The sequence below is a fragment of the Amycolatopsis sp. NPDC049691 genome (genome assembly GCF_040675005.1).
In the GTDB taxonomy this organism is placed as follows: domain Bacteria; phylum Actinomycetota; class Actinomycetes; order Mycobacteriales; family Pseudonocardiaceae; genus Amycolatopsis.
Map to the genome: position 1 here is coordinate 299,779 of NZ_JBFANX010000005.1, position 110,957 is coordinate 410,735.

General features: G+C 71.3%; 114 protein-coding genes, 1 pseudogene and 2 riboswitches (1 of these 117 running past the window's edge). Of the genes and pseudogenes, 53 read left to right on the plus strand and 62 right to left on the minus strand.

The window, feature by feature from the left end; genetic code table 11:
* Positions 1-148 precede the first annotated feature (148 nt).
* Positions 149-1,801 (minus strand): AMP-binding protein, encoded by a 1,653-nt coding sequence (locus AB0J40_RS14045; protein WP_364452067.1) that lies wholly within the window; start codon positions 1,799-1,801, stop codon positions 149-151.
* A 103-nt stretch (positions 1,802-1,904) separates the two neighbouring features.
* Here AB0J40_RS14045 and AB0J40_RS14050 point away from each other — a divergent pair, with 103 nt between their 5' ends.
* The 12 genes from AB0J40_RS14050 to AB0J40_RS14105 all read left to right on the plus strand — a co-directional run bounded on the left by AB0J40_RS14050 (position 1,905) and on the right by AB0J40_RS14105 (position 11,317).
* Positions 1,905-2,804, plus strand: a complete 900-nt coding sequence (locus AB0J40_RS14050; protein WP_364452070.1) for a hypothetical protein — start codon at positions 1,905-1,907, stop codon at positions 2,802-2,804.
* A gap of 38 nt (positions 2,805-2,842) precedes the next feature.
* Positions 2,843-4,465: an AAA family ATPase gene (locus tag AB0J40_RS14055; RefSeq protein ID WP_364452073.1), complete on the plus strand. Its 1,623-nt coding sequence runs from the start codon at positions 2,843-2,845 to the stop codon at positions 4,463-4,465.
* Positions 4,462-4,677, plus strand: coding sequence for a DUF2997 domain-containing protein (locus AB0J40_RS14060; RefSeq protein WP_360468238.1), 216 nt, complete (start codon positions 4,462-4,464; stop codon positions 4,675-4,677). Before AB0J40_RS14055 ends, AB0J40_RS14060 begins: the two co-directional genes overlap by 4 nt.
* Positions 4,665-5,240: a 4Fe-4S single cluster domain-containing protein gene (locus AB0J40_RS14065; RefSeq protein WP_364452076.1), complete on the plus strand. Its 576-nt coding sequence runs from the start codon at positions 4,665-4,667 to the stop codon at positions 5,238-5,240. The genes AB0J40_RS14060 and AB0J40_RS14065 overlap by 13 nt, the downstream gene beginning before the upstream one ends.
* Positions 5,237-5,674, plus strand: a complete 438-nt coding sequence (locus tag AB0J40_RS14070; protein ID WP_364452078.1) for a hypothetical protein — start codon at positions 5,237-5,239, stop codon at positions 5,672-5,674. Before AB0J40_RS14065 ends, AB0J40_RS14070 begins: the two co-directional genes overlap by 4 nt.
* The gene (locus AB0J40_RS14075) at positions 5,671-6,864 is read left to right on the plus strand and encodes a hypothetical protein (protein ID WP_364452080.1); all 1,194 of its coding nucleotides are present in this window, start codon (positions 5,671-5,673) and stop codon (positions 6,862-6,864) included. Before AB0J40_RS14070 ends, AB0J40_RS14075 begins: the two co-directional genes overlap by 4 nt.
* Before the next feature lie 33 nt (positions 6,865-6,897).
* Positions 6,898-7,590 carry an ESX secretion-associated protein EspG gene (locus tag AB0J40_RS14080; protein WP_364452082.1) on the plus strand — a complete coding sequence of 231 codons (693 nt, stop codon included), beginning with the start codon at positions 6,898-6,900 and terminating at the stop codon, positions 7,588-7,590.
* Positions 7,591-7,634: 44 nt separating this feature from the next.
* Positions 7,635-8,159, plus strand: coding sequence for a hypothetical protein (locus AB0J40_RS14085; RefSeq protein ID WP_364452085.1), 525 nt, complete (start codon positions 7,635-7,637; stop codon positions 8,157-8,159).
* On the plus strand, positions 8,156-8,725 hold the full coding sequence (locus AB0J40_RS14090; RefSeq protein ID WP_364452088.1) for a DUF3558 family protein: 570 nt from the start codon (positions 8,156-8,158) through the stop codon (positions 8,723-8,725). The genes AB0J40_RS14085 and AB0J40_RS14090 overlap by 4 nt, the downstream gene beginning before the upstream one ends.
* Positions 8,726-8,739: 14 nt before the next feature.
* Positions 8,740-10,128 (plus strand): hypothetical protein, encoded by a 1,389-nt coding sequence (locus tag AB0J40_RS14095; RefSeq protein ID WP_364452091.1) that lies wholly within the window; start codon positions 8,740-8,742, stop codon positions 10,126-10,128.
* A gap of 65 nt (positions 10,129-10,193) precedes the next feature.
* Positions 10,194-10,943 carry a PhzF family phenazine biosynthesis protein gene (locus AB0J40_RS14100; RefSeq protein WP_364452093.1) on the plus strand — a complete coding sequence of 250 codons (750 nt, stop codon included), beginning with the start codon at positions 10,194-10,196 and terminating at the stop codon, positions 10,941-10,943.
* Positions 10,943-11,317 (plus strand): YccF domain-containing protein, encoded by a 375-nt coding sequence (locus AB0J40_RS14105; protein ID WP_364452096.1) that lies wholly within the window; start codon positions 10,943-10,945, stop codon positions 11,315-11,317. The genes AB0J40_RS14100 and AB0J40_RS14105 overlap by 1 nt, the downstream gene beginning before the upstream one ends.
* Here AB0J40_RS14105 and AB0J40_RS14110 read toward each other — a convergent pair whose 3' ends face one another.
* Both AB0J40_RS14110 and AB0J40_RS14115 read right to left on the minus strand, forming a co-directional pair.
* A complete protein-coding gene (locus AB0J40_RS14110) occupies positions 11,318-12,118 on the minus strand; it encodes a metallophosphoesterase (protein ID WP_364452098.1) in 801 nt (266 codons plus the stop codon).
* A 37-nt stretch (positions 12,119-12,155) separates the two neighbouring features.
* Positions 12,156-12,950, minus strand: a complete 795-nt coding sequence (locus tag AB0J40_RS14115; protein ID WP_364452101.1) for an HAD-IIA family hydrolase — start codon at positions 12,948-12,950, stop codon at positions 12,156-12,158.
* A 194-nt stretch (positions 12,951-13,144) separates the two neighbouring features.
* Between AB0J40_RS14115 and AB0J40_RS14120 the strand changes: the two genes are divergently transcribed.
* The gene (locus AB0J40_RS14120; protein ID WP_364452103.1) at positions 13,145-14,911 is read left to right on the plus strand and encodes a multicopper oxidase domain-containing protein; all 1,767 of its coding nucleotides are present in this window, start codon (positions 13,145-13,147) and stop codon (positions 14,909-14,911) included.
* Position 14,912: 1 nt separating this feature from the next.
* On the opposite strand, the gene AB0J40_RS14125 is transcribed toward AB0J40_RS14120, so the two are convergent.
* The 5 genes from AB0J40_RS14125 to AB0J40_RS14145 all read right to left on the minus strand — a co-directional run bounded on the left by AB0J40_RS14125 (position 14,913) and on the right by AB0J40_RS14145 (position 18,526).
* Positions 14,913-15,980 (minus strand): ATP-binding cassette domain-containing protein, encoded by a 1,068-nt coding sequence (locus AB0J40_RS14125; protein WP_364452105.1) that lies wholly within the window; start codon positions 15,978-15,980, stop codon positions 14,913-14,915.
* Positions 15,977-16,741 carry an ABC transporter permease gene (locus tag AB0J40_RS14130; RefSeq protein WP_364452582.1) on the minus strand — a complete coding sequence of 255 codons (765 nt, stop codon included), beginning with the start codon at positions 16,739-16,741 and terminating at the stop codon, positions 15,977-15,979. The genes AB0J40_RS14125 and AB0J40_RS14130 overlap by 4 nt, the downstream gene beginning before the upstream one ends.
* Before the next feature lie 61 nt (positions 16,742-16,802).
* Positions 16,803-17,612: a molybdate ABC transporter substrate-binding protein gene (gene modA, locus AB0J40_RS14135; RefSeq protein ID WP_364452107.1), complete on the minus strand. Its 810-nt coding sequence runs from the start codon at positions 17,610-17,612 to the stop codon at positions 16,803-16,805.
* A complete protein-coding gene (locus AB0J40_RS14140; RefSeq protein ID WP_364452110.1) occupies positions 17,609-18,013 on the minus strand; it encodes a helix-turn-helix transcriptional regulator in 405 nt (134 codons plus the stop codon). The genes modA and AB0J40_RS14140 overlap by 4 nt, the downstream gene beginning before the upstream one ends.
* 33 nt (positions 18,014-18,046) lie before the next feature.
* Positions 18,047-18,526 (minus strand): MarR family transcriptional regulator, encoded by a 480-nt coding sequence (locus tag AB0J40_RS14145; RefSeq protein WP_364452113.1) that lies wholly within the window; start codon positions 18,524-18,526, stop codon positions 18,047-18,049.
* 151 nt (positions 18,527-18,677) lie between these two features.
* Between AB0J40_RS14145 and moaA the strand changes: the two genes are divergently transcribed.
* The 3 genes from moaA (at position 18,678) to AB0J40_RS14160 (ending at position 21,386) form a co-directional block, all read left to right on the plus strand.
* A complete protein-coding gene (moaA, locus tag AB0J40_RS14150) occupies positions 18,678-19,685 on the plus strand; it encodes a GTP 3',8-cyclase MoaA (protein WP_364452115.1) in 1,008 nt (335 codons plus the stop codon).
* Position 19,686: 1 nt separating this feature from the next.
* Entirely contained in the window at positions 19,687-19,947 is a 261-nt protein-coding gene (locus AB0J40_RS14155) for a MoaD/ThiS family protein (RefSeq protein ID WP_364452118.1), read from the plus strand.
* An 809-nt stretch (positions 19,948-20,756) separates the two neighbouring features.
* Positions 20,757-21,386: a transglycosylase family protein gene (locus tag AB0J40_RS14160; RefSeq protein WP_364452121.1), complete on the plus strand. Its 630-nt coding sequence runs from the start codon at positions 20,757-20,759 to the stop codon at positions 21,384-21,386.
* Positions 21,387-21,839: 453 nt separating this feature from the next.
* On the opposite strand, the gene AB0J40_RS14165 is transcribed toward AB0J40_RS14160, so the two are convergent.
* The gene (locus tag AB0J40_RS14165; RefSeq protein ID WP_364452123.1) at positions 21,840-22,295 is read right to left on the minus strand and encodes a MarR family transcriptional regulator; all 456 of its coding nucleotides are present in this window, start codon (positions 22,293-22,295) and stop codon (positions 21,840-21,842) included.
* A 51-nt stretch (positions 22,296-22,346) separates the two neighbouring features.
* On the opposite strand from AB0J40_RS14165, the gene AB0J40_RS14170 reads away from it, so the two are divergent.
* Positions 22,347-22,790, plus strand: a complete 444-nt coding sequence (locus AB0J40_RS14170; protein WP_364452126.1) for a nitroreductase/quinone reductase family protein — start codon at positions 22,347-22,349, stop codon at positions 22,788-22,790.
* Here the strand turns inward: AB0J40_RS14170 and AB0J40_RS14175 are convergent.
* The 5 genes from AB0J40_RS14175 to AB0J40_RS14195 form a co-directional block, all read right to left on the minus strand.
* Entirely contained in the window at positions 22,777-23,697 is a 921-nt protein-coding gene (locus tag AB0J40_RS14175) for a molybdenum cofactor biosynthesis protein MoaE (protein WP_364452129.1), read from the minus strand. The two genes, AB0J40_RS14170 and AB0J40_RS14175, sit on opposite strands and share 14 nt — an antisense overlap.
* Positions 23,694-24,164, minus strand: a complete 471-nt coding sequence (gene moaC / locus AB0J40_RS14180; RefSeq protein WP_285476874.1) for a cyclic pyranopterin monophosphate synthase MoaC — start codon at positions 24,162-24,164, stop codon at positions 23,694-23,696. Before moaC ends, AB0J40_RS14175 begins: the two co-directional genes overlap by 4 nt.
* Positions 24,165-24,420: 256 nt before the next feature.
* Positions 24,421-25,920 carry an alpha/beta hydrolase gene (locus tag AB0J40_RS14185; RefSeq protein WP_364452131.1) on the minus strand — a complete coding sequence of 500 codons (1,500 nt, stop codon included), beginning with the start codon at positions 25,918-25,920 and terminating at the stop codon, positions 24,421-24,423.
* Positions 25,921-25,996: 76 nt separating this feature from the next.
* Complete coding sequence (locus tag AB0J40_RS14190) at positions 25,997-27,388, minus strand: NAD-dependent malic enzyme (RefSeq protein WP_364452133.1); 1,392 nt, start codon at positions 27,386-27,388, stop codon at positions 25,997-25,999.
* 206 nt (positions 27,389-27,594) lie between these two features.
* Complete coding sequence (locus AB0J40_RS14195; protein WP_033261580.1) at positions 27,595-27,774, minus strand: hypothetical protein; 180 nt, start codon at positions 27,772-27,774, stop codon at positions 27,595-27,597.
* Between the two features lie 89 nt (positions 27,775-27,863).
* Here AB0J40_RS14195 and AB0J40_RS14200 point away from each other — a divergent pair, with 89 nt between their 5' ends.
* Positions 27,864-30,101, plus strand: coding sequence for a helicase-associated domain-containing protein (locus AB0J40_RS14200; protein ID WP_364452135.1), 2,238 nt, complete (start codon positions 27,864-27,866; stop codon positions 30,099-30,101).
* On the opposite strand, the gene AB0J40_RS14205 is transcribed toward AB0J40_RS14200, so the two are convergent.
* The 6 genes from AB0J40_RS14205 to AB0J40_RS14230 all read right to left on the minus strand — a co-directional run bounded on the left by AB0J40_RS14205 (position 30,098) and on the right by AB0J40_RS14230 (position 36,795).
* Positions 30,098-30,988: a DUF742 domain-containing protein gene (locus tag AB0J40_RS14205; RefSeq protein ID WP_364452137.1), complete on the minus strand. Its 891-nt coding sequence runs from the start codon at positions 30,986-30,988 to the stop codon at positions 30,098-30,100. The genes AB0J40_RS14200 and AB0J40_RS14205 overlap by 4 nt on opposite strands.
* 6 nt (positions 30,989-30,994) lie before the next feature.
* Positions 30,995-31,411, minus strand: a complete 417-nt coding sequence (locus tag AB0J40_RS14210; protein WP_364452140.1) for a roadblock/LC7 domain-containing protein — start codon at positions 31,409-31,411, stop codon at positions 30,995-30,997.
* 367 nt (positions 31,412-31,778) lie between these two features.
* Positions 31,779-32,387 (minus strand): ATP/GTP-binding protein, encoded by a 609-nt coding sequence (locus AB0J40_RS14215; RefSeq protein WP_003085371.1) that lies wholly within the window; start codon positions 32,385-32,387, stop codon positions 31,779-31,781.
* Positions 32,368-33,147: a DUF742 domain-containing protein gene (locus AB0J40_RS14220; RefSeq protein WP_364452142.1), complete on the minus strand. Its 780-nt coding sequence runs from the start codon at positions 33,145-33,147 to the stop codon at positions 32,368-32,370. Before AB0J40_RS14220 ends, AB0J40_RS14215 begins: the two co-directional genes overlap by 20 nt.
* 25 nt (positions 33,148-33,172) lie before the next feature.
* Positions 33,173-33,634: a roadblock/LC7 domain-containing protein gene (locus AB0J40_RS14225; protein WP_086676266.1), complete on the minus strand. Its 462-nt coding sequence runs from the start codon at positions 33,632-33,634 to the stop codon at positions 33,173-33,175.
* 20 nt (positions 33,635-33,654) lie between these two features.
* Positions 33,655-36,795: a nitrate- and nitrite sensing domain-containing protein gene (locus tag AB0J40_RS14230; RefSeq protein ID WP_364452145.1), complete on the minus strand. Its 3,141-nt coding sequence runs from the start codon at positions 36,793-36,795 to the stop codon at positions 33,655-33,657.
* 730 nt (positions 36,796-37,525) lie between these two features.
* Here AB0J40_RS14230 and AB0J40_RS14235 point away from each other — a divergent pair.
* From AB0J40_RS14235 to AB0J40_RS14250, 4 genes are read left to right on the plus strand one after another with little or no spacing between them, the layout of a single operon-like run.
* On the plus strand, positions 37,526-38,533 hold the full coding sequence (locus AB0J40_RS14235; protein WP_364452148.1) for an ABC transporter substrate-binding protein: 1,008 nt from the start codon (positions 37,526-37,528) through the stop codon (positions 38,531-38,533).
* Between the two features lie 4 nt (positions 38,534-38,537).
* On the plus strand, positions 38,538-39,308 hold the full coding sequence (locus AB0J40_RS14240) for an ABC transporter permease (protein ID WP_364452151.1): 771 nt from the start codon (positions 38,538-38,540) through the stop codon (positions 39,306-39,308).
* The gene (locus AB0J40_RS14245) at positions 39,305-40,138 is read left to right on the plus strand and encodes an ABC transporter permease (protein WP_364452154.1); all 834 of its coding nucleotides are present in this window, start codon (positions 39,305-39,307) and stop codon (positions 40,136-40,138) included. The genes AB0J40_RS14240 and AB0J40_RS14245 overlap by 4 nt, the downstream gene beginning before the upstream one ends.
* A 20-nt stretch (positions 40,139-40,158) precedes the next feature.
* Entirely contained in the window at positions 40,159-41,022 is an 864-nt protein-coding gene (locus AB0J40_RS14250) for an ABC transporter ATP-binding protein (protein WP_364452157.1), read from the plus strand.
* 52 nt (positions 41,023-41,074) lie between these two features.
* On the opposite strand, the gene AB0J40_RS14255 is transcribed toward AB0J40_RS14250, so the two are convergent.
* The 10 genes from AB0J40_RS14255 to AB0J40_RS14300 all read right to left on the minus strand — a co-directional run bounded on the left by AB0J40_RS14255 (position 41,075) and on the right by AB0J40_RS14300 (position 51,005).
* Entirely contained in the window at positions 41,075-41,269 is a 195-nt protein-coding gene (locus AB0J40_RS14255) for a hypothetical protein (protein ID WP_364452160.1), read from the minus strand.
* 5 nt (positions 41,270-41,274) lie between these two features.
* Positions 41,275-41,439 (minus strand): hypothetical protein, encoded by a 165-nt coding sequence (locus AB0J40_RS14260; RefSeq protein ID WP_364452163.1) that lies wholly within the window; start codon positions 41,437-41,439, stop codon positions 41,275-41,277.
* 1 nt (position 41,440) lies between these two features.
* On the minus strand, positions 41,441-43,027 hold the full coding sequence (gene mdlC, locus AB0J40_RS14265; protein WP_364452165.1) for a benzoylformate decarboxylase: 1,587 nt from the start codon (positions 43,025-43,027) through the stop codon (positions 41,441-41,443).
* A 10-nt stretch (positions 43,028-43,037) separates the two neighbouring features.
* Positions 43,038-43,196, minus strand: a complete 159-nt coding sequence (locus AB0J40_RS14270) for a DUF397 domain-containing protein (protein ID WP_364452168.1) — start codon at positions 43,194-43,196, stop codon at positions 43,038-43,040.
* Positions 43,196-44,047 carry a helix-turn-helix transcriptional regulator gene (locus tag AB0J40_RS14275; RefSeq protein ID WP_364452171.1) on the minus strand — a complete coding sequence of 284 codons (852 nt, stop codon included), beginning with the start codon at positions 44,045-44,047 and terminating at the stop codon, positions 43,196-43,198. Before AB0J40_RS14275 ends, AB0J40_RS14270 begins: the two co-directional genes overlap by 1 nt.
* An 83-nt stretch (positions 44,048-44,130) precedes the next feature.
* Entirely contained in the window at positions 44,131-45,777 is a 1,647-nt protein-coding gene (locus AB0J40_RS14280; protein WP_364452174.1) for a S53 family serine peptidase, read from the minus strand.
* Between the two features lie 167 nt (positions 45,778-45,944).
* Positions 45,945-46,907, minus strand: coding sequence for a hypothetical protein (locus AB0J40_RS14285; protein WP_364452177.1), 963 nt, complete (start codon positions 46,905-46,907; stop codon positions 45,945-45,947).
* A gap of 47 nt (positions 46,908-46,954) precedes the next feature.
* On the minus strand, positions 46,955-47,167 hold the full coding sequence (locus AB0J40_RS14290; RefSeq protein ID WP_364452180.1) for a hypothetical protein: 213 nt from the start codon (positions 47,165-47,167) through the stop codon (positions 46,955-46,957).
* Positions 47,168-47,614: 447 nt separating this feature from the next.
* On the minus strand, positions 47,615-48,292 hold the full coding sequence (locus tag AB0J40_RS14295) for a copper homeostasis protein CutC (protein WP_364452183.1): 678 nt from the start codon (positions 48,290-48,292) through the stop codon (positions 47,615-47,617).
* Between the two features lie 13 nt (positions 48,293-48,305).
* Entirely contained in the window at positions 48,306-51,005 is a 2,700-nt protein-coding gene (locus tag AB0J40_RS14300; RefSeq protein ID WP_364452186.1) for a nitrate- and nitrite sensing domain-containing protein, read from the minus strand.
* A 187-nt stretch (positions 51,006-51,192) separates the two neighbouring features.
* Between AB0J40_RS14300 and AB0J40_RS14305 the strand changes: the two genes are divergently transcribed.
* Positions 51,193-52,158 carry an ABC transporter substrate-binding protein gene (locus AB0J40_RS14305; RefSeq protein ID WP_364452189.1) on the plus strand — a complete coding sequence of 322 codons (966 nt, stop codon included), beginning with the start codon at positions 51,193-51,195 and terminating at the stop codon, positions 52,156-52,158.
* Between the two features lie 136 nt (positions 52,159-52,294).
* Here AB0J40_RS14305 and AB0J40_RS14310 read toward each other — a convergent pair whose 3' ends face one another.
* Positions 52,295-52,903, minus strand: coding sequence for a hypothetical protein (locus AB0J40_RS14310; RefSeq protein ID WP_364452192.1), 609 nt, complete (start codon positions 52,901-52,903; stop codon positions 52,295-52,297).
* 74 nt (positions 52,904-52,977) lie between these two features.
* On the opposite strand from AB0J40_RS14310, the gene AB0J40_RS14315 reads away from it, so the two are divergent.
* A complete protein-coding gene (locus AB0J40_RS14315; protein ID WP_364452195.1) occupies positions 52,978-54,624 on the plus strand; it encodes a DNA repair helicase XPB in 1,647 nt (548 codons plus the stop codon).
* On the opposite strand, the gene AB0J40_RS14320 is transcribed toward AB0J40_RS14315, so the two are convergent.
* Positions 54,621-55,241 (minus strand): hypothetical protein, encoded by a 621-nt coding sequence (locus AB0J40_RS14320; protein ID WP_364452197.1) that lies wholly within the window; start codon positions 55,239-55,241, stop codon positions 54,621-54,623. The two genes, AB0J40_RS14315 and AB0J40_RS14320, sit on opposite strands and share 4 nt — an antisense overlap.
* 202 nt (positions 55,242-55,443) lie before the next feature.
* Between AB0J40_RS14320 and AB0J40_RS14325 the strand changes: the two genes are divergently transcribed.
* The gene (locus tag AB0J40_RS14325; protein ID WP_364452200.1) at positions 55,444-56,205 is read left to right on the plus strand and encodes a DUF4253 domain-containing protein; all 762 of its coding nucleotides are present in this window, start codon (positions 55,444-55,446) and stop codon (positions 56,203-56,205) included.
* A 593-nt stretch (positions 56,206-56,798) separates the two neighbouring features.
* Here the strand turns inward: AB0J40_RS14325 and AB0J40_RS14330 are convergent.
* Entirely contained in the window at positions 56,799-57,038 is a 240-nt protein-coding gene (locus tag AB0J40_RS14330) for a hypothetical protein (protein WP_364452203.1), read from the minus strand.
* 336 nt (positions 57,039-57,374) lie between these two features.
* On the opposite strand from AB0J40_RS14330, the gene AB0J40_RS14335 reads away from it, so the two are divergent.
* Positions 57,375-58,220 (plus strand): DUF72 domain-containing protein, encoded by an 846-nt coding sequence (locus AB0J40_RS14335; protein WP_364452206.1) that lies wholly within the window; start codon positions 57,375-57,377, stop codon positions 58,218-58,220.
* A 96-nt stretch (positions 58,221-58,316) separates the two neighbouring features.
* Here the strand turns inward: AB0J40_RS14335 and AB0J40_RS14340 are convergent, their stop codons facing one another.
* Positions 58,317-61,106, minus strand: coding sequence for a BTAD domain-containing putative transcriptional regulator (locus AB0J40_RS14340; protein ID WP_364452209.1), 2,790 nt, complete (start codon positions 61,104-61,106; stop codon positions 58,317-58,319).
* A gap of 72 nt (positions 61,107-61,178) precedes the next feature.
* Between AB0J40_RS14340 and AB0J40_RS14345 the strand changes: the two genes are divergently transcribed.
* Positions 61,179-62,108, plus strand: a complete 930-nt coding sequence (locus AB0J40_RS14345; protein WP_364452211.1) for an o-succinylbenzoate synthase — start codon at positions 61,179-61,181, stop codon at positions 62,106-62,108.
* A gap of 40 nt (positions 62,109-62,148) precedes the next feature.
* Here the strand turns inward: AB0J40_RS14345 and AB0J40_RS14350 are convergent, their stop codons facing one another.
* On the minus strand, positions 62,149-62,922 hold the full coding sequence (locus tag AB0J40_RS14350; protein ID WP_364452214.1) for a nucleotidyltransferase domain-containing protein: 774 nt from the start codon (positions 62,920-62,922) through the stop codon (positions 62,149-62,151).
* A gap of 123 nt (positions 62,923-63,045) precedes the next feature.
* Here AB0J40_RS14350 and AB0J40_RS14355 point away from each other — a divergent pair, with 123 nt between their 5' ends.
* Positions 63,046-63,264, plus strand: a complete 219-nt coding sequence (locus tag AB0J40_RS14355) for a PspC domain-containing protein (protein ID WP_364452217.1) — start codon at positions 63,046-63,048, stop codon at positions 63,262-63,264.
* Positions 63,265-63,445: 181 nt separating this feature from the next.
* On the plus strand, positions 63,446-63,769 hold the full coding sequence (locus tag AB0J40_RS14360; protein WP_364452220.1) for a hypothetical protein: 324 nt from the start codon (positions 63,446-63,448) through the stop codon (positions 63,767-63,769).
* Between the two features lie 52 nt (positions 63,770-63,821).
* On the opposite strand, the gene groL is transcribed toward AB0J40_RS14360, so the two are convergent.
* The 5 genes from groL to AB0J40_RS14385 all read right to left on the minus strand — a co-directional run bounded on the left by groL (position 63,822) and on the right by AB0J40_RS14385 (position 68,844).
* The gene (gene groL, locus AB0J40_RS14365; protein ID WP_361103164.1) at positions 63,822-65,450 is read right to left on the minus strand and encodes a chaperonin GroEL; all 1,629 of its coding nucleotides are present in this window, start codon (positions 65,448-65,450) and stop codon (positions 63,822-63,824) included.
* A gap of 229 nt (positions 65,451-65,679) precedes the next feature.
* The gene (locus AB0J40_RS14370; RefSeq protein ID WP_364452222.1) at positions 65,680-67,158 is read right to left on the minus strand and encodes a serine/threonine-protein kinase; all 1,479 of its coding nucleotides are present in this window, start codon (positions 67,156-67,158) and stop codon (positions 65,680-65,682) included.
* A gap of 66 nt (positions 67,159-67,224) precedes the next feature.
* Complete coding sequence (locus AB0J40_RS14375; protein WP_329054617.1) at positions 67,225-67,431, minus strand: cold-shock protein; 207 nt, start codon at positions 67,429-67,431, stop codon at positions 67,225-67,227.
* 112 nt (positions 67,432-67,543) lie between these two features.
* Positions 67,544-68,167, minus strand: coding sequence for an AIM24 family protein (locus AB0J40_RS14380; protein WP_364452225.1), 624 nt, complete (start codon positions 68,165-68,167; stop codon positions 67,544-67,546).
* On the minus strand, positions 68,167-68,844 hold the full coding sequence (locus tag AB0J40_RS14385) for a TIGR00266 family protein (protein WP_364452228.1): 678 nt from the start codon (positions 68,842-68,844) through the stop codon (positions 68,167-68,169). Before AB0J40_RS14385 ends, AB0J40_RS14380 begins: the two co-directional genes overlap by 1 nt.
* A 74-nt stretch (positions 68,845-68,918) precedes the next feature.
* Between AB0J40_RS14385 and glp the strand changes: the two genes are divergently transcribed.
* A complete protein-coding gene (glp, locus tag AB0J40_RS14390; protein ID WP_364452229.1) occupies positions 68,919-70,112 on the plus strand; it encodes a gephyrin-like molybdotransferase Glp in 1,194 nt (397 codons plus the stop codon).
* Here the strand turns inward: glp and AB0J40_RS14395 are convergent.
* A complete protein-coding gene (locus AB0J40_RS14395; RefSeq protein ID WP_364452232.1) occupies positions 70,066-71,319 on the minus strand; it encodes an MFS transporter in 1,254 nt (417 codons plus the stop codon). The two genes, glp and AB0J40_RS14395, sit on opposite strands and share 47 nt — an antisense overlap.
* Positions 71,316-71,882: a helix-turn-helix domain-containing protein gene (locus AB0J40_RS14400; protein WP_364452234.1), complete on the minus strand. Its 567-nt coding sequence runs from the start codon at positions 71,880-71,882 to the stop codon at positions 71,316-71,318. The genes AB0J40_RS14395 and AB0J40_RS14400 overlap by 4 nt, the downstream gene beginning before the upstream one ends.
* Before the next feature lie 72 nt (positions 71,883-71,954).
* Here AB0J40_RS14400 and AB0J40_RS14405 point away from each other — a divergent pair, with 72 nt between their 5' ends.
* On the plus strand, positions 71,955-72,239 hold the full coding sequence (locus AB0J40_RS14405) for a GlsB/YeaQ/YmgE family stress response membrane protein (protein WP_364452236.1): 285 nt from the start codon (positions 71,955-71,957) through the stop codon (positions 72,237-72,239).
* A 40-nt stretch (positions 72,240-72,279) separates the two neighbouring features.
* Here the strand turns inward: AB0J40_RS14405 and AB0J40_RS14410 are convergent, their stop codons facing one another.
* Entirely contained in the window at positions 72,280-72,498 is a 219-nt protein-coding gene (locus tag AB0J40_RS14410) for a hypothetical protein (RefSeq protein WP_364452239.1), read from the minus strand.
* 249 nt (positions 72,499-72,747) lie between these two features.
* Between AB0J40_RS14410 and AB0J40_RS14415 the strand changes: the two genes are divergently transcribed.
* Positions 72,748-73,473 (plus strand): phosphatidylserine decarboxylase, encoded by a 726-nt coding sequence (locus tag AB0J40_RS14415; protein WP_364452242.1) that lies wholly within the window; start codon positions 72,748-72,750, stop codon positions 73,471-73,473.
* A 3-nt stretch (positions 73,474-73,476) separates the two neighbouring features.
* Complete coding sequence (gene pssA, locus AB0J40_RS14420) at positions 73,477-74,427, plus strand: CDP-diacylglycerol--serine O-phosphatidyltransferase (protein WP_364452245.1); 951 nt, start codon at positions 73,477-73,479, stop codon at positions 74,425-74,427.
* On the opposite strand, the gene AB0J40_RS14425 is transcribed toward pssA, so the two are convergent.
* Positions 74,395-75,036, minus strand: coding sequence for a TetR/AcrR family transcriptional regulator C-terminal domain-containing protein (locus AB0J40_RS14425; RefSeq protein WP_364452248.1), 642 nt, complete (start codon positions 75,034-75,036; stop codon positions 74,395-74,397). The genes pssA and AB0J40_RS14425 overlap by 33 nt on opposite strands.
* A gap of 28 nt (positions 75,037-75,064) precedes the next feature.
* On the opposite strand from AB0J40_RS14425, the gene AB0J40_RS14430 reads away from it, so the two are divergent.
* Both AB0J40_RS14430 and AB0J40_RS14435 read left to right on the plus strand, forming a co-directional pair.
* Entirely contained in the window at positions 75,065-75,688 is a 624-nt protein-coding gene (locus AB0J40_RS14430; protein WP_364452251.1) for a nitroreductase family protein, read from the plus strand.
* 5 nt (positions 75,689-75,693) lie between these two features.
* Entirely contained in the window at positions 75,694-77,964 is a 2,271-nt protein-coding gene (locus AB0J40_RS14435; protein WP_364452254.1) for an AAA family ATPase, read from the plus strand.
* Positions 77,965-78,006: 42 nt separating this feature from the next.
* On the opposite strand, the gene AB0J40_RS14440 is transcribed toward AB0J40_RS14435, so the two are convergent.
* Both AB0J40_RS14440 and AB0J40_RS14445 read right to left on the minus strand, forming a co-directional pair.
* Positions 78,007-78,633: a LytR C-terminal domain-containing protein gene (locus tag AB0J40_RS14440; RefSeq protein WP_364452255.1), complete on the minus strand. Its 627-nt coding sequence runs from the start codon at positions 78,631-78,633 to the stop codon at positions 78,007-78,009.
* Entirely contained in the window at positions 78,630-78,938 is a 309-nt protein-coding gene (locus AB0J40_RS14445) for a DUF3263 domain-containing protein (protein WP_003101701.1), read from the minus strand. Before AB0J40_RS14445 ends, AB0J40_RS14440 begins: the two co-directional genes overlap by 4 nt.
* Positions 78,939-79,093: 155 nt before the next feature.
* Between AB0J40_RS14445 and AB0J40_RS14450 the strand changes: the two genes are divergently transcribed.
* Positions 79,094-79,672, plus strand: a complete 579-nt coding sequence (locus AB0J40_RS14450; protein ID WP_364452258.1) for a peptide deformylase — start codon at positions 79,094-79,096, stop codon at positions 79,670-79,672.
* 40 nt (positions 79,673-79,712) lie between these two features.
* Here AB0J40_RS14450 and AB0J40_RS14455 read toward each other — a convergent pair whose 3' ends face one another.
* Positions 79,713-81,878 (minus strand): glycoside hydrolase family 15 protein, encoded by a 2,166-nt coding sequence (locus AB0J40_RS14455; RefSeq protein WP_364452260.1) that lies wholly within the window; start codon positions 81,876-81,878, stop codon positions 79,713-79,715.
* A gap of 202 nt (positions 81,879-82,080) precedes the next feature.
* Between AB0J40_RS14455 and AB0J40_RS14460 the strand changes: the two genes are divergently transcribed.
* The 3 genes from AB0J40_RS14460 to thiD (AB0J40_RS14470) all read left to right on the plus strand — a co-directional run bounded on the left by AB0J40_RS14460 (position 82,081) and on the right by thiD (AB0J40_RS14470) (position 85,583).
* Positions 82,081-82,992 carry a trypsin-like peptidase domain-containing protein gene (locus tag AB0J40_RS14460; protein WP_364452262.1) on the plus strand — a complete coding sequence of 304 codons (912 nt, stop codon included), beginning with the start codon at positions 82,081-82,083 and terminating at the stop codon, positions 82,990-82,992.
* Between the two features lie 38 nt (positions 82,993-83,030).
* Positions 83,031-83,152: riboswitch (TPP riboswitch) on the plus strand.
* Positions 83,146-84,783 (plus strand): phosphomethylpyrimidine synthase ThiC, encoded by a 1,638-nt coding sequence (gene thiC, locus AB0J40_RS14465; RefSeq protein ID WP_364452265.1) that lies wholly within the window; start codon positions 83,146-83,148, stop codon positions 84,781-84,783. (Overlaps the previous riboswitch by 7 nt.)
* Entirely contained in the window at positions 84,780-85,583 is an 804-nt protein-coding gene (gene thiD / locus AB0J40_RS14470) for a bifunctional hydroxymethylpyrimidine kinase/phosphomethylpyrimidine kinase (RefSeq protein WP_364452267.1), read from the plus strand. Before thiC ends, thiD (AB0J40_RS14470) begins: the two co-directional genes overlap by 4 nt.
* Before the next feature lie 38 nt (positions 85,584-85,621).
* On the opposite strand, the gene AB0J40_RS14475 is transcribed toward thiD (AB0J40_RS14470), so the two are convergent.
* Positions 85,622-85,981 (minus strand): hypothetical protein, encoded by a 360-nt coding sequence (locus AB0J40_RS14475; RefSeq protein ID WP_364452270.1) that lies wholly within the window; start codon positions 85,979-85,981, stop codon positions 85,622-85,624.
* A gap of 151 nt (positions 85,982-86,132) precedes the next feature.
* Positions 86,133-86,492, minus strand: a complete 360-nt coding sequence (locus AB0J40_RS14480) for a helix-turn-helix domain-containing protein (protein WP_364452273.1) — start codon at positions 86,490-86,492, stop codon at positions 86,133-86,135.
* Positions 86,493-86,620: 128 nt separating this feature from the next.
* Between AB0J40_RS14480 and AB0J40_RS14485 the strand changes: the two genes are divergently transcribed.
* On the plus strand, positions 86,621-87,544 hold the full coding sequence (locus AB0J40_RS14485; RefSeq protein WP_364452276.1) for an NADP-dependent oxidoreductase: 924 nt from the start codon (positions 86,621-86,623) through the stop codon (positions 87,542-87,544).
* On the opposite strand, the gene AB0J40_RS14490 is transcribed toward AB0J40_RS14485, so the two are convergent.
* Entirely contained in the window at positions 87,541-88,551 is a 1,011-nt protein-coding gene (locus AB0J40_RS14490; protein ID WP_364452279.1) for a phosphatidylinositol-specific phospholipase C domain-containing protein, read from the minus strand. The genes AB0J40_RS14485 and AB0J40_RS14490 overlap by 4 nt on opposite strands.
* Before the next feature lie 103 nt (positions 88,552-88,654).
* Between AB0J40_RS14490 and thiD (AB0J40_RS14495) the strand changes: the two genes are divergently transcribed.
* Both thiD (AB0J40_RS14495) and AB0J40_RS14500 read left to right on the plus strand, forming a co-directional pair.
* On the plus strand, positions 88,655-89,473 hold the full coding sequence (gene thiD / locus AB0J40_RS14495; protein WP_364452282.1) for a bifunctional hydroxymethylpyrimidine kinase/phosphomethylpyrimidine kinase: 819 nt from the start codon (positions 88,655-88,657) through the stop codon (positions 89,471-89,473).
* A 59-nt stretch (positions 89,474-89,532) separates the two neighbouring features.
* The gene (locus tag AB0J40_RS14500; RefSeq protein WP_364452285.1) at positions 89,533-90,336 is read left to right on the plus strand and encodes an ion transporter; all 804 of its coding nucleotides are present in this window, start codon (positions 89,533-89,535) and stop codon (positions 90,334-90,336) included.
* Here AB0J40_RS14500 and AB0J40_RS14505 read toward each other — a convergent pair.
* From AB0J40_RS14505 to thiO, 4 genes are all read right to left on the minus strand, one after another.
* Positions 90,333-90,761 carry a MarR family transcriptional regulator gene (locus AB0J40_RS14505; protein WP_364452288.1) on the minus strand — a complete coding sequence of 143 codons (429 nt, stop codon included), beginning with the start codon at positions 90,759-90,761 and terminating at the stop codon, positions 90,333-90,335. The genes AB0J40_RS14500 and AB0J40_RS14505 overlap by 4 nt on opposite strands.
* 97 nt (positions 90,762-90,858) lie before the next feature.
* Positions 90,859-91,617, minus strand: a complete 759-nt coding sequence (locus tag AB0J40_RS14510) for a thiazole synthase (RefSeq protein WP_364452290.1) — start codon at positions 91,615-91,617, stop codon at positions 90,859-90,861.
* Position 91,618: 1 nt separating this feature from the next.
* A complete protein-coding gene (gene thiS / locus AB0J40_RS14515) occupies positions 91,619-91,819 on the minus strand; it encodes a sulfur carrier protein ThiS (protein WP_364452293.1) in 201 nt (66 codons plus the stop codon).
* Positions 91,819-92,892: a glycine oxidase ThiO gene (thiO, locus tag AB0J40_RS14520; protein ID WP_364452296.1), complete on the minus strand. Its 1,074-nt coding sequence runs from the start codon at positions 92,890-92,892 to the stop codon at positions 91,819-91,821. The genes thiS and thiO overlap by 1 nt, the downstream gene beginning before the upstream one ends.
* Positions 92,886-92,991: riboswitch (TPP riboswitch) on the minus strand. (Overlaps the previous gene by 7 nt.)
* A gap of 31 nt (positions 92,992-93,022) precedes the next feature.
* Here thiO and thiE point away from each other — a divergent pair.
* Both thiE and AB0J40_RS14530 read left to right on the plus strand, forming a co-directional pair.
* Positions 93,023-93,682 (plus strand): thiamine phosphate synthase, encoded by a 660-nt coding sequence (gene thiE / locus AB0J40_RS14525; RefSeq protein ID WP_364452298.1) that lies wholly within the window; start codon positions 93,023-93,025, stop codon positions 93,680-93,682.
* A gap of 64 nt (positions 93,683-93,746) precedes the next feature.
* Positions 93,747-93,934 (plus strand): annotated as a pseudogene (locus AB0J40_RS14530) (thiamine phosphate synthase); the annotation flags it as partial.
* A 162-nt stretch (positions 93,935-94,096) separates the two neighbouring features.
* Here AB0J40_RS14530 and AB0J40_RS14535 read toward each other — a convergent pair.
* Positions 94,097-94,846 carry a hypothetical protein gene (locus AB0J40_RS14535; protein ID WP_364452301.1) on the minus strand — a complete coding sequence of 250 codons (750 nt, stop codon included), beginning with the start codon at positions 94,844-94,846 and terminating at the stop codon, positions 94,097-94,099.
* Between the two features lie 147 nt (positions 94,847-94,993).
* Here AB0J40_RS14535 and AB0J40_RS14540 point away from each other — a divergent pair, with 147 nt between their 5' ends.
* Entirely contained in the window at positions 94,994-95,944 is a 951-nt protein-coding gene (locus AB0J40_RS14540) for a threonine/serine dehydratase (protein WP_364452304.1), read from the plus strand.
* Here AB0J40_RS14540 and AB0J40_RS14545 read toward each other — a convergent pair.
* Positions 95,941-97,470 (minus strand): MFS transporter, encoded by a 1,530-nt coding sequence (locus AB0J40_RS14545; protein ID WP_364452307.1) that lies wholly within the window; start codon positions 97,468-97,470, stop codon positions 95,941-95,943. The two genes, AB0J40_RS14540 and AB0J40_RS14545, sit on opposite strands and share 4 nt — an antisense overlap.
* The gene (locus AB0J40_RS14550; protein ID WP_364452310.1) at positions 97,467-98,222 is read right to left on the minus strand and encodes a GntR family transcriptional regulator; all 756 of its coding nucleotides are present in this window, start codon (positions 98,220-98,222) and stop codon (positions 97,467-97,469) included. The genes AB0J40_RS14545 and AB0J40_RS14550 overlap by 4 nt, the downstream gene beginning before the upstream one ends.
* A 148-nt stretch (positions 98,223-98,370) precedes the next feature.
* On the opposite strand from AB0J40_RS14550, the gene AB0J40_RS14555 reads away from it, so the two are divergent.
* Together AB0J40_RS14555 and AB0J40_RS14560 are read left to right on the plus strand one after the other, a co-directional pair.
* Entirely contained in the window at positions 98,371-99,417 is a 1,047-nt protein-coding gene (locus AB0J40_RS14555) for an SIS domain-containing protein (RefSeq protein WP_364452313.1), read from the plus strand.
* Positions 99,414-100,370 carry a BadF/BadG/BcrA/BcrD ATPase family protein gene (locus tag AB0J40_RS14560; RefSeq protein ID WP_364452316.1) on the plus strand — a complete coding sequence of 319 codons (957 nt, stop codon included), beginning with the start codon at positions 99,414-99,416 and terminating at the stop codon, positions 100,368-100,370. Before AB0J40_RS14555 ends, AB0J40_RS14560 begins: the two co-directional genes overlap by 4 nt.
* Positions 100,371-100,478: 108 nt before the next feature.
* On the opposite strand, the gene AB0J40_RS14565 is transcribed toward AB0J40_RS14560, so the two are convergent.
* On the minus strand, positions 100,479-101,141 hold the full coding sequence (locus AB0J40_RS14565) for a DUF3159 domain-containing protein (protein WP_364452319.1): 663 nt from the start codon (positions 101,139-101,141) through the stop codon (positions 100,479-100,481).
* Between the two features lie 255 nt (positions 101,142-101,396).
* Here AB0J40_RS14565 and AB0J40_RS14570 point away from each other — a divergent pair, with 255 nt between their 5' ends.
* From AB0J40_RS14570 to AB0J40_RS14595, 6 genes are all read left to right on the plus strand, one after another.
* Positions 101,397-102,215 carry an SGNH/GDSL hydrolase family protein gene (locus tag AB0J40_RS14570; RefSeq protein WP_364452322.1) on the plus strand — a complete coding sequence of 273 codons (819 nt, stop codon included), beginning with the start codon at positions 101,397-101,399 and terminating at the stop codon, positions 102,213-102,215.
* A gap of 190 nt (positions 102,216-102,405) precedes the next feature.
* Entirely contained in the window at positions 102,406-103,146 is a 741-nt protein-coding gene (locus tag AB0J40_RS14575) for an OmpA family protein (protein WP_364452325.1), read from the plus strand.
* 15 nt (positions 103,147-103,161) lie between these two features.
* Entirely contained in the window at positions 103,162-103,557 is a 396-nt protein-coding gene (locus tag AB0J40_RS14580; protein ID WP_364452326.1) for a hypothetical protein, read from the plus strand.
* Positions 103,558-103,614: 57 nt separating this feature from the next.
* Positions 103,615-104,091, plus strand: a complete 477-nt coding sequence (locus AB0J40_RS14585; protein ID WP_364452328.1) for a hypothetical protein — start codon at positions 103,615-103,617, stop codon at positions 104,089-104,091.
* Positions 104,088-104,972: a hypothetical protein gene (locus AB0J40_RS14590; RefSeq protein ID WP_364452330.1), complete on the plus strand. Its 885-nt coding sequence runs from the start codon at positions 104,088-104,090 to the stop codon at positions 104,970-104,972. Before AB0J40_RS14585 ends, AB0J40_RS14590 begins: the two co-directional genes overlap by 4 nt.
* A gap of 250 nt (positions 104,973-105,222) precedes the next feature.
* Positions 105,223-105,891, plus strand: a complete 669-nt coding sequence (locus tag AB0J40_RS14595) for a DUF4190 domain-containing protein (protein WP_364452333.1) — start codon at positions 105,223-105,225, stop codon at positions 105,889-105,891.
* Between the two features lie 287 nt (positions 105,892-106,178).
* Here the strand turns inward: AB0J40_RS14595 and AB0J40_RS14600 are convergent, their stop codons facing one another.
* The 4 genes from AB0J40_RS14600 to ectB all read right to left on the minus strand — a co-directional run.
* The gene (locus tag AB0J40_RS14600) at positions 106,179-108,923 is read right to left on the minus strand and encodes a BTAD domain-containing putative transcriptional regulator (protein WP_364452336.1); all 2,745 of its coding nucleotides are present in this window, start codon (positions 108,921-108,923) and stop codon (positions 106,179-106,181) included.
* A gap of 407 nt (positions 108,924-109,330) precedes the next feature.
* Positions 109,331-110,233, minus strand: coding sequence for an ectoine hydroxylase (gene thpD / locus AB0J40_RS14605; protein WP_364452339.1), 903 nt, complete (start codon positions 110,231-110,233; stop codon positions 109,331-109,333).
* Positions 110,234-110,264: 31 nt separating this feature from the next.
* On the minus strand, positions 110,265-110,657 hold the full coding sequence (locus AB0J40_RS14610; protein ID WP_364452341.1) for an ectoine synthase: 393 nt from the start codon (positions 110,655-110,657) through the stop codon (positions 110,265-110,267).
* A gap of 11 nt (positions 110,658-110,668) precedes the next feature.
* On the minus strand, positions 110,669-110,957 hold the final stretch of the coding sequence (gene ectB, locus AB0J40_RS14615; protein ID WP_364452343.1) for a diaminobutyrate--2-oxoglutarate transaminase. The gene runs 965 nt beyond the window's last position; the window shows 289 of its 1,254 coding nt (coding positions 966-1,254); the start codon falls outside the window, past its right edge — the gene reads right to left on this strand; the stop codon is at positions 110,669-110,671.

The window sequence follows — 110,957 nt, forward strand, 5'->3', positions numbered from 1 at the left end:
GCCGGGGGCGGGGGGGGTTTCGTGTCGGGGGGGGGCCCCCCTCCGGGAGGGGCCCCCACCACGTCTCACCAATCCCAGCCGAGGGTGATCATCACTCGCCTCCCTTCGCGAAGTCGCGAAGGGACAACGCGCGGACGTCCCGCGCGGTTTAGGCGTGCTTGGTCGCCGCCGCCTTTTCCAAGCCCAGCAGGCTGATCGACTTCTCGCGCATCTCCACCTTGCGGACCTTGCCCGTCACCGTCATCGGGAACTCCTCGACGACGTGCACGTACCGCGGGACCTTGTAGCGCGCCAGCTTGCCTTCGCAGAACTCGCGCACCTTCTCCGCGGTCAGCGGCTCCGCGCCTTCGCGCATCCGGATCCACGCCATCAGCTCTTCGCCGTACTTCTCGTCCGGGACGCCGATGACCTGCGCGTCGAGGATGTCCGGGTGCGTGTAGAGGAACTCCTCGATCTCGCGCGGGTACAGGTTTTCCCCGCCGCGGATGACCATGTCCTTGATGCGGCCGGTGATGTTGAGGTAGCCGTCGCCGTCCATGACCGCCAGGTCGCCCGTGTGCATCCAGCGCGCCTTGTCGATCGCTTCCGCCGTCTTGTCCGGCTGCTCCCAGTACCCGAGCATCACCGAGTACCCGCGGGTGCACAGCTCGCCCGGCTCGCCGCGCGGCACGGTCAGCCCGGTCTCCGGGTCGACGACCTTGACCTCCAGGTGCGGCCCGACCCGCCCGACCGTCGACACGCGACGCTCGATCGAGTCGTCCGCGCGGGTCTGCGTCGACACCGGCGACGTCTCGGTCATGCCGTAGCAGATGGACACCTCACCCATGCCCATCCGGTCGATGACCTGCTTCATCACCTCGACCGGGCACGGCGAGCCCGCCATGATCCCGGTGCGCAGCGAGGACAGGTCGAAGCTCGCGAAGTCCGGGTGGTTCAGCTCGGCGATGAACATCGTCGGCACGCCGTAGAGCGACGTGCACCGCTCGGCCGCCACCGCTTCGAGCGTCGCTTTCGGATCGAACGCCGGCGCCGGGATCACCATGCACGCACCGTGGCTGGTGCACGCGAGGTTGCCCATCACCATGCCGAAGCAGTGGTAGAAGGGCACCGGGATGCACACCCGGTCCGCCTCGGTGTAGTTGCACAGCTCCCCGACGAAGAACCCGTTGTTGAGGATGTTGTGGTGGGACAGGGTCGCGCCCTTCGGGAACCCGGTCGTGCCCGACGTGTACTGGATGTTGATCGGGTCGTCGGCCGACAACCCGGCCTGCAGGTGCTTCAGCTGCGCCGGGTCCCCGCCCGCCGCCATCAGGGCCTGCCAGTCCGGCCCGCCGAGGATCACCACGTGCTCCAGCGCCGCGCACTTTTCCCGGACTTCCTCGACCATGGCCGGGTAGTCGGAGGTCTTGAACGCGTCGGAAGCGACCAGCAGCCGGATCCCGGCCTGGTTGAGCACGTACTCCAGCTCGTGCGACCGGTAGGCGGGGTTGATGTTGACCAGGATCGCGCCGATCTTCGCCGTCGCGTACTGCAGGAACGTCCACTCCGCCCGGTTCGGCGACCAGATCCCCACCCGGTCGCCCTTGCCGATCCCCCGCGCCACCAGCCCCAGCGCCAGGGCGTCGACCTCGGCGGCCAGCTCCCGGTAGGTCCACCGGCGCCCGGCGGTGCGGTCGACGAGGGCGTCGCGGTCGCCGAACGCCGCGACCGTCCGGTCGAAGTTGTCGCCGATGGTGTCCCCGAGCAGCGGGACCTGCGACGTCCCCGAGGCGTAACTCGGCAGGGCGGGCGCGTCAGGCATGGTGCCTCCTGAAGTCGGCGGTGACTGCCGCCGAGTCTAGGAACCAGGTGCCTGATCAGCCAGCTCAATGGCAGGATCCTCCGGGGAAGAGGGAGGGAACCCGATGCGACGAATCCTGGCATTGACCGCGGCGATCCTGCTGCTCGCGCCGGCCGTACCGGCGTCGGCGGCGACGCGGGTGATCGTGCTGCCCGGCGCCAGGTCCGCCGAAGGCATCACCCCGGCCGGCGGCGGCACCTACTACACCGGCGACCTCGTCGCCGGCACGATCTTCCGCGAGGACGTCAAGCGCGGCACCGCCGAGCGCTTCATCGAGGCGCCGCCCGGGACGACGGCCGCCGGGGTGGACCTCGACCGGCGCCACGACCTGCTGTTCGTCGCCGGCGGGGCGGGCGGCAAGGCCTACGTCTACGACGTCCGCACCAAGGCGAAGGTCGCGGACTTCACCTTCGGCGACCCGCGGACGTCCTACGTCAACGACGTGGCCGTGACCCCGCAGGGCGCGTGGTTCACCGACTCCTACCACCCGCAGCTGTTCTTCGTGCCGGTCGTGGCCGGCCGGCTCGGGGTGCCGCGGACCCTGCCGGTGACCGGGCCGGGCGCGGGCGGCTCCCCGGACGACTTCTTCATGAACGACGTCATCGCCACGCCGTCCGGCGACACGCTGCTGGTGGCCGCCACGACGCCCGGCAAGGTCTACACGATCGACCCGCGCACCGGCGCCAGCACGGAGATCGCGGGCCTGACCGCGCCGAACGTGGTCAGCCTCGTGCTGGAGGGGCACCGGCTCTGGGCGGTCCAGCTCGACGACAAGATCACCCGGTGGTGCCTCGACGGCGCCTTGAGCCACGCCGTGCCCGCCGGCACGATCACCGACCCGCTCTTCGACCAGCCGGTTTCGGCGGCGAAGATCGGCGACCGGCTCGCCGTCGTCAACTCCCACATCTACAGCGGCTACCCGCCCACCAGCCCGACCTACGAGGTGCTCGTCGTCGGCGCGTGAGTTGGTAAGGTCCGAACGGACTTCGAGGGGGGCGATCGATGGCCGGCCAGGGGTTTCGCGACGAGCTGACCCAGCTGCTGCAGGCGCGCTACCCGCTGCTGGTCGTCGAGACGCACGAAGAGCAGCGGGTGCTGCGGGAGATCCGCGCGGTCGCGGAGGACCAGCAGCGCCTCCGCACGCCGCGGCGCGTGTACGTCTGGTCGTCGACCACCGGGCTGGCGCCCGCCGGCGGCCCGCCGATCAGTGAGACCCGCAGCGCGGCCGCGGCGCTCGAACGGATCTACGGCTGGGGCGAGCCCGCCGTCTTCGTCTTCGCCGACCTGCACCCGTCGCTGGTCTCCGAAGGCGGCCACCGGCCCGATCCCGACGTCGTCCGGCGGCTGCGGGAGCTCGCCGCCGCGTTCAAGACGCGGCCCGTGCCGCTCAGCCTCATCCTGGTGTCGCCGTCGCTGCCCGTGCCGCCGGAGCTGGAGCACGACGCCACCGTCGTCGACTTCCCGCTCCCCGACCAGCGCCAGATCGGCGAACTGCTGGACGGCATGGTCGCCGCGCACCGGCAGAACGTCCGGATCAGCATCGACCGCGACGACCGGGACATGATCGTCGCCGCCGCGCGCGGCCTCACGCTGCCCGAAGCCGAGAACGCGTTCGCCAGGGCGCTCGTCGAGGGCGGCGGCCTCGACCCGAGTGACCTCGAGCTGATCCTCGCCGAGAAGCGCCAGGCCGTCCGGCGGTCCGGGATGCTCGACATCGTGCCGGCGGAAACGAGCTTCGACGCCGTCGGCGGCCTCGACCGGCTCAAGCGGTGGCTCACCAAGCGCACCGGCACCTGGACGCCCGCCGCGTCGGCGTACAACCTCGCCGCGCCGAAGGGCCTGCTGCTCACCGGCGTGCCCGGCTGCGGCAAGAGCCTGTCCGCGGTGTGCGTCGCGAACATGTGGCGGCTGCCGCTGCTGCGGCTGGACCTCGGCCGCGTCTTCGCCGGGCTCGTGGGCTCGAGCGAGAAGAACATCCGCACGGTCATCCGCACCGCGGAGGGCATCGCGCCGTGCGTGCTGTGGGTCGACGAGATCGAGAAGGGCCTGGCCGGCTCGGGCGGCGGTGGCGACGGCGGCACCGCGCGGCGCGTGTTCGGCACGTTCCTGTCGTGGATGCAGGAGAAGTCGGCGCCGGTGTTCGTGATGGCCACCGCGAACCAGGTCGACTCGCTGCCGCCGGAGTTCCTCCGCAAGGGCCGCTTCGACGAGATCTTCTTCGTCGACCTGCCTTCCGGGCCCGAGCGCGCCGCGATCTGGCGGATCCACCTGCGCAAGCGCGTCACCGACGCGTTCGTGGCGAGCGAACTGCGCCTCGACGACGCGCTGTTCGCCGAGCTCGCCGACGTCAGCGCGGGCTACAGCGGCGCCGAGATCGAGCAGGCCGTGCTGGCCGGCCTGGTCGACGCGTTCGCCGAGAAACGCCCGCTGCGCCGCGACGATCTCGTGCGGGCGGTGAAGTCGACCGTGCCGCTGTCGGTCACCCAGGCCGACGAAATCCTGGCCATCCGGAACTGGGCGGAGACCCGGGCCGTCGCGGCGACGGACACTTCCGGCGACGTCGTCGAGGCTCCCGTCGCACCACCGCAGCCGGAGTCCCCGAGGGGAAGGACGATCGACGTATGACGCACCGCGTGACCGTCACCATCGGCAAGGACGGCTCGATCAGCGCCGAAACGCACGGCGTGACCGGGTCCAAGTGCCTCGACTACATCCCGCTGCTCGAAGACCTGCTCGGCGCGGAGACCGTGACGTCGGAGTTCACCGAGGACTACCGGCGCACGTCGGCTTCGGCGGAGAACACGGCTTCGCAGCAGCAGTCGCAATGGAACTCCTGAACCTCCACCGGATCGTCGACGTCACCGCGGCCGAAGGTCCCGGCCTGCGGTGCGCGGTGTGGACGCAGGGCTGCTCGGTGCGCTGCCCGGGCTGCTTCAACCCGCAGACGTGGACGACCCGCGGCGGCACTCTTCTGCACTGGCGGGACCTGGTGTCGCGCGTTCTGGACATCGACGGCGTCGAGGGCGTCACGCTGCTCGGCGGCGAGCCGTTCGACCAGGCAGAGCCGCTGGGCGAGTTCGCCGCCGCGGTGCGCTCGGCGGGTCTTTCGGTGATGACGTTCACCGGGCACGTCCTGGAGGACCTGCCGCCGTCTCGGCTGCTGGGCTCGACGGACCTGCTGGTGGACGGGCCGTTCCTGGCCGACCGGCCGGAGCCGTCGCGCCCGTGGGTCGGCTCGGCCAACCAGCGGTTCCACTTCCTGACCGACCGCTACGACGAGTCGATCTTCACCACCCCGAACCGGCTGGAACTGACGATCTCGCCCGAAGGCGCGATCGAGCTGAACGGCTTCGCCACCACCGAAGTACTCGAAGCGCTGCTCGAAAGGGATCCCCGATGAGTGTCACGCTCAAGCTGCGCAGCGAGGCGCTGGCCCAGCTCAACGCCGCCACGATCGCCGCGCACACGCAGGCCGGCGTGGTCACCGTGCGGACCCGGATGCGCCACCGCGACCTCCTTTCCCGTGCGCTCACCGGACTGCGGGCGCAGGTGACCGACGACGGCAACTCCGTCGTCGCCGCGTGGGAGGGCCGGCGGATCACGTTCGTCTACGGCCCGGACGGCGTCCAGCTGGCGCACGTCGACGGCCCCGGGCTGGCCGAAGCCGAGGCCCAGCGGCTGGTGCTGTCGGTCGACGAGGCGTACGCGGCGGAGGTGCAGCGCTCGGTGCTCGCGCGGCTCAAGGAGCGCGCGGCGCGGTCCGGCATGGTCGTCGAGTCCGAGCGCGTCAACGCCGACCAGTCGATCAGCGTCACGCTGGCCGCCACGTCGTGACCGAGGTCAGGGTCGGGCTGGTCGAGTTCGGCAAGGCGCTCCACGACTCGGTCACCGTTCCCGGCCTCGGGGAACTGCCCGGCGGGCAGGTCAGCGTGGGACGCGCGGTCCGCGGCGCCCGCGCGCGGCTGCTGCGGCGCGACCGCGTCCTGGCCGACAACCTGCGCCTCGGGATCATGGTGCGGAAGAAGTTCTTCTCCAGCGAGGTCGAACCGGTGACCGACGCCGGGTTCGTCAAGGACGTCTACGTCGCGGCCGGGTGGGCGGGCCTCGGCCGCGGCGACTCGCTGGAGCTGTACACCGACGACCAGGTCGGTCCCGACTTGAGCCGGCAGGACTCGGTTGCCCAGGTCGTCGCGCCGGGCTACGACCAGCTGACCGGGTTCCACGTCCAGGTGGTCGTCCGGGACGGGGTCCTGCGGTTCGGTTCCCTGGTCACGCTGTCGCGCGGCGGCCAGCCGATGCGGGTGCTCGGGCTGTTCGGCCCGGGGCCGGTTCCGGAGCTGCGGACCGGGCAGCAGGGCACGGTGCTGCTGGGCTTCCAGTGCGACGTGCCGCCCATGGCGGGCGACACGCTGACGGCGTTCCACGAGCCTGCGCACGACCACCTGGAACGACGCGAGGGCGTCGCCGTGGTGCACGGGGTGAGCGACCTGGCCGGCGGTTCGGTGGTGGCGGCGGTCGAGGTGCCGGAGGGGCGCGCATCGCTGTTCACCGTCGGCACGCGGGCGCGGGTGCTGCGGCCGGCCGGGACGACGTTCAACGAGCGGAGCACGGTCGTGGCGTCGGACCTGCGGATCCTGTCGCTGGCCAGCGGCGGGGTCGCGGCGCCGACGAACGGCGGGGCGCGGACGTTCACGGTCGGGTTGGCGTACCGCGATCTGCGGCAAAACGACACGATCGAGGCTTACGTTCCCGCGGACGCCGTCGCGCTGGCTCCGCCGCCTTCGCCTGCTCCGCCGCTTTTGGACGTCAACTCGGCTTCCGGGCCGGAGCTGGCGCGGGTGCTTTCGCCGGAGCAGGTGACGAAGGCGCTGGAGCTGCGTCGGCGGCAGGGCGGGTTCCCGGACGTGGAAGCGTTCGGCGTCGCGGTCGGGTTACAGCCGCACGAAATCGTCCGCTTGCGCAAACAGGCGACGGCCGGCCGGGTGACATTCCGCGAGACGGGCGTGCGGCAGCTCGACATCTGAGCGCGGGGTGGCCGTTCCGCTACGCTCGGGGACGTGCCGGAGGAATTCTCACTGGGCCTGGCTGAGGTCGACACGGCGGTCCGGCGTACCGGCCTTCCGGCGAACTGGCACCCGTTCGAGATCCGCAGCCCGGGCCGCACGCTGGCCGAGAACGAGCGCATCGCGGCGGCTTCGTGGGAGTCCATGCGGGCGCGCGGCCTGGCGGGTCCGGACAAGCTGGACATCGAGGTGGAGCAGACGCTGCGGGCGTGGACCCAGCCGGACGTGCTGGTCATCGTCCGCGCGGCGGAGGAGAGCCGCCAGGTGTTCTACCGCGCGGCGATCGGCCACGGGCTGGGGGTGTTCTCGGAGCTGGCGGGCGAGGAGATCCTGTTCGCCCAGACCCGCCCGGACCGGCTGGTCGACCTGGTGGTGGGCATGCTCCCGGCGTACCGCCCGGTCCCGCTGGCCGAGCTGACGTTCATCGAGCCGGGCACCCGCCGCGACACGGACGCGGCGACGGAGTTCTCGGCGTGGCCCCTGCACCGGTACGGGACGTTCGAGTTGTCCGTCCGCTCTTCGGGGTCGTTGAAGCCGGTGGGGACGGTGACGTTCGTGGACAACGAGGGCGGCCGGTTCCTGATGTTCAGCGAGTCCCTGCCGGGCGGCGAAACCCGGGTCCGGTTCATCCCATCGGATGGTTCTCACCTGCGCACGTGGCTGCTGGAGCGTGGCCGGAACCACTGACGCGGGCGGTTCGTCACTAGTACAGTGCGAGAGGGCCACGCAGGGTGGCGGAGGACGACTGGGAGGGCGTCATGGGTGGTTCACAGTTCGGCGCGCCGGGGTCGTTCACACCCCCACCTGCTGCCGGTGATGCCGGGTCGAACTTCATCTCCGGGCTGCTTACCGAACCGGTGAGTTCGGAGTCCGCACAGCAGGCCAGCGACGCCGGCAACCGACTCAAGACCCTCGCCGAAGGCGGCCAGTTCGCCGTCAACGAAGAAGGCTTTCAGGCGTACATGAAAGCCTGCGACTTCTTCCTGGACGGCTGCGACCGGATGATCGTCGATCTTCGGATCCTGGCGGAGAAAGCCCGGATGGGCGGCAGCGACTACGCCAAGGCTGTTGCTGTCTTCAACGTGAAGGTGGCCGACGGTGAAGGCGACTCGCTGCTTCCCAACCTCATGAAGATGCGTGACGGCGTCCGGCAAGCACGCGAAGCCATGGTGATCGCGCGCAAGAACTACCGTGAAACCGAGGACGCGCACACCATGACCTTCTCCCAGCTGAACAAGGGGCTGCAGGCGCAGTGACCGCACGACGCGTTTCGATCGCGGTGGCCATCCTGGCTTTCGCCTTCAGCCTCACCGCCTGTACCGACCAGGTCGGTGGTCAGGCGGCACCCAGCTCGTCTCAGACCGGAACGTCGGCGCCGACGACCGGCAGCGAGAGCATCGATCCCGACAATCCTTTCGCGGGCTTGAACCCGTGCACGATCCTCGATCAGGCGCTCGAAGGGTTGGATTTTCCCAAAGCTGTTCCCACGGTCGCAGACGCCAAAGAGAGCTGCCGCGCCTCCAAGCCTTCGACTGTGAGCAGCCAGGGCGCCGATGTCGCGGTTTCGCTTCAGCCCGGGCGGGGGTACCGCGACAACGTCGGCAACCCGAGTCAGGCGAGCGAGGGCAACGTGAACGGCCGGCCCGCGATCGAAGAACGTGACCCGTTGAACGTGGCGGGCCAGTGCGGGGTGTGGCTGGAGGTCAAACCGACCTCTCGCGCTCAGGTACTCGTTGCTTCCGGTGGGGACACCCAAGCCTCTTGCAAGCTCGTCGAAGAAGTCGCTCCGAAGGTCGAGACACAGCTGCCCAAGACCAACTGAGACGGAGTTCTGCCATGAGTCAGCCGCACCGGGCGCAGCACCGCCAGTCCGAGGGTGACTACTACGCGGCCACCGCACAGAAGCTCGACGGCAACAGCAACGCCCAGCAACTGAGCCAGAGGGCAGCGTCGGACTACTCGGTCGCCCAAGGGAAACTCCTGCAGGAGGGGCAAACCCTGCGCGGGGACTCGCCGACCCCCGGGGACAACTACGCGAACAGGCCGCACGAGGCGCTGTACGACATGGTCCACAAAGACCTCGACATCGAGGGGATCAACGAGCGCAGCCTGGTGACAAACGTCTACGGCAACTGGCTGGCCGATGCTTCGAACCAGTTCCGCGACGCCGCGACCGCTGCCGGAGGTTCTTGGCAGGGCCCCGCCGCCGAGCAGGCGAACGGCTTTTTCCAAACGACCGCTGGACACACTGAGCAGACTGGCAACGCCATGCAGCTCATGTCGAACCACTACTCCCAGCAGTCCGCCGCTGCCCATTACGCCAAGACCAACATGCCCGAGCCCACCGGCTTCGATCAGCAAGCCGAGCTCGACAAGGCCAAGCAGCAGTACAACTCCGGCAACCTCATCGGCATGAGCAGCACCATGGCCGGCATCCAAGCCAAACAACAACAAGCCGATGCCGCGCACCAGCAAGCCGTTCAGGTTCTGCAGAACCTCGACAGCACCTACCACGAAACCGCCAGCAGCCAGCCCACTTACGCGCCTCCCCCGCAACTCGGGAACGGCGACTCCACCTCCGTCTCCGGCTTCCACGGCACCAGCAGCACCAGCTTCACCGGCACCCCCACCATCGGAGGCGGCACCACAGGCATCGGCGGCAGCTACATCCCGGGCGGCACCACCCCACCCGGCGTGACACCGCCCGGCACCACCCCGCCGAACTTCGTGCAGCCGGGCGTCACCAGTGGCGCCGGCAACAACTTCGCCGGTGGCAACACGAACTTCCGCGCCACCCCCGCCCCCAGCGGCTTCCCGCGCATGACTCCCGACGGCCTCGCCATGCCCGGCACCACCGCCGGCAGCACTCCCGCAGGCGGGGACACCGTCCGCGGCAAATCCGGCGTCGGACGCGCCGGGAGTGGGTTCGCCGGCTCGCGAGTCTCCGGGGGCGGCCTCACCGGTGGCCCGAAAGAAACAGCCGAAGGCGGCAAGACCGGCGGAAAGGCGCCTGGGGAACGGCTCGAACGCGGAGCCACCGCTGCTGCGGCTGCCAAGGGCAAAGGCTCAAGCTCGGGTGCTGCCGGGGCCGGTGCCGGCAAGAAGAAGGAAGACGACAAGGAACACAAGAACAAGTACGCCGTCGACGAGGACGTCTTCGACCTCAAGCCCGAACGCGGCCCCGATGGCGAAAAGATCGTCAAGCCCACCATCGGGGAGACGTAAGGGACAACCCCGGAATCTCCCGGAGAAATGATCAACCCGCCGAGGTCGCGGGCTACATTGGGAGCATGCGCTTCTTCGTCGTCGACGCCTTCACCGACCGGGCCTTCGCCGGGAACCCCGCCGGGGTCGTCCTTCTCGACGAGCCTGCCGACCCCACCTGGATGCAGGCCGTCGCCACCGAAATGAAGCACGCCGAGACCGCCTTCGTCGTCACCACCGACGAAGGTCCCAAGTCGCTGCGGTGGTTCACCCCGGCCGTCGAGGTCGCGCTGTGCGGGCACGCCACCGTCGCCGCCACCCACGTTCTCGGCGGCGAACAGACCTACACCACCAAGAGCGGCGAACTGCGCGCCAAAGCGAACGACGGCTGGGTCGAGCTGGACTTCCCCTCCGACCCGCCGACCCCGACCGACGACGACCTCTCCGAGATCCTGCCCGGCGTCGAGATCGAGTACGTCGGACGTGGCGTCGAGAACCTCTTCGCCGTCCTCAAGGACGCCGAAACGGTCAAAAAACTCGAACCCGACCTCGCCAAGCTCAAAAACACCTGGACCGGACGGCTGCTGGTCACCGCGAAGGGTGACGACTACGTCAGCCGCTTCTTCGCGCCGGGTGTCGGCATCGACGAAGACCCCGTCACCGGCTCGGCCCACTGCATCCTGTCGCCGTACTGGTCCGAGAAGCTCCAGAAAACCGAGCTCACCGGCCACCAGGTCTCCCAGCGCGGCGGGGTGGTCCGGACCCGCCAGGACGGCGACCGCGTCCACCTCGCCGGCCAGGCCGTCACCGTCGTGAGTGGGGAGCTGCACGTCTGATGCGCACGCTGCTGAACATCATCTGGCTCGTCCTGTGCGGCTTCTGGATGGCCCTGGGCTACCTGGTCGCCGGCGTGATCTGCTGCGTCCTGATCGTCACCATCCCGTTCGGGCTGGCGTCGTTCCGGATCGCGCGCTACGCGCTCTGGCCGTTCGGCCGCACGGTCGTCGATCGTCGCGACGCCGGCGCCGCGTCCTTCGTCGGCAACGTCATCTGGTTCATCTTCGCCGGGCTCTGGCTGGCCATCGGCCACGTCTTCACCGGCATCGCCCTGTGCGTCACCATCATCGGCATCCCGCTGGGCGTGGCGAACTTCAAGATGATCCCGGTGTCCCTCATGCCGCTCGGCAAGGAGATCGTCGAGATCCCCTGATCACGACTCCGGCTCGTACGGCAGCCGCACCACCAGGCACGGCCCGCCGACGAACAACCCGCCGTCGACGCCCAGCGCCTTGCCGCCCGCGTACAGGAACGGCCCCTCGATCTGCGTCGGGTGGATGCCGAGCTGGTCGGCGATCACGCTGTGCCCGTGCACGATCCGGATCCCGCCGAGGGCGTCCATGAGCTTCTGCGCGTTCTCCTCGCCGTCCGGGCCGCGGAACGCGTACCGCGTGGTCATCCGGCGCCAGACGTCCCACCACGCCTCGATGTCCGAGCCGGCCAGGATGTCGGCTGCCGCCTCGTTGATCTCCGGGACCGTGGACCCCCAGTCCAGGTACTCCAGCGTGTCCGAGTGCAGGAGCAGGTGGTCGGCCGCCAGCGCCGCCAGCGGACGCTGCGAAAGCCACTCGATGTGCTCCGGGGTCAGCCGGTCCTGGTCCGACAGCAGACCGCCGTTGATCTCCCAGCTGCGGGCGAAGCTGCGCGGGCCGAAGTCGGACGGCACCGGCTCGTCGCCGAAGTGGTACATCCCCAGCGCCAGGATCTCGTGGTTGCCCAGCAGCGTCTGGACCTGGCCGCCGGCCTCGGCCGCCTGCGCCTCGAGCCGCATGACGAGGTCGATCGCGCCGACGCCGTCCGGGCCGCGGTCGACGAAGTCGCCGAGGAACCACAACTCGTCGTCTTCTCCCGACCAGTTGTCCTCGTCGTCGACCAGGCCCTCGGCTCTCAGCGCTTCGACCAGCTCGTCCCGGTGTCCGTGGACGTCGCCGACCACGTACGTCGACTTGCTCATCCGGTGACGATAAGCCCTTCGCCCACCCGGCCGGTGGTCAGCCTTCGCCGAACGGGTCCAGGGTCCGCCCGATCAGGTCAGCGACCGAGTCGATCACCAGTGTGGGCCGATACGGATAGCGTTCGGCCGACTCCCGGGTGGATATGCCGGTGAGCACCAGGATCGTCTGCAGGCCGGCCTCGATGCCGGAGTGCACGTCGGTGTCCATCCGGTCGCCGATCATCAGCGTCGACTCCGAATGCGCACCCAACCGGCGCAACGCCGAGCGCATCATCAGCGGGTTCGGCTTGCCGACGTAGTACGGCGAGCGGCCGGTGGCCTTCTCGATCAGGGCCGCGACGGACCCGGTGGCGGGCATCGAGCCCTCCAGGCTCGGGCCGGTCGCGTCGGGGTTGGTCGCGATGAACTTCGCCCCGCCCTCGATCAGCCGGATCGCCCGCGTGATCGCGCTGAAGCTGTACGTGCGGGTCTCGCCGAGCACGACGTAGTCCGGGTCGCGCTCGGTCAGGACGTAGCCGACCTCGTGCAGCGCCGTCGTGAGGCCCGCTTCGCCGATGACGTACGCCGAGCCGTTCGGCCGCTGCGACGAGAGGAACTTCGCGGTCGCCAGCGCCGAGGTCCAGATCGACTCCTCCGGGATGTCCAGCCCGGTGCGCTCCAGCCGGGCGCGCAGGTCGCGCGGGGTGTAGATCGAGTTGTTCGTCAGCACCAGGAAGTCGATGCCGTTCGCCTTCAGCTCGGCGAGGAACTCGTCGGCCCCGGGGACGAGGTGCTCCTCCTTGACCAGGACGCCGTCCATGTCGGAGAGATACGTCCACCGGCGTTCGTTCATGCGCGGAACCTATCACGCGCGCGAGACACCTGCGATCAACGACGAAAACGGCTACAGTGTGAATTGCCGGTACCGCGAGGGGAGTCGCGTTCCCGGTCACCGAGGGGGTTCGGGGGAATACTTTTCGACGTCGTCGGCGCGATGCGCCGGCGCGCAATTCTTCCTGCCCCCCGAACGCGAAGGGGGAGAATCACATGACCGAAATCATCGAGCGCCCGGCGGACACCGCGCCGATCGCCGGGCCGAACTGGGGACTCACCAAGTTCCTCGACGCACTGCCGATTCCGCCCGTGTTCCGGGCCCGCAGCCGGGAAATGATCACCATTCCGATGGTGACCAAGCGCCAGCGGCTGCACTCGCAATTGCCCGAAAGTACGTTGTGGACGTACGCGGGCCATTTCCCGGGTCCGACGATCGAAGTGCGCAGCGGCAAGCAGCTGCGGATTTCGTGGTCGAACGAAATCGAGGGCGAGTTCCCGCTCGTCGCCGTTCAGGGGCCGGTGGCGGACGGCCCGACGAGCCGCCCGGGCCGCGAGCTCGACCGGCCGGGCTACTCGATCGTCGACGGCGTCGCCGACCTGCCCGCGTGGACCGTCGTCCACCTGCACGGCGCGCGCACCAACGCGGGCAACGACGGCTGGGCGCACAACGCCGGGCTCAAGGGCACGTCGCAGCTGGCCGAGTACCAGAACCAGCAGCAGGCGATGCCGCTCTGGTACCACGACCACGCCATGGCGATCACGCGGTTCAACGTCCACACCGGCCTGGCCGGGATGTACCTGATCCGCGACGACGAAGAGGACGCGCTCGACCTGCCGCACGGCGACCGCGAGATCCCGCTGATCATCACCGACCGGAACCTCGACACCGACCCGGCGACCGGCGCGCTCACCGGGCAGCTGCTGTTCAAGTTCCCGTACGTCCCGAACGGCCCGATGATCCCGTTCTCCGGGCCGTTCAACCTGGTGAACGGCGTGATCTGGCCGCACCTGGACGTCGACGCGAAGTGGTACCGCTTCCGGCTGCTCAACGCGTCGAACTCGCGGTTCTACACGCTGAACCTGGTCGACGAGAACAACAACCCGGTCAACGACGCCGTCCGCCTGATCGGCACCGACGGCGGCCTGCTGCCGGTGCCCGCCGAGCTGCCGCGCGCCGGCCTGACCGTCGCCCCGGCGGAGCGCTTCGACGTGCTGATCGACTTCAGCCGCTTCAAGGGCCAGAAGCTCAAGCTGCGCAACACCGACCCGCGGCTCGGCACGATCGAGCCGGACCTCATGGAGTTCCGGGTGGACGGCCGCGCGAAGCACGACTCGTTCACGCTGCCGGAGAAGGTCTCATCGTCCTACGTCCGGCTGCAGCACGGCACGACGCTGCCGGAGGACCACGACCACGTCTGGATCGCGCTGCTGCTGAACAAGGACGGCCACCCGGAGATGTGGGACCTCGAGCAGGTCGACGCCGACCCGGGCGGCGAGGGCGTCATCCAGCTCCAGGACCCCGCCGGCGGGCTGAAGACGTTCCGGATGGTCGGGCGGCTCTTCGACGACACCACGGGCATCTTCATCGACCACGACCGGTGGGCGGTGTGGAACATCGTGCACGTCGCGAACGGCGGCCCCGCGCACCCGGTCCACATCCACCTGACGGAGTTCCAGGCGCTGTTCCGGCGGGCGTTCACGACGACGTTCGACCAGGCGGCGGAGCGGACGACGGCGCCGATCAGCGGGTTCGCCGACGTGCCGCTGGAGAAGTACGAGGAGGGCTGGAAGGACACGATCATCGTGAACCCCGGCCAGTGGGTGAGCGTCGCCGGCCGGTTCGGCGGGGGCACCGGCGAGTTCATGTTCCACTGCCACATCCTCGACCACGAGGACGAGGGCATGATGCGGCCGTTCGTCGTGCACCCGCCGGAGGTGGCGAAGTTCCACGTCCACCCGGGCGGCGGCCACCACCACTAGGTCAGGAGGCCGCGGCCGGGTGCACCGCCACGGTCGCGGCCTTGACCGACAGCGTCACCGCCGAGCCGGGCTCCAGGGCGAGCTCGGCCACGGCGGCCGGCGTCAGGTCGGCGGTCAGGCCGTGCGCCCAGCCGTCGCCCTCGGCGCGGAGCCGGATCACCGGCCCGTGCGGTTCCAGGGCGGCGACGACGGCGTCGGTCGTGTTGCGCGGGCTGCCGCGGTGCTCGCCGTCGTGCGGGTAGACGGCGACGGCGTTCGGCGGGAACACCGCCACCGCGGGCTCCCCCAGCACCACGTCCGCGGCGGGGATCCCGCTCACCACCTCGTCCGACGGCGTCCGCAGCCCGTCGGGAACCGCGGTGCCGGCGACGAGGTTGAGCCCCGCGATCCGGGCGGTGAACGCCGTTCGCGGCGCGGAAAGCACTTCTCGGGTCGGGCCGCGTTCGACGATCCGGCCGCCGTTCAGCACCGCGACGTGGTCGGCGAGCGCCAGCGCGTCCAGCGGGTCGTGCGTGACGAGCACGGTCGTCGGCCCCGTCTTGAGCACCCGCCGCAGCAGGCCGCGGATGGCCGGCGCGGCGTCGACGTCGAGCGCCGCGAACGGCTCGTCGAGCAGCAGCAGGTCCGGCTCGGCGGCCAGGGCCCTGGCGATCGCGACGCGCTGGGCCTGCCCGCCGGACAGCTGCCCGGGCCGCCGGTCCGCGAGCGCGACGGCGTCCACTTCGGCCAGCCAGTAGAAGGCCCGCTCGCGCGCGGCACGGCGGCCGGCGCCGGTCGAGCGCGGCGAGAACGCGACGTTGTCCGCCGCGGACAGGTGAGGGAAGAGCAAAGCGTCCTGGGACAGCAGGCCGATCCCCCGCCGGTGCGGTGCGACGCCGGCCAGCGCGCGCCCGGCCACGGTGATCTCCGCCGACGCCGGGGTGATCAGCCCGGCGAGGCACCCCAGGACCGTCGACTTGCCCGAGCCGTTCGGGCCGAGCAGCGCCAGCACGGTCCCGGTGGGCACGTCGAGGTCGACGTCGAGGGAGAACGAGCCGCGAACGGCGGAGATCCGGGCGGTCAGGCTCACCGCAGGCCGCCTTCCCACGAGCGCGGCCGCGCGACGGCGATGACCAGGATCGCCACGACGATGAGCAGCAGCGAGAGCGCGACGGCGCTGTCGATGTCCACTTCGGCCTGGGTGTAGACCTCGAGCGGCAGCGTGCGAGTGACGTCTTCGAGGCTGCCGGCGAAGGTGATCGTCGCGCCGAACTCGCCGAGCGCGCGGGCGAAGCTGAGGACGACGCCGGAGCCGAGCGCGGGCAGCAGCAGCGGGAGCGTGACGCGCCGGAAGACCGTCCACGGGCGCGCGCCGAGGGTCGCGGCGACCTGCTCGTAGCGGTCGCCCGCGCCGCGCAGCGCGCCTTCCAGGCTGACCACGAGGAACGGCATCGCGACGAACGTCTGCGCGATGACCACGGCGGTCGTGGTGAACGGGACCGGCTCCCCGGTCAGCGTGGTGATCAGCATGCCGAGGAAGCCCTTGCGGCCGAGCAGGTAGAGCAGCGCGAGGCCGCCGACGACCGGCGGCAGCACCAGCGGCAGGAGCACGATCGAGCGCAGCAGCCGGACCCCGCGGAAGCGGGCCCGCGCGAGGACGACGGCCAGCGGCACGCCGAGCAGCACACAGGCCAGAGTGGACAACGCGGCCGTGATGAGCGACAGCCGCAGCGCGTGCCACGACGACGGCGTCGCGATCAGCGACGGCAGCCGCGTCAGGTCCGAGCGCACGAGCAGCCCGACGACCGGCAGGACGACGAGGGCCAGCGCGAGCGTGGCCGGGATGCCCAGGACCCACGGGACGCGCGAACGGCCGGCCGGGACGGATCCCGGCCGGCCGTTCGCGGGCCGCTTACTGCGCAGGGCCGAACCCGGCCTTCGTCAGCTCGTTCTTGCCCTCGGTGCCGAGGACGAAGTCGTCGAACTGCTTGGCGAGGGCGCTCTGGCCGCCCTTGACCACGGCGATCGGGTAGCTGTTGATCGCGCCCGACGCCTCGGGGAAGTCCACCTTCTCGACCTTGCCCGCGGCGGAGGTGGCGTCGGTGACGTAGACCAGGCCCGCGTCGGCGTCACCGGAGGCGACCTTGTTCAGCACCTGCTTGACGTCCTGCTCTTCGCTCTTCGGCTTGAGCGTGACGCCGGTGGCGGTCTCGACCTTCTTGGTGGCCGAGCCGCACGGCACCTGCGGCGCGCAGGTGACGACGGTCAGGCCGGCCTTGTTCAGGTCCGCGAAGGACTTGATGCCCTTGGGGTTGCCCGGCGCGACCGCGATGGCGAGCTTGTTGGTCGCGAAGACCGTCGGCTGGCCGTCGATCACGCCGCCCTGGACCGCTTTGTCCATGTTGGCCTGGTCGGCCGAGGCGAAGACGTCGGCCTTGGCGCCGTTGGTGAGCTGCTGGACCAGGCCGGACGAGCCCGCGAAGCTGAACTTCACGGTGACGCCGGGGTGCTGGGCCTCGAACTCCTTGCCGAGCGCGGTGAACGACTCGGTGAGGGACGCGGCGGCGAACACGGTGAGCGTGCCGGTGCCGGCGTCGCCGCCGCCCTTCGGCGCGGGCGCGGTGACCGACGACCCGCCGGTCTGCGTGCTGGGCTCGTCCGAGCTGCTGCACGCGCCCGCGAACAGGGCGACGGCCGCGACGGCGAGAGCGAGCTTCTTCATCGACTTCCTTCCGGTGTCTCCACCACAACAGTGGTCGCTTTGACCACAGCGACCGCGAGCACTCCCGGGCGCAGGCCCAGCTCGCGGACGGCTTCCGTACTCATCAGGGACACCACGCGGTGTGCCCCGCACTGCAGTTCCACCTGGGCCATCACCTTGTCGGCGATGACCTCGGTGACCAGCCCGACGAACCGGTTGCGGGCCGAGCGGCCCACGGCGGAGGGGTCTTCGGGGCCGGAGGCCTGTGCCCGGGCGAAGCCCGCGAGCTGGGCGCCGTCGACGACCTTGCGGCCGGCGGCGTCGTCGGTCGCGGTCAGCTGCCCCGCGCGCACCCACCTCCGGACGGTGTCGTCACTGACGCCGAGCAGGCGCGCGGCCTCGGACAACCGAAATTGCGGCATGGCGCAGACATTATCTCCGCAGTTGAGGAAAAGCTACGCGGGGCGCGAATTGTGCATGACTTCGGCGCGCAGCTGTTCGAGGATGACATTCTGATAACGCTCGATCGCTTTTCGCTCGGCCGGGGAGAACTGCGCCAGCGTCTCGCGGAGGGCGTCGAAGGCCGGCTCGAAGAGCGGCGCGAACCGGTCGGCGGCCCCCGGCACGACCTCGACGAGGACCTTGCGCCGGTCCTCGGGATCGCGCACGCGGCGGACCAGACCCACCTTCTCCAGCCGGTCTATGACCCCGGTCACGGCGCCGGTGGACAGGCCCGTCAGCTCGGCGATCCGGCCCGCGGTCAACGGTCCGCCCGATTGGATGACCAGGTCGAACGTCTTGTGGTCGGTGCCGGACAGGCCCATCCGCTCGGCGATCCGCGCGTGGCGCAGGACGGTGAACGTGCTGCCCGCGCGGCCCAATTCCGCGAAGCGGAAGAGCTCCTCTTCGGTGACCGGGTAAGTCTTTTCCGTCACAGGGCCTCGTTAGTTCGGCAACTGAACCACTCACTCGACAAAGGATCCTACTTGGCACACCGGGATCGCGCGTTCCGGAGCTACGCTGTGCGTAATGACAGCAGTGGATCTCGGGTTTCCTCGCGTCCCCGGTACACGAGGGTCATCTCGCGTGCCCAGGCCCGAGAACCCGCACCTCATCGACACCTTCGGCCGGGTGGCCACCGATCTGCGGGTTTCCCTCACGGATCGGTGCAACCTGCGCTGCACCTACTGCATGCCCGCGGAGGGCCTCGACTGGATGCCGGGCGAGCAGGTGCTGACCGACGACGAGCTGGTCCGCCTGATGCGGATCGCCGTCGAGCAGCTCGGCGTCACCGACATTCGGCTCACCGGCGGCGAACCGCTCCTGCGGCCCGGTCTCGAGGACATCATCGGGCGCGTCACGGCGTTGTCGCCCCGGCCGCGGCTCTCCATGACCACCAACGGCATCGGCCTCGCCAAGCGTGCGGCCGGGCTCGCGGCGGCCGGGCTGAACCGGATCAACGTCTCGCTCGACACCGTCGACCCCGAGACGTTCAAGACGATCACGCGCCGCGACCGCCTCTCGCACGTCGTCGCGGGCCTCGCGGCCGCGCGGGACGCCGGGATGACGCCGGTGAAGGTCAACGCCGTGCTGATCCGCGGGGTCAACGAGACCGAAGCCGTGCCGCTGCTGAAGTTCTGCCTCGCCGAGGGCTACCACCTGCGGTTCATCGAGCAGATGCCGCTGGACGCCCAGCACGGCTGGAACCGCGGCGAGATGATCACCGCGGCGGAGATCCTGTCGATGCTGGAGGCCGAGTTCACGCTCACGCCGTTCCCGGTGGCGCGCGGCGGTGCGCCGGCCGAGCGCTGGCTGGTCGACGGCGGCCCCGGCGACGTCGGCGTGATCGCGTCGGTGACCCGGCCGTTCTGCGCGGCCTGCGAGCGGACGCGCCTGACGGCCGACGGCGCGGTGCGTTCGTGCCTGTTCAGCAACGACGAGACGGACCTGCGTGCCCTCGCGCGCGCGGGCGCGCGCGATGAAGAGATTGCGGACGCCTGGCGGGCGACCATGTGGGGCAAGCTCGCGGGACACGAGATCAACGACGCCGGGTTCGCGCAGCCGATCCGGCCGATGAGCGCGATCGGCGGCTGAGATGTCGACACTGACCATCGTGGTGCGGTACTTCGCGTCGGCGCGGGCCGCGGCGGGCGAAGAAGAGGAGAAGGTCCAGCTCCCGGCGGGCGCCTCGGTGGGCGACGCGGTGGCCGAGCTGCGGCGGCTGCACCCGGTGGGGCTGCCGCGGGTCCTCGACGCCGCCAGCTACCTGCTCGACGGGATCGCGGTGCGGGACCTGACCCGGCCGCTGCGGGACGGCGCCGAGCTGGACGTCCTGCCACCCTTCGCGGGCGGCTGAGCCCGGCTTCGACGGCCGCCGGCGTATCGCGCCCGGCGGCTTCGCTCTCCCTATAACCGGCCGACCGCTCACGCGGCGCCGCCGACCGCTCGGCGAACCCCCTTCGGGGCCCGGCGTGGCGCGTCACCAATTCCGGCTGTTCACGAGAAGCTGGCCCCGCTTCGCCACCACGCCTTCCGGTGACACGTTTCGCCTGGTCCGTCGCGGTGCGTGGCCTCCACGAGGTGTTCGCACGGAGGCGCACGGTTCCGGGAGTGGCGTCAAACCCCACGAACAGGTGGGACCACTGTGACTCAAGGGGCACCTGAGGCAGACTTGTCAAGTCTGGCGCACTCCGGTGCACAGTCATAAGATGCGCGCTTCAATCGGCGGCCGGGCGTCGCGAACGGTCCATTCGCCGCGGAAAACACGTGATCCAAGCCTCACGATCCGTGTTTTATCTCGGCAAGGAAACGGGCAGATAACGGCCCGCTGACCTGCACAAACACCCGTATCGACGGGGGTTGCGTGTCGTTACTGTGACGTAGGTCACGCCCCGAATAATTTCCGATCACGGCTCTCGTTACGTACCGTCGCTTTTCGGTTGGCCCCGACCAACCAGCACGACCGGGAATCCGTAGCGCCTAGCCCTGTCCGACGGATCCCCGGACCCATACCCCGAGCGAAAGCATTTCCGGACAGGGACGAGGGGACGACGAAGACGCGCCGTGCGTCGGACTCGCCCGCCGGTCTGAGACGGCCGGCGCCAGGACCCCGATCCTGACCCTCAGCACCAGCTCGTAGGCGCAGGAAAACCGAGAAGCATCCAAATGTCTTACCGAGGCAAGCACCGCAAGATGTCCGCTGCCACCCGCACCGTCGCTCGCGTCGCCATCGCGGGCATCGCGGTCGGCGCTCCCCTCGCGATCGCCGCGACCCCCGCGTCGGCGACCAACTGGGACGCCATCGCGCAGTGCGAGAGCGGCGGCAACTGGAGCACCAGCACCGGCAACGGCTACTACGGCGGCCTGCAGTTCACGCAGAGCACCTGGAAGGCCTACGGCGGCACCGGCAGCCCGCAGAGCGCGTCCCGCGAGCAGCAGATCGCCGTGGCCGAGCGCGTCCTGCAGGGCCAGGGCATCGGCGCGTGGCCGGTGTGTGGCAAGAAGGGCGGCGGCTCGTCGGCCCCCAAGGCCACCCACAAGTCGACCACCACCACCAAGAAGTCGACCGCCCCGAAGAAGAGCACCGCTCCGAAGGTGGCGGCGGCTCCGGCGGCGACCGGCGTGGCGTCCTCGAACCCGGCCGGTGACTACACCGTCGTGGCGGGCGACACCCTGTCCAAGATCGCCAAGCAGTTCAACGTCCAGGGCGGCTACCAGAAGCTGCAGGAGCTGAACGCGAAGTACATCCCGAACGCGGACCTGATCCTCGTCGGCCAGAAGATCGCCACCAAGTGACGATCTCGCGCAGCGATGCGTAAGTCCGGCCTCGAGCCGTGACTGCCAAGCCCTCCACCGCCAATCCCCCGGGCGGTGGAGGGCTTGCGCCGTTCTTGGCGGGTGGCTGAGGTCGCCGACCGTGCCTGAGCGGGCTGACCGGCAGCTCACCTCGCAGGCACCGAGCCACTGCGGGCCTCACTACGGCAGCTCGCCTCGCAGGCACCGAGATTGCGGCCTCACTCCGGCAGCTCGCCTCGCACCCGTCGAGCCATTGCGGGCCGCCCTCCGGCAGTAGCCGCCCGGGCCTGCCGCCTCGCAGCTCCGCGAACCAGCTCAGCCCGTCGTCGGGCCGACAGCTACGCTCGCCGGCACGGAGCCGCCGCGGGCCCATCCGAGCCGCCTCCGCCCGCCTTGAGGCCCCACGCCGCCTCCTCGGCCCAGCCGGCCGCCTCGAAGCCGCCTGAGCGGTCCTCAGAGCCCGCGGATCCGCTCCGCCTCCCTCAGCTGCATCTCCTCGCCCCGGCGCAACACCTCCACCACCAGCTCCAGCTGCTCGGCCGTGTAGTCCTCCAGGATCGCCCGGCCCGCGCGCTCGATCGGGGCGTAGATCTCCGCCAGCAGCCCGGCCGCCTCCGGGGTCAGCTCCACCACCGCCCGGCGGCGGTCGTCCGTGGCCGTGCGGCGGGTCAGGTGTCCCGCGTGCGTCAACCGCTGGATCGCCGTCGTCGTCGCCGCGGGGCTCAGCCTGGCCCGCGTCGCCAGCTCGCCCGCCGTCAGCGTCCCCGCCTCCGCGACCAGGCCGATGATGCGCAGGTCCGTCCGGTTCACCCCGAACGCCGCCGCCGCGGCTTCGTCGACCACGTCGCCCGCCGCGCCCGAGGCCGCGGCCGCCCGGGTCGCCTCCGTGACCAGAGATTGCTTCGACACTCGAAAGAGTCTACCGTGACCACAGATGCTTCGATAGTCGAAAGGATTGTGGTGACACCTCAAGCTCTGCCTCGCTGGCTGCGCCCCGCCAACCGGTTCGTCCGCCTGCTGACCCGCCTGGGCCTGCGGCTCGGCACGATCCACGTCCTGACCGTCCCCGGCCGGACGTCCGGCGCGCCGCGGCCCACTCCCGTCTCGCCGCTGACCGTCGACGGCCGGCGCTACGTCATCGCCGGCCTGCCCCAGGGCGATTGGGCGCGCAACGTCCGCGCCGCCGGTCGGGGCGAGCTCGCCCACGGGCGCCGGAAACAACTCGTGACGCTCGAAGAGGTCGGCGACCACGACGTCCGCGCGCGGGTCATGCGCGCCTTCCCGCGCGAAGTGCCGCACGGAGTGCCGATGTTCGTGAAGCTGGGCCTCGTCGCCAAGGCCGACCCCGACGAGTTCGCCGCGGCCGCCGACCGCGTCGCCGTCTTCCGGGTTACGGCGAGTTGACCCACTCGTCGGTGCCGTCGGTGAAGTGCTGGTGCTTCCAGACCGGCAGCCGCGCCTTCACCTCGTCCACCAGGTCCGAGCACGCCGAGAACGCCTGGCCGCGGTGCTCGGCCGCGACCGCGCACGCCAGCGCCACGTCGCCGATCGCCAGGTGACCGACGCGGTGGCTCACGGCCACCGCCCGGACGCCGGCCCAGCGGGTCGACAAATCGGCCACGACCTCGGCGATCACGTCGCCCGCGCTCGGGTGGCCCTCGTAGGTCAGGTCGCGGACGCCCTTGCCGCCGTCGTGGTCACGGACGACCCCGGCGAACGTCACCACCGCGCCGGCGGCGTCGTCCTCGACCAGCCGCGCGTGCTCCTCGACCGACAGCGTCTCCTCGGTCACGAGGGCCCGCACCACGCGCACGGGGACCGCTGTGGCGGCGGGACGCGGGTGGTCGCCCCCGGCGAGCTGGTCGACGGCGTGGTCGAGGATGCCGTCCAGCACGCCCAGGCCGTCCTTCACGCCGCCGCTGGAGCCCGGCAGGTTCACCACCAGGGTCCGGCCCGCGACGCCCGCGACCCCGCGCGAAAGCACCGCCGTCGGCACCTTGGGCAGCCCCGCCGCGCGGATCGCGTCCGCGACCCCCGGCAGCTCGTGGTCGAGGACGGCGCGCGTGACGTCCGGGGTGCGGTCGGTCGGCGAGATGCCGGTGCCGCCGGTGGTGAGCACGACGGCGACGTCGTCGGCCAGCGCGGCGCGCAGTGCGACGCCGACGGGGTCGCCGTCCTCGACGACGACCGGCGCGGGCACGTCGTAGCCGCGCCCGGCCAGCCAGGCGACGATCACCGGGCCGGTCTTGTCCTCGTAGACGCCCTTCGCGGCGCGGTTGGACGCCACGATCACGCGTGCGGTGCGCTTCACGGCCGCTCCCAGGTTCCGGTCTTGCCGCCGTCCTTGCGGAGCAGGCGGACGTCGTCCAGCGTCGCGGCCGGGTCGACGGCCTTGATCATGTCGTGCAGCGTCAGCCCGGCGACCGCGACGGCGGTCAGGGCCTCCATCTCGACGCCGGTGACGTCGGTGGTCTTCGCCGTCGCGCGGATGCCGACCTCGGCCTCGCCGAGGGTGAACTCGACCTTGACCCCGGAGAGCGCGATCTGGTGGCAGAGCGGGATCAGCTCGGGGACGCGCTTGGCGCCCATGATCCCGGCGATGCGCGCGGTGGCGAGGGCATCGCCCTTGGGCAGGCCGTCGGTGGCGAGCAGCCGGAGCACCTCGGCGGTGGTCCGCACGGTCCCGGCGGCGAGCGCGGTGCGCGCGGTGGCGGTCTTGCCGGAGACGTCGACCATCCGGGCGGCGCCGGTTTCGTCGACGTGGCTGAGTTCACTCACATGCCGAGGCTACTTCCGACTGCCCCCGCCGCGGTGACGGGCACCGGCGGGCGGGCTTCGCCGCAAGCCAAGTCGCGCGCGGGACGGGTACCGGGGCAGGGAAAGGCTCGCCCCGGTCTGGGACGGGAAGCATCCGAGCCGCACCGGCCGGCCCCCGCGCCGGGCGGGAGCGCCGGCCGGCCAGGCGGTGCGGTCCTGTCCGCTCGGCGAGGTGCAAGGCGCGCTTGCTCCGCGCAGGACAAGCCGGAGGTTCGGCTCAGAACAACCGGACCGGCAACACCCCCGCCGCCACCGCCGGCGCCTGCCGCGCAGGCTCCGCCGCGCACGCCAAGTCCCGTGCCGGGCGCACTCCCGACGTCAAGAACGCCGTCGCCGCGTTGTTCGCGCAACTGTTGGCACCGAACATGTACGTCCCATGACCACCCTGGTCGGCCGTTACCAGCCTCGCCCGGTCACCCAAGGCCTGACGCAGGCGCAACGCTCCCGTCAGCGGCGTCGCCGGGTCACGCAGGTTCTGGACCATCAACACATCCGACGGCCCCCGGTCACCGATCCGGACCGGCGGCTCCACCGGCTCCGCGGGCCAGTACGCGCACGCCCAGACGTTGGCCGCCGCCGCGCCGAACATCGGGTGGCGGAACCGGTCGATCGCCACGTTCCGCTGGTACGTCCGCACCGACTCCGGCCAGTCGGAGTCGCCGCACACCACGTACAGCTGGCTCGACAGCAGGTTCTCGACGTTCGGGATCGTGCCGCCCGGCGGGGGCGGGATCGGCTGCCCCGTGTCGAGCGCGTGCCACGCCGTGGCCAGGTACGGCAATGTCGCGTCGTAGTAGAGCATCCCGAACGTCACCTGGCGGAACAGCTTGCCGTCGATGCCCTGCGAGTTCGGCTGCGCGTCCAATCGCGCGGCGAGGTCGAAGTACTTCGCCTTCACCGCCGCCGGTGTCGTGCCGAGGCCGTACTCCGGGTGGGCTGCCGCGAACCCGGCGAAGTCCGGGAAGCGGTCATCGAAGCCCTGGGCGAACATCCGCGAGCCGGTGATGTCCAGGCCGCCCGGCCCGGTGTTGCTGTCGAGCACGATGCGATCACTGCGCTGCGGGAACAGCGTCGTGTACACCGCGCCGAGGTACGAACCGTACGAAACCCCGTAGTACGACAGCTTCCGCTCGCCCAGCGCCGCGCGGATCCGGTCCATGTCGCGGGCCGTGTTCGCCGTCGTGACGTACGGCAGCATCCACGCCGTTCGCGAAGCGCCGCACTGGTGCGCGACGCCCTTCACGTACTCGGCCCGCGCCGCGACGTCGGCCGGGTTCAGCGCGTACGGCGGCACGTTGCTCCGCTGCTGCGCCGGCGCCAGATCGCACGTCACCGGCGCGCTGTGGCCGACGCCGCGCGGGTCGAACCCGATGACGTCGTAGGTGTCCAGGACGCTCTGCGGCCACCCCAGCAGCTTCAGCTGCGCGGGCAGCTCCAGGCCCGGGCCGCCGGGACCGCCCGGGTTGGTCAGCAGGACCCCGCGCCGCGCGGCCGGGTTCGCGCTCTTCAGCCGCGAGATCGCGACTTCGATCCGCGTGCCGTCCGGTTTCCGGTAGTCCAGCGGGACGTCGAGCGCCGAGCACTCCAGGCCCGGCGCCGTGACGTCCGCCGGGCACGCGCCCCACACGAGCCCACCGGGCGCCGCCTCGGCCACACCCGGCACCACCACTGCCGCCACCACGACGGCCACCGCCGCGACGAGCGAAGTCCTCCGCATTTCGGCTTCCCCCCAACCGTGTCGGGATTCAGCCTAGGACGGCCGGGGACCCGCGGTCGTCCGCCAAAAGTACGACTCAGCCCTGTTCGGCGCGCACGGCCTTCCGCACGGCCTCGGCGACCGCCGGCGCCACGGCGTTGTCGAACACGCTCGGGACGATGAACGAGGCGTTGAGCTTGCCGTTGTCGACGACGTCGGCGATCGCGTCGGCCGCCGCGAGCAGCATCGAGTCGTCGATGTTGTGCGCGTGCGCGTCCAGCAGGCCGCGGAAGACGCCCGGGAAGGCCAGGACGTTGTTGATCTGGTTCGGGAAGTCGCTGCGGCCGGTCGCGACGACGGCGGCGTGCTTCTGCGCCTCCAGGGGGTCGATCTCCGGGTCCGGGTTGGCCAGCGCGAAGACGACGGCGTCCTTGTTCATCGTGGCGACCTGCTCGGCTCCGAACAGGTTGGGCGCCGAGACGCCGATGAAGACGTCGGCGCCGTTCAGCGCCTCGTGCAGGGTGCCGCTGACCTGCTGCTTGTTCGTGTGCGACGCGATCCAGGCCAGGTTGTCGTCGAGGTTGCCGCGCGCGGAGTGGACGATGCCGTCGATGTCCGCGGCCACGATGTCGGCCGGGTTCTTGTGCAGCAGCAGGCGGATGATCGCCGAGCCGGCCGCGCCGACGCCGCTGACCACGATCTTGCAGTCCTCGATGCTCTTCCCGACCACGCGCAGGGCGTTGCGCAGCGCGGCCACGACGACGATCGCGGTGCCGTGCTGGTCGTCGTGGAACACCGGGATGTCCAGCTGCTCGCGCAGGCGCTTCTCGATCTCGAAGCAGCGCGGCGCGGCGATGTCTTCGAGGTTGATGCCCGCGTACACCGGCGCGAGGGCCTTCGCGATGAGGATGATCTCTTCGGTGTCCTGGGTGTCCAGGCAGACCGGCCACGCGTCGACGTCGGCGAACTTCTTGAACAGCGCCGCCTTGCCCTCCATCACCGGCAGCGCGGCGGCCGGGCCGATGTTGCCGAGGCCGAGCACCGCGGAGCCGTCGGTGAGCACCGCGACGGTGTTGCGCTTGATGGTCAGCCGGCGCGCGTCCTCCGGGTTGTTCGCGATGGCCTGGCAGACGCGGGCGACACCGGGGGTGTAGGCGCGGGAGAGGTCGTCACGGTTGCGGAGCGCGACCTTGGGCGTGACCTCGATCTTGCCGCCGAGGTGGATCAGGAACGTCCGGTCGGAGACCTTGCGGACCTTGACGCCGGGCAGCGAGTCCAGCGTCTGCGTGATGTCGTTCGCGTGGTTCTCCGACAGCGCGTTGGCGCTGATGTCGACCACGATCGAGTCGGAGTGCGACTCGACGACGTCGAACGCGGTCAGCACGCCGCCGACCCGCCCGACGGCGGTGGTGAGGTCACCGGCCGCGGTGGACGAGGCCGGGGCCTCGACCCGGACGGTGATCGAATATCCGGGACCGGGAACCGGCATGGCACTTACCCCCGCATGGGAAAGGTCGGGCAGGACGGGAGCGAACCTACTCCCGTGACCGCCCTCACGAGGGCCCGATACCGGTACTGACCAGTAACTCTGCTGCTGGTTGCCACCCCGGCCACAGCCACGGCCGCATGGTTTCGCGGCCACGGTCACCGGCCGATCAGGGGCGGCCTACTTTTGGCCGCGGTGGCAACCTGGCGTCAGCGGTTGATCTCGGTCTCCGGGTGCACGTACGGCACCGTGTCGAGCGGGAAGGTGATGTCACCGAACGGCGACAGCGCGCCCTGGCGGTCGGACGCGAGCTCGGTCACGGGGTGCTCGCCGTCCTCGCCCGGCCAGGTCGGGTCGACACCCTTGTGCTTCTTCTCACCCTTGGCCACAACGTCCTCCACAGCCTTGCTCCGTCGTACGGGAACAGTCTGCCTGAGCCGGAGCGGGCCGGCGCAACCGCCCGGTATCCTGGCCTTCTATGCCCGCGACCTCCTTGGCGGACTGGCTGCGCGCGGAGTCCGACGCCGCACTCGAAGAGCTGCTCCGCACGCGGCGCGACCTGTCCACGCCGCCGCCCTCCGACAGCACCGTGCTGGCCACCCGCGCCGGCACGCCCGGCTCGGTCGCGCGCGCCTGCGAAGACCTCGACACGGTCACCATCGCCGTGCTCGAAGCGTGCCTGCTCGCCGGCGCGGACCGCGATCCGGTGCCGGTCGCCGAGGTCGCGGACCTCATCGGCACCGACATCGCCGCGCCGCTGGCCCGCCTGCGCGCCCGCGCACTGGCCTGGGGCCCGGACGACGCGCTGCGCGTGCCGCCCGCGGTCCGGGAGGCGCTCGGGCCCTTCCCGGCCGGGCTGGGCGCGTCGTCGCCGTCGCTGGCCGGCGAAGACCTCGCCGCGCGGCTCGCGGAGCTGTCCGACGACGAACGCGGCGTCCTGAACGCCCTCGCCGCCGGCCCGCCGATCGGCCGCACCCGCGACGCCGGGCTCGACCTGACGCTCGAGAAGGCCGAGACGCCGGTGCAGAAGCTGCTGGCCCGCGGGCTGCTGCTGCGGCGCGACGACCAGACCGTCGAGCTGCCGCGCGAGCTCGGCATCGCGGTGCGCGGCAGCGTTTTCCCGCCGGGTGCGCTCACCGAACCCGAGCTGCCGGTCCATCCGCATCAGACGTCCACTTTGGACAAAGCGGCGGCCGGCGAGGCCATGGAGTTCCTGCGCCACACCGAATCCCTGCTGCGCTCGTGGTCCGCGGCGCCGCCGCCCGTGCTCAAGTCGGGCGGGCTCGGCGTGCGCGAGCTGAAGAAGCTGGCCAAGGACCTCGAGATCGACGAGACGCAGGCGGTGCTGCTGGCCGAGCTGGCCGTCGGCGCCGGGCTCGTCGCCGACAGCGAGACGACCGCGCCCGAGTGGGTGCCGACGACGCTGACCGACTCGTGGCTCGCGTCGCCGACCGCCCAGCGCTGGATGACGCTCGCGCAGGCGTGGCTGGAGCTGCCGCGGCTGCCGGGGCTGGCGGGCGGGCGCGACGCCAAGGACAAGCCGATCGCGCCGCTGTCGGAGGACCTGCGCCGCCCGCTGGCCCCGGTCACGCGGCGGCGGGTGCTGAGTGCGCTGGCCGACCTGCCCGAGGGCGCCGGCGTGAAGAGCGTCGACGAGCTGGTCGCGGTGCTGGCCTGGCGGGCCCCGCGCCGCGGCGGGCGGCTGCGGGACGAGACGGTCCGGTGGACGATGGCCGAGGCGTCCGCGCTGGGGATCGTCGGCCTCGGCGGCCTCACGACGGCGACGCGCGCGCTGCTCGCCGACGACCGCCCGGGCGCCGTCGAAGCCATCCTGGACGCGCTGCCGGCACCGGTGGACCACGTGCTGCTGCAGGCCGACCTGACGGTCGTCGCGCCGGGGCCGCTGGAGCCCGAACTCGCGGCCGAGATGGCCGCGGTGGCGGACGTCGAATCGGCCGGGCACGCGACGGTTTACCGGATCACCGAGGCGTCCGTGCGGCGCGCGCTGGACACCGGGCGCACGGCCGACGAGCTGCACGCGCTGTTCAAGAAGAAGTCCGCGACGCCGGTCCCGCAGTCGCTGAGCTACCTGGTCGACGACGTCGCCCGGCGGCACGGCCGGTTGCGCGGCGGCGCCGCGGCGTCGTTCCTGCGGTGCGACGACGAGGCGCTGCTGGCGGAGGTGCTGGCCAACCCGGTCGCGGCGGAGCACGACCTGCGCCTGATCGCCCCGACGGTCGTGGTCAGCCCCGACCCGCTGCACGAGGTACTGGCCGGGCTGCGCGCGGCGGGGTTCGCCCCGGCGGCCGAGGGCCCGGACGGCCGGGTCGTCGACATCCGCCCGGGCGGCCGCCGGCTGCCGGCCAAGGCGCGCGGACCCAAGCGCAGCCCGGGTGAGCAGGCGGTGCTGACACCGGACCAGGCGGCCCGGATCGTCTCGAACCTGCGCGCGGGCGACGCGGCGTCCGCGCGACGCCGGGGCTCGGCGGTGCGGGCTCCGGTGGGCGGCGGCGCGGACACGTCCGCGACGCTGGAGCTGCTGTCGCGGGCGACGCTGGAGCGGCGAGAGGTCTGGATCGGCTTCGTCGACTCGAAGGGGACGGCCAGCCAGCGCGTGGTCCGCCCGATCCGCGTCGGCGGCGGGATCCTCGAAGGCGACAACAACGAGCGGTACTCCCTGCACCGCATCACGTCCGCGGCGCTGGTCGAAGACTAGAGCGCCCGCAGACCGGCCAGGACGCGCTCCATGAACTCGCGGGACGAGCGGTCCCCGAGGATCAGCTCCGTCTGGTGGATCAGCACCAGCCCGATGTCGGACATGTCGCCCACCAGCACCTTCACCACGCCCAACGGCAGCCGCAGGTGCGCCGCGATCTCGGCCACCGAGCGCGTGTCCAGGCACAGGTCGCAGATGCGGCGGTGCTCGACCGAACGCACACCGCGGTAGCGGCGGCCGTCGTCGGACGTCGAGACCAGGGCCTCCAGGGCCAGGTTGTGGTCGGACCTCGTGCGGCCGCCCGTCCGTGTGTACGGGCGAACTCGCGAACCCGACGGGGCGACGGGCGCCGCGACGCGGGCCGGTTCCTCCCACGGCTCGGGCTGCGGGATCCAGCGGGTTTCCGGGTCCGGCGGGGGCGTCCAGCCGGTGCGCGGGTCGATCGGCGGGGCCCACGACGGCGGGGGCGCCGCCTGCGTTCTGGACACTGGTGGTCTCGGTGCCGGCGGCCGGGGCGCGGGCGGGCCCGGCGGAGCGGGTGGCCGCGGCGGGGCCGGCGGGCGCGCGCCGCGCGGAGGCGTCCACGCCGGTTCGAGCGGCGGGGGCTCCGGCTCGTAGCGCTCCTCGTCCTGCCACTCCGGCTCGGCCGGGTCGTAACCGTCGTCGGCGTAGTCGTCGGACGACGACGAGGAACCCCACTCGCGGGTGTCCTCGTCGGTGTAGCCCTGCGGGTCCGGCTGCGGCCGCGCCGGCTTGCGCTTGGGCATGATCATCGACAGCGTCGACATGTCGAACTTGCTGGGCGAATCGAAACCCTCGCGCTCGGTGCCGCGGTGCAGCGCGTCCCAGCCGCTGGAGTCCGGATCGTCGAATCCCGAAATCCTCATCGTGTCCTACCCACGCACGCCGCCCTGCAGCTGCGCGCGCAGCTCGGGGGTGATCTGCTGGCCCACGCGCTCGACGAGCAGCGTCATCTCGTAGGCGACCGTGCCGATGTCGCACGTCGGCGCGGCCAGCACCGCCAGCGACGAACCGTCCGAAACCGACATCAGGAACAGGTAGCCGCGTTCCATCTCCACCACGGTCTGGTTGACGCCGCCCGCCTCGAAGCAGCGCGCGGCCCCCTGCGTCAGGCTGATCAGCCCGGACGCGACCGCCGACAGCTGCTCGGCGCGCTCCTGGGGCAGCCCTTCCGACGGCGCGAGGAGCAGCCCGTCCGCGGACACCAGAACGGCGTGCGCGGCGCCGGGTACCCGGCGCACGAAGTCCGTGATGAGCCAGCCGAACGAACCCTGGCCGGAAGCCGTCACTACTGCCCCTCCTTGCTCCTGCGGCGCCGCGCGCCGCACTCCGGAGTGGCCGGCACGGCCCACGCTCAAGCGTATTCGCCCCGCCGGAAGTGTCGAGTCGACCACCGGCCGGCCGCTGCGCACCCTACGTGTGCGCCCGGCCGCGCTCCGCGCCGGCCCGGTCCGGGCGGCGCGGGCGGAGCTCACCCCCCGGCCCACCACGGCGGGCTGTCCGCGCAGGTCAGACCGACGGAGGGCGGGCCGAGCCGTCACCGGCACCGGACAGCGGCGGTCGTTCCGTCCTCCGGACGGCGGCAACGCTCCCCGAAGTGGGTGAAGCGCGCGGAGTTCACTCCAACGGCCGCATCCGGTTCGAGGGGACATACCCTCAGCCCGCGCGCAGCGCCGTATCGTGCGCGATCGCGTGCTGGACGACGGAGATCAGCACCTGCTTGGCGGATTCGCGCTCACGCGCGTCACACGCCATGATCGGGACCGACGGCGCGATGGTGAGCGCGTGCCGGACGTCCTCGATCTGGTGGTGCAGGAGCCGGTCGAAGCAGTTGATCGCCACGACGTAGGGCAGCTTCCGGTTCTCGAAGAAGTCGATCGACGGGAACGCGTCGGCGAGCCGCCGCGTGTCCACCAGCACGACCGCCCCGATGGCGCCGACCGCGAGGTCGTCCCACATGAACCAGAACCGGTGCTGACCCGGCGTGCCGAAGACGTACAGCACCAGGTCCGAGTCCAGCGAGATGCGCCCGAAGTCCATCGCCACGGTGGTGGTGGTCTTGTTGGGCGTGGCCGAGGTGTCGTCGTGCCCGACGCTGGCCTCGGTCATCATGGCCTCGGTGGTCAGCGGGTCGATCTCGGAGATCGCCCCGACCAGCGTTGTCTTCCCCGAACCGAACCCGCCGGCGACCACGATCTTGGCCGACGAGGTCGGACCCGTCACCTGCGGCGCGTTCGCGTCGGAGTCAAATTCTCCGAAGCCCACTGAGCACCCTTTCCATGAACTCGATACTCGGGCGGTCGCCCACGGTCGGGCTGCTGGAGTGCACCAGCACCAGCCCGAGGCCCGCCACGTCACCAATCAACACCCGCACCACGCCGAGCGGCAGGCGCAGCAGCGCCGCCACTTCGGCCACCGACCGGGTGTCGAGGCACAGGTCGCAGATCGACCGGTGCTCGGGCACCCGGACCCGGTCGAGCATCCGGCCCTGTTCGCTGGTCGAGATCAGGGCCTCGATCGCCAGGTCGAGCGTCGCCTTCGTCCGGCCACGGGTCCGGAAGTACGGCCGGACCAGCCCGGACGTCTCCATCTCCGTCGGCGGCGGCGCGTCGACGTACTCCTGGTGGGCCTGCTGCGGCAGCGCCGCCGCGAGCTCACCGGAGTCCGGGCCCGACCCGAAGTCGCGCTCGGTGCTGTACGCGGCGAAGTCGCGCGCGTCGTACAGCGGCCCGCTCGACCCGCCGAACAGCTCCGCGCCCGGTCCGCCCAGCAACCGGTCGCGGTACTCGCCGGTCCCGGCGATCGGCCGGATCGGCTCCTGACCGGCGTTGCTGTCGGTCAGCCAGTTCGGCGGTTCCCGCACGGGGTCGCTGTCGGACGCCTGCACCCGGCGCGACCGCCACTCGCGGTCGACCCGGTCCCGGAACGACTGCCAGTCCTCCCGGCCGTCGTCCGCGTGCTCGGACCACCCACCGGAGAAGTCGTCACCGAGCCGGCCATCGCCCCTCAAGCGCCCGTCGTCCACGGCTCTCTCCTCGGTTCCCGGGTCCTCAGCGGCGGATCGCCGCACCCTGCAGTTGCGCCCGCATCTCCGGAGTCAGCTGCTGGCCGACCCGCTCCACCAGCAGGGTCATCTCGTAGACGACCAAGCCGATGTCACTCTCCGGCGAACCGAGGACCGCCAGGCACGAACCGTCGGAAACCGACATGAGGAAGAGGAAGCCGTTGGCCATCTCGACGACGGTCTGCGCGACCGTCCCGCCTTCGAACACCTTGGCCGCACCGCGCGCGAGGCTCGTGAGCCCCGACGCCACCGCCGCCAGCTGGTCCGCCCGGTCCTTCGGCAGGCCACGCGAAGCCGCCAGGAGCAGGCCGTCGGCCGACACCACGACCGCGTGGGCCGCGCCGGGCACCCGGTGCACGAAATCCGTGATCAGCCAAGCGAAGCTGCCGGCATTGTTCGCCTTGGCATGCGCCTGGCCGTTCGGCTGCGCGGAGCCACCCGGCTGCATTGCACCCGCCCGTGTCACTTTCACTCCTCACTGCTGTCTGTGGTGTTGCCACGCCCCGGCACCCTGCTGCTCTCCAGCTGGTCTTCGGCCGGGAGTTCCTTCAACGCATGCCGTCCCGAGGTGTAGCCCCGCTGGAAGCTTGCCATCCTGCTCCGCGCCGCGGACGCCGAGCGGGTGATCGCACCCGTTCCGGGCATGCCCGCGGTGTTGTCCGCGAAGCTGTTCTGCGCCGGCGCTTCGGCCGAGGGACTGCTGATCGAGCCCGGAACCAGGTAGGCGTTCGGGACGCGCTTGGGCAGCCCGGCCGGGGTGATCTCCTCGTTCTTGGACTCCAGCAGCGACTGCGCCGCCTGCCAGCCGTCGTCGGAGGCGCTGTGCCAGCCGTCGTCGGCGGGGAGGAGCGGGTGCCGGGTCGCGGCGGTCGGCTGCAGCTCGTCGACGTGCTCCTGGCGCCGGGCGGCCGGTTCGGCCGCCGGCTCGTCGGAGCCGGTGAGGGGCGGCAGGTTCGGGTCTTCACCCTCGCTCTGCGGCTGCACCGGATCGGCAGCCGAGTCGTCGCCCTCACTGAACCAGCGTGACAGCACCGACTGGTAGATGGGCAGCCGCCGGGTGGGTACATCGTCCTCGAGGGCCGACGACCCGACCTCCGCCGCGGGCGGCGGGGGCGGTGGCGGCTCCTCCGGCGGGACGTACTTCGGCTCGCGCTTCGGCAGGACCAGCGGCGCGAACTGCGTGTCACCGGCCCGCGAGCTGGCGCCGTCGCCGTTCGCCTGCGGGGCCAGCGGCGCGAGGTCCTCGGCGGTCGGCCAGGCCGGCGTCTCGGGCTTCGGCAGCTCGGGCGACAGGAACGGGCCCGCCGCGCGGCCGCCGCTGACCAGGTCGTCCAGGCTGATCGGCTGGTCGAGCGGGACCAGCCCGCCCTGGTTCGCCACCGGCTCAGGAGCCGGCGGGGGCGGTGGGGGCGGCGGCGGTGCCGAAGGCGGCACCGGCGTGTGCGTCTGGGTCTGGTCGAAGTCCGAGCGCGCGGCCGGGATCGGGATGCTCGGCAGCGACATCGACGTCTCGGACCGGTTCGCCGGCGGCGGGGTCTGCCGCGCCATGCCCGGGCGCAGCGGCGTCAGCAGCTCGGCCGGGACGACGACGCGGGCGATCACGCCACCCTCGATGTCCTCGTTCTCGCGCAGCCGGACCTCGATGCCGTGGCGCTTGGCCAGGCGCGAGACCACGTACAGACCCATCCGCCGGGTCACCGACACGTCCAGGTCCGGCGGCTCCGCCAGGCGCGCGTTGACCTCGGCCAGGCGCTCCTCGCTCATGCCGACACCGTGGTCGGTGACCTGGATGGCGAGCGCCTTCCGGCGGGTCACGACGGCCCGCACGATGACCTTCGTCTCCGGCTCGGAGAAGTAGGTCGCGTTGTCGAGCAGCTCGGCGAGGACGTGCACGAGGTCGTGGATCGCGAGACCCTGGACCGCGACGTCGGGCACGATGCCGACCTCGATCCGGGCGTACTGCTCGATCTCGGACACCGCGGCGCCGATGACGTCGGCGGCGGGCACCGGCTTGGGCACCGACTTGGCCAGGCCGGCGCCGGAGAGCACCAGCAGGGACTCACCGTTGCGCCGCAGCCGCGTAGCCAGGTGGTCGAGCTCGAACAGGCTGGCCAAGTGGTCCGGGTCCTGCTCGTCGGCCTCGAGGCGGTCGATGACACCGAGCTGGCGTTCCACCAGCCGCTGCGACCGCCGGGAGAGGTTCACGAAGATGCCGTTGACGTTCTCGCGCAGGAGGGCCTGCTCGGCGGCCATCTTGACGGCCTGTTCGTGGACGATGTCGAACGACCGCGCGACCTCGCCGATCTCGTCGCGGGAGGTGACGGGCACCGGCTGGACGGCCTTCTTCGAGGCGCCGACCGGGTCCGGGTCGTCCAGGATCGCCTGCACGGTCTCCGGCAGCCGGGTGTAGGCGACGTCCAGCGCGCTCTTCCGCAGCACCCGCAGCGGGCGCAGCATCAGGCGGGCGACGACGAGCATCAGCGCGATCGCGGCGGCCAGCGCGGCGAGCACGATGCCACCGCCGACCCAGGCGGAGTTGACGGCCGCGGTGGCCAGGTCGTCCGCGCGGGTCTTCAGCTGGGCCAGCAGGTTCGACTCGACCGCGTGCAGCTTGTCGGCCGACACCGTGCTGTCCTTGCCGAGCGCCGTGGTGTCGATGTTCGGGGCGTCGCCCTGCTGGGCGAACGCGAACGCCGCGGTCTGGATCCGGCGGCGGTCGTCGACCTCCGGGCCGGAGTAGGTGTCGTTGTAGAGCTGGCGCTGGTCGTCGTCGGCGTTGGCGAGGAAGGCCTGGACGGAGGCGTCGGCACTGGACGCCGACGCGCGCGTCTGGTCCAGCAGGTCGCCGGGGAAGTTGCCGCGGAACGCGGCGATCTGCAGCTCGGCGTCGGCGCGGGTGGTGAACTCCTTGGCCTCGCTGATCGCCTGCGTGCTCGTGCCCAGCCGCAGCACGTCCCGGTCGGTGACCGCGGTGGTGACCTCGCGGCCGAGCTCGATGAGCGAGTCGAGGATGCCCGAGTAGGCGGTCATCACCGTGATGTCGGGCAGGCCGCTCGAGGTGTTGAACGCCGCCCGCAGCGGGCGCAGGGCGTCGAGGCGCTGGAGACCGCGGGTGTAGCGGTCCTTGGTCGCCTGGTCGTCGTAGTTGAGGGTCGCCGCCGCCGAGCGCAGGTTGGTGACCTCGCGGTCGACCTTGGCGATCTGCGCGTCCAGCCCGGTCTGCAGCAGCTGGTTGTTGGAGGAGATCCGCGCGACGGCCAGCGAGCGTTCGTTCTGCAGCTCGTGGACCACGGTGGTGACCTTGACGGCGAAGGCGACCTGGTCGGCCGTCCGCTGGAACTCGGCCGCTTCCTGGGCGTCGTCGACCACGCGCAGCGTGCCCAGCACGAGCGCGGTCAGCGTCGGGATGAGGAGGATCGCGGCCAGCTTCGAGCGCAGCCGCCAATCGCGCATGCCGGAGAACAGCCCGGCCTTCCTGCCCGGAGCATCTCCGGGCGACTGCGCAGGGGTCCCTCCTACCCCCGCGGCGTCTTCGTTCGGCACCGCCGCACCACCATCATCGTTCGTGCTCGTGAAACCCTGCTCGGTCCAGCGCCCGCCAGGGCGCATCGCGTTCTCCTCAACCACTCGTCAGCACGCTCCCGGCGTTCCGGCTCGGCGGCCGATCGGCAGGAGCCAGCGCGAGACGCTACCCGTACGGGTGAAAAGATCGTCTTCGGTGTCGGCCCTGGGGGTCCCTGAACCCCGTCCGGCCGGACGGAATCGGTTCAGCTCGAGCATCACGGTCGGGTCCCTGCGCTGGTCTGCATCGGTCTGTTTGGTCGGTTCAGCCCACCGGCACGGCGGCTGAGCACGGCCAGGCAGTGGTCTCTGCGGGGGAGAATCTCTCAGGAAAAGCACAGTGAGCCCTGGTACACCGAAGTGGTCCTTCTTGATCGGCCATCCAGGCACTCTCTCTCACTACATCGGAGGTTGATACCTCCCCGCAGGTGCAGAGGGTAGCGAACGGCCGGGGAAGATGTAACCCTCCCGATGCTTCGTGCCCGATGTTGCACAGCGTTCGCTCAGTCGGCACACAGCTGGTCATCCGATATTCAGGATGTGGGCCCTACGCTGGGTGAACCGTTACGGCGAGTGGAGCAGTGGGTCTAGACCAGAGGCCGAATGAGTGACGTGCGCCACCCTCCAGGGTGTTGATTCCACCCGTTGTGAGCGAGCTGTCACCGCCTCTACAGTGGCCCGCGGGACTGTCCCGAGAATGACTCACGTACTTCCCCGGGATTCGGTCCGGCAACCGTCAATTTTTTCACCCAAGGAGCAGGCCTTGCTTGGAAACGCCATGAGCAGTGGCCGGGTTCGCACTCGCCGCGCCGCGCTCGGGCTCGCCCTCACCGTCGCAGCCGCCACGGCCCTCACCGGCTGCAGTGCGCTCGGCTCGGACGACTCGAACGCCTCGTCGAACGGGGGCGGCCTGGAGAAGTCGAAGATCAAGGTCTCGATCATGCCCACCACCGACCTGGCCCCGTTCTGGCTGGCCCAGGACGGCGGTTACTTCAAGGCCGAGGGCCTCGAGGTCGAGCAGATCATCGCCAACAGCGGCCAGGCGTCGATGACGAAGGCGATCTCCGGTGAAGCGGACATCGCGCTCTCGACCTACACGCCGTTCTTCGTCGCCAAGAGCACCGGCGCCGCGGACGTGCAGCTGGTCGCCGACGGCACGTCGGTCAACGCCAAGAGCAACGCGATCGTGACGGTGCCGAACTCGACGGTGAAGACGGTCAACGACCTCGCCGGCAAGCGCATCGCGATCACGGCGAAGAACACCGCGTCCGACATCCTCACGAAGTCCGTCATGAAGGACCACGGCGTCGACTTCACCAAGGTCAACTGGGTGACCATGCCGCTGCCGAACATGGCGGCGGCGCTGCAGCAGGGCCAGGTGGACGCGGCCTACATGCCGGAACCGCAGCTGTCCCAGGCGGCGAAGATCGCCGGCGCGACCCCGGTCATCGACATCAACACCGGCGCCAGCCAGGACTTCCCGCTGACCGGCTACGGCGCGGCGACGAAGTGGGTGCAGGCGAACCCGAAGACCCTCGCGGCCTTCCAGCGCGCGATGAAGAAGGCCACCCTCGACGCGATCAACGACCGCTCGAAGGTCGAGCCGCTGCTGGTCAAGTACGCGAAGATCGACGAAGACACGGCCAAGCTGCTCACCCTGCCCGGGTACGGCTCCACGCTGGACGCCCGGCGCCTCCAGCGCGTGCCCGACCTGCTGCTGCAGATGGGCGTCATCACCAGCAAGGTCGACGCCGCGGCGATGATCGCGCCGCAGGCGACCAGCTGACCCCGTGAAGAAACTGCTTCGTGGCCTGGCCGGCCTGATCGGCTTCCTCCTGCTCTGGGAGGTCGTCGTCCAGGTCGGCCTGGTCAGCAAGACGTTCACGCCGCCGCCGAGCGTCGTCCTGGTCACCGTCGGGGACCTGCTGGCCGACCCCGCCTTCCTCCGCGACATCGTCGCGACCATGCTGGCCTGGCTGATCGCCATCGCCATCGCGATCGCCATCGGGGTACCCGCCGGGCTGCTGCTGGGCAGCGTCCCGGCGGTGCGCACGGCCACCGCCGCGATCGTCGAGTTCCTCCGCCCGATCCCGGTCACCGCGCTCGTGCCGCTGGTGCTGCTGGTGATCGGCTCCGGCCCGGAAGCGAAGATCACCCTCGCGGTGTATGCCTCGCTGTGGCCGATCATGTTCAACACCATCTACGGCATGGGCGAGATCGACCCGGTGCTGATGGAGACCGCCCGCGCCTGCGGGACCAGCCGGTTCCGGATGCTCTCGTCGGTCGCGCTGCCGCAGACCGCGCCGTTCGTCTTCACCGGCGTCCGGCTCTCGGCGACGATCTCGCTGATCGCCGTCGTCAGCGTCGAGTTCCTCGCCGGTTCCGAAGTCGGCCTCGGCAGCTTCATCCTGGTCGCCGGTACCGGTTCGATCCGGTTCGACCTGGTGCTGGCCGGTACCGTGGTCGCGGGGGTGCTGGGCTACCTGATCAACGAAGGACTCGAGCAGCTGGGCAAGCGGCTGTTCCGGTGGAGCACCGTCGACCGGGAGGCGATCGCATGAGCACGGCGACCCTTTCCGGCCGGGTGGGCAGGCGCGCCGCCCGCGGCGCCGCGACCGTCGTCCGCAACTGGCTGCTGTTCGCGATCCTCGTGGTCGTCTGGGAATTCGCCGCCCGGGCCGGCGGCAGCAAGTTCTTCCCGCCGCCGACCGAGATCGCGACCGCCGCCGCGAAGCTGTGGTTCACCGGGCCCGCGTCGCACCTGTTCCTCACCGACGCGGTGTTCGACAACGTGTTCCCCAGCCTCGGCCGGACCCTCGGCGGCTGGGCGCTGGCCGCGGTCGTCGGCGTCGTCCTCGGCGTGCTGCTCGGCCGGTCCAAAACGGCGATGGACTACGTCGGCCCGCTGTTCGCCTTCTTCCGCTCGATCCCGCCGCCCACACTGATCCCGGTGTTCGCGGTGCTGTTCGGGCTGAGCTCGGGCATGCAGATCGGGTCGATCATCTTCGGCGCGGTGTGGCCGGTGCTGCTCAACGCGGTCGACGGCGTCCGGTCGGTCGACCAGGTGAAGGTGGAGACGGCGCGGTCGTTCCGGACCCCCAAGCGGTACTGGATCGGCATGGTCGTGCTGCCCGCGGCGGCGCCGAAGATCTTCGCGGGGCTGCGGGTGAGCCTGTCCATCTCGCTGCTGCTGATGGTGGTCTCCGAGCTGGTCGGCGCGTACAACGGCATCGGGCGGTCGCTGCTGAACGCCCAGCAGGACTTCGACTTCCCGAACATGTGGTCGTGGCTGGTACTGCTGGGCATCCTCGGCTACGTCTTCAACACGATCTTCCTGGCCGCGGAGCGGCGGGTGCTCGCCTGGCAGCCCACCCGCCTCGGCCGCGACTGACGCTGGAAAGGCCTCTCCCCATGTCAACCATGCTCGAAGTGTCCGGCCTCAGCCACCGCTACGGCACGGGCGCCAAGGCGCACACCGCGGTGAACGACCTGTCGTTCACCGTCGAGGCCGGGCAGCTGGCCAGCATCGTCGGCCCGTCGGGCTGCGGGAAGTCGACGCTGCTGCGCTGCGTCGCCGGGCTGACCCCGCCGACCGAGGGCACGGTGAGCCTGCACGGCGACCGCGTCTCGGGCGTGCCGGACGACCTCGCCGTCGTGTTCCAGGACTACAGCCGGTCGCTGTTCCCGTGGCTTTCGGTGCAGAAGAACGTCGAGTTCCCGTTGCGCTGGCGGCAGATCTCCAAGGCCGAGCGGCGTTCGCGGGCCGCGGAGGCGTTGGAGCAGGTCGGGCTTTCGGGCGTCGGCGGGAAGTTCCCGTGGCAGCTCTCGGGCGGCATGCAGCAGCGGGTGTCGATCGCCCGCGCGCTGGCCAGCCGGCCGGCGCTGCTGCTGATGGACGAGCCGTTCGCCTCGGTCGACGCCCAGACGCGGTTCGAGCTGGAGGACCTGACCCGGCGCGTGCAGCGGGAGCAGGGCAGCACGATCCTGGTCGTCACGCACGACATCGACGAGAGCGTCTACCTGTCCGACCGGGTGCTGGTGCTGTCGAAGTCGCCGGCGTCGATCGTCGCGGACCTGCCGGTCGGGCTGCCCGCCGCGCGCGACCAGATCACGACGCGCGAGTCGGCGGAGTTCGTGACGCTGCGCGGCGAAGTGGCGCGGTTGCTGCACGGCGGCAGCCCCGCGGAGGCCGTCACGGCCGCGTCCGACGCGGCGGAGTGGGAGCTGGCGGAGCAGTCTTCGGACGTGACGGAGAGCAGCAAGACCGGCAGCTGAGTCCGGTCAGGACAGCCGAAGCCGCGGCGGACCAGGTTGGTCCGCCGCGGTTTCATTTGTCGGCGGAGTCCGGGTAGACGAAGTGCCGACCGGTGTCGTGCCAGTCGAACAGCCGCCACTGCTCGACGGTGCGGCCCGCGCACGCCGGGAAGACCTCGACCGTGACGTTGCCGCTGAGCCGCGCCGACAGCAGCCCGACCGGGCCGAGGGCCACTGATTCGACGAAGCATTCGTGTTCGGTGACCATCCCGGTCAGCTGCCGGGCGTCACCCGGAACGGGCACTGCGCGTGCAGCCGCTTTTCCACGCCGTCGCCCCGGAAACCGACGATCGCGATGTTCAGCGTCCGGCTGAACTCGACGACCCGGCAGCCGACGAGTTCGGCCACCGCCGCTTCGAGCTCTTCGGTTGTCGACAAGTCAGTACAGCGTCCGGTCGGACGCCGCGACCCGGAGGTGCACCAGTGTCGGGCGCTTGTCGGCGAAGGCCGCGGTCAAGCCCGGGACCAGTCCGGACGGCTCGGCGATCGTCACGCCCTGGCAGCCCATGCTCGACGCCAGCGCCGCGAAGTCGATGCCGCCCAGCGCGGTGCCCGGGAGCTTCGCGCCGCCGATCGTCTCGCCCAGGATGCGGACCGCCGCGTACTCCGCGTTGTCGAGGATCAGGATCGTCAGCGGGACGTCTTGGCGCGCGGCCGTCCACAGTGCCTGGATGCCGTACATGCTGGAACCGTCGCCGACCACGCCGACGACGTGGCGGTCCGGCCTCGCGAGCGCCGCGCCGACCGCGCCCGGGACGCCGTAGCCGAGCGTGCCACTCGCGATCGTCAGGAAACCCGTGTCGGTCGCGGTGATCGGCAGGTGGTCGTGCAGGACGCCGCGGTGGCTGGGCGCCTCCTCGACCACGATCGCGTTGTCCGGCAACAGATCCGCGAGCGTCGAGTAGACGAACTCGGCGGTGAGCTTGTCGCCACCGGGCTTCGCCGGGCGCTGGAGCGGGGCCGGCGCGGGGCGGGTGCTGCGGTCGACGACGTTCAGCAGCGCGCGGATGCCGAGCTTCGGCGTCGCGCGGATCCCGGTGCCTTCGAAGGCGCGGGCGAGGATCTGTTCGTCGTCGCTGACGATGAACAGCGGCGGCAGCGGAGCTTCGCCGCGGCCGCGGTCGACGTGGTAGGTGAAGGCAGGAGCCCCGAGCACGACGACGAGGTCGTGCGCGGCGAGCTTGTCCGACACCGCGCCGCGCTCGGGGTCGAGAAAGCCTTGGAACAGCGGGTGGTTCTCGGGGAAGGAGCAGCGGAACGACATCGGCGCGACGTACACGGCGGCGTTGAGCCGTTCGGCGAGCGCGACGGTCTCGACGACGGCGGCGTCCTGGTCGACGGCACCCCCGACGACGATCGCCGGCCGTTCACTCGCTTCGAGCGCGGCGACGAGTTCGTCGATCGCTTCCGGGTCGGGTGCGAACCCGCGGATGCGCGGGCGGCTGATGATCGGGCGTTCGGTGGTGGCGGTCCAGTCGTCGGCGGGCACGGACACGAAGACCGGACCGGACGGCGCCTGCGTCGCGACGTGATAAGCCCGAGCCAGCGCGGCCGGGACGTCCTCGGCGGTGGCGGGCTCGATCGACCACTTCACGTAGGGCTTCGGGAATTCGGACGCGTCGACGGCGCCGAGAAAGGGTTCGTGTGGCAGGAGATTCCGCGTCTGCTGCCCCGCGACGACGATCAAGGGCGTCCGGTTGCGGTAGGCGGTGAACAGGCTGCCGAGCCCGTGTCCGACCCCGCCGGCGGAGTGCAGGTTGACGAGCACGGGTTGGCGCGTGGCCTGGGCGAAGGCATCGGCCATCGCCACGACGGCGGACTCCTGCAGGCCGAGGACGTAGTCGAAGTCGTCCGGCCAGTCGGTGAGGAAGGGGACCTCGGTGGTGCCCGGGTTGCCGAAAACCGTGGTGAGGCCGAGTTCGCGGAGGAGTTCGCGGGTGGCGTCCAGCACCGTGCGCTTGATCATGCCCCTCAGACTAATGCTTAGTCTTGCGAAGGAAAGCCCGCCAAGTGGCCGCACTGACGATCAGCGTCCTCCCGGAACGGTCCTTGGTGTCACGGATCTGCGACACCTCGCCGAGGCGCACCTCGACGCAGTTCTCTTCGCTCCCGCTGTAGCTGGACTTACGCCACATCAAGCCTCCAAGTCGGCGATCACCTCCCCGAGAAGAGCGAAGGATTCCTGCTCGCTCAGGGTCAGTGCCGCCATCGCCCGCTGGGCCGCCTGGTAGTCGGCCACCTGTTGCTCATCGTAGAGGTAAGCACTTCCCCTGTACTGCTCCAGAAAGATGATCGGCGGCAGGTCGGCGAAGTCGAAGATCACGAAGGAACCGTTGAGCCCCGGGTGGAACTCTTCGCCCTCCGGCAGGATTCGCAGACTGATGTTCCGCCGCTTGGCCAGCTCGGAAACGTACTTGAGCTGCGGGACCATGATCTCGCGACCGCCGAGGCGCTGCCGGAGCACGGCTTCGCCGAGGAAGACGGTGTAGGGCGAAGGGTCGCGGCCGGTCAGCACCTCCTGGCGCAGCAAACGAACCTTCAGCCTCAACCGCAGTTCCGTCTCCGCCCGCTGCCGACCGCCGGTACCGAGGATCGCCCAGGCGTACTCCGGGGTCTGCAGCAGTCCCGGCATCAGCAGCGGCTCCCAGGCGAAGATCGCCGAGGCGGTGCGCTCGTACTCGATGAAGGCCGAGAGCCTCGGAGAGATGCCCGGGATACTGCGCTCGAGCCAGTTGGGTTCTCGCGCGTACTCCGCCAGTTCCAGCAACCGTTGCCGCTCCACCGGCTCCACCCGCAGCGCGCCGAGCAGCAGCCCCACCTGCGCGATCTTCGGCACCCGCGTGCCGATCTCCCAATGGGAGAGCTCCTGCGGGCGCACATCGACCATCCGGGCCAGTTCGCGCATGCCGAGACCGCGCGCCACCCTGGCCGTGCGCAGGCCGAAACCCAATGCCCGGGACCTCGGCGTCGCCACTCGTGTTGACATGTGCGCAGTGTGTCACCGGTCACCTGCAAAAACGGGAACCGGGGCTGTCGCGAATTCGCGACAGCCCCGGTCCACCAGCACACTCAGCCGATCAGGCCGGACAAGCCACTCCCCTTGAACGACCCCCAGCCCGTCACCTGGTCATACCCGGTGCCCGCGCTGAAACCCGTCGTCCCGTGCAGGGTGTTGGTGCCCGTCGTCACGTCGTGGAAGCCGGTGCCGTACGACGACCCGTTGCCGATCGCGTAGAACTTCGGGTTCAGGTTGCCCAGGCCGCCGCCGTGGATCTGGTTCTGCAGCGTCGCGAACGCCGCCCACAGCGGGGCCGCGCCCGACGTGCCGCCGACCGTTTCCCACGTGCCCGCGCTGTAGATGTAGTAGCCCGACGTCGGCGACGCGTCGGCCGACACGTCCGGCACCTTGCGGTACGTCGTGCTCTGCGCAGACTGCCACGAGGGCGCCGTGAAGACCGTCGAGATGCCGCCGCCGGTCGAGCCGCCGCTGTTGCCGTCGTTCCAGGCCGCTTCGCTGCTGTAGCCGTTGGACGAGGTCACCGTCAGCTTCGTGCCGCCGACACCCGTCACGTTCGGGCTGGACGCCGGGAAGTCGACCGCCTTCGCCGTCGAGCCGGTCTGGCGGTAGCAGTCGGTCGTGCCGTCGTCGCCCGCGGCCGCGAAGTACGAGATGCCCTCCGCCGTGCCCGTCGCGATCGCGTTGCTCACGCTCTTCGCCGCGCTCGAACCCTCGGCGGATTCGCAAGCGCCCCAGGAGATCGAGACGACGTCGACCGTGTGGTCCGACGCGATCTTCTGGTACATCGCCAGTTCGCCGGCGCTGCTGTTCGGGGCCTCGTACACGTAGTCGTTCGCCGCGGCCGCCAGCGCGTGCACGACCTCGATGTCGAGCTCGACCTCGATCTGGCCGTCGCCCGGCGACGAGTCGTAGTTCGCGCCGCTGACCGGGACCGTCGTCACCGAGCCCGCCGACAGGCCGTACGTGCTGTCGTACTTGGTGATGTTGGACTTCTGGTAGCCGTCGAACTCGACGAAGCCGACCTTCACGCCACTGCCGGTCGCCGACAGACCGCTGGTGCCGTAAGCGGTCTTGAGCACCGGCGGGGTCACCGACTTGACCACGTTGGGCTTCGCGACGGCCTTGGCGTGCGTCCGCAGCGCGTGGTTGTCCAGGCCGACGACGTTGCCCACGACGCCGGACACGTCCGCCGGCACGGTCGGCGCGGCGTCGTTGGCGAAGAAGTCCCGGCCGGACACCTGGTCGTGGTAGGTCCCGATCCGGGTGTGGAACGCCGATTCCAGCTGCGCCGCCGAACCCGTGAACGTGATGGCCTGCCGGTTGCCGGAAACCTCGATCCCGGTCGCGCCCGATTTCTCGAGGAATGAGACGGCCTTGCCGACGTCGGCCTGGGTCGGGCCGAACTCGGCAGTGAACTGATCCGGGCTCAGAAAGTGGTGGTATTGCGGCGACGCGGGGTTCTGGACGTCGGCGAGAAACTTTTCCAGCGCCTGCTGGTTGTGCAGTTTCAACGAGAGCGCGGCGGTGATCCGCTGCCCGTCCGCGACCTCGCCGGTGCGCGCGCTGTTGACGAGCGGAGCGGCGTTGTCGGCCAGGGTGACCAGGGGTTCCGTCGCCGCGGCGGCCGGGACGGCCACGGCGAGGCCGAGCAACGCCGGCAGCGGCACGGCGGCCGCGACGAGCTTGCGCAAGCGCATGGGGGATTTCCTCTCGGCGGTGGGGACCGGGCCTGCGGGGCAATACCCGCCGCAGGTTGCCGAGCAGCATAAGAAGCCGTCGGCCCGTCGAGGAACCTACTTTTGGCTGCCATTTCGCGGGTCCCATTTTCATTTTCCGGGACGTTTACCATCCCATGATCATTCGATTATCGTCCGAACTGCCCGAGATCGTCGACGCGGTCGACGATCTCCTGCGCGTCCGCGTTGCCGGAAAACCGCCGGGCGGCCGCCGACAGCGAGTGCAGCCGCTGGCGCGTGCGCGGCGAGCGCAGGGCGCCCGCGAGCTCGATCGCCTCCTCGCCGACGGCGGTGGCGACGTCGAGGTCGCCGTCCAGCGCGTGCACGGTGGCCAGCCAGATCAAGGTCAGCGACCGGCTGCGCGTCATGCCGCCGCGGTAGCCGGCGACCGCCTCGGTGAGCGCGGGGATGCCGTCGCGGCCGTGCCGGATGTCGACCACCTGGGCCAGTTCGCCGTGCACGGTGCCGACCATCGCGGCCATGTCGGCGGGCCCGAAGAACGCGTCCCACGGCGACGGTTCGCGCCCCTCGGCCTCGGCGAACTCCTGGCGGGCGCGGCGCAGGTAGGTCAGTGCCTCGGTGACGTCGGCCTTCTTGGCGTGCGCCCACGCCTGGTTGGCCGACAGGATCGCCTGCGCGAGCTTGGAGTGGGCCAGCAGCGCCGCCTCCCGGCCGCGCGCGAACTCGGCCAGCGCCGCGTCGACGGCGCCGTAGTGCAGGTGCAGCCGCCCGATGCGGTAGCGGATGTTGGCCTGCAGGTCGTCGTTCCCGGCTTCGACGGCCAGCTCCAGCGCCCGCGCGAACGCCTCGAGCGCGGCGGCCGGGCGGTCCTGGTCGAAGTTCGTCCACCCGGCCAGGTTGTAGAGGTCGGCGACGGCCGTGCACAGCCGCGCCAGCACGACGGTCTTCGTCACGCCGTCCAGCAGCGCCACGGCGGCGGGCAGCCGCGACTCGACGGCCGCCCGGCAGGCACCACCGCCGTAGCGGTAGTCCAGGGCCCTGAGTTCCGCGACGACGTCCTCGAGCCGGCGCGCGTCGGCGAGCCCCACGCGCGTGCCGCGCACGCCGTCCCGCCCTTCACTGCCCGTCATGGCAGCCCTCCGTCCGTAGAGAGCTGCCGATGCCGGGCAGCTCCCGGTCATTCCCCGCCGGGCCAGGCCGGAGCCCGCTCCTTCGAGGGACTGGCACCGGGGAGTACCCCGGTGGCGGTGAGCACCACGCCCGTGGCGGTTTCCGCGATCTTGACGGCGGCCAGCAGGCCGGTGAGGGCGAGCGAGCCGCCGAGCCCCAGCTTCGCGAACTCGTCTTCGGGGGTTCCGGTGCCGCGTTGCCGCGGTAGCGCGCCGGTCACGATTCGGACCTCCGGCTCGGCGCGGACGCAATCGGACGATCGGCACGGGGAATCAGCCGCCCCAAGGTGGCGGAAATCCACCGTATCGTCGAACTCCTGGTTTCCTGCTGGCCACGCAACGAGTTCTCGAACTGAATACGCGCGCACACGGCGCCGCCTCCCGCACTGCAGATCGATTCCTGAGATCGCCCGGATCGCGAAACGCGGGACCACCGTAGCCAGCCGATCGCCCCGAAATCAGCCGCCAACCAGGTCAAAAGCAAAGTTGCGCGTGCAGCTGCACGCGCGCGGGCGGCCAGGCATCGGCACGGACCGAATGCAATTTCACGATAACGATTCAAAACCAGGAATACTGGTATAACCGGCCGGCGGATCAAGCAATTGTCCGCCGGCCCGCTGCGGATCGGGATACGGATGTCCGATATTGCGTACGGGTTCCGCAGTCGATCAGTTTTTGACGAGTTCCACCCACGTGCGCACCGTGGCGGCGTCGACCGGCGACTGCCACCCGCCGGGCCGGACCGCGCTTCCGACATGGAACCCGCGCACCCCGCCCGCGCGCAAGAGGTGCACCTGCTGCGCGCGCAGGCCGCCGCCGACGAGCAGCTCCGGCCCGCCGTCGCGCTGCGCGAGCCGCTGCAGCACGGAAAGCCCACTGGCTACCCCGTTGGGGTGGCCCGCCGCGAGCACGGTGTCACACCCGAGCGCGGCCAGCTGGTCGTAGGCGCGCAAGGGATCCCGGGTGCGGTCGATGGCCCGGTGGAACGTCCACGGCAGACCGTCGATCTCCTTGATCAGCGCTTCGCAGGCGTCCAGGTCGATCTCGCTGTCGATGTTCAGGAAGCCGAACACGAACTCGCGCGCGCCCGCGTCGATCAACCGGGCGGTGTCCGCGCGCAGCCCTTCGAGGTCACCGACGGCGAAGGAACCATTGTCCCGCAACATGACCCGCACCGGGAGGTCGGTCGCCGACAGCACGTCGCGCAGGGTTTCCACCGTGGGGGTCAGGCCGTCCTGCGCCATGTCCGTCACCAGTTCGAGGCGGTCGGCCCCGCCCGCCTGCGCGCCTTCGGCGTCCGCCGCGTCCAGCGCGATCACTTCCAGCAGGGGCGTCTTCGAGCTCATGCCTCAATCCGTTTCACTGGTTCCGGGTGTCGTCCCCCCTCGCATGACGCCCTCGCCGGAAGCCGCCTTGAAGGCTCGTCATCCGCTCGCGCACCGCTTCCGGGGAAAGAGAGAGTATCGGCCGCTGCTCCGGCACCGCTCCCGGCCCGGCGGCGACGTCGTCGGTCTGCAGGAACGGCCAGGTGTCCTCGGCGCCGTCCTCCTGCTCCAGCTCCGCCGGGGTCGGCCACTCGTAGGCGGGCTCGATCGCGGCCGGCGGGGTCACGGGCGCGAACTGCGGATCGGTGTCCTCGTCGTCCGGGTTCGGCTCGGGCGCCACCGGCGGCGGGGGCGGCGGCGGGGCCGCGGCCAGTGCGTGCCGCGGCTGAGGCTCAGCGGCCCGGGGCTCCTGCGCCACCGGGAGCGGCTCGGCGGCCGGCCGCTCGGGCGCCGCGGGCGCGGCCGCCGCGTCGAACCAGCGCGACAGGACGTCGCGGTAAGCGGGCATCCGCTCGGTCGGGGCGTCGAGGTCCAGGTGCGAGTCGTCGTCGGCCGTCGGCCACTCGGGGCTGTGCTCGCGGGCCACCACGGGCGCCCGGCGCGGCGGGCCCGCCTCGATCGACGGCGGTGACAGCTCCGCCGGCTCCGGTTCGGGCTCCGGCTCGGGTTCCGCCGGCGTGAGCGGGGCCAGCGGCGCCAGCAGCTCCGGCTCGGGCGCGGCGGCCGGCTCGGCGGGCGGGGGCGGGCCGGGCATCGGCGGCAGCTCGACGATCAGGGCGGTGGGCACCAGCACCGTCGCGACGAGCCCGCCGCCCGCGCCCGGGCTCAGGCTGACGTCGATGCGGTGGCGCGTGGCCAGCGTCGCGACCACGAACAGGCCCATCCGGCGCGAGACCTCGACGTCGACGTCCGGCGGGTGCGCGAGCCGCGCGTTGGTGCGGTCGATCTCGGCCTGCGGCATGCCGGCGCCGTGGTCGATGATCTCGATCTGCCAGTCGCCGTCGTGGGTCTCGGCGCTCGCGACGGTGACCGGCGCGGTGCCGGAGTAGCGCGTCGCGTTCTCCAGCAGCTCCGAGATGACGTGCACGAGGTCGTTGACGGCTTCCCCGCGGACGGCGACCTGCGGCGCCGGCCCGAGCTCGATCCGCTGGTAGTGCTCGACTTCCGAGAGCGCGGCACCGATGATCTCGTCGGCCGAGACGGCACCGGCGTCCTCGCGCGCGGAGTCGTGTCCGGACAGGACCAGCAGGTTCTCGCTGTTGCGCCGCATCCGCGTGGCGAGGTGGTCGAGCTCGAAGAGGCCGGCGAGGGTGTCCGGGTCCTGCTCGTCGGCCTCCATCCGGTCGAGCACCGACAGCTGCCGCTCGACGAGGTCCTGGCTGCGCTGCGAGAGGTTGACGAACATCGCGTTGACGTTCTCGCGCAGCATGGCCTGCTCGCCCGCCAGCCGGACGGCTTCGCCGTGCACCGCGTCGAACGCCCGCGCCACCTGGCCGAGCTCCTCGCGGGTGTACACCGGGACCGGCGCGACGGCCAGCCGTTTCCGCAGGTTCTCCGGCGCGGGCTCGGGGTCGGTGAGCAGGTTCTGCACGGCCGCGGGCAGCCGGTGCTCGGCGACCTCGAGGGCCGTCCGGCGCAGGATCCGCAAGGGGCGCAACAGCGAACGCGCGATGACCACCGACAGCACGCCCGCGACGAGCAGCACGCCGAGCACGACACCGCCGTCCCAGATCGCGGCCGTGCGCGCCTGCGCCGCTAGGGCGTCCGTGCGTTCCTGCAACTGGACGAGCAGGGCCTGCTGCACCTGGTGGGCGAGGTTGACCGTGTGCGTCGCCGAGACGTCCCACTGGTTCGGGTCGAGACCGTTGAGGTTCTGGCCGTTCTCGGTGCGGGTCAGCGCGGACTCGACCATGTCGTTGCCGATGTCGACGACCAGGCCGATCACCGTGTCGTCGAACATCCGCTGCTGCTCGGGGGTCGCGAAGGTGCGGTAGTCGTTGCGCGCGGCGTTGAGCTCGGCTTCGGCGCCCAGCAGCGCGCGGGTGCGGTCGCGGTTGAGGCTGCCCGCGGCGAGCGCCTCGGCCAGCACCGCGCGCTTGACCGACATCTGGTCCTTGATCCGGGCCAGCGCGTTGCCCGCCAGGCGCAGCCGCGCGAGTTCGGGGTCCGAGACGTCGGCGGCGGCCGAGTCGCTGATGTCGAGGAGGCCGGAAATCAGCTCGCTGTAGGAGCGCAGCACGGCGTCGGCGGGGAACGCCGAGTGCTCCGCGGAGAACCGGAGGCCGCCGAGCACGCGCAGCCGGTCGTCGGTCTGCTGCAGGCTTTCCGCCGCCTTGGCGTCGAGCCGGGGTTTACTGTCGGCGAGGGTCCGTTCGAACGTGCCGATCGCCTGGTCGACGCGTTTGCGCTGGCCGGTCAGGTCGGCGGTGTCGCCCTGGCGGTCCTGGGCGACGAACCGGACGGTGAGGTCGCGTTCGCGTTGCAGCTCGTGGATGGCTTCGGCGACCGTGCTGTCGACGCGGCCGCGGGTGGCGAACTCCGCGAGCTGCCGGGCGTCGCGCAGGTCCGAGCTGATCCGGAGGCCGACGAGCGCGATCACCGCCAGCGCGGGGATGAGGAGGACGGCGAAGAGCTTCGTGCCGAGCCGCCAGTTGCGGAGCCGCCAGCGGCCGCCGGCCGGACGTGGGTCCGCCGCGTCGCCGCCCTTGCGGGGACGCTTGTCGCGACGGGTCACCTGGTTTCCTTTTCCGCCGCGGGCGGGAACCCGCGGATCTGACAGCACCTCGAACCTACTGAACGGTAGCCCGCCCCATGAAGATCCGAAAGCCGCGCTGGCGCGATACGGCCCTGCCCGCGATCGTATGGGGCGCGGACCATACGATCCAGCACGAGAACCAGATTCTCGCGGTAGGTGAAGGTTCATGATCAGACGCGGACTGCTGATTCCGCTGGTAGCGGCGTTTCTGGCGACCGCGGGCTGTGGCGTGTTCAAGTCCGGTTCGTCGACCCCGCCGCCGCCACTGGAACGGACCACCCTCCGCGTCGGTGTGGGCAACGCCATCGACACGGCCCCGCTGCGGATCGCCGTCGCGGCCGGGAAGTTCGGCGCCGCGGGCCTGAACGTGCAGCTCGTCGAGCTCGGCGGGGAGGACGGGCTCGCCAAGCTGACCGCGGGTGACCTCGACGTCACGTTCGGGTCCGACATCGCGTTGTTCCGCGCCGCGGCCGGCGGGACGGCCCTGCAGTTGCAGGGCGAGGCCTACACGTCCGGCCCGAACACGATGGCGCTGGTCACCCTGCCCGGTTCCGACTACACCGTGCCGACGTCGAAGAAGTCGCCCCGGATCGCGGTGAACATGCTCGACGACGTCGGCGCGCTGGCCGCGCGTTCGGTGCTCGGGACGGCGGGCGTGGACGTGACGAAGATCAAGTTCAAGCAGGTGGCATTCGACGGGATGCCGCAGGCCCTGCAGGCCGGCGACGCCGACGCGGCGCTGATGATCGAGCCGTTCATCACCCGCGCCGAGAAGGACCTCGGCGCCCACATCCTCGCCGACGGCGCCCGCGGCGCGACGCTCGACTTCCCGCTGTCGGCGTACGCGTCGGCCAAGCCGTTCGCCCAGGCCAACCCGCGCACGCTCGCGGCGTTCCGCACGGCGCTGGGCGCGGCCCAGCAGAGCGCGACCGACCCGGCCGTCGTCCGCGACGCGCTGCCGAAGTTCTCCGACATCGACACGACCACGGCGGCACTGATCTCACTCGGCTCCTACCCGGCGTCGCTCAACGGCATCCGGCTGCAGCGCGTCGCCGACCTCATGCACAACTCGGGGCTGCTGGCGAACCGCCTCGACGTCCAGGGCCTGCTCCCCGACCAGAGCGGTAGTTAGCTGTCGGTGGCCAGGGCCGAGGTGACCGTCCTCGAGCGCCGGGACGGCCCGGGCCTGCCGCGGCCGGCTGCTGCTGATCCGCCCGGACGGGTACGCCGTCGACCCCGCCGAGCTGGGACGCTGGTTCGGCTGAGCGCTAGATGCTCTCGCCCGGCGGTGCCAGGCACAGCGTGCGCGACGGCGGACCGGTGTAGGTCAGCACCTTGTCGGCGCGCTCGCAGTCGTCGTCGCGCCCGTACCCGGAGAGGATCTGGACGCGGTCCTGCACCGCCGGGTCGGAGCAGCTCACCTTGGCGATCGTCGTCTCGTCGTCGAGACCGCGCAGGCAGTCGCCGGACCGGACGTTCAGGGCGAGGCAGAGCGTCTCGCCTGCGCTGAGCCGGAACCGCACGTAGTCACCGGAGGCGCAGGAGACGGCCCCGCGGTAGTTGTTCTCGACCTTGTACGTCGCGCGGTCGGAGCTGCAGCCGACGTTGTGGTAGGCGAGCCGGTCGCCGCTTTCCCGCGTCAGGTAGAGGCAGTCGCCGTCCGACGGGGTGCCGTAGCGGCCGATCCTGCTCAGGCCCCACGCACCCAGCGACCCCAGTGCCAGCGCCAGGACGACGCACACGACGAGCACGGTCCGCACCTTCGGGGTGAACCAGTGCGGGATGGGCCGCTGCCCCGGCGCCGGGGGCATCGAGGCGGGCCCGGCGGCGTAGCTCGGCGTCCGGAACGGGTTGTCGTCGGACGGTGGTGTGGTCAAAGTGCCCTCCCGTGATCCCCTCGGCACCTCGTCCCACCGGCGGCGCCGCGAGCGAGGCACGTATAACAGTAGTTGTGACTGATGGCCCGCTGATCGTCCAGTCCGACAAGACCGTGCTCCTGGAGGTCGACCACCCCCAGGCCGATGACGCGCGGATCGCGATCGCGCCGTTCGCCGAGCTCGAACGGGCGCCCGAGCACGTCCACACCTACCGGATCACGCCGCTGGCCTTGTGGAACGCGCGTGCCGCGGGCCACGACGCCGAGCAGGTCGTCGACGCGCTGACGACGTACTCGCGCTTCCCGGTGCCGCAGCCGCTGCTGATCGACGTCGTCGACGTGATGGGCCGGTTCGGGCGGCTGCAGATCGCCAACCACCCGGCGCACGGCCTCGTCATGTCGACCACCGACCGCGCGGTGCTGACCGAGGTCGTCCGGAACAAGAAGATCAGCCCGATGCTCGGCGCGCGGATCGACGACGACACGGTCGTCGTGCACCCGTCCGAGCGAGGGCGGCTGAAGCAGGCGCTGCTGAAGGTCGGCTGGCCGGCCGAGGACCTCGCCGGGTACGTCGACGGCGAAGCGCACCCGATCGCCCTGGACGAGGCGGACTGGCAGCTGCGCGACTACCAGCGGCAGGCCGCGGAGGCGTTCTGGGCGGGCGGTTCCGGCGTCGTGGTGCTGCCGTGCGGCGCGGGCAAGACGATGGTCGGCGCGGCGGCGATGGCCAAGGCCGAGGCGACGACGCTGATCCTGGTGACGAACACGGTCGCCGGGCGGCAGTGGAAGCGCGAGCTGATCGCGCGGACGTCGCTGACCGAGGAGGAGATCGGCGAGTACTCCGGCGAGAAGAAGGAGATCCGGCCGGTCACCATCGCGACCTACCAGGTGATCACCCGCAAGACCAAGGGCGAGTACAAGCACCTGGAGCTGTTCGACTCCCGCGACTGGGGCCTGGTCGTCTACGACGAGGTCCACCTGCTGCCGGCGCCGGTGTTCCGGATGACGGCGGACCTGCAGTCCCGGCGGCGCCTCGGCCTGACCGCGACGCTGGTGCGCGAGGACGGCCGCGAGGGCGACGTCTTCTCGCTGATCGGGCCGAAGCGCTACGACGTGCCGTGGCGCGACATCGAGGCGCAGGGCTGGATCGCGCCGGCGAAGTGCACCGAGGTCCGCGTGACGCTGACCGACGCGGAGCGCTTGGAATACGCGACGGCCGAGGCCGACGAGCGGTACAAGCTCGCGGCGACGGCGCTGACGAAGACCCCGGTGATCAAGTCCATTGTGGAGCGTCACGCGGGCGAGCCGACCCTGGTGATCGGCGCGTACCTCGACCAGCTGGAGATGCTCGGCGACGAGCTCGACGCCCCGGTGATCCAGGGCGCGACCCGCAACAAGGAGCGCGAGGAGCTGTTCGACAGGTTCCGCCGCGGCGAGATCCGGACGCTCGTGGTGTCGAAGGTGGCGAACTTCTCGATCGACCTGCCCGAGGCGTCGGTGGCGATCCAGATCTCGGGAACGTTCGGCTCCCGGCAGGAGGAGGCCCAGCGGCTGGGCAGGCTGCTGCGCCCGAAGGGCGACGGCCGTCAGGCGCACTTCTATTCGATCGTCTCCCGCGACACGGTCGACACGGAGTACGCGGCGCACCGCCAGCGGTTCCTCGCGGAGCAGGGGTACGCCTACCACATCGTCGACGCGGACGACCTGCTCCGGCCGCTCTAGGCCGGACTTACGAGGAGCGCTCGCGCTTCGGCGGCCTCCGTGACGGCGGTGCCGCCGGTTCTCAGGCGCGCCAGGACCCGCTCGACCGCGGCGGCTTCGAGTTCGTCGCGAAGCACGCCGTCGACCACTCCGGCCAGTTCCGTCACCGCCCACGGCAGGCTCGAGCCCGGCTCCGCGAGCAGCGCGAGGAGCTCCACCAGCCGGCCACGGGCCTGCGGCCGCCGCACGCCCGACTGGGCCGTCCGCATCCGGTTCCACCAGCCGGCCGTTCGCCGGGCTTCGTCCTCGGACTCCCACAAGCGCGTCGCCCGGTCGCCCAGCGGCAGGCGCAGGTCCCGGAGGACGGCGGGGCTGTAGACGCCGCGCACCCGGAAGTCCTCGAGGTGGTGCCGCCCGACGACCAGCCGGGCGAGCCGCCCCCGGCCCCGGCCGCGGTGCCGCCCGAGGACGACCACGCTTTCCCCGCCATCGCCCCACTGCGGCGGCAGCACCCACAGCTTCGCTCCCGGCGCGAAGTGCTTCAGGCCGCGCCGGACGTCTTCGCCGCCTTCCCCGTGCGTCGTCTCGGCGAGCACGTTGGCGACCACGCACCACGCCAGGAGTTCCCCCTCGTTCACGGGAGCAGCCTAGCCCGGCCACCCCTTCGGCCCAGCGAATCGTCACACGAGCAACTTCCGCCACTTTACCCTCGCTTGGCGCACTGACCTGCGGATTTGTCGATTCACTCGAACGGATGAGCGGCTGGATCACTGGAAATTGTCGGACCCTCGAACTACTGTTCGAGATGCAGCAGCCGAACACAAGTTCGAGGGGACGTCCATGACGATCGCACCGCTCCGCCCCGGTACGCCCGCGCCGCCGGTCCAGACCCTGCCACCGGGGTCGTGGCACGGCCGGCTGTGGGTGTCCGACCTGCCGCTGACCCGGCCCGAGCGCTACCTGGGCTGCGTGGCCGAGTTCGACCGGTCCGGCCTGTGGCCGGTGCTGATCCCCCACGACCAGCGGTTCGCGGCGAACGGCGAGGACTGGATCGACGACCGTGGCCGCCTCGCCCCGGCGGGCCACCGGGTGGCAACGGCCGACCCGGCGCGAGCACTGGACCGCTGGTGGGACGGTTCGTGCTGCGACGGAGCCTGCCTCCGCCCGTTCGGCGCGCGGTTTCCGGGGCTGGCCAAGAAGAGCCCGCGCAAGTCGGACCCGCTGGCGGAGGCGGGCAACACGGGCTCGATCCTGGCGAACCGAGCCCCCCACCGGCTGGGCCTGGTCCAGACCGAGCGCCCGGCGGACATCCCGGCCCTGCTGGGCTGGACGGGGATGATCAAGTGCACGGACCAGGTGGCCGAGCTGTCGGCGGTGCTGAGGAGCTGGGAAGACCGCTTCGGGGCAACGCTGGTGACGCTGGGCTTCGATTCGCTGGAGCTGTCGGTGGCGGCACCGCCGAGGAACCAGGCAAGGGCATTGACGGTGGCGGCGGAGCACCGGGCGTTCAGTTTGCCGACGTTCGCGGGGCAGCCGGGGAACCTGCGGGAGTACGCGTCGGGGTTGGTGCAGTCGCGGTTGTGGAGGTTCTCCTGGGCCTGAGGCCGGGTCGGCGGTGAGGGCTGGGACGCCGGGGAGCTGGGTTCGGGGTGAGGGTCGGGCCGCCGGCGAGGCGGAGCCGGCGAGGCGGAGCCGGCGAGGCCAAGCTGAGGTTGGGCCGCGCGGCGAGGTCGAGGTTGGGCCGCCAGGCCGGGCTGAGCCACCCGGCAGGGGCGGGCCCTGACGGAAGGCCGGTACCCGGGACAAGGCTGGGCTGGGCCGGGCCGGATCGCCCCCGGGTCCGGGGCGGGCGCAGCCGAGGCCGGGCAGAGCCGGGGCCGGGCAGGCAGAGCCGGGGCCGGGCAGGCAGAGCCGAGGCCGGGCAGGCAGAGCCGAGGCCGGGCAGAGCCGGGGCCGGGCGGGCAGAGCCGGGGCCGGGCGGGCAGAGCCGGGGCCGGGCAGGCAGAGCCGGGGCCGGGCAGGCAGAGCCGGGGCCGGGCAGGCAGAGCCGGGGCCGGGCAGGCAGAGCCGGGGCCGGGCAGGCAGAGCCGGGGCCGAGCCGCCGAATCAAGGGCGGCCCGCCGGTCCGAGGCCGACCCCAGGGGTAAGGGCGGCCGAGCCGCCGGGCAAGGCCGAGCCGAGGCTGGGCCGCCAGGTCAAGGCTTGGCCGCCAGGGCGAGGGTGGGCGCCAAGACAGGAACCTGTTCGCCGGGCGGCAACCACGCAGCAACCAGACCGGCGCAGCCAAGCCGCCAGCCACGCCAGCCACGCCGGCGCAGCCGGCCGCCGGCCAGGCCGGCGCAGCCGGGCTGCAGCCAGACCGGCGCAGCCAGGGCGCCAGCCAGACCGGCACCGAACGGCAGCCCGCCCCCACACAAAAAGAGCTGGGTGGTCATCCCGTCGCCTGAGGCCGCAAAAATCACTTTGAGCCAGGCCCGCAACCCACCACCCAAAAGCAAGCCGGCAAACCAACCTTGCGGGCCTGGCTCAAAGTGATAGGCCTCAACCAGGCGACGGGATGACCACCCAGCGACCCCAACGCAAAGGCGAGCCGAGAAGCACCCCCGAAGGTCATCCCAGAGCCTGCCCGTCCGGCGAGGACAGCAAGGAAACCAAGGCACCAAGACGACCGTCCCCGAAGTCAGGTCACCCGTCCCACCAACCAGCCCACTTGTCCCACCACCCGAGTTTGGAACCGCCCTCCACCGGGAATCACCCCCCGCGGAAAGGCGGTGAGAACGATCGCCGAAATCCGGATCGGCACCTCGGGCTGGCGCTACCCACCGTGGCGCGGAGTCTTCTACCCACCAGGCCTGGCCCAGAGGCGAGAGCTCGAGTACCTCTCGCGGCGGATGAACGCCGTCGAAATCAACGGCTCCTTCTACTCCCTCCAACGCCCCGAACGCTACCGATCCTGGTTCGAAGAGACCCCGGAGAACTTCCTCTTCGCAGTCAAAGGCGGCCGCTTCATCACCCACATGAAGCAACTCCGAGACGTCGAAACAGCTCTGGCGAACTTTTACGCCTCCGGAGTCCTCGCCCTGGGCACAAAACTGGGCCCGTTCCTCTGGCAGCTACCACCCCGGCTGACCTTCGACCCCGACCGCCTCGCGAACTTCTTCACCCTCCTGCCCCGCACGACAACCGAAGCCGCCCAGCTCGCCACGAAACACGACGACAAGCTCAAAGGCACGCCCTATCTCGACCCCGGACCGCAAGCACCCCTGAAACACGCCCTCGAAGTCCGGCACCCGTCCTTCGCCGAACCCGCGGCGAAGGACCTCCTGAAAGAACACGGCATCGCCCTGGTCACCGCCGATACCGCGGGCAAGTGGCCGTTCCTGGAGGACCAGACCGCCGACTTCGCCTACGTCCGCCTCCACGGCGACGAAGAGCTGTACGTCAGCGGCTACTCCGACCGGGCCCTGCGCACCTGGGCCGACAAGATCCGGGCCTGGCACGACGACGGGAAGCGCGACGTCCACGTCTACTTCGACAACGACGTCAAAGTCGAAGCGCCCCGCAACGCCGAGACCCTGGCGGACCTGCTCGGGGTGACGCCCGAAACAGGACAGTGAGTGGACAGTGAGCGCGATCGGCTTGAGTGGACGCGCGGGCCGGACCGGCTTGCGTGCTGTCGCTGGGGGTCGGCACGCGAGCGGTCCGCCCAGCCCTCAACTTCCCGTGCCCACCAATGCCGCGAGCTTCGCGCGCACGTCGTCGGCGTCCGGGTGCCCAAGCTCCGTCAGCAACCGGACCGACCGGACCCAGCACTCCCGCGCCAGCGCCCGATCTCCCTCGCGCAGGTGGATCGTGCCCAGCTGGGCCAGCACGTCCGCCGCCTCGTACAGTTCGCCCATCTCGAAGAACATCGAGACCGACTCGCGGATGCCCGCGATCCCCTCGGCCACGCGGCCCAGCCCGACCAGCGCCAGCCCGCGCGTGTGCAGGGTGAACCGCGTGTCCACCGGCTTCCCGTTCGGCCCCAGCACCGCCAGCGCGGCATCCGCCAGCCGCAGCGCCTGGTCGTGGTCGCCCATCGACGTGCAGATGTCGCCCAGCGCCCGCAGCACGCTCGCTTCGAACGCGCCCAGCCCCAGGTCGCGGACGATCTCCAGCGCCTGCATCCCGTGTTCGTACGCCCAGGCGTAGTCGTCGAGGTTGTGCGCCGCCATCGCCAGGTTGTACTGCGCCCGCGCCTCGCCCTCGCGCGCGCCCAGCTCGCGCTGGATCGCGAGCACCTCCTCCAGGTAGCGCCGCGATTCGTCGTATTCGCGCGCGACGCCGTTGACCACGCCGAGCCCGCTCAGGATGCCCGCCTCGCCCGGCCGGTGGCCGCTCGCCCGCGCGGCTTCGAGGGCCACCACGAACACCGAACGCCAGTCGTCGAGCCGCGAGCGCGTCACGAAGTAGCTCTGCAGCAGCCACGCGAGCTTCCAGCAGACGTCGTCCCGCCGGCGCCGCGCCAGGTGCACCGCGGCGATCAGGTTGCCCGACTCCTCGCCGAACCAGTCCAGGGCGTCGTGGTACCCGGCGAAGGACAGGCCGCCGTCGAGGTCGTCCAGCTCCAGCAGCCGGTAGTAGCGCTCCGGCCGCATCCGCCGCGACGCGTTCAGCGCCGACGCGAGGTACCAGTCGAGCAACCGGTCCAACGCCGCGTCACGCTCGGATGGCGTGTCGACCTGCGAAGCGACTTCGCCCGCGTACGCGCGGATGAGGTCGTGGAACTGGTAGCGCCCGGGTCGCGGCTGGGCCAGCAGGTGCGCGGCGGCCAGGGTCTCCAGCTTCGGCCGGACCGCCGCGAGGTCCAGACCGGCGACCGCGGCCGCCGCCGGCGCGGTGAAGTCGACGCCGGTGGGGAGCCCGAGCAGCCGCAGCAGCCGTGCCGTCGACGGCTCCAGCGCCTGGTAGGAGTACGAAAACACCGACCGGATGTTGGTGCCTTCGCCGTCGGCGAGGTCGAACGAGCCGAGCAGGTCGGTGTCCAGCGAGTCGACGAACTCGTCGAGCGAGAGGTCCGGGAACTGCGCCGCCCGCACGGCCAGGATCCGGATCGCCAGCGGCAGCCCGCCGCAGTAGCGCACGAACCGCTCGGTCGCGGCGGGATCGCGCGCGACGCGGTCGTGGCCGATCGTGGACGCGAGCAGCTCGACGGCGTCCTCCTCGCCCAGCTCCGCCAGCGCGATCCGCCGCGCGCCGTGCGTCGCGACCAGCCCGCGCAGCTGCCAGCGGCTCGTGATGACGACGAAGCAGCCCGGCCCGGGCAGCAGCGGGCGCACTTGTTCGGTGCGGTTGGCGTTGTCGAGCAGGACGAGCAGCCGCCGTCCCGCGGTGTGCGTCCGCCAGCTCGCCGCGCGGCCGTCGAGGTCGGCGGGGATCGCTTCGCACGGCACGCCGAGCGCGGTCAGCATCGCCTCCAGCGCCGCCGACGGCTCGACCGGCTCGCCGGGCCCGTAGCCACGCAGGTTGAGGTAGACCTGCCCGCCGGGGAACCGGTCGGCGATCTCGTGCGCGAAGTGCACGGCCAGGGTCGTCTTGCCGATGCCGCCCATGCCCTCGACCGACGCGATCGGCGTCGACGTGTCGGCGTCGATCGCCTCCGGCAGCAACGCGTGCAACGCCTTGAGGTCGCACTCGCGCCCGGAGAAGGTCCGCAGGTCGGCGGGCAGCTGGTGCGGCACCTGCGGCTCGGCGCCCAGCCGGTAGCGCGCCGGGGCCGTGTGCCCGTCGTCGGTCCCGGTCAGGATCGCCTGGCGGGTGCGCTGCAGCGCCGGCCCGGGGTCGAGCCCGAGCTCTTCGGCCAGCACGCCGCTGATCCGGCGGTAGACGTCGAGCGCCTCGGCCTGGCGGCTCGACCGGTACAGCGCGACCATCAGCTGCTCGTGCAGCCGCTCCCGCAACGGGTTTTCCCTGGTCAACCGGGTCAGTTCGGGGACGATGGTGCCGTACTCGCCGACGTCGAGCAGGGCGTCGGCCCACTGCTCGCGCACGCGCAGCCGTTCTTCGGCGAGCTGGCCGACCTCGTCGCGGTGCAGCGCGTCCGACTCGACGTTCAGCAGCGCCGGGCCGCGCCACTGCGCGAGCGCGTCGGCGAAGTGGGTGGCCGCCTGACGGCTTTCGCCGCGGTCGACCGCGGCCTTGCCCCGGGTGGCGAGGGTGCGGAACCGGGAAAGGTCGAGGAGGTCGTCGTCGAGCTCGATCAGGTAGCCGCCGCTCTCGGTGCGGATCGCGACCTGGTCGCCCAGCGCCCGGCGCAGGCGCAGCACGTACGTCTGGAGCGCGCCCTTGGAGCGGCGGCGGTCGTCGTTCCACAGCCAGCGGCCCAGCTCGTCGACCGGCACGACCCGGTTCGCGCGCAGCAAAAGCCCGGCCAGCACGATCAGCGGCCGGCTGCCCCCGAGCGGCACCGGGTGGCCGTCTGCCGTGACCTCGGCCGGACCCAGCACGCGGAAGTCGAGGACCACGGAAACATTCTGGCCGGAAACGCGCTGTTCGGCAGCGGTTCGGCGCAAGTCGGGGTGGCATGATCGGCGGCGATGAAGGTCTACGCGATCCCCCTGCGCAACCGCTTCCGCGGCATCACCGTCCGCGAAGGCGTGCTGCTGCCCGGCCCGGCGGGCTGGGGCGAGTTCTGCCCGTTCGCCGACTACTCGGACGCCGAGAGCGTGCCGTGGCTGCACGCGGCGCTGGAGGCGAGCGAGACGGGCTGGCCGGCTCCGGTCCGCGACCGGGTCGAGGTGAACACGACGGTTCCGGTCGTCGGCGCGGAGAAGGCGTACGAGCTGGTGCGCGCGTCCGGCTGCCGCACGGCCAAGGTGAAGGTCGCGGACCCGCGGTCGACCCTGGCCGACGACTGCGACCGGGTGGCGGCGGTCCGCGACGCGCTCGGCCCGTCCGGCGCGGTCCGCGTCGACGCGAACATGGCGTGGGACGTCGACACGGCGGTCCGCGCGATCGCGGACCTCGACAAGGCGGCGGGCGGGCTGGAGTACGTGGAGCAGCCGTGCCCGACGATCGAGGAGCTGGCGGCGGTCCGCCGCCGGGTGGCGGTCCGCATCGCGGCCGACGAGTCGATCCGCCGCGCGGAGGACCCGCTGAAGGTGGCGGTCGCGGGAGCGGCGGACATCGCGGTGCTGAAGGTGTCCCCGCTGGGCGGTGTGCGGCGGGCGTTGGAGGTCGCCGAGGCGTGCGGGCTGCCGTGCGTGGTGTCGTCGGCGGTGGAGACGAGCGTCGGCTTGGCGGCGGGGCTGGCGTTGGCGGGCGCGTTGCCTTCGCTGGAGTTCGCGTGCGGCCTGGGGACGATTTCGTTGCTGGAGGGCGACGTCTGCGCGTCGCCACTGTCCCCTGTGGACGGATACCTGCCGGTGCCGCCGCGGGCTCCGGAACCGACGGACGCGTACCCGGCCCCGGCCGAGGTGCAAGCGGCGTGGGAAGCCCGGCTCGAGCGGGTGCGCCGGTTGTCGTGAGTGAGAAACAGGGTTAGAACACTGTTTCTCACTCACGACGTCACGCGGCCGCTTGCCAGGCCGAGTCGTGGGCCCGCACGAGCCACCGGCTCGCCCAGTCCCGATCCGGCTCTTCGGGCAGGGGCGAGGCACCCCGGACCAGCCGGCCGAGCCGGTCTTCCAGCTCGGCGGCGGCCGCGAGGGCTTCGTCCTGCGTGTGCTTCCCCCGCCGCAGGTCGCGCAGCCAGGTCAGCCAGGGTTCGGCGATGGGCAGCGTCATCCGGCCGGTTTCGAGCAGCTCGACGCCCTGAACACCGAGGCGCACCATGTGCATGGCGTACTTGGTGTCGAAGCCGTACTTCGCGATGAGCTCCGGCCGGTTGACCTTGACGGCGCCGTCGAGCAGCCGCTGCCGCTGGGTCCGCAGGTAGCCGGCGAACCGCAAGCCGGCCTGCCGCGACACGATCTTCGTGGCGTTCGCGCGCAGCTCGTGGCCGAGTTCGGTGATCCGCACGATTTCGTGCCCGGGTACGAAGAGCGGCAGCAGGATGGTCGGGTTCCCGCCGAGGGCGAGCCGCATCCACTTGCGCAGCGAGTAGACGATGAGGTCGAGATCACCGGGCCCGGACCGGACGCCTTCGGGCTGGGTGCGGAAGACGTACTGCTCGAACCGCCGCAGCCCGCTGACGTACTCGGCGGGTTCCACGCACAGCCCCATTTCGTCGCGGTCGTCCTGACCGTCGACGGCGGTACCGTGCAGTCCGGACCCGACCTGGCAGCGCAGGATCGTGCCCCGCTCGGCGATCGCGGCGAACTCCGGTGTGTCGTGCTTCATGGTCCGAAGTTGTACCGGGCGCGCCTGGTCGGGAGCACGTGGTTTTCCCCGAGGGCAAGTTCAGGGTCGGGGTCCGGGCCGTTCCCGATGTGGGTGGGCCCCTTCGGCAGACACCATTGAGCCATGACGAACAGCGTGTACACCCCGGAAACCACCAAGAAGCTCCGCCGCAGCAAGAGCGACAAGATGCTCACCGGTGTCTGCGGTGGCTGGGCCACCTACCTCGGCATCGACGCCAGCGTCCTGCGCATCGGCATGGTCGCCGCCGTTTTCCTCTCCGTCGGCATCGCCATCCCCGTCTACGTCGCCGCCGCGATTCTGACGCCGGAAGAGGACTCCTGACGCCGGGCGGGCGCCGGCTCGCAGGGGGAGCCGGTGCCCGCCGGACACCGGGGGTGCGCCAAGAACACACAGTGCGGCCCGGACGCCCGAGGGGAGCGTCCGGGCCGTTCGGCGTACGGCCCTACGCTGACCGGCCCAAAAGCGCGGCGCCGACCCCTGGTGACGTACTAGGTTCGCGGTCGTGGATCAAGGCAGCAGGACGGCGGCGAAGATCGTCGTCGGGATTCTGGGTGGGCTCTACCTGGTCGCCGGGCTGGGGCTGACCGCCTTCTCCGCCTTCTTCGCGCTCGCCTTCAACGACACCGGAAGCGCCGGCGTCACCAAGACCGTCCTCTACACCGCCGCCGGGCTCGCGATCTGGATCCTGCTCACCGGGATCGGCGCCATCGTCGTCGCGCTCGAAGCGGAGGAAGCGAGCACCGCCTGGCTCGGGGGCCTCGGCGTGCTCGCGCTCGGCGTCGTCATCCTCGGCGCCTACGCCGTCTGGTTCTTCACGAAACCATAGAAAAAGCCCGGCCCGCCGAAGCGGACCGGGCTTTCCCGGAAAGCAGCCGAACTCAGAAGTCCATGCCACCCATGCCACCGGACGGGTCGGCCGGAGCGGCAGCAGCCTTCTCCGGCTTGTCCGCCACGACAGCCTCGGTGGTCAGGAACAGCGCCGCGATGGAGGCGGCGTTCTGCAGCGCGGAGCGGGTGACCTTCGTCGGGTCCGGCACGCCGGCGGCGAGCAGGTCCTCGTAGACACCCGTGGCGGCGTTGAGGCCGTGACCCTGCGGCAGGCCCTTGACCTTCTCCACCACGACGCCGCCCTCGAGGCCGGCGTTGATCGCGATCTGCTTGAGCGGGGCCTCGACGGCCACCTTGACGATGTTGGCGCCAGTGGCCTCGTCGCCCTCGAGCTTCAGGCCCGCGAACGCGGCCTCGGCGGCCTGGATCAGGGCCACGCCACCACCGGCGACGATGCCCTCTTCCACGGCGGCCTTCGCGTTGCGCACCGCGTCCTCGATGCGGTGCTTGCGCTCCTTCAGCTCGACCTCGGTCGCGGCGCCGGCCTTGATGACGGCCACGCCGCCGGCCAGCTTCGCGAGCCGCTCCTGCAGCTTCTCGCGGTCGTAGTCCGAGTCCGAGTTGTCGATCTCGGCGCGGATCTGGTTGACGCGACCCTGGATCTGGTCGGCGTCGCCCGCACCCTCGACGATGGTCGTCTCGTCCTTGGTGATGACGGCCTTGCGGGCCTTGCCCAGCAGGGACAGGTCCGCGTTCTCCAGCTTGAGGCCGACGTCCTCGGAGATGACCTGGCCACCGGTCAGGATCGCGATGTCCTGCAGGATCGCCTTGCGGCGGTCACCGAAGCCCGGGGCCTTGACGGCGACGGACTTGAAGGTGCCGCGCATCTTGTTGACGATGAGGGTGGCCAGGGCCTCGCCCTCGACGTCCTCGGCGATGATCAGCAGCGGCTTGCCGGACTGGATGACCTTCTCCAGCAGCGGCAGCACGTCCTTGACGGTGGAGATCTTGGAGCCGAAGAGGAGGATGTACGGGTCCTCGAGCTCGGCTTCCTGACGCTCCGGGTCGGTCACGAAGTAACCGGAGATGTAGCCCTTGTCGAAGCGCATGCCCTCGGTGAGCTCGAGCTCGAGGCCGAAGGTGTTGCTCTCCTCGACGGTGACGACGCCTTCCTTGCCGACCTTGTCCAGCGCCTCGGCGATCAGCTCGCCGATGGTGCGGTCAGCGGCCGAGATCGAGGCGGTAGCAGCGATCTGCTCCTTGGTCTCGATCTGGACGGCGGCCTTGTGCAGCTGCTCGGTGACGGCCTCGACGGCCGCCTCGATGCCACGCTTGAGGGAGATGGGGTCGGCGCCGGCGGCGACGTTGCGCAGCCCCTCGCGGACGAGGGCCTGGGCGAGCACGGTGGCGGTGGTGGTGCCGTCACCCGCGACGTCGTCGGTCTTCTTGGCAACTTCCTTGACGAGCTCGGCCCCGATCTTCTCCCACGGGTCCTCGAGCTCGATCTCCTTGGCGATGGAGACACCGTCGTTGGTGATGGTCGGCGCGCCCCACTTCTTTTCGAGCACGACGTTCCGGCCCCGCGGGCCGAGGGTCACCTTGACGGCTTCGGCGAGGGTGTTCAAGCCGCGCTCGAGACCGCGGCGGGCGTCCTCGTCGAACGCGATCAGTTTGGCCATTGCGGTGTGGTCCTCCGGTATTGGGCGCAGCCGCCGCGCTGTGCTTCTTGCAGCGGCGGCAGCAGGACTCTTCCTCGGCCAGGCTCGGTGCCCGCGACGGACGACTGGACCCGGGTGGGGGTCAGCCTCACCGTCCCGACCTTTGGCACTCGACGGCGTCGAGTGCCAACACCGTGTTTAGCACTCTCGGGGGGAGAGTGCAAGAAGGCCTGCTCAGCGCGGCACGGATTCAGTTGCCCGGCTTGATGGAGATCGACGGCGGGGGCGTGTTCAGCGACGACGTCGGGTTGCCCTGCGAGTCACCCGGGCCGACCGGGATGTTCGGGGCGGTCGTCGTGCCGCCACCCCCGCTCCCGCTGTCACCGAACAGGAAGATCGCGCCGACGACCAGGCCGGCCAGCACCAGCACGCCGAGGGCGATGAAGATCCACTTCTTGCCACCGCCGCTCTTCGGCTGGTGGAACGCGCCCGCGCCGCCCGCGGGCATCGGGGGCCGCAGGCGCATCGGGTCCTGGCCGTAGCCGGGCGGCGGGCCGGGCATGCCCTGCTGCTGCGGGTACCCGTACCCCGGAGGCGGCCCCTGCGGCGGCATGCCTTGCTGCTGCGGGTAGCCGTAGCCGGGCGGCGGGCCCTGCGGCGGCATCCCCTGCGGGGGCATTCCGGGCGGCGGGCCCTGCGGACCGCCGGGCCCGGGGCCCTGGCCGTAGCCGGGCTGCTGCTGTCCTCCGTACGGGTGCACGGGGGCCCCCTCTCCCTGCGGTGCGCTGTTCTGGTGCGGCCCCTGTTGTACCTGACCATGGCGCTGCGGCGCGGGGATTCCACCCGAATTGGACCCGGGCGGGCCCGGTGGGGTGTCCGACGCCGCCTGGGCGCCGAGCGCGCGGCGGGCGGCCGCGATCATCTCGACGCAGCTGGGGTAGCGGTCGGCCGGGTTCTTCGCCATGCCGCGCCGGATCACCTCGTCGATCGCCGGCGGCAGCGCGACCACCCGGGAGATCGACGGCGGGTCGCCGTTGAGGTGGCCCTTGATCACCGTCGGGACGTCGCCCTTGAACGGCGGGCTGCCGGTCAGGCACGCGTAGAGGACGCACGTGAGCGCGTACTGGTCGGTGCGCCCGTCGAGCGGCTCACCGCGCAGGTGCTCGGGCGCCGCGTACGTCGGCGAACCGAGGAAGTCGCCGCCGCGCGTGCGGTGGCCGGTCGCGCCGCGGCGCGTCAGCCCGAAGTCGGCGACGTACACGTGCTCGCGCGAGGTCTCCTTCTTCGTCACGAGCACGTTGGCCGGCTTGACGTCGAGGTGGACCAGACCACGGTTGTGCAGGGTGTCGAGGGCGTCCGCGACCTGGTCGAGCATCGTCAGGGCACGCGCGGGGGCGATCGGGCCGCCGGAGATCAGGCCGGCGAGATCGCCGCCGTCGACCATGCGCATGGCGATGTAGAGCATGCCGTCGAGCTCGCCGAAGTCGTACAGCGGCACGACGTTGGCGTGGTCGATCGCGGACGTGTTGCGCGCCTCGTCGACGAACCGCTCGCGGAACTCGGCGTCGGCCCCGAGGTGGTCACCGATGACCTTCAGCGCCACCTTGCGGCCGAGACGCACGTCCGTGGCCTTGTAGGTGACGCTCATGCCGCCTTTGCCGAGCACCCCGTCGATGCGGTAGTTGCCCAGCCGGCGACCGGTGAGGTCCCCCGACACATCGCCTGTCACGCCCGGCAGCCTAACGTCCCAGGTTCGCGGGCTGCCGGGGGTTCGCCAATCGGGTGATCGCGCCCGTCAGGACACCTTGCGGACGTCCGCCGCCTGACTCCGTCCGTCCCGGCCGGACTGGACTTCGAACTCCACGCGGTCGCCTTCGTCCAAAGTGCGGAATCCTTCGGCCTGGATGGCCGAATAGTGGACGAACACGTCCGGACCGTCGGTGGATTCGATGAACCCGTAGCCCTTTTCCGAGTTGAACCATTTGACGGTGCCGACAGCCACGGCGCCCTCCCTCAGCACAAAGGATCCGCTGGCCCGAGCGGATGCCAGCGGCGGAAGTGCCAATCACGCTACCGGAATTATTGCCCTCGGCAATGGGCAATTCGTTTGAAGATCACGTCGAAGAAAGGCGCCGGTTCCGCGCTTGCACGAGCACCGTCCCGGGACCCGCGAAGTCGACCGCGAGCCCCTCGCCCGTGCGCAGTGACTGCGGCCCGCCGGGATCGAGCGCCCGCAGGCGGCACTGGACGGTGTCGGGGTAGGCCAGCAGGTAGTCCGGCCGGACCGTGACCAGCTCGCCCTGGCCGAGCTCGAACGCGTCCACCGGGCCGGGCGCGGCCAGCACGAGCGGCCCGGTTCCGCTGTAGTGCTCGAGAAACCCCGAGTCGGCGCCGAAGAGCTGCTGCAGCGGCGCCCAGCCCGCGTCGTGCCGGACCGACGACGGCCGGACCAGCACGGCGTCGCGGTGCACCGACCAGCCGGTGCCGCCGCCGAGGTCGAGCGGGTAGACGTCGCCGGGGCGCAGCGGCGCGAAGTCGAGCCAGCCGCCGTCGGCGGGGGCGGTGTAGACGGTCGCCGCGGACTTGCCCGCGCGGACGCCGCCGCGGCCGGCCGGCGCCTCGGTGACGCCGAACCGGCTGGCGAGCAACGTGTCGGGCGCGGCCTGCACCGACTCGCCCGGGTCGAGCAGGACGCGGGCGACGCCGAAGCCGGGCGTGTGCCGGGTCTGGACGCGCATCAGCGGGACGGGACGTGGGAGACGATCCAGCTGATCAGCGCGGACGGGTTGCGCGTCTGCGTCATGATCTGGCCGGGACCGACGAAGTCGAACACGAGCCCTTCGCCGCTCTTCATGGACTGGATGATGCCGGTCGCGACCTTCCGGATCTGGTACTGCACGGTGTCGGCGTACGCGACGACGTGCCCGGTGTCGATGGTCACCATCTCGCCCTGCTGCAACGTGATCGTCTCGACGGCGCCGTAGCAGGAGACGAGCAGCTGGCCCTGTCCGGTGGCGTGGGTCAGGAACCCGCCCTCGCCGCCCATCAGGTTCTTCATGCCGCCCCACTTGGTCTCCGTCTGCACGCCGTGCGACGACGCGAGCCAGCAGCCGCGGGTGACGGCCCAGCCGGTGCGGCCGTCGAGGGTGATCACCTGGATGTCGCCGGGCAGGTTGGCCGCGACGTCGACCCAGCCGCCGTTCTGGGGCGCGGTGAAGGTGGAGATGAAGAAGGACTCGCCGGAGAGGAAGGCGCGCCCGAGGCCCTTCATGATCCCGCCCTGTGCCTGCGACTGGACCTGCACGCCGTAGCTGGTGGCCATCATGGCGCCGGACTCGACCTGGCACGGCTCCCCGGGCGCCAGCATCAGCCGCGCGACGGCGAACGAGGGCTGTTGACGGACTCCGACCTGCATGCGTGCTCTCCCCTGTACGTGCTCGTAACGGGGCAGAGTCTTGCACGACCGTGAATGGCGGGGAGGATGGTCCGGTGATCTCCGTCGACGACTACCGCGACAAGGTGGCCGCGCTCCTGGGCACCTCCCCCGCGACCGCCCTGCCCCTCGCCGCCGCGGCCGGCCTCGTGCTCGCCGAGGACGTGCGGGCCGGCGTCTCCCTCCCGCCCTTCGACAACTCCGCGATGGACGGCTACGCGGTCCGCGCCGCCGACGTCGGGCAGGTACCGGTGACCCTGCCGGTCGCCGACGACATCCCGGCGGGCCGGGTCGACGTCCGGCCGCTCGAACCGGGCACCGCGCACCGGATCATGACCGGCGCGCCGCTGCCGCCCGGCGCGGACGCCGTCGTGATGGTCGAGGACACCGACGGCGGCACCGAGACCGTGACCGTCTCCGCCGCCGCCCAGGAGGGTGCGCACATCCGGCGGACCGGCGAGGACGTCGTCGCCGGCAGCGTCGCGCTGCACGCGGGGACCGTCCTCGGCCACTCCCAGCTCGGCCTGGCGGCCGCGGTCGGGCTCGCCGAGGTGCGGGTGCACCGGCCGCTGCGGGTGCTGATCGCCTCCACCGGCACCGAGCTGATCGACGCGCCCGCGCCGCTGCGGCACGGCCAGATCTACGAGTCGAACAGCGTGATGCTCGCCGCGGCGATCCGCGGCCTCGGCTGCGCGGTCGAGGTGGTCCGCAGCGTCGTCGACGACGTCGAGGAGTTCCGCAAGGTCATCGAGCCGAAGCTCGCCGACGCCGACCTGCTGGTCACCTCCGGCGGGGTCAGCGCGGGCGCGTACGAAGTGGTGAAGGACGCGTTGTCCGGCCAGGGCGTCGAGTTCGCGAAGATCGCGATGCAGCCGGGCGGGCCGCAGGGCTGCGGGCACTGGCAGGGCGTGCCGGTGGTGACCCTGCCCGGCAACCCCGTCAGCGTGCTCGTGTCGTTCGAGGCGTTCCTGCGCCCGGCGTTGCTGACGGCCATGGGCCACACCGACGTCTCGCGCCGGCGCGTGCGGGCCCGGCTGCTGGAGGCGATGTCCTCGCCCGCCGGCCGCCGTCAGTACCGCCGGGGCGTGTTCACGCCGTCCGACCGCGAGGTCACCGGGGTCGTCGGGCCGCGCGGCGGGCCGGGCTCGCACCTGCTGGCGGCGTTCACGCAGGCCAACTGCCTGATCGTGCTGCCGGAGGACGTCACGTCGGCAGCGGAAGGCGACGAGGTGGACGTCCTGCTGCTCTAGCCGGGAACTCCCGCAGCTTCCGGTACGGCGCCAGCAGCGGGAGCGCGGCGATCAGCACCCCGGACATCACCCACAGCGTCTCGCGGACGCCGATCGCCTCGCCCAGCGCGCCGCCGAGCACCCCGGCGAGCGGGATCGTGCCGTAGGCGACGAGCGAGGCGCTCGAGGTGATCCGGGCGAACAGCTCGGGCGGGCAGTACTGCTGCCGGAACGTCGCGGTGAGCACGTTCGAGGCCACGACACCGGCGCAGACGCCGAACACCGCGAGGACGAAGAGCGCGAGGCCCCCGCCCGGTCCGCTCAGCGGCCCGAGCAGCATCATCGGCGCGGCGAACAGCTCGCACAGCAGGAACGCGCGGGCGGCGCCGAAGCGCGCGCCGAGCCGTCCGGCCAGCGCCGCGCCGAGCACTCCGCCGGTCGCGGCCAGCGCCAGCACCAGCCCGACCAGGCCGGGTGCGGCGCCGAGCGTGCGGGACAGGAAGACGATCTGGATGGCGCCGTAGCCCGACAGCGCGAGGTTCGAGACGGCGGCGAAGGCCATCATCGACCGCAGGTACCGGTCACCGGCGACGAACCGCAGGCCTTCGGCGATCTGGCTGCGCAACGGCGTCCGCGGCGGCGGGACCACGGCCTCGCGCGCCCGGATCGCCCGCACGCACAGCACGGACACGCCGAAGCTGACCGCGTCCGCGAGGACTCCGCTGACCGGCCCGAACGCCTGGGCCAGCAGGCCGGCCAGGCCCGGCCCGGCGACCTGCGTCGCGGATTCGCTGCCCTGGATCTTGGCGTTGGCCTCCAGGAGGTCGCCGTCGGGGACCAGCGACGGCAGGTACGCGCGGTAGGCGAGGCTGAAGAACACCTTGGCGAAGCCGCCGAGCAGGGCCGCGGCCAGCAGGAACGGCATGCTCAGCACGCCGAAGGCGGCCGCGAGCGGGACGCTGCCGAACACCGCCATCGACGCGGTGTTGCAGACCAGCATGACCGGGCGCTTGGGCAGCCGGTCGACCCAGGCGCCCGCGGGCAGGCCCACGAACAGCCACGGCAGCCAGGCGACGGCGGTCAGCAGCGCGACCTGGAAGGTGCTCGCCCGCAGCGTGACCACCGCGACCAGCGGCAACGCCGTGGTCGCGACCATGCTGCCGAGCATGCTCGTGGTCTCGCCGGTCCAGAGCAGCCGGAAGTCCCTGTTCCCCCAGAGCCCCTTCACGGCTTGCCCAGCGAAGCCCGCGCGGCGAAGAAGACCGGACGGCGTTCGACACCGTCGTCGGGCAGGGCGCGGTCGCGGTACTCGGCGAGCATGGCGACGATCCGGTCGTTCAGCTCGGCCAGTTCGGCGATGGACAGCCGGGTCCAGCCGTCGGCGCTGAACAGCGCCCCGCGCCACTCCTCGGGATAGGAGTCCCGCTTGGCCAGCCACTCGCGGGCGATCGCGTGCTGGTGGTCGAGGGTCAGCACCTCGGCCGCTTCGGCGATCGGGTCGTCGGGGAAGTCCTGCGCGCCCCACTTGATCGCGCTGGAGGTCCGCCGCCACCACCGTTCTCGGCGGTCCCTGGCCAGCTCGGGCGCCTCCTCGATGAGTTCGCTGGCCGCCAGCACCTTGAGGTGGTGGCTGATATTCCCCACCGCCTGGTCCGTCTTCTCGGCCAGCAGCGACGCGGTCGCCGGGCCGTCGAGGTGCAGCAGGTCCAGCAGGCGATGGCGCAGCGGGTGCGCGATGGCCGCCAGCGCCTTCGAGTCCCGGATCTCCCGGACGTTCTCTTCTCTCACCATGACGCACAAGAGTAGTTGTACAACAACTCTTGTGCAATGACTCTTGTACAAGTGCTCGCGTAAGCTCCCGGCATGGGTTTCGTCGCATGGGTGATCTTCGGCGCGATCGTCGGCTGGGCCGCGAACCTGGTCGTCGGCGGCCGGGACCGGCGCCGGCAGGGTTGCCTGGTCAGCGTGCTGGTCGGCGTGGTCGGCGCGGCACTGGGCGGGCTGCTCTACCGGCTCGCGACCGGCCAGTCGAAGACCTTCGACTTCGACTTCCCCAGCTTCGGCGTGGCCATCCTCGGCGCCGTCGTGCTGCTGGCGATCCTGCGGCTCGTAACCGGTGTCGGCCGCCGTCCGAGTGACCGTTCGTAACGTTTACTCGGACATTCGGTGATCAACCGGCGATCAGCCGCTAAACTGCTTCCTCACGCGCATCTCCCGGTGGCCGGGTGCATGCGCCGTCGGGGGGCGGATGCACCCGGCCCCGGTTCCCCTTCTTCGCCTCGATCACCACGTCGACGGCGCGCAGCGGGTCCACCAGGGACGGCAGGGGGACTTCGTCGATCTCGGCCCGCCACGCCCCGAACAGCTCGTCGAGGCGGACGTCGGCCGGCTCGCGGTGATCGGTCATCGTCCCCTCCCGAGGTTCGTGTGGCAGCGCCCCGAACGGCGTCAACTACTGAGAGTTGTCGCTGAATTCGACCAAGCGTTACCGGGATGTGGTCCCTCCCACCCGCTGCGGGGACACCCTCGCGAGGGAGCCGATCAGGGGCACGCGGCGAGCCCTGCCTGGGGCAGCGGTAGCGTGGTGGCGCCCGTACGCGGCCGCCGGACCCCGGCGCCGACACCTCCTTCCGACACGAAACCAGGGGACCCGACCATGAGCGGCACCCGGCCGGAGCCCGCCGGCAACCCAGTCGCGCACGCACTCCAGCTCGCCCGCGAGACGCTGCCGCCGATGCACCCGGCCGGCCGCCCGTTCGTGGCGGGCGGGGTCGCCGCGACGCTGCTCGCCCGCCGGTTCTCCAAGCGCCTCGGGCTCGTCGGGGCGCTCGCGACCGTGGCCACCGCCGCGTTCTTCCGCGAGCCGAAGCGGGTCCCGCCGCCGCGTGACGGCGTCGCGCTCGCCTCGGCCGACGGGCTCGTGTCGCTGATCGAGGAAGCCGTCCCGCCCGCCGAGCTGGGCCTGCCCGCCGAGCCGCGGATGCGCGTGTCGGTGTTCCTCTCGGTGTTCGACGTGCACGTCCAGCGCGTGCCGGCGAACGGCGTGATCGAGCGGGTCGCCTACCGGCCCGGCAAGTTCCTCTCCGCCGACCTGGACAAGGCCAGCGACGACAACGAACGCAACTCCGTGCTGATGCGCACCGAAGACGGCCACGAGCTCGTCGTCGTGCAGATCGCCGGGCTGGTCGCGCGCCGCATCCTCTGCGAGATCCGCGAGGGCGACAAGGTCGGCGCCGCGTCGACCTACGGCATCATCCGCTTCGGCTCGCGGGTCGACCTCTACCTTCCGCCGGGCTCGACGGTGCTGGTCGGCAAGGGCCAGCGCACGATCGGCGGCGAGACCGTGATCGCCGAACTCCCTGCCGCGCCTGCGAAAGGCTGATCGATGGTCCGCGTGACCACCCCCGGCGTCCGCCTGCTGCCGAACGCCATCACCGTGCTCGCGCTGTGCGCGGGGTTGTCGGCCGTGCAGTTCGCGCTGACGAAGAACTACGCGATGGCGATCGCCTCGATCGGCATCGCGGCGGTGCTCGACAGCCTGGACGGCCGGATCGCGCGCCTCTTGGACGCGACGTCGAAGATGGGCGCGGAGCTGGACTCGCTGTCCGACGGCATCTCGTTCGGCGTGGCCCCGGCGCTGGTCATCTACGTGTGGCAGACGGGCGCGGACCGGATCGGCTGGGTGGCGTCGCTGATCTTCGCCGTCTGCATGATCCTGCGGCTGGCGCGGTTCAACACGCTGCTGGACGACACCGAGCAGCCGCCGTACGCGAGCGAGTTCTTCGTCGGCGTCCCGGCGCCCGCCGGCGGCCTGCTGGCGATGCTGCCGCTGGTGGCGTACCTGCAGTGGGGTGCCGGGTGGTGGTCGTCGCAGTACGTCGTGTGGGCGTGGACGATCGCGATCGCGGCCCTGCTGATCAGCCGCATCCCGACACTGTCGCTGAAGACGGTCAAGGCGCCGGCCAAGGCGATCGCGCCGCTGCTGATCGGCGTCGCCCTGCTGGCCGCGGCGATCATCCAGTTCCCGCTGGTCGCGCTGATCGTGGCGATGGTCCTGTACCTCGCGCACATCCCGTACTCGGTCTACCGGCACCGCTGGCTGGCCGCGCACCCGGAGGCCTGGACGGTCCCGCCGCGCGAGCGCCGCGCGATCCGCCGGGCGCGCTCCCCGCGCCGGCTGGGGCTGCGGCCGCCGCTGCGCCGCCGGGTCGCGGGCGCGGCGATGCGCGCGGTCCGGTTGCCGCGCGAAACGGTCCGCACCCCGCGGGGCACTTCGCAGAACGGCCAGGGACCGCGCCGCCGCTCATGGCGCCAGATCGGCCTGCGCCGCAAGTAGCCCGCCGATCAGCAGGTCCAGCTGGTAGCCGAAGTCCTGCACGCAGTCGCCCGTCTCCAACGCGGGCAGCACGCGACGCAGGCTCGGCAGTTCTTCGGCCGCGGCCATCCGGCGGAAGTACGCGACCACCGGCTCGGCCCGCTCGGCCTTCGCGCCGGTGCCGGCCGTGCCGGTGAGCACCGAGCCGAACAGCATGCCCAGCAGCGACCGGTAGCTCCGGGCCGCGGCTTCGTCGTCCAGTCCCGCGTCGAGCAGGGCGTGCAGCAGGGCGTCGATCACCCGCAACGCCCCCGCCGAGCGCGGGTTCGCGTCCTGCGCCGCCAGGGCCCGGACCACCACCGGGTGCCGGGTGAAACTCCCGTGCAGCCCCGTGGCGAGCGACCGCAGCCGCGCGTTCCACGGCAGCGCGGGATCCGGCAGCGGCACCTCTTCGAAGACCCGCGCGGTGAGCCCGTCGAGCAGGTCGCCCTTGTTCCGGACGTGGTTGTACAGCGACATCGCCTCGACACCGGCCGCCGCCGCGACCTTGCGCATCGACAGCGCCGCCAGGCCCTGCTCGTCGGCCAGCCGCAGGGCCGTGTCCAGGACTTTCTCACGGTTCAGGACCATACTTACAGTGTACGCATACACTGTAAGCATGGACGCCGAAACCGTGCTCACCACCACCCGATCGGTCCGCCGCAAGCTGGACCTGGAGCGGGACGTGCCGCAGGACGTGCTGGACAACTGCCTCCGCGTCGCCCAGCAGGCACCGGCCGCCGGCAGCATGGCGGCTCAGTTCCGCTGGCTGCTCGTGCGCGATGCCGGCACCAAAGCCGCCATCGCCGCCTACAGCCGTGAGACCGCCGAAGCGGCTTGGGCGAAGTACGGCCACCTCGTCGAGGAACGCGCTCTCGCTTCGGCCCAGCACCTCGTGCGCAACCTCCACCGCGTGCCCGTGCTCGCCATCCCCTGCATGATCGGCAGGCCGCCGGCGGACGCCTTCTCGCAGTCCGCGTACTTCGGCTCCGCCTACCCCGCGATCTGGAGCTTCCAGCTGGCCCTGCGCGACCGCGGCCTCGGCAGCTCGATCTGCGGCTACCACCTCCAGGACCACGAAGCCGACGTCGCCGCCCTGCTCGGCATCCCCGATGACGTCCTGCAAGTCAGCCTGCTCGCCGTCGCCCACACCACCCAGCGCGACTTCCGCCCGGCCGCCCGGCCGGCGCTCGAAGACATCACCTACTTCGACGCCTGGGGCCGCTCCGCATCGCTAGGGTGAACGGCGTGAGCCACCCGCAGATCACGTTGACCGTCCGGCACACGCCGTCCGCGCTGGACACCCGCCGCGGTGTCGTCCGGCTGCACCCCGAAGTCCTGGACGCGCTCGGCCTGCGGGCCTGGGACGCCGTGCACCTCACCGGCGCCCGGGTCAGCGCCGCCCTCGCCGCGCCCACCGACGAGGCCGACGTGCCCGGGATCGTCCTCACCGACGACGTCACCATGTCGAACCTCGGCGTCACCGAGGGCGCCGAGGTGGTGGTCGCGCCCGCGGACGTCGCCGCGGCGAAGACGGTCACCGTCGCCGGTTCGCGGCTGGCCAGCGTCTCGGTCAGCCCGCACATGCTGCGGCTGGCCCTGATCGGCAAGGTGCTCACCGTCGGCGACGCCGTTTCCCTGCTGCCGCAGGACCTCGCGCCGCAGCCGGGGTCCGACCCGGCAGGCCTGCGCGGCCAGCTGTCGCGGGCCATCGGCGCGACCTGGACCAACGAGCTGCTCACCGTGACCGCGACCGAGCCCGCCGGCACCGTCGCGGTCGGACCGTCCACAGTGGTCACCTGGCGCGACGGCGCCCGGCCCGCCCCGGAGCCCGCCGCGCCGCGGACGGCGACCGCGCTCGTCCGCACCTCCGCCGTCACCGCGGCCGAGGAGTGGATCGACGCCGAGATCGTCGAGGACGAGGTGGCCGTGGTCGAGGAGACCGCCGAGCCCGTCGTCCCGCTGGCCGACCTGATCGGCGCCGAGGCGGCCGCGCGCAAGCTCGGCGAGTGGTTCGACCTGGCCTTCCACCGCCCTGAGCTGCTGGCCCGGCTCGGCGCGCCCGCCCACCTGGGCGTCCTGCTGTCCGGCCCCGAGGGCGTCGGCAAGGCGACGCTCGTGCGGTCGGTGGCGAACGAGGCCGGCATCCGCGTGGTGCCGCTGGCCGCGCCGAACCTCGCGGTGCTGGACCCGAACGTCGCGGTTGCGCGCCTGCGCGAGGCCGTCCGTGCGGCCGAGGGGCCCGCGGTGCTGCTGCTCACCGACGTCGACGCGCTGCTGCCCGCGGCCACGCCGCCGCCGGTGGCGACCGTCGTTCTCGAAGAGCTGCGGACGGCGCTGCGGCGTGAGCGCTTCGCCGTCGTCGCGACGACGGCCCGCGCGGAGTCCGCCGACCCGCGGCTGCGCGCCGCCGACCTGCTGGACCGCGAGCTGTCCCTCGCGCTGCCGGACGCCAAGACGCGCCGCGAACTGCTGAACGTCCTGCTCCGCGACGTCCCGCTCGACACCGGCATCGACTGCGGCGTCCTCGCCGAGCGGACGCCGGGGTTCGTCGCCGCGGACCTGATCGCCCTGCGCCGCGACGCCGCGCTGCGGGCCGCGCTGCGCCAGCGCGAGGCCGAGGAGCCGCGCATCTCCCAGCAGGACCTGCTGGACGCGCTGGCCACCGTCCGGCCGGTGTCGATGTCCACTTCGGACAACCTGGCCACCGGCGGCCTGACCCTGGACGACGTCGGGAACATGGTCGACGTCAAGCAGTCGCTCACCGAGACCGTGCTGTGGCCGCTGCGGTACCCGGATTCGTTCGCGCGCCTCGGCGTCGAGCCGCCGCGCGGCGTGCTTCTGTACGGGCCGCCCGGTGGTGGCAAGACGTTCCTGGTGCGGGCGCTGGCCGGCACCGGCGCGCTGAACGTCTTCGCGGTCAAGGGCGCCGAGCTGATGGACAAGTGGGTCGGCGAGTCCGAGCGCGCGGTGCGGGAGCTGTTCCGCCGGGCCGCCGAGGCCGCGCCGTCGCTGATCTTCCTGGACGAGATCGACGCGCTGGCCCCGCGCCGCGGCCAGTCGTCGGACTCCGGCGTCGCCGACCGCGTGGTCGCGGCGCTGCTCACCGAGCTCGACGGCGTCGAGCCGATGCGCGAGGTCGTCGTGCTGGGCGCGACGAACCGGCCGGAACTGGTCGACCCCGCGCTGCTGCGGCCGGGCCGGCTGGAGCGGCGCGTCTACGTGCCGCCGCCGGACGCCGAGGCCCGGGCCGCGATCCTCGCGGCCAGCTCGAAGAACACGCCGCTGGCGTCCGATGTGGACCTCGCCGAGGTGGCGTCCACTCTGGACGGCTACTCGGCGGCCGACTGCGCGGCGCTGATCCGCGAGGCGGCGCTGACGGCGATGCGCGAGTCGCTGGAGGCCCGCGAAGTCACCGCGGCGCACCTGGAGACCGCCCGCAAGACCGTCCGGCCGAGCCTCGACCCGGCGCAGCTCGCCGCGCTGGAGGCGTACGCGAAGACCCAGGTCAGCGACTGAAAAAGCGGCCGTCACCCGCGGGTGACGGCCGCTTTCGAAGCCTCAGCTGCCCTTGTGGCCGGACTGGTACTCCTTGGTCACGATGACGATCACGCCGGGGCTCGCGCTCTCGATGCCCGGGAAGCGCGGCTCGGCCTTGATGCCGAACTCCTGGGCGAGCTGCTTGGCGGCGGCTTCCTCGTCGGTGCCCGGGCGGTAGTACGCCGTCGTCGTCGGGATGATGCCCTGGGAGTAGTTGCTGACCTCGTTGACGTTCCAGCCGCCACCGCGGAAGTCTTCCGCCGCGCGGTCCGCCAAGCCCTTGATCGTCGAGTTGTTGAAGACCCGCACGGTCACCCACTTGTTGGACGCCTGCTGGTCACCGGGCTGGCCCGGCTGCCCCTGCGTCGGCTGGCCGCCGGGCGCCGGGGTCGACGTCGGCGGCGGGGTGGGCGACGACGGGTTCGCCGAAGTCGAGGGCGGGGTGGCCGTCGACGACGTGGCCAGCGGCGCCGAAGTGCCCCCGGACGTGCCCGGCTGCGTCGCCGTGCCGCTCGGCCCGGCCTCGTTGGACCCATTGCCGCCGCTCAGTGCGGTGACCCCGCCGATGACCGCGGCGATGATCGCCACGCCGACCAGGGCGACGCCCGCGGCCTTCATCGGCCGGGACATTCCCGAAAACACGCTCATTTCAGCTCGATCCCCAGTCGCCGGGCGCCTCGCTTGCGCTGGCGGGCGGCGCGGGTCTTGCGCAGCCGCTTCACCAGCATCGGGTCGGCTTCGATCGCCTCGGGCTTCTCCAGCAGCTTGTTGAGCAGCTGGTAGTAGCGCGTCGCGGACAAGTCGAAGCGTTCGCGGATGGCGTTCTCCTTCGCCCCGGCGTGCCGCCACCACTGGCGCTCGAAGGCGAGGATCTCGACCTCGCGTTCGGTCAGGCCGGGCACGGGCTTCGGCGGCGACGGCTGCGGCTCAGCCATCGACTCCGCGGCGTCCATCCGAGTCCCTCTCAATCGGGCGTCATGGCGAATCAGACCTAGCTCTTCCGCGGGCGCCATTCAACCACGGAAGCCGCCGCCGACGTGGGCATCGACGTCGGCGCGTCACGGTCTGATGCAGGTCTACCAGAAGGGTCCGACTAAACTGGCTCGCCGTGACCATCCACCCCATCGTTATCGCCGGCGAACCCGTGCTGCACCAGCCGACTCGGGAGATCACCGAGTTCGACGAGAAGCTGCGCACGCTCGTGGACGACATGTTCGAGACGATGTACGCCGCCGAGGGCGTCGGCCTCGCGGCCAACCAGATCGGCCTCGACCTGCGGGTGTTCGTCTACGACTGCCCGGACGACGAAGGCGTGCGGCACAAGGGCGTCGTGGTCAACCCGAAGCTGGAGACGTCGGAGATCCCGGAGACCATGCCGGACCCGGACGACGACTGGGAGGGCTGCCTGTCGGCCCCCGGCGAGTCGTACCCGACGGGCCGCGCGAAGTGGGCGAAGGTGACCGGCTCCGACATCGAGGGCAACCCGATCGAGGTCGAGGGCACCGGCTACTTCGCGCGCTGCCTGCAGCACGAGACCGACCACCTGGACGGGTACATCTACCTCGACCGCCTGGTCGGCCGCCACGCGCGCGCGGCCAAGAAGATGCTGAAGCACAACAAGTGGGGCGTCCCCGGCAACTCGTGGCTGCCGCCGAAGACCCCCGAGGACGACGGCGCCGTCATCTGAAACCACGAAGGGCCCCTCGAGCGAGGGGCCCTTCGCCGGTTCAGCAGCCGAGGAAGTGGCAGCGGACCACCTTCGGCGTCTCCAGCACCGAGCCCGCCTTGACGTCCCAGGCCAGCCGGACGTACTGGGCGTGCGTCCAGGCCAGCGGGGTCGCCGACGTGTTCGGCGTGCCGGCCGGGAAGCCGGTCTGGCCCGACGGCGGGTTCTCGTCCCACACCTGCTCCGGCATGGTCTCCGCCGAGCTGCTCACCCGGCCGAGGTCACGCAGCCGCCGCGCGGCCGACGCACTGTCGCCGAGCGTCAGCTCGTACTCGCCGCGCTCGCCGGCGAGCAGCGGCCAGAGCCGGCCGAACGTGGTGCGGCTTTCGGCCGGGAACGTGTAGTCCCACGGCGAACCGTCGGCCTGCTCGCCGTAGCCGTCCTTGGTGTAGCGGTGCCAGAACTGCCCGGTCGGCGTGGTGAAGGCGATGTCCTTGTCGGTCACGCGGACGCTGTTGCGGATCACCGGGTCGTCGGCGCGGTAGATGCCGAGCCGGACCAGGTCGAGGAAGCCCGCGTCGGTGACCGCGCGCTGGTCCATCGTCACGCTCGAGTTGCCGAGGTTGTACGTCGTCCCGTTGTTCGCGTCGGCATCCTTCGTGAGCCGGACGAAGTACGGGTCCTTCGACAGCGGCCCGTTCGTGGTGATCGTCTGCTTCGGGAGGTCGGCCTTCATCTTGTCGGCCGCGGCGAGGTACCGGGCGGCTTCGGCGGCCGCGCCGTTGTGCGACGCGATGTCCGCCGCGCAGACCAGCCCGGCGATCACCGAGGCGATGGTCGACGGGGACCAGCCGTCCTGCTCCTCCCACCGCTCCTGCTGGGTGTACGGCGACGGCTGCCCGTTCGGCCCGCGGTAGCCGAGGATGAAGTCGGCGGCCTTGCGGACGCCGGCCCACAGGTCGTTCCGGCCCAGCTGCTGGGCCAGCACGATCGGGAAGGCGGTTTCGTCGAGCTGGATCGACGTCCAGTACGGGACGCCGTCGACCCGGCTGTTCTGCGGCATGTGCCCGTCGGCCTGCTGCTGCGTGCCGAACATGTAGGACACCGCGCGGTTCGCGGCGGCGGTGTCGCCGCCGGCGGCCAGGCCGGTCGCGATCTGGTAGAGGTCGCGCGGCCAGACCAGGTGGTAGGTGCCGGACGGCGACCATTCCGGGTCGTTGTTCCCGAACCGCCACGGCATGCTCGGCGAGGCGATGAAGGCGCCCGGGTGGTGCTTGTCCTCGCTCGCGGCGAGGGTCAGCATCGACGCCTTGTAGAGGTCGCGCTCGGCGTCGGTCTTCAGCGACGACGGCGGCTTGCTCACCCCGCGCAGGTACTGCTGCCACCCGCGGTCGTAGGCGCGCGTGATGTCGCGGACGCCGCGTCGCTGCGACGCCTGCGCGCTGCCGAGCGCGTCGGCGGCCTTCGCGCCCATGCCGAGCGCGAGGGTGACGTGCCGGTTGCGGAGGCCGTCGGCGGTCGTCTGCCCGGTCAGCACGACGTTGCCCTTCGCGGCGGTGTCGTAGGTGTTCAGCTTGAAGGTCTTGGTGAGCTGAGTGTTCCCGTCGGACGCGCCCGCGTAGCCGACGCTCGTCTTGGTGAACGCGGGCTTGGCGGTCAGCGCGGCCGAGTTCGTGGCGTCCTGCGCGGTGACAGCGTCGCCCTTGCGCGCGGCCGAGTCGTCGGAGCCGTCGTTGGTCAGGTCCGGGTCGGCGACCGCGTAGAGCTGGTAGGGCCGCCCGGTGAGCGACTGGAAGTCGACGTCCACCAGCACCGTCGTGGCGGCCGGGTCGGTGACGTAGGTCTTGCGGAGGCGCCAGCGGTGCTGGTCGTCGGTGATCGTCTGCTCGTAGGTCAGGCTGTCGTCGTCGGTCCGCCGGACCTGCTGGGACTTCGCGGTGTAGTCGGCCACGGCGAAGCTGCGGCCGTCGGTGACGACGAAGTTCATCGAGCGGACGCTCGGCGTCGAGAGGTCCGGGTAGTAGACCTCCGACAGCTGGCCGCCCTGGAGGGTGAACCAGACGTTGCTCGACCGGTCGTGGGCGGTCCCGAAGCCGGTCTTGTTCGCGGGCAGCCAGCTGGGATGGGCACCCGGGGCGCCGGGCGCCTCGCCCTGGGCCACCGCGGTCGCCGGGATCAGGCCGGTGACCAGCAGCCCGGCGAGGGCGCCGAACATGAGTTTGCGCATATCAACCCCACAGAAGATCGCTTCTGCACCGTTACAGAAGCGCTTTGGGAGTCTGCCGCCGAATCTTCACCGGCGCATGGTCCGATCCGGTGAACCACTGACCGTCACTGGTCCGGTCGGCGGTTCACGGACAGCGAACCCCGGGCTCACGATTTCGAGCGCATGCTTGTAGTACCTGCAACGGTGTAATCGAGGTGCTCCCATGGACGAGGCGATGGACGCCTACTCGCGCGCGGTCAGCACCGTCGCGAAGACCGTCACCCCGCACGTCGCCGGGGTGCAGCTCGCGCGCGGCAGCGGGTCGGCCGTCGTCTTCTCCGATGACGGCCACCTGCTCACCAACGCCCACGTCGTCGACGACCACCGGCGCGGTGTCGCGACCTTCGCCGACGGCAGCGAGGTGCCCTTCGACGTCGTCGGCGCCGATCCGCTGTCCGATCTCGCCGTGCTGCGGGCCCGGGGCGAGACCCCCGCGGCGGCTCGGCTGGGTGACGCCGACCGGCTCGTCGTCGGGCAGCTCGTCGTCGCCGTCGGGAATCCGCTCGGGTTCTCCGGCACCGTCACCGCCGGCGTCGTCAGCGCGCTCGGCCGGGCGCTGCCGGTGCGCCACGGCCGGGCTGGGCGGGTGATCGAGGACGTCATCCAGACCGACGCCGCCCTCAACCCCGGCAACTCCGGCGGCGCGCTCGCCGACTCCGCCGGGCGCGTCGTCGGCGTCAACACCGCCGTCGCCGGGGTCGGCCTCGGGCTCGCCGTGCCGATCAACGCGACCACCCGGCGGATCATCGACACGCTCGTCGTCGAGGGCCGCGTGCGGCGCGCGTACCTCGGCGTCGTGGGCGTGCCCGCGCCGCTGCCGGACGACGTCGCCGAGCGCACCGGGCAGCAGGCCGGGCTGCGGGTGCGCGAAGTCGTCGCCGGCGGGCCCGCGGACCGGGCCGGGCTGCGCGCCGGGGACCTCGTGCTGACGGTGGGGCGCACCCGTGTGTCGGACGCCCAGGGCATCCAGCGCCAGCTGTTCGCGGAGGTGATCGGCACCGCACTGCCGATCACCGTGCTGCGCAACGGCGCCATGGTCGACGTCTACGCCACTCCGGCCGAGTTGGTCGGGTGACTTGAGTATCGCGCTCCGGCGTGGCATGGTCGGTGGCACAACACCAACGCGGGAGCTCGCGCCATGGCGGGCTGAGAGGGTGACTTGCGTTTCGCAGGCGTCACCGACCGCATGAACCTGACCGGGTAATGCCGGCGTAGGGAGTGAAAGTCGTTGACGACGCTGGAAAACAATGCTGCCGTCTCCGTGACCACCGGGCCGATCACCGGCTCGCGCAAGGTGTACCACCAGACCGAGTCCGGGCTGCGCGTCCCGGCCCGCCGGATCGATCTGTCCAACGGCGAACACTTCGACGTCTACGACACTTCGGGCCCGTACACCGATCCCGAAGCTTCGATCGACGTCCACAGTGGACTGCACCGGCTGCGGGCGGGCTGGGCCGACGGCCGCGAGCACAACACCCAGCTCGGGTGGGCCAAACAGGGCGTCATCACCCGCGAAATGGAGTACATCGCCGCACGCGAACGGGTTTCGCCGGAGTTCGTGCGCGACGAGGTGGCCCGCGGCCGCGCCGTGATCCCGGTCAACCGCAAGCACCCCGAGTCCGAGCCGATGATCATCGGCAAGAACTTCCTGGTGAAGATCAACGCCAACATGGGCAACTCGGCCGTCTGGTCCTCGGTCGAGGAAGAGGTCGACAAGATGGTCTGGGCGACCCGCTGGGGCGCCGACACGATCATGGACCTCTCCACCGGCAAGCGGATCCACGAGACGCGCGAGTGGATCATCCGCAACTCGCCCGTCCCGGTCGGCACCGTGCCGATCTACCAGGCCCTGGAAAAGGTCGACGGGGAGCCGGAAAAGCTGTCGTGGGAGGTCTACCGCGACACGATCATCGAGCAGTGCGAGCAGGGCGTCGACTACGTCACCGTGCACGCCGGCGTGCTGCTGCGCTACATCCCGCTGACCGCGCGGCGCGTCACCGGGATCGTCAGCCGCGGCGGGTCGATCATGGCCGCGTGGTGCCTGGCCCACCACCAGGAGTCCTTTTTGTACACGCACTTCGAGGAGCTCTGCAAGATCCTCCGGCAGTACGACGTCACGTTCTCCCTCGGCGACGGCCTGCGCCCCGGCTCGATCGCCGACGCCAACGACCGCGCCCAGTTCGCCGAGCTGGAAACCCTGGGCGAGCTGACGCACATCGCGCGCTCGCACGACGTCCAGGTGATGATCGAGGGCCCCGGCCACGTGCCGATGCACAAGATCAAGGAGAACGTCGAGCTGGAGGAAAAGCTCTGCGGCGAAGCACCGTTCTACACCCTCGGTCCACTCGCGACGGACATCGCGCCGGCGTACGACCACATCACGTCGGCCATCGGCGCGGCCCAGATCGGCTGGTACGGCACGGCGATGCTGTGTTATGTGACGCCGAAGGAGCACCTCGGCCTGCCGAACCGCGACGACGTGAAGACCGGCGTCATCACGTACAAGATCGCGGCGCACGCGGCGGACCTGGCCAAGGGGCACAAGTACGCGCAGGAGTGGGACGACGAGCTGTCGAAGGCGCGCTTCGAGTTCCGCTGGAACGACCAGTTCAACCTGTCCCTGGACCCGGACACCGCGCGTTCGTTCCACGACGAGACGCTGCCCGCCGAGCCGGCCAAGACCGCGCACTTCTGTTCGATGTGCGGGCCGAAGTTCTGCTCGATGCGGATCACGCAGGACGTCCGCAAGTACGCCGAGGAGCACGGTCTGTCCACTGTGGAGGCCATCGAAGCGGGGATGGCCTCGAAGTCCGCGGAGTTCACCGAGGCCGGCGGCAAGGTGTACCTGCCGGTGGTGCAGCCGTGACACCGCCGACCGCCCTCACCATCGCCGGCTCGGACTCCGGCGGTGGTGCGGGCATCCAGGCGGACCTGCGCACTTTCTTCGCCCACGGCGTCCACGGGCTGGTGGCGCTGACCGCGGTCACCGTGCAGAACTCCTTGGGTGTGCAGGGTTTCACGGAGATCCCGGCCGACGTCGTCACCGCGCAGATCAAGGCGGTGGCGGCGGACATGGGCGTCAACGCGGCCAAGACGGGCATGCTGGCGACGGCCGAGATCATCCGCGCGGTCGCGAAGACCCTGGACGAGACGGGGTTCGACTTCCCCCTGGTCGTCGACCCGGTCGCGGCCTCGATGACCGGGCATTCGCTGCTGCGCGAGGACGCCCTGGAGGCGATCCGCACGGAACTGTTCCCGCGCGCGACGCTGATCACACCGAACCTCGACGAAGTCGGCCTGCTGACGGGGATTTCGGTGTCCGACGAGGCTTCCCAGCGCGCGGCGGCGGACGCCCTGCTGGAGTTCGGTTCCCGCTGGGTCCTGGTCAAGGGCGGCCACATGCGGGGGACACGGGACTGCGTGGACCTCCTGTCGGACGGCCACGAGTACATCTCGTTGAGCGGCCCCCGGTTCGAGACGAAGAACACCCACGGCGGCGGCGACACGCTGGCGTCGTCGATCACGTCGTGGCTGGCGAAGGGCGCTTCGGTGCCGGACGCGGTGGCGAAGGGGAAGAAGTTCATCGAGCGCTGCGTGGCGGAGGGCTACCCGCTCGGCGCGGGTGTCGGGCCGGTGTCGCCGTTCTGGGTGCTGGACGGGTCGTGAGCGGTAAGGCGGGATCCAACCCGCCTTACCGTGGCTGCTCACCGGAACTCGTGCACGACCTCGATCGGGCCGACCATGTGCGCGTTGAACTCGTCGAGTTCCTCGGCCGGAACCCACAACTCCAGGATGGTCCTGCCCCCAGCCTGCTGGACCGGATAACGCTGGAGGAACTCCGACTCGACCCGAAAGCGAGTGACGTAGCCGACCCCGTGGTGTGGCACGTTCCACTCCCGGGCGATCTTGGTCGCGTACTCCTCGTTGAGTACCGGGTAGAAGATCGGTTGCTCCGGCAGACGAGGTGGCCAGGTGCGCCAGCCTGACTGCCGGACGAGTTCCAGCTCCTCCGGACCGGTCGGCCGCCACAGCACAGTGGTCGGCGTCGCCTCCTGCTGAACCACCGTGCCCCCTCCAATGTCAGTCGAGTGGATCGTCTTCCGGCGTCGGAGCCTACTGAGCAGTCTCATCTCCCTGCCAGCCGATTTCAGGCGATCCTGTGTTGCCGGATCATTCCGCTGACCACTCAAAGTGCGCAGTGAGGCGCCGAAGCCGCTAGCGGACCGGCTGCAGCTCCCGGCCGTCGTACTCCTCGCGGGCCGTCCTGATCCGGTCGAAGTTCGCCTGCGACCACGCGCTCAGCGCGATCAGGTGCGCCCCCACCTCCGCGCCCATCTCCGTCAGCGCGTACTCCACCGTCGGCGGGGTCGTCGGGTACACCGTGCGGGTCAGGAAGCCGTCGCGCTCCAGCTGGCGCAGGTTCTGCGTAAGCATCTTCTGGCTGATCCCGTCCACCGCGCGGCGCAGCTCGCCGAAGCGGTGCGGGCCGCGGGCCAGCGCGCCCAGCATCAGGGCCGTCCACTTGTTGGCCAGCAGGTCCAGCACGTCCCGGCACGGGCAGTTCCGGAGATACACGTCCCAGGGTCCGCCCTGGTCACAGGTAGTTTCCACGAGGTACCTACTTTACGGACAAGTGCCTTCTGGCGAAAAGTGACGAACGATCCGAGTATAGGAGGCGACCCGAACCAAGAAGGAGTGAAGAGATGCGCATCGTGACCCAGGAGACCCTCGGCGGGCCGGAGGTGCTCCGCGTCACCGAGGCACCGCGGCCGGAACCCGGGCCGACGGAGGTCCTGGTGCGGGTGAAAGCCGCCGGCGTCAACCCCGTCGACTGGAAGGTTCGCGCGGGCGGCGGGTTCCTCGGCGAGCCGCCGTTCACCGTCGGGTGGGACGTCGCCGGTGTCGTCGAGCGGATCGGCTTCGGTGCGACCGGCGTCCGCGAAGGCGACGAAGTCCTCGGAATGCCGTGGTTCCCGCGTCCCGCCAACGCCTACGCGGAGTACGTCACCGCGCCCTCGCGGCACTTCGTGCGCAAGCCGGCCGGGCTGTCGTTCGCCGAGGCCGCCGCGCTCCCCCTCGCCGGATTGACCGCCTGGCAGGGACTGGTGGACGTCGCGAACGTCCATGAAGGACAGCGGGTCTTCGTCGACGCCGCCGCGGGCGGGGTCGGCCACCTCGCCGTGCAGATCGCCAAGGCGCGCGGCGCGCACGTCATCGGCACGGCCAGCGCCGGGAAGCACGACCTGCTGCGCGAACTCGGAGTCGACGAGCCCATCGACTACCACGACGAGACCGCGACGGCGTCCGATGTGGACGTCTACTTCGGACTCGTCGGCGAGGACAGCGACCTGCGCTGGCTCCCCGCGATCAAGGAGGGCGGCCTGCTGATCGGCGTGCCCAGCGGCGTCGGCGACCGCGTCGAAAAGGCGGCGGCCGAGCGGAACGTGCGGACGAGCCGGATCCTCGTCGAGCCGGACCGCGGCGGGCTGACCGGCCTCGTCGGGCTGATCGAGGCCGGTCGGCTGAAGGTCCGCGTCGAGCAGACGTTCCCGCTGGAAGACGCCGCCAAGGCGCACGAGCTGGGTGAGTCCGGCCGGGTGTCCGGCAAGCTCGTGCTGACCGTCTAACCCCGCGCGAGCACCTGGGGCAGCACCGTCGTGAGCCCGGTCCAGTCCGAGGTGATGACCGACGCGTGCTGCTTCGCCAGGTCGGCGACGCGCTGGTTGGCCTGGTCGACCGTCGGGTTGTGGGCGTCGATGGCCGGCGCGACGTTCTGCCCGTCGGTCATCACCAGGTAGTAGTGGTTGGCGTCGTACCACCACGGCCCGGTCTGCGTGACCCACGCGTTCGCGTCGCCGTCGAACACGACGAACCACGGCTTGAGGTCGGCGGTGTACTTGTCCCGAGGGTCACCGCCGGCCGCGCCGTGCACGGTCGGGAAGATGTTCGCGTCGCCGAGCTTGCCCGCGGTCTTGAGCCCGACGAGGTAGCGCGCGTACTCGACGTCGGTGTGGAGCGTGTCGGTCGGGTTCCCCTCCTCGACCGTGCCCGGGATGATCTCGGTGATCACCCGGCCCCGCAACGCGTCCACCGACGGCCAGTTGTCCGCCTTGGCCGCGTCGTCGAGCGTGGCGTAGCTCCCGAGCAGTTCGGCCGGGCGGAACACGACGCTGCCGAGGTGCGCGCGGAACGTGGCGTCCAGCTCGTCCGGGCCCATGCCGGTGTTGTCCGAGAAGCCCGTCTTCATCTCGAGCTTCAGGGTGATCGGCGTGTGCCCCGGGTGGGCGGCCAGCCAGATCCGGATGTCGTCGAGGCAGTACTCGAGGTTCTTGTTCTTGCCACCGCTGTAGAGCTGCGCCGCCGAGGTCGCCGCGACGCAGTTGTTGTTGTTCCCCAACGGGTTCGAGTGGCTGACCTTCCACTCGTGGGTGAAGAAGTCCGGCCAGACGTCCAGCTCGATCAGCGACGAGCCGGCGTCGAGCGCCCTGGCCAGGTAGTCGTAGGCCGCCGGGTCGTACGTGTTGTGCACGCCGACCGTGGTGACGTGGGAAAGCTTCGGGCTGTCCGCGTGCGCTGCCGTCGCCCCCGAGAGCGCCAGCGCCGCCGTGAGGACGGCCACCGAGAAGAGCTTCATCCAGGCTCCTTCGAACGTGAGTAACGTTCACAATGTCTCACCGTGGTTGACTGTTGATGAAGCAAAAGAGGCTGATTGGCCTAGACCAGAAGTCGGGAAAGACATGATTCCTTCGGCGTTGACCATCGCGGGGTCGGACTCCGGCGGCGCCGCCGGACTGCAGGCGGACCTGCGCACGTTCCTGACGTGCGGCGTGCACGGCCTGGTCGCGGTCACCGCCGTCACCGTCCAGAACACCCTCGGCGTGCACGACCGCGCCGACCTGCCGCCGCACATCGTGGCCGGGCAGATCGAGGCGGTCGCGGCGGACATGGGCGTCGGCGCGGCCAAGACGGGCATGCTGGCGTCGGCCGAGATCATCCACGCCGTCGCGGCGGCGTGCGACAAGGCGGGGATCGGCCGCGACGAGAAGATCCCGTTCGTCGTCGACCCGGTCGCCGCGTCGATGCACGGCCACCCGCTGTTCGACGAGGCCGGGCTGCACGCCCTGCGCGACGAGCTGCTGCCCCGCGCGACGGTCCTGACGCCGAACCTCGACGAGGTCCGCCTGCTCACCGGCATGACGGTGACCGACCGCGAGGGCATGCACACCGCGGCGGTGGTCCTGCACCGGATGGGCCCGCGGTACGTCCTGGTCAAGAGCGGCCACCTGCAGGCCGACCCGGAGTGCGTGGACCTGCTGTTCGACGGCTCCACGTTCGTCGAGCTGCCGGGCGAGCGGTTCGCGACGCCGCACACCCACGGCGCCGGCGACACGATGGCGTCGGCGCTGACGGCGGGACTGGCCAAGGGCATGTCGGTGGTCGAGGCCGCTCGGTACGGCAAGTGGTTCGTCTCGCACGCCGTCGAGCACGCCTACCCGATGGGCGCCAAGGTCGGCCCGGTCTCGGCCTTCTGGCGGCTGGCACCCGAAGAGCGCTGAGCGACCGCCCGGTTACCATCCCTGCGTTTACTGATCCTTGACCCAAGCAGGGGGCGGCCTTGACCGGACGCGAGCGCGTGGCGAAGTTCCTCGAAGACCGCCGCTTCCAGAACTTCGTCATCGCCGTGATCGTCTTCAACGCGGTCACCCTCGGCATGGAGACGTCGACGTCGATCATGGCCGGCTACGGCGATCTGCTGCACGCCCTCGACCACGTCGCGCTCGGCATCTTCGTCACCGAGCTGCTGGCGAAGTTCTACGCCTACCGCGGCGCCTTCTTCCGCGACAACTGGAACGTCTTCGACCTGCTCGTCGTCGGCATCGCGGTGATCCCGGCGACCGGGCCGTTCGCCGTCCTGCGGTCGCTGCGCGTGCTGCGCGTCCTGCGGCTGATCTCGGTCGTGCCGTCGATGCGCAAGGTCGTCTCCGGGCTGCTCGCGGCGATCCCCGGGATGGCGTCGATCGCCGCGTTGCTGGCGCTGATCATCTTCGTGGCGGGCGTGATGGCGACCAAGCTGTTCGGCGGCATCTCCCCGGAGAACTTCGGCGACCTCGGCACGTCGCTGTTCACGCTGTTCCAGGTGATGACCGGCGAGGCGTGGCCGGACATCGCGAAGGAGATCATGGTCCAGGCGCCGATGGCCTGGATCTTCTTCGTCGTCTACATCCTGGTGTCGAGCTTCGCGGTGCTGAACCTCTTCATCGCGGTCGTGGTCAGCGGCATGGAGGACGAGCTGCGCCAGGACATCCGCGAGGAAGAGGAGAAGCAGGCCGAAGCCCAGGCGGCCGCGAACCAGGAGATCCTCGAGGAGCTGCGGGCGGTGCGCGCCGAGCTGGCCGAGCTGCGCCGGACCGCCGTCTAGTCGTCCGCGATCAGGGCCTCGAGCGCCGGGAGCGCGGCCGTGAGCGCTTCGCGGTGCTCGGGCGTCAGGCGGTCGAGCCGCCGGTTCAGCTCCTGCACCCGCGTCGACCGGACGCCGGAAACCAACCGCTCGCCCTCCTCGGTCGCCTTCGCCAGCCACGCCCGACGGTCGACCGGGTCGGACTCGCGGCTGACGTAGCCCGCCTCGACCAGGGACGCGATGATCCGCGACATCGTCGCGGCGGCGACCCCTTCCTTCGCGGCGAGGTCACCCAACCGGAGCTGCCCGGAGATCACCAGCGTCGCCAGCGCCGAGATGGCGCCGTGGCCGGGCCCGGGCACGCCGGCCTGCCGCAGCGACCGGGACAGCCTGCCGACGGCCAGGTACAACCTGCCCGAGACGTCCTGGACCGATGTGCTCGTCACGGCTGGCTCCTTCTGCCCTGCCCCGCCGCCGGTGCGCCGGAAAGTGCCGTCCACCTTACGGGCTCGTCGTGCGCGGTCGGCGTGAAGCCACCCCGGTTCACCGGGGTGGACTTGACGCCTTCGCCCAGAAGCGCTGCGGCACCCGCCCCGCCCCGCGGGCCAGGTGACCGGCGACGACGGCCGAGCGCATGGCGGCGGCCATCCGCTCCGGATCGGCCGCCCGGGTGACGGCCGTGGACAGCAGGACGGCGTCGCAGCCGAGCTCCATCGCCAGCGTCGCGTCCGACGCCGTGCCGATTCCGGCGTCCAGGATCACCGGCACGCCCGCCCGCGAAACGATCAGCTCGATGTTGTGCGGATTCCGGATGCCGAGGCCGGTGCCGATCGGCGCGCCCAGCGGCATCACCGCCGCGCAACCCGCCTCCTCCAGGCGCAACGCGAGCACGGGGTCGTCGTTCGTGTAGGCGAACACCGTGAACCCGTCGGCGGCCAGCCGTTCGGCGGCGTCGAGGGTCTCGATCGGGTCCGGCAGCAGCGTCCGGTCGTCGGCGTGCACCTCGAGCTTGACCAGGTCGGTTTCCAGCGCTTCGCGGGCGAGCTGCGCGGTGAGCACGGCTTCGGCGGCCGTCCGGCAGCCCGCGGTGTTCGGCAGCAGCTCGATGCCGAGCCGCTTCAGCAGTTCGAGGACACCGGAGCCGCCTTCGGCGTCGGCGCGGCGCATGGCGACGGTGGTCAGCTCGGTGCCGGACGCCACCAGCGCCCGTTCGAGCACCGCGAGGTTGGCCGCGCCGCCGGTGCCGATGATCAGCCGGGACGTCAGCTTGGCACTGCCGATGACCAGCGGTTCTTCGTCCACTTCAGCCTCCCTGGACCGCGGTGAGCACGTCGACGCCGGCGCCCTTGGGCACGGCGGTGGTGGGCCAGTCGCTCCGGCGGACGACGACGCCGTCGACCGCGACGGCGATGCCGGGCCGCTGCCCGCCCGACGCGTCGAGGACGTCGGCGACCGTGGCGCCGTCCGGGAACTCCGTCCACTTCCCGTTGAGCTTGATCTCCATCACACGTGCTCCTTCTGGTGCAGGCGGGCGGGTGAAGCCGCTTCGACGCCTTCGGGCGGCTTCTCACCCTCGAGCCAGGCGAGGACGGCGTCCGCGGTCACGGGAGCCATCAGCAGGCCGTTGCGGTGGTGCCCGGTGGCGGCGAAGACGCCGTCGTCCAGGACGCCGATGTAGGGCAGGACGTCCCGGCTGCCGGCCCGCAGGCCCGCGGCGGTCTCGGCCAGCTCGTACTCGGTGATCGCGGGGAAGACGCGTTCGGCGCCCTCGATCAGCTCGCGCACGCCGCGCGCGGTGACGGCCTGGTCGAAGCCCGCTTCGTACTGCGTCGCGCCGAGGACCAGCTCCTGGTCGCCGCGCGGGACGAGGTAGATCGGCTTGCCTTCGACAACGGCGCGGACAGTCCGCGTGGGCGGCGGCAGGCAGCCGCGGCGGGGCTTGAGCCGCAGGATCTCGCCCTTGAGCGGGCGTACGGCGTCGGCCAGCTGCGGGTGCAGCCGCCCGGTCCAGGCGCCGGCGGCGAGCACGACGGCTTCGGCGTCCGGGAGCCGTTCCACGCGTTCGCGGACGAACCGGACGTCTCGCTTCTGGCCGGCCGCGTACAGGGCTTGAAGCAGTTTCCGGTTGTCCACGGCCAGGTCGCCGGGCACGTGGAGTCCACTTCGGACAGATCCGGTGCCGGGTTCGAGGCGCTTGGTCTCGCGGCCGGTGAGCCGCTCGGCCGCACGGCCGAGCTCGTGCAGATGGCGGGCCAGGATGTCCAGGTAGCCGGCGTCGGCGCTGTCGAAGGCGACGACGAGCGTGCCGTGTTCGGCCAGGCCGGGGTCGAGGCCTTCGCGGGCCAGGTCGCTCGCGAAGCCGGGCCAGCGTCTCAAGGATTCTTCGCCGAGGAGCAGGACGTCGTCCTCGCCCGGCCAGGCCTCGGTGACCGGGGCGAGCATGCCACCGGCCAGCCAGGACGCGCCGCCGCGGACGGGCTCGGGGTCGTAGAGGGTGACCTCGTGGCCGTTCGCGGCCGCGCGCCACGCCGTGGACAGGCCGATCACGCCGCCGCCCACCACTGCCAGGTTCGTCATGGAATCACGCTCCCTGCGCCGGCATGACCCGGATCAGGTTCCACGGTCGGAGCGGCAGCTCCCTCTCAGCCCGTCCCTCGGGCTCCCGTGCGGACGCGTCCACCCTAGCTCGCCGGGTACGGTCGCCGCTATGCCCGCCCTTTCCGGTGACAAGATCCGCGCCCGCCTCGACGCGGCGCGCCTGTACCTCTGCACGGACGCCCGCACGGCCCGCGGCGACCTGGCGTCCTTCGCCGACGCGGCGCTGGCCGGCGGCGTCGACATCATCCAGCTGCGCGACAAGACCGGGGCGCTGGAAGCCGCCGGCGAGATCGCGGCGCTGGAGGTGCTGGCCGAGGCCTGCGCGCGCCACGGAGCGTTGCTGTCGGTGAACGACCGGGCCGACGTGGCGCTGGCGGTCGGCGCGGACGTGCTGCACCTGGGCCAGGACGACATCCCGGTGCCACTGGCCCGCCGCATCCTCGGCGAGGAGGTGGTCATCGGCCGGTCGACGCACTCGCTCGACCAGGCCCTGGCGGCGGCCGCGGAGCCCGGCGTGGACTACTTCTGCACGGGCCCGTGCTGGCCGACGCCGACGAAGCCGGGCCGGTCCGCACCGGGTCTGGACCTGGTCCGCTCGGTGGCGGGCTGGACCCCGGACCGCCCGTGGTTCGCCATCGGCGGCATCGACCAGGACCGGCTGGCCTCGGTGCTGGACGCCGGAGCGTCCCGGATCGTCGTGGTCCGGGCCATCACCGAAGCCCAAGACCCCGAAGCTGCCGCTCGGGAGCTGCGCGCCCGCCTCCCCTGACCGAAGGCCTCACCGGGTCGGCGTGGTCGCCGCGCCCTTGCTGGCCAACGCCGGGCCGCTCCGCCTGGACCTGGCGCGCGAGACGGCGGCTTGGCCCCGGACCGCCCGTGGTTCGCCATTGGCGGCATCGACCAGGATCGGCTGGCCTCGGTGCTGGACGCCGGAGCGTCCCGGATCGTCGTGGTCCGGGCCATCACCGAAGCCCAAGACCCCGAAGCCGCCGCTCGGGAGCTGCGCGCCCGCCTCCCCTGACCAAGACAGACCCCCGCCCATCCCTGGGGGGCGTCCCCGTCCCAGTCTATCGGCTCCCGACCTGCAAAAACGGCCCCGCGCGAAGTTGTGGACAACTTCGCCCGGGGCCGTCGAAAACCGGCGCGCCTGTGGACAAGCCGTTGCGGCGAAAGGCCGATCCCGCTACGGCGTCGGCGTGGTCGCCGCGCCCTTGCTGGTCGGTGCGGTGGTCGTCGCCGGGGCCGACGTCGACGGCTGCTCGGTCGTCGTGCTCGGGGTCGTCGTCGGGGTCTCCGACGAGGTCGTCGGGGCCGTCGACGTCTCCGAAGGCGTCGTGGTCGTCTCCGTCGGGGACACCTGCGTGTCGTCGGTCGACTTCGTCGGCGGGGTCGACGGGGTCTTGTCCGGCTGCCCGCCGCCGTTGCCGAAGATCTTGCCGATGCTCGTGCCCGTTCCGCCGCCGATCTGGGTGCCCGTCGCCGACTCGAAGCCGACTATCGCCAGGATCGCCACCGCGAACGCCGCCACGCTCGTGCCGATGATCAACGGCCAGCGCAGCTTCCGCAGCCGCGACGGCAACCCGGACTCCGGCGGCTTCAGCTGCACCGTCGGCTGGTCGGTGATCGGCACCTCGGCCGCCGCCGGCACGTCGGGTACTCCGCGCCGGCGGATGCCCGACGTCGCCAGCTGCCGCGCCTTCAGCGCCGCCTCGCGGGTGCGCTGCAGCGAGCGCAGGTACAGCTCGCTGCCGACCGTCGACACCACGCTCGCCACGCCCGCGCCGACCACCGTGCCCGCCACGCCGAGCGTCGATCCCAGCAACGCCGCGGTCACCGCCGCGAGCGCCGCCGCCAGCACCTGCGCGATCCGCAGGCCGGACTTTTCTTCCTTCTTCGTGTCCAACTCGGAAGCCGCTGCGTTCTCCTTGCTCATGATCCCGATCCGCTAGAAAGTCTTCTCCCCGTTCCCAACGTGTAAGGCGCGCGAGGAACTCCCCACGTTGCCGGAGCGTGAGGAGCACCACTCCGACCGTCCACAATAGACACTCCATGCCGGACGTTTTCTTGACATACTCGGCACATGGAACTGGTGACGATCTCTGACGTCGAGGCCGCGGCGAAGCGCGTCCAAGACGCCGCCGTGCGCACGCCCCTGCTGCTCCAGACGTGGGATCCCCGCGGAACCCTGTGGCTCAAACCCGAAAGCCTCCAACCGGTCGGCGCGTTCAAGGTGCGCGGCGCGTTCAACGCGATCGCCACCCTCGACGAACAGCGGCGTACCCGCGGCGTGATCGCTTACTCCAGCGGCAACCACGCGCAAGCGGTCGCGTACGCGGCGCAGCGGTACGGCGTGCCCGCGTTGGTCGTCGTGCCGGACGTGACACCACGGATCAAGGTCGAAGCGACCCGCTCCTACGGCGCCGAGGTGATCGAGGTGCCGATCGGCGAGCACGAGGGCAAAGCGCGCGAACTGGCCGTCGAACGCGGGCTGACCCTCATCCCGCCCTTCGACGACGCGGCCATCATCGCCGGACAGGGCACCGCCGGGCTCGAGATCGCCGAGGACCTCCCCGAAGTCGAGGTCGTGCTGGTGCCGGTCAGCGGCGGCGGGCTGGCCGCCGGCGTCGGCACCGCGATCAAGGCCAGGGCACCGCACGCGAAGGTCATCGGGGTCGAGCCGGCGCTGGCCGCGGACACCGCCGACAGCCTCCGCCGGGGCGAGCTGGTCCGGTGGCCACAGGCCGACCGCGCCCGCACGATCGCCGACGGCCTGCGCTCGCAGCCGTCCGAGCTGACGTTCGCGCACCTGCGCGCGGTCGTCGACGAGATGGTCACGGTCACCGAAGACGAGATCCGCGAGGCCGTGCGCGTCCTCGCCCGCAAGGCCCGGCTGGTGGCCGAGCCCAGCGGCGCGGTGACGACGGCGGCGTACCTGTCCCACGCGGCCGAGCTGCCGGCCGGGAAGACGGTCGCGATCGTCTCGGGCGGCAACGCCGACCCGGCGCTGTTCGCGGAGATCCTCGCGGGCTAGGAGCCGGCGACCGGGGTCCCGCCGCCGCGGATGTGCGTCGGCGGGCCCTCCACGCCGCAGTGGTAGCACTCGCCCAGGTGCGGGCACTCGTCCGGAGCGGCGGGCTCGGAAGCGGACGGCGGCGCGAGGACGCCGTTGTGGATGCCCAGCGCGATCAGCCCACCCGCGACCGCCAGTGCCGCGCAGATGACCAGCGCCATCCGCCAGCCCGCCGTGAGCGCCACCGGGTCCGCGTACGCCTCACCGGTCAGGCCGGCTGCCGCGGGCAGCACCGCCACCGCCAGGAGCCCACCCGACCGCGCGATCGCGTTGTTGACGCCGGACGCGACACCGGCGTAGCGGTCCGGGGCCGCCGCGAGCACCGTCGCGGTCACCGGGGCCACCACCGTCGCCAGGCCGAGGCCGAACACCACCACCGCGGGCAGCACCGCGCCGAGGTAGGACGCGCCGGGCGCGATGCGCAGCATCAGCAGCATCCCGATGCCGACGACGATCGGGCCGACCACCAGCTGCGTCCGCGGCCCGATGCGCTGGGCCAGCGCCCCCGACCGGCCGGACAGCAGCAGCATGATCACCGTGAGCGGCAGCCCGGCCAGCCCGGCCGCGGTCGGCGAGTAGCGCAGCGACACCTGCAGCTGCATGACCAGCAGCATCATCACGCCGCCGAGCGCCGCGTAGACGACGAACGTCAGCGCGTTCGAGAGCGTGAACGTGCGGTCGCGGAACAGCGACGGCGGCACCAACGGCTCGCGCGAGCGGTGCTGGACGACCACGAACGCGGTCAGTCCCGCGATCCCCAGCAGGCCCGCGACCAGCACGATCGGGTCGCCGACGCCGCGGCCGGGCGCTTCCACCAGCGCGCCGGTGACCCCGGCGAGGCCGATCGCGCCCAGCGCCGCGGCGCCGAAGTCCGGGTGACCGGTCGCGTCCGGGTCGCGGGACTCCGGCACGAACTTCTCGGCCATCAGCACGACGACGAGCGCGATCGGGACGTTGATCAGGAACGCCAGGCGCCACGACCACACCTGGACGAGGAAGCCGCCGAGCAGCGGCCCGGCGGCCGCGGCGATGCCGCCGAGGCCGGACCAGGCGCCGATCGCGCGGGCGCGGGCGTCGTGCGCGAAGGACGACTGCAGGATCGCGAGCGACCCCGGCGTCAGCAGCGCGCCGCCGACGCCCTGCAGGATCCGCATCGCGACCAGCATCTCGGTGGACACGGCGGCGGCGCACAGCCCGGAGGCGACGCCGAACCAGACGACGCCGATCAGGTACATCCGGCGCCTGCCGTACCGGTCGCCGAGCGAGCCGGCGACCAGGATGAGCGCGGCGAGCGCCAGCATGTAGCCGTCGAGGATCCACTGGAGCCCCGCGACGGAGGCGTTCAGCTCGGCGCCGATGCGGGGCAGGGCGACGTTGACGATGGTGCCGTCGAGCATCGCCATGCCCGACCCGAGGATGGTGGTGGCCAGCACGCCGCGCGCGGCGTGCGTTCCCCAGCGGATCCCGGTGTCCTCGGTGGCGGTCACGGCAACAGCGTCGTGACGAACTTGTACCTGTCGCCGCGGTAGACCGAGCGGGCGTATTCGACGGGCTTGCCGTCGGTGGCGAACGAGTGCCGGGTCAGCCGCAGCACCGGCATGCCGACGTCGGCGCCGAGCATCTCCGCCTCTTCCGGCCCGGCGAGCGAGGTCTCGATCGACTCCTCGGCGCGTTCGAGTTCGACGCCGTAGTGCTCGCGTAGAACGGCGTACAACGAACCGCCCGCGGAGACGTGCTTGCGCAGCCCGCGGAATCGGCCGGCCGGCAGGTGCGAAGTCTCCAGCGCCATCGGCTGCGAGTCGGCCAGTCGAAGCCGTCGAAGGCGAAGAATTTTCGCACCAGTCCGGATTCCGAGCAGTTTCGCGAGGTCACCCTCGGCCGGCAGCTCCTCGAGTTCGAGCAGCTTCGACGACGGCTTCAGGCCCTGCCGGCGCATGTCCTCGGTGTAGGACGACAACTGCAGCCGCTGCGCGAGCTTCGGCTCGGCCGCGAAGGTGCCCTTGCCCTGCACCCGGTGCAGGCGGCCTTCGGCGGTGAGGTCGGCCAGCGCCTGGCGCACGGTGGTGCGGGAGACCGTGAACTCCCCGGCGAGCGCGCGTTCGGTCGGGATCGGCGACCCGGGCGGCAGCACGTCCAGCAGGTCGAGGAGGTGCTGTTTCAGCGCCCAGTACTTGGGCTCGCGCTGCCCGCGCATCCCGGCGACGGCGCTCGCCTCGCCCGTGGTGGTGGTCTCCAACATGCCCGGCTCCCTATGTCTTCCCTCATCGCACGCCACGTCCCCGTAAGAAACGTACCCTTTTCCCCAAACGCGCCGCCCCACTAACATTGGTCTAGACCTGACCGACGCCGCCTGAGTCCGGTACATAATGCCGGAGGTGGAGAGGAAAATGATGACCGAACAACGGCCCGGCGAGCACATGGCCGCGGAGATCGCCCAGCAGCCGGAGGTCCTGGCGGGACTGGTGGAGCGTCAGGCGGAAATCGCGGAGGTGGCGGAAAAGATCTCACAGAGGCCGCCGCGCTTCGCTTTGCTCGCCGCGCGTGGATCGAGCGACCACGCAGCGTTGTACGCGAAGTACCTGATCGAGGTACTGCTCGGCCTTCCGGCTGGTCTTGTCTCCCCGTCCACGGCGACGCTCTACGGCGCGCGGCCCGATCTGCGGGACGTGCTGTTCGTCACGGTCAGCCAGAGCGGTGGTTCGCCCGACCTGATCGAGGTCACCGAATCGGCGCGGCGCCAGGGCGCGCTGACCGTGTCCGTCACCAACACGCCGGACTCGCCGCTGCGCGCGGCGTCCGAACTCGGCGTCGACATCGGCGCCGGCGTCGAGAAGGCCGTCGCGGCGACCAAGACGTACTCGGCGACGCTGATGGCGCTCTACCTGCTCATCGACGCCGTCCGCGGCGGCAAGGCGGCCGACGCCGAGAAGATCGGCGAGCTGGCGAGCCAGACCCTCGACGGCGCCGCCGAGGGCGTCCAGCGCGCGGTCGACCGGTACCGCTTCGTGGACCGGGTCCTCACCACCGGTCGCGGCTACTCCTACGCCACCGCGCTCGAAGGCTCGCTCAAGCTCGCGGAGACCAGCTACCTCGCCGCCCGCGCGTACAGCGGCGCGGACCTGCTGCACGGCCCGGTCGCGGCGGTCGACGGCGAGACCGCCGTCCTCGCGGTGACCAGCAAGGGCCAGGGCGGGCAGGCCATGCACGAGGTCCTCGAGGCGGTCGGCAAGCGCGGCGCGGACGTGCTCGCGGTCGGCTCGGCCGCCGCCGAGGTGCCGGCGGCGCTGCGCATCGACGTCGCGCCGACGGTCGAAGAGCTCGCGCCGATCCTGGAGATCCTGCCCATCCAGCGGATCGCCCTCGGCCTGTCGCTCGCCCGCGGCGGCGACCCGGACAGCCCGCGTGGCCTGCTGAAGGTGACCAAGACGAGGTGAGCTTCGCGATCGGCGTCGACGCCGGCGGAACGTCGACCAGGGCCGCACTGGTCGACGCCGCCGGCGCGGTGCTCGGCACCGGGCGCGGCGACGGTGCCAACCCGAACTCGCACGCGCCCGAGGTCGCCGCGGGCCGGATCGCCGAGGCGATCACCGCGGCCCTGGGGTCTCGCGACCCCGGCGACGTGCGCGCGTGCGTCGTCGGGATGGCGGGGGTCAGCAAGCTCAGCGACGTGCGCGTGGCGGCGGTGTTCGACGCCGCCTGGGCGCGGATCGGGCTGACGAACGTACGAGTCGTCGCCGACGCCGAAGTGGCGTACGCGTCCGCGACGTCGGCGCCGGACGGCACCGTGCTCGTCGCCGGCACCGGTTCCATCGCGGGCCGGATCCGCAAGCGGCGGCTGGCCGGCACCGCGGGCGGTTACGGCTGGCTGCTCGGCGACGAGGGGTCGGCTTTCTGGCTCGGCCGCGAAGCCGTCCGATCCACTTTGGAGGCTCTCGGGCGCGGGCTGCCCCTCGACGGGCTGCCTTCGGCGGTGCTCGCCGCCGCGCTCGGACCGTCCGGTTTGGACGTCCGGACGGACACCGAGCGGCTCGCGGCGTCGCGCGCGCTGATCACGGCGGCCAACGCCGAGGCACCGGTCCGGCTCGCCCGGTTCGCCCCGTTGGTGAGCGCGGCGCACGACGCGGGCGAGCCCGCCGCGCGGGGGATCGTCACCCGTGCGGCCGAACTCCTCGTCGCCAACGCCCTCGCCGCGCGCGAGCCCGGCGAGTCGACGCCCGTCGTGCTCGTGGGTTCGGTGCTCACCGGACAAAGCCCGATCGGCGACCTCGTCCGCCGTGGTCTGTCCGGGCTCGAGGTGCTGACCAGCTCCGACGGGGTGCTCGGGGCGGCTTGGCTCGCCGCCGTGGACGCCTTCGGCGAAGGGGTGGTTAGACCAGTATTTCCCTAGAACGAGCAAAACCCGTGCCGGGAAAACGTCAAAACGTCGACTGAACCCGGGTTTTCCGGGTAACGTAGGCAGTGGCCCCCGGACCCTCCCCCCTCGCCGGGGGCCGCCTTATGTCCGGGGTACGTCGTCCGGGCCGGTTTCGGGGGCCAAGCGCAGCCCCGGGTGCTCCGGCGGCAGCGCCCGGTAGAGCACCCAGCCGCTCACCGCGACGGTCAGCGCGACCAGTGGCCACGACAGCACCGTGCGGGCCACGCCGAGCGCGATCACCTGGCCGGACCACCACAGCAGGCCGTAGACGACCACGCGCAGCGTGTACTGGCCGAACACCCACACCCAGCTGGCCCGCGAGTACGCCTTCAGCAGCACGGGGTCGCGGCGCCAGCGCGTCTTCTGCCCGAGCAGCAGGCCCACGACGACGCCGAGCAGCGGCCAGCGGACCACGATGCTGGCCGCCCAGAGCAGCGCGCTGGCCACATTGGACATCAGCTGCAGCAGGAAGAAGTCCTGGGCGCGGCCGGTGTGCAGGGCGATCAGCGCGGCCGCGACGACGGCGGCCAGGCTGACGACCAGCGCGCGCACCTTCCCGCCGCGGACGACCCGGTAGGCACCGAGCGCGACGGCGACCACGATGGCGGCGCCGGCGCCCCAGGCGATGGACTGCCCGGCCGCGAGCCAGCCGGCGACGAAACCGACGGGCGGGATGCTGGCGTCGAGGGCGCCGCGACGGCCGCCGAGGATCTGCGCGAGCGACTCACGGGGTTCTGCGGACACTCCTCCAGCGTGCCGGATCGCGTCGCGGAGGCTCCAAGCAGGGAGATTTTCGCCACACCCGATGTGGTAGGCGCCTTCGAGTGTGCTGTCTCACGGCATGCGGAAGGTGAAGACTACGTAATAGAGAGGCGGAGAAGACCGACAAGATAAGACACTGTTACCACGGGCTGAACACGGACAGGGGGTCCCGGCGGTTAGTTGTGGTGTACAACTACATGTCGGGGAGTCGGTCGCAGGACGGGAAGGGGACCCAACGTGTACGGATTCGACAGCTATGTGGCGATCGGGGACAGCTTCACCGAAGGGCTCAACGACGGGCTCCCGGACGGCTCGTTCCGCGGCTGGGCCGACCGGCTCGCGGAGATCCTGGCCGCCGGGCGGCCCGGCTTCCGGTACGCGAACCTCGCCCTGCGGGGCAAGATGCTCGACGAGATCATGGACGAGCAGCTCCCGATCGCGCTGGAGCTGAAGCCCGACCTGGTCACGCTGTGCGCGGGCGGCAACGACATCATCGTCCCGGGCGCGGACGTGGACGCGGTGACGGCGCGCTTCGAGGAAGGCGTCGCGAAGCTGCGCGAGGCGGGCATCCCGGTCCTGATCTTCAACGGCCCGGACACGAAGGTCCTGTCCGTGATGTCGGTGTTGCGCGGCAAGGTGGCGATCTACAACACGCACCTGTGGGCGATCGCGGACCGCTACGGGGCGCGGATGGTGGACCTGTGGACGATGGGCCCGCTGCACGACCGGCGAGCCTGGAGCGACGACCGGCTGCACTTCTCCCCGGAGGCCCACCGCCGGATCGCGTTGAAGTCGGCGGAGGTGCTGGGAATCCCGGTGGCGGACGACTGGCGCGAGCCGTGGCCCGAGGAGGCGGTGCCGTCCCGGTGGATCGACTCGCGGCGGTCGGATCTGACGTGGACGAAGGTGCACTTGCTGCCGTGGATCCGGCGTCAGCTGCGGGGGGAGTCCATGGGGGACGGGTTGTCGCCGAAGCGGCCGCAGCTGGCGCCTTTGCTGCCGTTGGATGTGCTCGAGGTGCCGGACAGCGCGCAGGCTCGGCAGCAGGCCAGCTGAGGGGTCTTTTCGTTCGAGGAGGCCGCTGCCGGGGTCGGTGGCGGCCTTCACGCATTCCGGGTCCGACAGACCGTGCCCAACCGATCACCGCAAGCCGAGTTGTCCACATGTCGACTTACCTGGGGACAACTTGTGGAAGACCACCCTTCCCCCGGTCGCCAAGCCGGTCCACCCGGCTTACAGTCCCCTTATGTCCGGTGGTCGTCGCTGGATCCTCGTGGTCCCGATCGCGGTGCTGGTCACCGCCTTGCTCGCGGGGGTCGTCACCTGGGCGCAAGCCGGGAGCATCCAGCGTGACCTCGCCGCCGATGCCCACGCCGCCCTTGCCCAAGCCGGCCTCGACAACGGCACCGTCGCCTTCGACGGCCGGGATGCCACCCTCAGCGGCTTCCCGCCCGACCAAGCCCTGAAAGCCCTCGAAGTCGTCCAGAACGTCGACGGTGTGCGGGCCGCCCAGCTGCAGGGCGATGTCGTCCCGGTGGCCCCGGGCACGAGCACGCCGCCGCCCACCAGCTCGCCGGCTCCGACGACCACCGAGCCACCCACGACCAGTGCCACCGCTCCGCCGCCGCCCACCGACAAGGCCGGGGTGCAAGCCGAGATCGACCGGATGCTCGCCGAAGCGCCGATCACCTTCGAACCGGACACTGCCCGGCTCACCCCCGAAGGCGAACAGGCCGCCGTCGCCGTCGCCGTCGCGCTCGCCAAGTCGCCCGACACCTTCCGGTACCGCGTCACCGGCCACGCCGCCCGCGGGACCGGCAGCGCGAGCGGCGCCCTCAAGCTCTCCCGGGACCGCGCCAGGGCCGTCATGCGGATCCTCACCACCAACGGGCTGACGGCCAAGCGCGTGACCTACCGCGGGCTGGGCGACACGCGCCCGGCGGGCGGCGGCGAAGAAGACCGGCGCGTCGAGATCACAGTCGTTTGAAGGGGTGAGTAGCAGATGGTGTGGCTGTTCGGGCAGATCTGGTTGTGGCTGGTCGTCGCCTTCGCCCTCGGCGCGCTCACCTCGTGGCTCCTGCTGCGCGCCGCCCAGCGCCCCAAGCCCCAACCCGAGCCCGAACCCGCACCCGCACCCGAGCCCGAGGCGCACTACGAAGAGCCCGCCGAGCAGACCCAGTTCATCCCCGCCGCGTGGATGCAGCCCGGCACCGAACGGCCCCAGGACGTCCACGAGGACGACGCACCCGAGCCCGTCGGCCACCGCGAAGGCCACCTGCCGCTGCCGCCGCAGCGCGGGGCGCAGGCCGAAGACTGGCCCACCGAAGAAGAACCGGCCTGGCCCGAGTCCGAAGACGCCACCCCGCAGTGGCCGCACCAGCCTGGGCGCGGTGGCTGACACCCATCCTGGTAAGTTCGGCTACGCACTGTGAGCGAGGGCTGAGGAGGGGGTGGCGTGGCGCTCCCCCATTGGACGTCGCAGCAGGTCCTGCCGCCGGGCCGCCACGCCTGCGACCTCGCCGACGTCTACGAACGCCTGGTCTTCGACGCCCCGCACCAGAACGAGCGCGAGATCCTCTTCAGCGCCCTCAACAGCTACCTCGGCGTCGCCCGGCGGATCATCCCGTCCGGGCGGGCCTGGATCGGCGGCGAGCTCATCACGCGCGGCGCGCACCCGCCGCAAGGCCTCGACGTCGTCCTCATCCCGGACGAGTGGGGCGCGCTGAAGCGGCTCGACGACGCCGGCCGGTCGGCGCTGTACGGCCTGCTCACGCTGCGCGGCGTGATCGTCGGGCAGCCCGCGATGTACCTCGACCAGGTGCAGCCGGTCGGGGGCATGCTGGACGGCTTCCTCTGCCGTCCCGGCGACGAGGACGTCTGGGCCGAGGTCTGGGCCGACGGCGGCAGGGGCTACCCGGAGATGATCTGGTGAGGAACGAGTTCCGGCGCATCGCCGACGAGATCCCGGGCGGCACGTGGCTCGACGACCTGGCGCGCGCGTCGGCGATGGCCGCGAACGCCAAGTTCGAGCGGACGTCCCGCTCGCCGCTGCTGCACGTCTCGGTGATCGGCGAGCAGACCATCGACGCCTACACCTTCTCCGACATCAGCCGCGCGCTGCAGGACGCGACGGCGAAGATCGGGCACATCATCCGCAACCCGTCCGGCGAGGTCACCCAGGTCCAGCAGGCCGACCGCGACAAGGCGCCGCTGATCCAGCGCGGCCAGGCCGGCAACGCGATCTTCTTCGGCTTCCCGGAGCTCGACGTCTCCGACGACGCGCTGATCGTCGACGGTATCGAGACGCTGTCCGAGCGGGCCGTCAAGGAGCTGTGCGACTTCCTGCCGGCGAACGGCTCGGACGACGGCGCGCTCGACGCCGTGCTGCTCCAGCGCGACACCGTCCGCAACGCGGTGAGCGACATCGTCAACGCCGTCGCGAAGAACGCCGGCATCGGGATGGCGCTGACCCCGACCGCGGGCGAGCAGGTCACCCGCAGCATGACCACCGAGCAGGCGCGGATCCTGCAGGGCAGCCTCCGCGAGTCGCGCGAGGAGGTCGGCTACGAGACGGTGCGCGGGCGGCTCGACGGCGTCCGCACCCGGCGGCGCATCTTCTACCTCGATCGCGAGTCGGGCGGCACGATCCAGGGCGCGGTGGCGCCGGACCTGCTCGACCAGATCAAGGAGAACCTCGACCGGCCGGTGACCGCCCGGCTGCGCGTCGTGCGCACGACGACGATCGACGGCCGCCGCGGCCGTCCCGTTTTCGAGCTCCTCGAAATCACCCCCGAAGTGAGCCTTTTCGACTGAAAAGTCCGGCTTGCGACTTTCGTCTTGAACACCGGAACCGACGGTCGTCGTGAGCCGTTCGGCCACGAAAACAGTGGGAACCCCGATATTCTCGGCATTGATCACCCGGCCACACCCTGCGCGCGATGTCAGGAAATACCGGTACTTCGCGCAAAATGGTGGGACAATGACTTTTTCCAGAATGTAACAATTTCGTTCGTGGGCACTCTTATGGGTTAACGTCGTCGCACTCCCACCCGAAGGGGCCCGCATGATGACCGACCCGCAGTACCCGCCGCCGACCACCGCGCGCCACGGACGGCCCGCGCCACCGGTGACGGCCACGGAGCGTCGTCAGGCCAACGCGAAGCCCGGGCGGAACATCCTGGCCATCGTCGGCCTGCTGCTCGGCGTGGCCGCCATCGTCGTCACGTTCGTCCCGGACGTCGGGTTCGTCGCGTGGCCGCTCGCCGGGATCGGGCTCGTGCTGGCGATCACCGGGCTGGTCCAGGTCAAGAGGGGCACGGTCGGCGACCGCGGCCTCGCGATCACCGCGCTGGTGGCCACGATCGCCGCGCTGCTGACCACCGCCGGGATGCTGCTGTACTCGACCTTCTTCGGCGGCGGCGAGTCCGGGCTGCACCTGCCCGCGGTGGGCGGGGACAAGCACACCGTGACGTTCCAGGTGACCTCCGCCGGCGGCGCGACCGTGCGCTACGGCAGCCTGTCGGACCAGCGCACGGAGAACGCGCCGGCGAGCACCGACGCGTGGGAGGGCGCGGCGTCCTACAACAGTGGTTCGTACCTGTTGACGCTGACCGCCGACACCCGCAATTCCAACATGACCAACGAAATCAGCTGCGCCATTCTCGTCGACGGCAAGAAGGTCGCGGAAAACAGCGGGACGACGATCGCGCTCTGCACGGCGAACGTGGGCTGAGGCGAGCCTGGCGACCGGCCGGCCTACCCCCAAGTCGGCCGGCCGGGCCGCCACGAGCCGCTCCTGGCGGCTCCCGGCCCCGGCGGGGTTTTCCCGCGCGGGGCCCGGCACCGGCGTCTCAGCCTGCCCCTCCCCTAGGGCTCAGCCGGCACTGCCGAACCTACGCGGACGCCACCGGCCGGCACTAAGAATCCACTAAGGATTCACGGTGATCCAGGCTGCCGTGATCCATTCGCAACTCTCTTCACAAATGTCGCCGACCGGCGCCGAGTTGTCGCGCGAAAGCCTCACTGGAGTTCGGCGAGTTCGGTCCGCACCTCGCCGACGAGCTTCGGGTGCACCCGTTCGTAAATGCGCACCGACAGCGCCAGCTGCTCCCGCGCGCCGTCGAGATCGCCCCGCGCCCGCAGCACCCGGCCCAGCGTCAGCCGCAGCGCGCCTTCGCGGGCCACGAACTCGCGGCTGATCGCGAGGTCGATCGCCTCCCAGACGTACCGCTCCGCCGCCTCCAGGTCGCCCGCGCGGAGGCTGAGGTCGGCCACCTTGTCCAGCGCCACCACGATCCGGTCGTCGTCGCCGAGCGAGCGGTCGGCCGCCAGCCCCTCGAGCTGGTGGGCGACCGCCTCGGCCAGCCGGCCCGCCCGCTTCTCCGCCTGCGCGCAGCTGCTGAGCGCCCGGCCGCGCAGCGTGACGTCCGGGGCCTGGGCGATCGCCTTCGTCAAGCGGTCGATCGCCTTCTGGTGCTCGCCGCGCCGGCTCAGCGCGCGGCCCAGGTGCAGGTCGGCCGACGTGGTCAGCCACGCGTCGGCGGACCCGGCCGCCAGCGCGACCGCCCGTTCGGCGTCCGCGAACCCGTACCCCGGCAGCTCGAAGGTCAGCGCGATCTCGCACCGCGCGAGCCGCAGCCAGCACTGGCCCTCGACGTCGCCCACCGCCTCCGCGGCCGCGACACCCAGGTCGGCCATCCGCGTCCACTCGTCCAGCAGCGGGCACACCACGCGGTAGCGGTGACCAAGGAGGGCCAGCCGCCAGACGTCGTCGTAGCGGCCGGCCGTGTACGCGGCGTCGAGGGCCGCGAGGAGGTTCGGCCACTCCGCCGCGAACCACTCCTGCGCCTCGCCGAAGCCGGTCAGCGGCGGCATCGCCTCCTCGGCGAGCACGCCGGTGAAGTCCAGCGGGTCGGCGACGTGGCCCAGCCGGCGCCGCGCCCGGTCGGCCACCGCCTGGTAGTAGCGGACCGTCCAGCCGAGCGCCTCGTCGCGTTCCTTCTCGCCCAGCTCGTGTTCCGCGAGCTCGCGGAGGTAGAGCCAGACGAGGTCGTGCGGCGCGAAGACGTCCCGGGCGGTCTCCTCGATGAGGTTGTGCGCGGCCAGCGCGCGCAGCCGCCGGCGGGCCTCGGTGACCGGGATCTGCGCGACCGCGGCCATCAGGTGCGGCCCGACCATCACCCCGGGGACCGCGCCCAGCTGCAGGAACGTTTCGGCGATCTCGCCGGGCAGGCCGCGGAAGGAGACGTCGAACGCGGCGCGCACGCCGTCGTCGGCGCCCTCGACCTGCAGGCCCGCCAGCCGGGTGCGCTCGTTGCCCAGCTCGTCGACCAGCTCCTCCGCGGTCCGCTGCGCGCTCGCCGAGAGCCGCGCGCCCGCGATCCGCAGGGCGAGCGGGAGGTAGCCGCACAGGCGCGCCAGCGCGTGGTTGAGCGCGGCCGGGCCGGCGAGCTCCTCGATGAGCCGCACGGCGTCGTCGGGCGGGAGCGTGCCGAGGACGCGCTGCTTGGCCGCGTTCGACACGGCGAGCCCGTCCAGGCGCGACCGGCTGGTCACGACGGTCATCGTTCGCGCGCTCGGCGGCAGCAGCGGGCGCACCTGCTCGGCGGTGCGGGCGTCGTCCAGCAGCACGAGCATCCGCCGCCCGGCGATCAGCGACCGGTAGAGCGCGACGCGTTCGTGCAGCAGCTCGGGGATCTTCGCGGTTTCGACGCCGAGGCCGAGCAGGAACTGCGTGAGCAGCTCGGCCGGCTCCAGCGGCGGGTGGTGCGGGTCGAAGCCGCGCAGCGACGCGAACAGGACGCCGTCCGGGAACCGCGACGCGACGCGGTGCGCCCACCACACGACCAGCGTGCTCTTGCCGACCCCGGCGGTCCCGGTGACGACGGCGATCGTCGTCTCGCCCGCTTCCGCGCGGGTGACCAGGCCGTCGAGCCAGGCCAGCTCGTCGGCGCGCCCGGCCAGGCTCGGCACCGCGGCGGGCAGCTGCGAGATCGCCTTCTCCGGCTCGGCCGCGGCCGGCGCGACGACGTCGCGCACCGGGAGGTCGTCGTTCAGGACGCGCTCGTGCAGCCACCGCAGCTCCGCGCCGGGCTCGACGCCCAGGGTGCGCAGCGTGGCGCGCGAGACGGTCCGGTACAGCTCGAGCGCGTCCCCGCGCCGCCCGGCGTGGTACAGCGCCCGCATGAGCTGACCGGCGGTCCGCTCGGCGAGCGGGTCGGCGCGGACGATCGGGCTCAGCTCGACGATCAGCTCGGCGTGCCGGCCGAGGTCGAGGTCGGCGTCGACGCGGGCGCCGTGCACGGCCAGGCGCAGGTCCTCCAGCTCGGGGGCCCGCAGCGAATCCGGCACGCCGCCGAGCGCCGGGCCCTGCCACAGCGCGAGCGCCTCGGCCAGCAGCGCGGCGGCGGTCTCCGGGGTGGCGAGGGACGCGCGGTCGAGCAGGCTGCGCGCCCGGTGGACGTCGACGCGCTCGGGCTCGACCGCCAGCAGGTAGCCCGGCGGCGTGGTCAGGATGCTCGGGCCGTCGATGTCGCGCAGGATCCGCCGCAGGTGGGAGACGTTGCCGTGGACGATGGTGCGCGCGGTGGCCGGCGGGTCGTGGCCCCACAGGGCGTCGATGATCTCGTCGAGCCCGACGACCTTGCCGGGCTTGAGCGCGAGCAGGGCGAGCAGGCCGCGGACGCCGGGACCGCCGATCGGGACGGCGACGTCGCCGGCGAAGAGCTGGACGGGCCCGAGCAGCTGGAACCGGCATTCGGCCATGCTCGCGCCCACCTCCCCGGGGGTTCACGGTCGGTTCGGCGTCTCCCTCGCCGAAAGTCAACCTACCGTGGTCACCGGCTGTCGAGCAGGGCCGGTACCAGGAGTTTTGGGGCGTCTGCGAATTCCGTAGCGGTCAGCGGGAAGCGGTGCGACATCCACGGGCCGACATGACACGACCCCCTACCAGCGGTCCCGATCCGCTGGTAGGGGGTCGTGGTGAAGCTCCCGGCCGGGCCGTCAGGGGGCACGGTCCGCCCGTCGTCTTCCCAGGCGACCGGGCGGGTGGGCTCACCCCGAGCGAAGCACCCGCCGATCGTCCGCGAAGACGTCTGTTGCGCGGACCACACGCCCGCGCGGTGGCGACACGGTAACAGGGCGCACCGGGTCGGTCACCGGCGGGCCCACCCTCAGCGCGAGATCGGGGTCGAGTCGCGGCCGGCGATGAACGCGGGCCGCGGCGCGCTCGCCGCGAACGGCTCCTGCAACGCGTTCTCCACGCTGTTGAACACCAGGAAGATGTTCGAGCGCGGGTACGGGGTGATGTTGTTGCCGGAGCCGTGCATGATGTTCGAGTCGAACCACAGCGCCGAGCCCGCCTGGCCGGTGAACTGGTCGATGCCGTACTCGGCCGCCATCTTGGTGATGTCGTCCTCGCTCGGCACGCCCACCCGCTGGTCCTTGAGCGAGCTCTTGTAGTTGTCGTCGGGCGTCTCGCCGGCGCACTGGACGAACGTCCGGTGCGAGCCCGGCATGATCATCAGGCCGCCGTTGAACGGGTAGTTGTCGGTCAGCGCGATGGAGCAGCTGACCGCGCGCGGCGACGGCATGCCGTCCTCCGCGTGCCAGGTTTCGAAGTCCGAGTGCCAGTAGAAGCCGGTGCCCTTGAACCCGGGCATGTAGTTGACGCGGCTCTGGTGGATGTACACCTCGGAGCCGAGCAGCTGCCGCGCCCGGTCCAGCACGCGCGGGTCGCGCACCAGCTCGGCGATCAGGGCCGAGATCTCGTGGACGTCGAAGATCGACCGGACCTCACCGGTCTTCGCCTCGGTGATCACGCGCTCGTCCTTGGCGAGCTCCGCGTCGGAGGACAGCCGCACCAGCTCCTGCCAGTACGTCTGGACCTCCCCGACGGACAGCACGTCCTCGACCACGGTGTAGCCCTTGGTCTCGTGGTTCGCCAGCGTGGCGGCGTCGATCGGGCCGTCGGCTTCGGTACCCCACACCGTGGGGTGCACGCGCGGCAGGTGCTCCGGCGTACCGGTGATCCGGGTCGGGTAAATGTCGTCGACCCGGGTGTCCGTCAGCGTCACGGGCTTCGCCTCCTGTTTCCTCTCCGGTGTGCTACGAGTCTTCGGTGATCAGCGGGTACACGCCGTTCTCGTCGTGCACCTCGCGGCCGGTCACCGGCGGGTTGAACACGCACACGCACTTGATCTCGGTCTTCGGCCGGACCTGGTGCTTGTCGTGGTCGTTGAGCAGGTACAGCGTGCCGGGCTTGAGCTCGTACACCTTGCCGGTGGCCAGGTCCTCGATCTCGCCCTCGCCGGAGGTGATGAACACCGCCTCGATGTGGTTGGCGTACCAGAAGTCGTTGACCGTCCCCGCGTACAGCGTGGTCTCGTGCACCGAGAAGCCGACGCCCTCCTTGGCCAGGATGATTCTCTTGCTGCGCCAGTTCGGGGTCTTGATGTCGGCGTCGGTGTCGGTGATCTCGTCGAGCGTGCGGACGAGCACGGGCAATCTCCTTACTTCTTCAGGACGGCCTTGATGGACTCGTCGATGATCGACAGGCCCTGCGTCAGCTCGTCGTCGGTCAGGGTCAGCGGCGGCAGCAGCTTCATGACTTCGCCGTCGGGACCGGAGGTCTCCATCAGCAGGCCGCGCGCGAACGCTTCCGCGCAGACGCGGCCGGCCAGGTCGCCGTTCTGGAACTCGATGCCCCGCGCGAGACCGCGGCCCTTGGCGTACAGCTTCGCCTCGGGGTAGGTCTCGACGATGCCGGAGAACGCCGCGGCGATGCGCTCGCCCTTGGCC

What these genes read in the sequence shown, in the direction of transcription:
- AB0J40_RS14275 (WP_364452171.1), bottom strand. Translation starts at nt 44,047, where the DNA reads ATGTCAACACGAGTGGCGACGCCGAGGTCCCGGGCATTGGGTTTCGGC.
- mdlC (WP_364452165.1), bottom strand. Translation starts at nt 43,027, where the DNA reads ATGATCAAGCGCACGGTGCTGGACGCCACCCGCGAACTCCTCCGCGAA.
- AB0J40_RS14380 (WP_364452225.1), bottom strand. Translation starts at nt 68,167, where the DNA reads ATGCGCGTCCAGACCCGGCACACGCCCGGCTTCGGCGTCGCCCGCGTC.
- AB0J40_RS14345 (WP_364452211.1), top strand. Translation starts at nt 61,179, where the DNA reads ATGAAGGTCTACGCGATCCCCCTGCGCAACCGCTTCCGCGGCATCACC.
- AB0J40_RS14105 (WP_364452096.1), top strand. Translation starts at nt 10,943, where the DNA reads ATGCGCACGCTGCTGAACATCATCTGGCTCGTCCTGTGCGGCTTCTGG.
- AB0J40_RS14280 (WP_364452174.1), bottom strand. Translation starts at nt 45,777, where the DNA reads ATGCGCTTGCGCAAGCTCGTCGCGGCCGCCGTGCCGCTGCCGGCGTTG.
- AB0J40_RS14550 (WP_364452310.1), bottom strand. Translation starts at nt 98,222, where the DNA reads ATGTTGGAGACCACCACCACGGGCGAGGCGAGCGCCGTCGCCGGGATG.
- AB0J40_RS14555 (WP_364452313.1), top strand. Translation starts at nt 98,371, where the DNA reads ATGATGACCGAACAACGGCCCGGCGAGCACATGGCCGCGGAGATCGCC.
- AB0J40_RS14050 (WP_364452070.1), top strand. Translation starts at nt 1,905, where the DNA reads ATGCGACGAATCCTGGCATTGACCGCGGCGATCCTGCTGCTCGCGCCG.
- AB0J40_RS14065 (WP_364452076.1), top strand. Translation starts at nt 4,665, where the DNA reads ATGGAACTCCTGAACCTCCACCGGATCGTCGACGTCACCGCGGCCGAA.
- AB0J40_RS14415 (WP_364452242.1), top strand. Translation starts at nt 72,748, where the DNA reads ATGAGCGGCACCCGGCCGGAGCCCGCCGGCAACCCAGTCGCGCACGCA.
- AB0J40_RS14485 (WP_364452276.1), top strand. Translation starts at nt 86,621, where the DNA reads ATGCGCATCGTGACCCAGGAGACCCTCGGCGGGCCGGAGGTGCTCCGC.
- groL (WP_361103164.1), bottom strand. Translation starts at nt 65,450, where the DNA reads ATGGCCAAACTGATCGCGTTCGACGAGGACGCCCGCCGCGGTCTCGAG.
- AB0J40_RS14350 (WP_364452214.1), bottom strand. Translation starts at nt 62,922, where the DNA reads ATGAAGCACGACACACCGGAGTTCGCCGCGATCGCCGAGCGGGGCACG.
- AB0J40_RS14490 (WP_364452279.1), bottom strand. Translation starts at nt 88,551, where the DNA reads ATGAAGCTCTTCTCGGTGGCCGTCCTCACGGCGGCGCTGGCGCTCTCG.
- AB0J40_RS14095 (WP_364452091.1), top strand. Translation starts at nt 8,740, where the DNA reads ATGAGTCAGCCGCACCGGGCGCAGCACCGCCAGTCCGAGGGTGACTAC.
- AB0J40_RS14200 (WP_364452135.1), top strand. Translation starts at nt 27,864, where the DNA reads ATGCCCGCGACCTCCTTGGCGGACTGGCTGCGCGCGGAGTCCGACGCC.
- AB0J40_RS14595 (WP_364452333.1), top strand. Translation starts at nt 105,223, where the DNA reads ATGATGACCGACCCGCAGTACCCGCCGCCGACCACCGCGCGCCACGGA.
- AB0J40_RS14400 (WP_364452234.1), bottom strand. Translation starts at nt 71,882, where the DNA reads ATGGTGAGAGAAGAGAACGTCCGGGAGATCCGGGACTCGAAGGCGCTG.
- AB0J40_RS14225 (WP_086676266.1), bottom strand. Translation starts at nt 33,634, where the DNA reads ATGCAGCCGGGTGGCTCCGCGCAGCCGAACGGCCAGGCGCATGCCAAG.
- AB0J40_RS14205 (WP_364452137.1), bottom strand. Translation starts at nt 30,988, where the DNA reads ATGAGGATTTCGGGATTCGACGATCCGGACTCCAGCGGCTGGGACGCG.
- AB0J40_RS14405 (WP_364452236.1), top strand. Translation starts at nt 71,955, where the DNA reads ATGGGTTTCGTCGCATGGGTGATCTTCGGCGCGATCGTCGGCTGGGCC.
- AB0J40_RS14430 (WP_364452251.1), top strand. Translation starts at nt 75,065, where the DNA reads ATGGACGCCGAAACCGTGCTCACCACCACCCGATCGGTCCGCCGCAAG.
- AB0J40_RS14045 (WP_364452067.1), bottom strand. Translation starts at nt 1,801, where the DNA reads ATGCCTGACGCGCCCGCCCTGCCGAGTTACGCCTCGGGGACGTCGCAG.
- AB0J40_RS14440 (WP_364452255.1), bottom strand. Translation starts at nt 78,633, where the DNA reads ATGAGCGTGTTTTCGGGAATGTCCCGGCCGATGAAGGCCGCGGGCGTC.
- AB0J40_RS14355 (WP_364452217.1), top strand. Translation starts at nt 63,046, where the DNA reads ATGACGAACAGCGTGTACACCCCGGAAACCACCAAGAAGCTCCGCCGC.
- AB0J40_RS14270 (WP_364452168.1), bottom strand. Translation starts at nt 43,196, where the DNA reads ATGTGGCGTAAGTCCAGCTACAGCGGGAGCGAAGAGAACTGCGTCGAG.
- thiD (WP_364452282.1), top strand. Translation starts at nt 88,655, where the DNA reads ATGATTCCTTCGGCGTTGACCATCGCGGGGTCGGACTCCGGCGGCGCC.
- AB0J40_RS14540 (WP_364452304.1), top strand. Translation starts at nt 94,994, where the DNA reads ATGGAACTGGTGACGATCTCTGACGTCGAGGCCGCGGCGAAGCGCGTC.
- modA (WP_364452107.1), bottom strand. Translation starts at nt 17,612, where the DNA reads ATGAAGAAGCTCGCTCTCGCCGTCGCGGCCGTCGCCCTGTTCGCGGGC.
- thiS (WP_364452293.1), bottom strand. Translation starts at nt 91,819, where the DNA reads ATGGAGATCAAGCTCAACGGGAAGTGGACGGAGTTCCCGGACGGCGCC.
- AB0J40_RS14235 (WP_364452148.1), top strand. Translation starts at nt 37,526, where the DNA reads ATGAGCAGTGGCCGGGTTCGCACTCGCCGCGCCGCGCTCGGGCTCGCC.
- AB0J40_RS14455 (WP_364452260.1), bottom strand. Translation starts at nt 81,878, where the DNA reads ATGCGCAAACTCATGTTCGGCGCCCTCGCCGGGCTGCTGGTCACCGGC.
- AB0J40_RS14060 (WP_360468238.1), top strand. Translation starts at nt 4,462, where the DNA reads ATGACGCACCGCGTGACCGTCACCATCGGCAAGGACGGCTCGATCAGC.
- AB0J40_RS14285 (WP_364452177.1), bottom strand. Translation starts at nt 46,907, where the DNA reads ATGACGGGCAGTGAAGGGCGGGACGGCGTGCGCGGCACGCGCGTGGGG.
- AB0J40_RS14185 (WP_364452131.1), bottom strand. Translation starts at nt 25,920, where the DNA reads ATGCGGAGGACTTCGCTCGTCGCGGCGGTGGCCGTCGTGGTGGCGGCA.
- AB0J40_RS14330 (WP_364452203.1), bottom strand. Translation starts at nt 57,038, where the DNA reads ATGACCACCCAGCTCTTTTTGTGTGGGGGCGGGCTGCCGTTCGGTGCC.
- AB0J40_RS14250 (WP_364452157.1), top strand. Translation starts at nt 40,159, where the DNA reads ATGTCAACCATGCTCGAAGTGTCCGGCCTCAGCCACCGCTACGGCACG.
- AB0J40_RS14305 (WP_364452189.1), top strand. Translation starts at nt 51,193, where the DNA reads ATGATCAGACGCGGACTGCTGATTCCGCTGGTAGCGGCGTTTCTGGCG.
- AB0J40_RS14295 (WP_364452183.1), bottom strand. Translation starts at nt 48,292, where the DNA reads ATGAGCTCGAAGACGCCCCTGCTGGAAGTGATCGCGCTGGACGCGGCG.
- AB0J40_RS14160 (WP_364452121.1), top strand. Translation starts at nt 20,757, where the DNA reads ATGTCTTACCGAGGCAAGCACCGCAAGATGTCCGCTGCCACCCGCACC.
- AB0J40_RS14100 (WP_364452093.1), top strand. Translation starts at nt 10,194, where the DNA reads ATGCGCTTCTTCGTCGTCGACGCCTTCACCGACCGGGCCTTCGCCGGG.
- AB0J40_RS14385 (WP_364452228.1), bottom strand. Translation starts at nt 68,844, where the DNA reads ATGCAGGTCGGAGTCCGTCAACAGCCCTCGTTCGCCGTCGCGCGGCTG.
- AB0J40_RS14255 (WP_364452160.1), bottom strand. Translation starts at nt 41,269, where the DNA reads ATGGTCACCGAACACGAATGCTTCGTCGAATCAGTGGCCCTCGGCCCG.
- AB0J40_RS14600 (WP_364452336.1), bottom strand. Translation starts at nt 108,923, where the DNA reads ATGGCCGAATGCCGGTTCCAGCTGCTCGGGCCCGTCCAGCTCTTCGCC.
- AB0J40_RS14245 (WP_364452154.1), top strand. Translation starts at nt 39,305, where the DNA reads ATGAGCACGGCGACCCTTTCCGGCCGGGTGGGCAGGCGCGCCGCCCGC.
- AB0J40_RS14070 (WP_364452078.1), top strand. Translation starts at nt 5,237, where the DNA reads ATGAGTGTCACGCTCAAGCTGCGCAGCGAGGCGCTGGCCCAGCTCAAC.
- AB0J40_RS14575 (WP_364452325.1), top strand. Translation starts at nt 102,406, where the DNA reads ATGTCCGGTGGTCGTCGCTGGATCCTCGTGGTCCCGATCGCGGTGCTG.
- AB0J40_RS14055 (WP_364452073.1), top strand. Translation starts at nt 2,843, where the DNA reads ATGGCCGGCCAGGGGTTTCGCGACGAGCTGACCCAGCTGCTGCAGGCG.
- pssA (WP_364452245.1), top strand. Translation starts at nt 73,477, where the DNA reads ATGGTCCGCGTGACCACCCCCGGCGTCCGCCTGCTGCCGAACGCCATC.
- AB0J40_RS14110 (WP_364452098.1), bottom strand. Translation starts at nt 12,118, where the DNA reads ATGAGCAAGTCGACGTACGTGGTCGGCGACGTCCACGGACACCGGGAC.
- AB0J40_RS14445 (WP_003101701.1), bottom strand. Translation starts at nt 78,938, where the DNA reads ATGGACGCCGCGGAGTCGATGGCTGAGCCGCAGCCGTCGCCGCCGAAG.
- AB0J40_RS14140 (WP_364452110.1), bottom strand. Translation starts at nt 18,013, where the DNA reads ATGCCGCAATTTCGGTTGTCCGAGGCCGCGCGCCTGCTCGGCGTCAGT.
- AB0J40_RS14155 (WP_364452118.1), top strand. Translation starts at nt 19,687, where the DNA reads ATGTCGACACTGACCATCGTGGTGCGGTACTTCGCGTCGGCGCGGGCC.
- AB0J40_RS14120 (WP_364452103.1), top strand. Translation starts at nt 13,145, where the DNA reads ATGACCGAAATCATCGAGCGCCCGGCGGACACCGCGCCGATCGCCGGG.
- thiO (WP_364452296.1), bottom strand. Translation starts at nt 92,892, where the DNA reads ATGACGAACCTGGCAGTGGTGGGCGGCGGCGTGATCGGCCTGTCCACG.
- thiE (WP_364452298.1), top strand. Translation starts at nt 93,023, where the DNA reads ATGCCCGCCCTTTCCGGTGACAAGATCCGCGCCCGCCTCGACGCGGCG.
- AB0J40_RS14425 (WP_364452248.1), bottom strand. Translation starts at nt 75,036, where the DNA reads ATGGTCCTGAACCGTGAGAAAGTCCTGGACACGGCCCTGCGGCTGGCC.
- AB0J40_RS14580 (WP_364452326.1), top strand. Translation starts at nt 103,162, where the DNA reads ATGGTGTGGCTGTTCGGGCAGATCTGGTTGTGGCTGGTCGTCGCCTTC.
- AB0J40_RS14115 (WP_364452101.1), bottom strand. Translation starts at nt 12,950, where the DNA reads ATGAACGAACGCCGGTGGACGTATCTCTCCGACATGGACGGCGTCCTG.
- AB0J40_RS14410 (WP_364452239.1), bottom strand. Translation starts at nt 72,498, where the DNA reads ATGACCGATCACCGCGAGCCGGCCGACGTCCGCCTCGACGAGCTGTTC.
- AB0J40_RS14460 (WP_364452262.1), top strand. Translation starts at nt 82,081, where the DNA reads ATGGACGAGGCGATGGACGCCTACTCGCGCGCGGTCAGCACCGTCGCG.
- AB0J40_RS14535 (WP_364452301.1), bottom strand. Translation starts at nt 94,846, where the DNA reads ATGAGCAAGGAGAACGCAGCGGCTTCCGAGTTGGACACGAAGAAGGAA.
- AB0J40_RS14190 (WP_364452133.1), bottom strand. Translation starts at nt 27,388, where the DNA reads ATGCCGGTTCCCGGTCCCGGATATTCGATCACCGTCCGGGTCGAGGCC.
- AB0J40_RS14325 (WP_364452200.1), top strand. Translation starts at nt 55,444, where the DNA reads ATGACGATCGCACCGCTCCGCCCCGGTACGCCCGCGCCGCCGGTCCAG.
- AB0J40_RS14230 (WP_364452145.1), bottom strand. Translation starts at nt 36,795, where the DNA reads ATGCGCCCTGGCGGGCGCTGGACCGAGCAGGGTTTCACGAGCACGAAC.